Genomic DNA, 115343 nt, shown 5'->3' with positions numbered 1-115343 from the left:
CGATTGACCGCCAACGTCCCGCGCATCATCGGGCGGGAGATTGCGTCTGTGGTGGGACCGATGCTCGGTCGCGACGCCACGGGAGCCGTCTCCGGCATCGACGCGTGGGCCGTGCATCCCGGAGGGCGGAGCGTGCTCGACCGGGTGCAGAGCGGCCTCGATCTCCCGGACGACGCGATGCTCCCGTCCCGCGAGGTGCTCCGGGAGTACGGCAATATGTCGAGCGCGACGATCCTGTTCATTCTGCAGCGCATCCTCGCCGACGATTCGCTCGCCGACGGTGCGACCGTGGCGGGGCTGTGCTTCGGCCCGGGCTTGACCGTGGAAACGGCGCGGTTCACCCGCGTCGCCGCGCGCACTGAGCAGGCCCAGACCATCCCTGAAGCCGATGTGACGGGTGCCACGGGAATCCCCGTCGGCGCTGCGGCGAGCGCCCCGGCGACCAATACGGCATCGCGCAACGCGGTCTGATCCGACCGTGGCTGTCACGATGGAACACAGGACGTTCGTCTCGCTCGCCGAGCGAGACACCCGGCTGACGGAGATCATGGACGATCCCTCGTGCGACGCGGGCCGGCTGCGCCGCACGCTGCAGGGGTTCGACGCGGTCAATCGCGCTGTCTCGTCATGGGGCCGGGTCTACCGCACCCACATCCGTCCCGCGCTCGAGGCTGCGTCGCGCTCGACGAGCGGATCCGCGCCTCATCTGCGGATACTGGACGTGGGATGCGGCGGCGGAGATGTGCTGCGGCGGATCGTTCGGATGGCCGCCCGCGACGGGTACGCAGTGCAGGGAGTCGGGATCGACCCCGATCCGCGCGCCATCGCGGTGGCGAGAAACGCGCGGCGTGTTCCCGGGGTCGAATACCGCGAGTGCTTCTCTTCGGAACTGGTGGCCGCGGGTGAGGGATTCGACGTCGTGGTCTCGAACCATCTCCTCCATCACCTGTCCGAACCCGAGTTCCACGGGCTGCTCGCCGATTCCGAGGCTCTCGCTTCAAGGCTCGCCGTGCATTCCGATATCGCTCGCGGTCGACTCGCCTACGCTGCATTCGCCGTGGGCGCGGTGCCGGTGAGCGCCGGCACCCTCCTGCGCGTCGACGGGCTTCGGAGCATCCGTCGCAGCTACACCAGGAGCGAGCTGTCGCACGTGCTGCCGCCGCGGTGGCGGGCGGAGCAGGTCAACCGGTTCCGGCTCCTCGCGGTGCACCGCCCCGATCAGGAGGGCGTCGAGCTGCGGGGCGAGCGGTGAACGACACCGCCTGCGATGTCCTGGTCGTCGGTGCCGGGCCGAGTGGTTCGCTCGTCGCCTCCGAACTGCATCGTCTGGGGGTCGAGGTCGTCGTGCTCGAGCAGCGCGCCGATGCGTCGCCCGGTTCTCGCGCGATCGGCGTGCATCCTCCGGTGCTCGCCGCGCTGGAGGCGGGCGGTGCGACGGAGCGCATTCTCGCAGAGGCTGTGCGGATTCCCCGCGGTATCGCCGTCGCCGCCGGTCGCACGGTCGGCGAGGTGCGCTTCGACCGCCGCCCATCGCGCTTCCCGTTCGTCGCCTCCGTCCCCCAGGCGGTCACCGAGGCTGCGGTGGCCGCGTACGGGCCGATTCCTGTGCGTGGCGTGCGCGTCGTGGGCGTGCACCCCACGCCGGAGGGGGTGCACGTGCACGCGTTGGACGCTGACGGAGCATCGCGCACCTGGTTCGCCCGCACCCTGATCGTGGCTGCTGGTGCATCCGGGCGGCGTCTGCTGAGCGGGTTGTTCACCGGGCGTTCGCGGGCCTATCCCGACAGGTATCTCATGACCGATCTGAGCGCTGCTCCCGGGCAGCCGGAGGGCACGGCGGTGATCACCCTCGGCGCGTGCGGCGTCGCGGAGTCGTTTCCTCTGCCCGGCGGCCGACGCCGCCTGGTGGCGAGGATCGCGTCGGATCCGGAGCATCCGAACGCCGAGCGCGCGGCCGGCGACGGCGAACGACTCGCCGAGGCGATCGCGACGCGCATGCTGGCCCCCGCTCTCGCAGCGCACGTGGTCGAGGCGAGTCGCTTCAGCATCCGCCGCGTGCTGCTCGATCGCATGGTGTTCGCCGGTTCCGTCATCGCGATCGGTGATGCCGCGCATGAGGTGAGCCCGATCGGCGGCCAGGGCATGAACCTGGGGCTCCTCGACGCCGCGACGCTCGCTCCGGTGCTCGCACAGGCTCGCCGCGGCCCTCACCGCGACCGGCAACGGCGCACGGCGCCGGATGGTGACGGTTCCCACCGCGCCGCGCTCGCGCGGTGGGAGCTCGGCAGACTCGCCTCCGCGCGAACTGCGGCCCGGCTCGCCGCGTTCAACACGTCATTGGGCCGACCGTGGCCGAGGCGACTCGCATCGGTCTCCGCCGCCGCACTCGATGCAGCGCTGCGCACTCCGCTCGCCGGACTGCCCGAGCGAGCGTACGCGATGGGGTTCGATCGTGCGGCCCGCGGCGCGGCTGACCGGCTGCCCTAGCCCGCCGACCGCAGCAGTGCGTGCAGCTCCGCTTCGAGCGGCGGCACTCTCGGATCGGTCAGCATTCCGGTGGCGCGCGGAATCTCTCGGGAGACCGCCACCTCCCCGGCCAGGGCACCGGGGGTTCTGGGAAGCACGAGCACGCGATCGGCCAGGCGCACGGCTTCGCGAATATCGTGCGTGATGCACACGATCGTCCACCCGGAATCTCGCCACATCTCGAGCAGCCAGCGTTGCAGATCGTCGCGGGTGATGGCGTCGAGTGCGCCGAACGGCTCGTCGAGCAGCAGGATCGGTTGCTCCTGCACGACGGCTCGGAGGAACGAAACGCGCTGGCGCATTCCGCCGGAGAGCTGCCGCGGGTATCGGAACTCGGTACCCGCGAGACCGAACGGCTCGAGGAGCTCACGTGCGCGACGCCGCGCTTCCCGTCTGCTCACGCCCTGCACTTCGAGCCCGATGGCCGCGTTCTCGACGACTCTCCGCCACGGCAGCAGCGCATCTCGCTGCGGCATGTAGGCGAATGGCCGACGCCGCTGCGGCAGCGGCGCACCCGCGAAGCGGATCTCCCCGGAGTCGGGATGCAACGCGCCGGTGAGGAGCGACAGCAGCGTCGACTTCCCGCTCCCGCTCGCGCCGATGATCGCGACGATCTCGCCGTCGTCGACGTCGAAGGAGACGTCTTCGAGTACGACCTGATCGGCGAAGCGCTTGCCGACGCCGCGGACCTCGAGCAGCGTCACGATCGCGTCCCCCGGTGCGTGCGATCCCGTTCCTGTTCGATGCGCAGCCACGGCGCCACCACGCGCTCGGCGAGTACGACGATGCCGAACAGGCACAGGGTGAGCAGCGTGCTGACGCCGACTGCGGCGAGCACCAGGTCGGTGCGGAAGACGTTCTTCGCCGACTGCATGTAGACCCCGAGGCCGGCGACGGCTCCCGCGTACTCGGCGAAGATCGCGCCGACCACCGCATAGGTGATCGAGATGCGCAACGCCGAGAAGAACGAAGCCGTCGATGCCGGGAGCCTGACCAGGCGGAACACCGTCGCCCGCGACGCACCCATCGATGCGAGCAGGCGTTCGGCCTCCGGGTCCGCCTCCGCGAACCCGCGCAGCAGCCCGACCACCATCGGGAAGAATGTGACGAAAGCGACGAGCAGGATCTTCGGGAGCAGGCCGAAGCCGAACCAGAGCACCACGAGCGGTGCGAGCGCGATGAGCGGCAGGGTCTGGCTCACGACGAGCAGTGGGAGCAGAGCGCTGCGCAGGATCCGCGAGAAGTCGAGCACGGTCGCCGTCACCCAGGCGACCGATACCGACAGGGCGAATCCCGCGACGGTCGCGATCAGCGTCGGGATCGCGTGCCGCAGGAGCGCGGTGCGCTCGGCGGCACCGGCGCTCACCACGCGCGTCGGAGCTGGCAGCATCTCCGCGGGCACGAGGCCCGCAGCGGCCACCCCCTGCCACGCGGCGAGCAGCAGCAGGAACGCGATCGTCGGCGCCGCGATGAGGGCGAGTCGTTCTGACCACGAACCGCCGGTCGCGAAGAGCCCCCGTCGGACACTGCGCATCATGCGGGTGTTCACCCCAGGTACGCGTCGGTGGCGTACTCGCTCCAGTCGGGTTGCTCCGTGAGCGGCCGCCCCTCCGCGTCGGTCAGGAATCCGCCGTCGAAGAGAAACGCGCCGAATGCGTCCCACGCCTCGGGGTCGATCGCGCCGATCTCGCGTTCGGGAGAGGTGAGGTAGTCCTCGGCGAGCAGCCGGGCGCTGGCATGGACGAGCTCGTCGGCCGCGCCGAGGGTGTCCGGGTTCGCCGCGATGAGCAGTTCGGCCGCAGCGTCGGGCTGTTCGGCCGCGTACGCGTAGCCGCGGGCGACCGCCTGCACGAACGCGCGGGACTCCTCCGGGTGCGCTTCGAGATATGCCTCGCTCGACACGATGCCGGTGGACTGCTGCTCCGGCACCCCGAAGTCCTGATACCTGAATTCGCGGTACGGGTGGCCGTCGAGCTCTGCCTGCAGATTCTCCCACGTCGCGACCGACAGCGTGAAGTCGATGCGGCCCTGCGAGAGCGCCTCGTAGGCGCCCGTGTCGAGCACCACCTCCTCGAACGACCCCTCGCCGCCGTCGCCCTCGATCGTGGCGCGCGCGAGGGCGCTGTAGAGCGGTGAGCCGAAGCCGCCGAACGTCATGCCGTCGAGATCGGCGGGGCGGTCGACGTCAGCACGATCCGCCAGAGTGACCAGACGCCCCGAGTCCCGCTGCGTGACGCGATACACCGACACGAGGTCGAGCCCGGCGGTGCGCGCCACCTGAACGGTCGACTGGCCGCCGATCCCGAAATCGGCTTCGCCTGCGGAGACCAGCTGGGTCGCCGGGGTCGAGCCGTACGGCAGTATCTCGACGTCGAGTCCCGCCTCGTCGAAGTACCCGAGCTCGTCGGCGACGTACACGCCGATGTGGTTCGTGTTCGGCGCCCAGTCGAGGGCGAATGTGACCCGGGTGCTGCCGGCGTTCTCCCCGGCGCTCGCGCCGTTTGGCGCCGCCGCGGTGCTCGCGCAGCCGACGAGTGCGATCGCAGCCGTCGACAGCAGCGCGGCCGCGCGGGTCAGGGTGCGGGTATGGGTGTGATGGCGCATGAATGCGTGCCCTTCCGTTTCGTTCGGGCACGGGTTCGTAGAGTGTCTCCCTGCGCTGGCATGATCCAGATCAGGTTCGACGGTCGAAAGCTGTGGACTTTCCTCTCAGCCCGGCCTACCGGACTCCCGTGTGAGGTTCACCCTAGCAACATCCCGCCACCCGCTCCACGACGCACGCGATCGTCGCCTAGGGTTGGGGCGTGACTTCAGCGACGCATCCGACGCCCACTCCCGAGCAGTACGGCGTTGGAGCGCGCTTCACGCTCTCGGTCTACGACTCGGACTACGTGCGCATCATCCTGGGGGCACTCGGCGCGGCCGACACCACCGGCCTCACCATCGAGACGAATGACATCTCCACGTTCGTGACCGGCGGCGAGCAGCGCGTGCTCGCCTACGTGCAGAGCGTCGTCGCCGCGGCCGCGCGAAGCGGCGCGCATCTGTCCGCCGCGATCCTGCTCTCCCGCGGCTGCCCGGGAGAACTGCAGTGCGCGCTTCCGCCCGGCGTGCACGCGCTCGCCGCCGCTCCGATCGCGCTCCCCGAGAGCGGCGTTCGCGCTCGGGCGCACTGGTCGCTGTATCCGCTGCTCGACGCAGGATCCGCATCGCCTGCGGCGGTCGCGAGTGCCGCAGCGCCCGCCGCCCCAGTCGACCACATGACGCCGATCTACGCCGCGATCGATCAGGCGAAGGCGTCGGGGGTCTACTCGGGCTCCGATCACTACGCGACCCGGCTCGACGGAGACCTCTCCGCGGTGCTCGAGACGGCCGCGAACGCCTGGATCGGAGTCGGCGCGCAGGTGCAGCACGTGGTGACGCACCTCACCGTCTCCATCAACAGCCCGTCGGTGGTCGGCACCGCCGCGCCTCCGGCGACCGAGCCCGAGTCGCGCGTCCCATGAAGCGGGGCATGCACCTCGTCGGCATGGTGAATCCGCCCACGAGCCAGTACGCCGAGAACTGGCGCAATCCGCTCAGCCGCGCCGACTGGTTGAGCGGGTCGTTCACGGCGGATCTCGGACGCACACTCGAGCGCGGCTGCTTCGACATGATCTTCTTCGCGGACGCGCTCGCGGTGCCCGAGGACGGCGCCGGCGACTACGCCACGACCCTCCGCACCGCCGGGAAGGGGGCGATCTACCTCGACCCGATCGCCAAGGCGGCGCTCGTCGCCGGGGTGACGTCGCGCATCGGCATCGGCGCGACCGTGTCGACGAGCTTCGTGCCCGCGTACGCCATCGCCCGTCAGCTGCTCTCCGTCGACCATCTGTCGGGCGGACGAGCCGCATGGAATATCGTGACGTCGACGACCGATGCCGAGGCGCGCAATCTCGGTCATGCTGGCATCGCGGCGCCCGGCCTGCGCTACGACCACGCCGACGAAGTCGTGCAGACCGTCGTCGAGCTGTGGCACTCGTGGGAGCCCGATGCGCTCGTGCACGACCAGACGGCAGGCCTCTTCGCCGACCCGTCGCGCGTGCATCGGGTCGGCGGAGGGCTCTCGCGGGGTCCGCTCACCCTGCCGCGGAGCCAGCAGGGCCACCCGGTGCTGATGCAGGCCGGCTCCTCGACCCGCGGCAGGGCCTTCGCGGCGCGCTGGGCCGAGGTCGTCTTCGCGATCGGCGACTCCCCCGAGGCCATGCGGGAGCTGCGCACCGAGATCCGCGACCGGGCCCGCGTCGATCACGGTCGTGATCCCGATGCCATTCGCGTGCTGCAGGGCGTGCAACCGATCGTGGGGTGGACCGACGCGGAGGCTGACGCGAAGCTCGCCGCGCTGGTCGCGCAGATCGACCTGCCGAGCGCGCTCGCGAAGCTCGAGCGGCTGCTGCACGCCGAGTCCCTCGACCCCGCGGCTCCCGCGACCGAGATACTCGCCGCGCACCGCGGCGCCACCGGCAGCGCCGGGTTCGAAGACATGCTGGCAGCGGTGAGCGAGCGGCGTCGCTTGACGGTCGCCGAGCTCGCGATCGAGCAGGCCCTCAACCAGCTGCACCCGCAGCTGGTGGGGTCGCCCGCGACGATCGCCGACGAGCTGCAGCACCTCTTCGAGAGCGAGGCAGCCGACGGCTTCATCATCATGCCCGCCCTCTACCATTCGTCGTTCGAGGATTTCGTGAACGGCGTCGTGCCCGAGCTGCAGCGACGCGGCGTCTTCCGCAGCGCCTACACGGGCTCGACGCTGCGCGAGCATCTCGTCGGCTGAGAGCTGCGCGGCCGCCCTCGCCCGCCGGTCGGGCGCTTCGCCTACTCCTCCAGCGCGTCGGCGAGCACGGTGAGCACTGCGGAGCGCGCGTCGCGGCCGCGGTCGCCGCGCATCTCGACGAATGCGTCGACAAGATGCTCGGTCAGCAGCATCAGCGCCGCACGCGAGGTGTGGATGAGCTCGTCGTGGAAGCTCCCGCCCAGGGGCGGCACCACCAGCGTGACATCCGACAGCTTCTCGACAGCTGATCGCGCGAATGATGTGATCGCGATGACTCGCGCGCCGCTCAAGCGCGCGGCCCCCATCACGTCAAGGGTCGCCCGGTTCGCTCCCGAGCCGGAGAACACCGCGCACACCGACCCGGCCCCGAGCTGCCGAGCGGCGATCTGCTGCGCCATCGGATCTGCGAACTGCTCCACAGAGCGCCCGGCCGAGTTGAGCCGCATGGCGAAGTCGAGGCCGATCGGGCTCGACAGGCCGTTGGCGACGACGAGCAGCCGGTCGGCCGAGTCGAGCGCCTGCACGAACGCGTCCACCGCTTCCGGCGTAAGCGCCGCCATCGAGTCGTCGAGACGGGCGGCGAGCTGCGCGATCCTCACCCGCAGTGCGCCGAGGATCGTGGGGTCGATCGCATCGCCACGAGCGCCGCTACCCGCTCTTCCCGCGGCGCCACCCGCGCCACCCGTGCCTGCCGCCCCCGTCGTGCCCCGGCCCGCCGCAGTCCCGGCGACCGCAGCGCCCTCGAGGGCGAGCTCCTGCACGAGGGCGACGCGCAGCTGCGGGTACCCGTCGTAGCCGAGGGACTGGGCCGCGCGAATCACCGTGGTGCGCCCCACCCCGACCCGCTCGGCGAGCGCCTGCGCCGTGCACTCGACCGCGCGCTCCCGGTCGGCCGCGATGGCTTCGACGACGCGGCGCTCGGTGCGCTGCAGCGCGGGAGCGAGCGAGGCGATGCGCGCACTCGGCCGGGCGTCGGGTGAACCCTGCCACGTGGTGGTCATCTGCTTCCGTTCATGATGCGGCGACGAATGGCTCCCGAGACGGCGTCCATGAGCATCGTCGCCGCGATGACGACGATGAGCAGCATGCCGACGGTGTCCCACTGCCGGTAGTTCGTGTAGTTCGACAGCATACTTCCGATACCGCCGGCGCCCACGAGTCCGAGTACCGCGGAGGTGCGGATGTTGATCTCGAATCGATACAGCGCGAACGAGAGGAGCGCGGGGGCGACGGCCGGCCAGATCGCCCACCTGGTCACGTCCGCGGTGGTGCCGCCCGCTGCGCGCACGGCCTCGACCGCACCCTCCTGCGCTGACTCGACGGTCTCGTACACCCATTTGCCCTGGGTGCCGATCCCCGCGATCGCGAGTGCGAGCGCTCCCGTCAGCGGCGTCAACCCGGTGACGGTGAGCAGCACGAGCGCGATGATCACCTCGGGAACGGCGCGCAGCACCGCGAAGATGCCGCGCAGCAGCGCTCGCACCCAGAGCGGCCCGACGCCGTTCGCAGCGAGCATCCCGAGCGGAATCGACACGGCGACGCAGAGCATGGCGCCGATCCACGCCATCGAGATCGACCGCCACGTCTCGAACAGCGCGCGCGGCAGCTTCTCCCAGTTCGGAGCCTCGAACATCAGCCGGAGATAGTGGGCGACCTGGCCGGGAACCGACGGAAGGTCGCTCCACGAGATCTGCAGCGTGCCTGCCGCCGCAAGCACGACGAGCGCCGCCGCGATCGCCCACGCCGTCGCCGCGACGCGCGAACGCCGCGGCGGCAGGCCGCGCGAGCCCGGCAGGGGCGCAGTGGGTGCGCCTGGCACCGGGGCGTTCAGCATCACGGTCATACGAGCCTCCGGCGCAGCAGATTGGAGAGGACCTCGATGGCGATGACCACGACGAGGATCTCGAGGATGATGACGGAGACATCGGAGTAGGCGTAGAACCCCCGCCGCTCATCGAGCAGACGCCCGATGCCGCCCGCGCCAACGATGCCGAGAATCGCCGATACGCGCACGTTGAGTTCGAGCGCGTAGAGCCATTGATTCGCGAACAGCGGCCAGGCCTGCGGCAGCGCCGTCGCCCGGTTGATCTGGAACTGCGTGCCTCCAGCAGCACGCCCCGCCTCCATGTAGCGGTGATCGGCGGCATCGATCGCCTCGGAGACCAGCTTCACCACGATGCCGATGTTGAAGAGGAAGAGCGTGATGACGCCCGGCAGTGCGCCGACGCCCACCATCGCCACGAGCACGGTGGCGAACACCAGGTCGGGCACGGCGCGGTTCACATTGTTGAGCGTGCGCACGACGCCGCGAGTGACGCGGTTCGGGTTCGTCGGAGCCGCTGCCCACAGCGTGAGCGGGATCGAGCACAGCGCCGCGGCGGCCGCGCCGACGAGCGCCATCTGCAGCGTCTCGAGCAGCGGCGCCAGGGTGCGCGGCACGAAGGCGAAGTTCGGTTGCGCGAGCTGCACGAGCTTCGTCACGCCGTTGCGCCAGTGCTTCGCGATCGCCGCGAGATCGAGCTCGATGCCGCCGATCGCGGGCAGGCAGGTCGCGATCGTGAACGCCGCGATGGCGGAGACGATCAGCACCGTGCGCAGGGTATGCCGCGGTCTCGGCGGCACCTCGAGTTCGCGCAGAATCGCGGTCACGCCCGTTCTCCGAGGCGATCGCGCGGCTGGATCGGACGCCCGTAGATCTGCTCGAAGTCGGCGTCGGTCGCAGCGGCGGCTGATCCGTCGTACACGACGCGGCCGTCGCGCAAACCGATCATGCGGTTCGTGTACTGCCGCGCGAGGTCCATGAGGTGGATGTTCACGAGCACGGTGAGACCGCGCTCCGCGTTGATGCGCTCCAGGTCGGCCATCACCGCGTGCGCCGTGGGCGGGTCGAGGCTCGCGACCGGCTCGTCGGCGAGCATCACACTCGGCTCCTGCGACAGTGCGCGGGCGATCGCGACGCGTTGTTTCTGGCCGCCGGAGAGCGCACCGGCGCGGTGCCACACCTTGTCGAGGATGCCGACGGAGTCGAGCGCGCGCAGCGCGAGCTCGCGATCCTCAGCGCTTGGAATGCCGAGCAGCGTGCGGTACGCCGGGGAGTGCGCGAAGCGGCCGACCAGAGTGTTGCGGTAGACGCTCGCCCGCTCCGCGAGGTTGAACGCCTGGAAGATCATTCCGATGTGCCCGCGTGCCTCCCGGAGCCCGCGACCCCGCAGTTCTGAGATGCGGTGCGGGCCGACCGTGACGCTTCCCTCGGTGGCGCCGACGAGACCGTTGATGGTGCGGATGAGGGTGGACTTGCCGGATCCGGAGAGCCCGACGATCGACACCATCTCGCCGGGCTCGATGCTCAGCGAGACATCGCGCAGAGCGCGTGTGCCGGTGGGATAGGTGACCGAGACGCGGTCGAGGGCGATGCGCCACGAGGCGGCGTCCGGCGTGCACCGGCCGCTCGCCCCGCGGCGCTCATCGAGTGAGTGTGACATGTACCTGGTTCTGGTCAGTTGGAGAACTCGCCCAGGATCTCGCCGTAGCGCGCGATCTCGTCTTCGGCGGTCTCGGTGGTCCATCCCGAGAGTCCGACGAGGTCGAACATCACGGCCTCGGCTTCCTCAGAGGAGTCGGCGTACTCGGCCATCAATTCGGTGAGCTGCTCGACGAGATCGGCGGGCAGCGACGGGGCGACCGCGACGCCGCCGTTCGGAATCATCTCGGTGTAGGCGAACGCCGTGACCTTCTCCGCCACATCGGGGGCCTCGGCCGTCACGGTCGTACGAGCATCCCAGTAGCCGAAGCTCACCTCGGCGTCGCCGTTCGCGACCGCGAGCACGGCGTTGTTGTTGCCCTCCACCGGCACCTGCTCGATGTCGGCGTCGGTGTCGATGCCGGCGTCGCGCATGGCGACGACCGGGTACTGGTAGCCGGCGGGCGAGGTCGCCGCCTGCAGTGCGACCCGGGTGCCCTCGTCGATCTTCTCGAGCGCGTCGATGCCGGCCGGGCCGGCACCCGTCGCGTCTGCGCCGGCCGCTTCGGTGCCGTTGCAGTACGACAGCTCGATGTCGCTCGCGGCGTAGGTCGCCATCACCGGCTCGGCGTCGCAGTACTTGTCGGGATTGTTCGTGTACGCGACCGCGGCGTACGAGGTCGCGCCGAAGCGCACGTCGCGCAGCACCAGCTCGGCGTCGTACTGCTCGATGGCGTTGTACAGGGATCCCGCATCGGTGATGACGACCTGCGCCTGGTCGGCGCCGAGCGCTTCGACGGTCGCGGCGTAATCGCTCGCGACGACGCCCTCGACCTCGATGCCCAACCCGTCTGAGAGATACGTCGTCAGTGGATCGAGTGCCTCGGCGAGGTCTTCGCCCTCGACCGACGGCACCAACGAGAGCGTGATGGAGTCGGGCCAGGCCTGCGCTTCGTCGGCTGACGACGCCGCCGAGTCGGTGGCGCTGCAACCGGCGAGACCGAGCGCGGCGACGGTGAGAGCGCCTACTGCGAGAACGGATGAACGCATGAGTGGGGTTACCTTTCGATACCGGATCCCGCGCCGAGCGGCGCGGACGTGCTGGATGCCGCAGACGCGGCCCAGGTGTGAAGGTCGGGGACGAGGTCGGCGAGCGAGCGCCCGCGCATCGTCACCGAAACTGGAGCGGTCGCTGCAGTCGCACCGACGAGAGCCGTGTCGGCGCCGAGAGCGGCCGCCGGCGCGAGGTCGAACTCGAAGATGTCGCCGATCGCGAGCACCGGTCCCTCGGCGATCAGCCGCTCGATGAGCCGCGCGAGGCCGACCGGCTTGCCGACGGTGTAGTGCAGTTCGTCGAAGCGATCCCGCACCCCCCACGCGTCGAGCACGGCGGCGACGCCGGTCTCCGGCGCGTTCGTCGCGAGCACGAGACGGGCGGTTCGGCCCAGCCGCTCGAGCGCCGAGTCGAGGTCGGCGATCGTGTCGACGACGGCGAGGTCGCTGCCGAGACGTGTGCGGCTGCGCTCGTAGGCCGCGGCGCGATCGCCGTCGCTCACGCCCGCTGCCTCGGCGAGAGATCCGACGATGTCGTATCCATCCCGATACGAGCTCGCGCCCGCGTCATAACGCGCGAGCTCGGCGTCGACGCGCTCGATGAAGCCCGGCTCGACTGCGGCGCCATCGGCCACGCACGCCGCGTACGCGCGGACGGGCCCGTGACCGATGGCCAGGGTGCCATCGAAGTCGAAGACGATGCTCGGTGCCATGCGCACTCCCTTACGATTTGGACGATGCATCCAAAGTTAGAGTGCGAAATGGACGAAATGTCTATCGTGGGATGAACACCGGGTTACGAGTCGGCGACCGCATTCCAACGCGGTGCGGGATACGCCCCGAATTCCGCGATGAGCTCCTGCCGGTCGCCTTCGTAGGGGAACGCGGTGATGAGCCGAAGGGGCTCGTCGACGTGGGTGACCGACGCCGCCGCGATCCCGTAGACGAGCGCCGCCGGACCGTCCGCCCCCGCACGCTCCACGAGCACGACACGGCTCAGACGCTCGCCGATCAGCGCCTCGCCGACAGGAGACCCCGCGATCGGGTGCCGCAGCGGAGGGAGCGCGGCCTCAGTGACGCGTTGGAGCGGCGTCGACTCGGGATCGCGGAGCGGTGATCCGCGCCTCAGGTGGAACGCATCGTCGGAGCGACCGAGAGCCCTGGCCAGCTCGCCGTCCTGCCACCGCGCTCGCTTGAACCCGAACGGGGTCGCCACTTCGGAGAACCAGTAGCCGTAGACGTGGATCAAGCCAGCATGCCCCACCGGGAACTCGGCGTGCAGGCCCGCCGCCGCGTGCAGGGCGTCGAAGAGCGCACGACCGAACGAGGCCGTGTTCGTGTGCTCGTCGATCACGCTCGACGATCCCCACTCGGCGAGACGCCCGGCAGCCGCATCGTCGCGGACGCAGTCGAGCACGAAGGCGAGGTCAGGGGCAGGGTGCGGAGCGTTCACCCCACGACTATCGCATGCTCCCACGACGGCGGCGATCCAGCTCCGCAGTGGCGATCCAGCTCCGCAGCGGCGATCCAGCTCCGCAGCGGCGATCCAGCTCCGCAGCGGCGATCCAGCTCCGCAGCGGCGATCCTGCTCCGCACAGGCGATCACCGCGACCGGAGTGCGGCCACCGCGACGTCCGTGCGGTCCGTGACGACGCCGTCGACCCCCATCTCGAGCAGTTCTCGCATCCGCTGACCGTCGTTGACGGTCCACACATGCACTTCGATGCCGTGCGCGCGGGCTGCGGCGATGAGGCGCGGGGTGAGCACTCGGAACCGGCCGTGACGCTCCGGAATCTGCAGAGCGTCGAGTCCCGCGAACGCTCGCTCGATCACACGCGGGGCTCCGCTGGCGACGGCGAGCAGCACACGCACCAGCGCACGCTTCCCCGGGGAGGTCGCTGGCAGCGTCGCCCGAGGTTCAGCCGCTGCGGCGGCGAGCGCTGCCCGGCGATAGGCGTCGGAGAAGCTCGTCACCAGCACCCGCGCTCCATGCGGGGCGACAGCTCTGCCGAGCGGTGCGGCGACCGCCCTCGATTTGACGTCGATGTTCCAGTGCGCCCGCGGAAACTCGGTGAGTGCCCGCTCGAGCGTCAGCAGCCCGCCGCGCGCGGCGAAGATCGCGTCGAGCTCGGCGAGATCGACCTGGGCGATGGCCCGTGAATCGTTCGCGACTCGCGTGAGGTCAGCATCGTGAGCGAGCACCACCACGCCGTCGCGCGTCAGGCGGCAGTCCGTCTCCAAGCAGTCGGCCCCTGCGGCGAGCGCAGCCGTGAAGGCGGCACGCGTGTTCTCCGCGACGCCGATGGCCGCGAGCTCCGAGGCCACGAACCCTCGGTGCGCGATGATCCGCGGCCGTGCCCGGCCGGCGAGGTACGGGTGCTGCGGTGACTCATCAGTCGACATGCGATCACAGTAGCGGCTTTCCCTCGCTCGCCTGCGCTCAGTGGAACGGGCACTTCGCAACGGCCGCCGCCGCGCGCACCTTGCCTCCCGAGGCCGGCTTCGTCGGCAGACGGCGTCGGTTCACCTCGAGGCCCTCGTCGAGTATGCGCACACGCGGGTCGCTCAGTGCCGCGGCCGCAGCAGCGAGCCCTGCAATGGCGAGCTTCTCCCCGGGGCAGCGGTGGCCCGTCGCGACTCCCGCACCGCCGTGCGGGATGAAGGTGTCGATCGCCTCGTAGTCGTCGACCCCCAGGAATCGCGAGGGATCGAAGGCACCGGCCCGCTCCCACGAGCGGTCGTCGGTGTTCGTGCCGAGGATGTCGAGGACGACGCGCCCGCCCTTCGGCACCACTTCTCCGTCGACCTCGATGTCCGTCGTCGCCCAGCCGGGCAGCACCGGCACGAAGGGAGCAGTGCGGCGCACCTCCTGCGCGAAGGCGACGGCGACCGGGTCATCGACGAGGGCGCCGCCGCGCTCCTCCACCGACGCGGCGATGCGATCGCGCCACTCGGGCCGGTCGTGGAGTTCTTTCGCGGCGAACGCGACGAAGCGGGCGACGGCGACCATTGGACGGATGCAGTTCTGCAGCTCGATGCCGGCGAGATTCGCGGGGAGCAGCAGGTCGTTCTCGTCCCGGTGCCACGCCCAGGCGCGCAGCGCCGATCCTTCCGGAGCGTCGAGCTCGCCCCCGCGCACCGCCTCGATGAGCTTGTGCGCATGACGGTCGGACCACGCGCGATTCGCGGCTGCGAGCGGAAAGCTCGGCGAGTACGGCGCCCCGAAGCCGTCCACGATCTGCGCCATCCGCGCCGACCAGCGGGTGAGCGCCTCATCGGTGCCCGGCAGCCCGGCCCAGTGCATGATGGCGCGTCCGAGAGCCCCGGCTGCCGCGTCGTACGCCGACCGATCGCCGCCCGCGATCCACTCGTCTCGCTCGGCGCGCCACTCGCGTTCGAGCAGCGGCTTCAGCGCCTCGACCGCCGCGTCTTCGTACGCGACGTCGACGAAGGTCGCTTTCCGGTGACGGTGCTCCGTGCCGTCGAGGCTGTGCACTGATCCGTGGCCGAACAGCGTCTCCTGCACGAATGCCGGCATCGCCCCGTGGCGAGCAATGCGGTCGTTGTCGTAGAACGTCGCAACGCCTTCGGCTCCGCGTACGAGCAGCGCCTGCCGCCCCAGCAGCCGCATGGGTACCGCTCGCGCTCCCGCTCGGGTGCGGTCCCAGATCGCCGCACCGAAGCCGTAGCCGCGGGTCATGAGCTTCGGTGCGTCGTCCTGCACCAGTTTCGCGATCCCGACGCGCGCCTTTCGCGCCGAGCGAGAGAGGGGGTCGGTGAGTACGGAAGGTGAAGTCGCCATGGAACCCATGGTCGCAGCGCCCGGGCTGAGCGGCCAGGGGGCGGCGTGCGGAAACTCGTTGTGGTAGGCGGTGAGCGTCGCTTCTGCCGACGCGGCTCCTCCGTGCACCGGTATGGGAGCAGTACGCTGAACGAATGGCGATCCTCATCGACCCGCCGGCTTGGCCCGCGCACGGCACCCTCTGGAGCCACCTCGTCTCGGATACGAGCACCGATGAACTGCACGCGTTCGCGCGGTTGCTCGGGTTTCCGCGTCGAAGCTTCGATCTCGACCATTACGACGTCGCCGCCGCGAATTTCGATCGTGCCGTGGCGCTCGGAGCACTGCCCGTGACGGGCCGCGAGGTGGTGCTTCGACTGCGCGAGAGCGGGTTGCGAGTGCGCCAGGTGGATCGCGATGCGGTCACTCCCCTGCGCCGCCGGCAGTACCTCCACGAGCAGTGGTGCGTGCTGGGCGTGCAGCTCGGGGTCGCGAGCACCGCCGTCGATGTGTGGCGGAAACTCGGCGACGATCTGCTCGTGCGGTGGAACGAACCGCATCGCAGGTACCACGACGAGCGACACCTCGAAGACGTGCTGCTCGCACTCGATCACCTGGAGACACGTGGAGAGCGCATCTCCCCCGCGACGCTGCTGGCGGCCTGGTTCCACGACGCGGTGTACACGGGAGCCACCGGTGATGATGAGCGTGCGTCTGCGGCGCTGGCATCGTCGGCACTCACCGCATTGGGACTCCAGAGCGACCTCGTCGACGAGGTTCGCACGAGCATCGTCGCGACGATTCCCGATACGGATGCGGGCGTGAGCGGGCCGCGATCCGGCCCGAGGGCACGGCCGGGCACCCCGGTCGCGCACCTGCTCGATGCGGATCTCTGGATCTTCGCATCGTCTCCGTCTCGCTATGCGGAGTACGCTGCGGCCGTGCGCTCGGAGTACGCGCACGTTCCCGACGCGGACTTCGCGGCAGAACGCGCCCGCATTCTCGAGGCGTACCTCGATCGGCCGTCGGTGTACGTCACCGCCGCCGCGCGCCATCTGTGGGAATCGCGTGCGCGTGCCAACGTCGCTGCAGAGGTCGCGCGCCTCTGGAGTTAGAACGGATACCGCGACTGCATCGGCTGTATCGGCGGGCGCGCGATTCGTCTCCGGGCGACACGCAAAAACCCCCGGTAGAGACCGGGGGTTGCACTGGCTGGGATACCAGGACTCGAACCTAGAATGACGGTACCAGAAACCGTAGTGTTGCCAATTACACCATATCCCAAAGCGGAAATCCGCGGCCCTGGAGGAGCGCGGCACCGAGAGTTAACTCTACCCCGGAACGCCCGCGAACTCAAAACGAGGCGGTGACGTGCGCGGCCCGCGCGCGTCGCCGCCTCGATTCGACAGCGGTTCGCCGCGGACTACCCCTCGAGCGCGGGCGCGTGCAGCGCCAGCAGTTCTTCGTACGTCTCGCGCCGAGCCACCAGGCGGGCGGCGCCGTCGCGCACGAACACGATCGCGGGCTTGAGCGCACCGTTGTAGTTGTTCGCGAGGGTGTACCCGTACGCACCGGTCGTCGCAACGACGGCGAGGTCGCCGACGCGAGCCTCGGGCAAGGGTGCACGATCGACGAGCAGGTCGCCCGATTCGCACTGGCGACCGACGAGCTGCGACGTCTCCGTCCAGGGATCGAGCGCTCGGTTGCCGAGCAGCGCTTCGAAGCGCTGGCCGGTGAGGGCGGCATCCATCTGGTCGGCGAGGCCTCCGTCGACGGCGACGAACGTGCGACCGGTGCGCTTCACCGTGGTGACGCGGTACAGCGTGACACCGGCGCGCGCCACGATGGCGCGTCCGGGTTCGATCATGATGCGGGCACCGGACGGCAGGTGCGCGCGAGCCGCCGCCACGATCGTGTCGAGGTATGCGTCGACCGACGGCGCGACCTCGTCGTAGGTGTATTTGACGCCGAGCCCGCCGCCCACATCGTAGACGTCGAACTCGCCGGCCGTCGAGATCTTCGCAACGGCCTCGCCGAACTGCTCGACGTCGAGGATCTGCGAGCCGATGTGCAGGTGCACGCCCTCGAATTCGAGGAGGGGGTGCGCGCGCATGCGTTCGATGGCCGCGAGCGCCTGGTCCATCGGGAGTCCGAACTTGGAGTCGGCCCCGCCCGTCGCCTGGGAGGCGTGGGTCTTCGCGTCGACGCCCGGAATCACGCGCAGGAGGAGCTTCTGGGGCTTCGTGAGCAGGCGCTCGAGGCGATCGAGCTCGTCGGTGTTGTCGACGATGATCGTGTCGACTCCGGCGTCGATGGCCATGCGCAGCTCGGCGTCCGTCTTCGCATTGCCGTGGAAGTGCAGCTTCGACGGAGACACTCCGGCTGCGAGTGCGAGGCGCAGCTCTCCCCCGCCGGCGATGTCGACCGACAGCCCCTCTTCAGCAGCGACCCGGTACATGCCGACGGCCGGGAACGACTTCGACGCGAACAGCACCTCCGACTCGGGCCACCGCGCATTGAGGCCGTCGATGAAGCGCCGGATCTGTCGGCGCAATCCGGCCTCGTCGTAGACGTACAGCGGCGTACCGTACTGCTCGGCGAGCTCGGTCACGGGCACTCCGCCGAGGTGCAGCACGCCAGCTTCGTCGACGGCGGATTCCTCTGGCAGGATCGACCAGAGCTCACCGAGACGGTTCCCCTCCGGGGTGGGCTGCGAGAGGACGGGGGTCGACGTGGAAACGCGAGGTACTGCGGTCATCTGGGTACTCCAAAGATCAGGTCGGGATTCGACCGGTGGGCGCTGAGGCGCGCTGAGTCGCCTCGAAACAGTGGGATTGGGCACGGCGCTGATCGCGCTACACGTACCCCGTCCACGCCTGCAAACGGCCGACCGGCGGCGAGGCCGATCGGCCGCGCTTCGCGACTCGCATCCGCTCCTCCTGCATACGCTCCATCTTGTCTGGCGCCCCGTGCCCGGTCAACTCGCGCCGAACGTCGCCCCACCGGCACGAGGCAGCGAAGCCGCGGGCCGGGCGGTGAGCGGCTACTTGCGCGGCGCCACGCGATCCTCGGACTCCTCGAGCTCGCCGCCGTCGTACAGCTCCCCTTCAGAGGAACCGAGCCGGTAGCGCCCGGGACCGACGAGCACGATCATGCCCGTATCGATGCGACGCCCGAGCACCGAGTTCTTGCGGCCGGTGAAGTAATACCAGACGAGCACGAGCGCGGTCCAGATGGCGAACACGATGATCGTGATCGGGCGCAGATCCTTGATGATCCAGAGGCAGCCGATGATCGACAGAATCGGGATGACGGGATACAGCGGCACCTTGAACTTGCGCTCCAGATCCGGTTCGCGATGGCGCAGCACCATGACCGCGATCGATACGACGGTGAAGGCGGCCAGTGTTCCGATCGACGTCATCTCGGCCAGGAAGTTGATCGGCAGCACACCGGCGAGGATCGCGACGATGACCGACACGATGATGGTGTTGGCGATCGGGGTACCGGTGCGCGGGTTGACCCTGCTGAAGATCTTCGGCGCCATGCCGTCGCGCGACATGGTGAAGAGGATGCGCGTCTGGCCGTAGAGCACGACCAGCGTCACGCTGAAGATCGAGATGACGGCGCCCGCGGCGACCACGGTGCCCGGCCACGAGGCTCCGACGATGTTCTCGAGGATCGCCGAGAGTCCGGCGCTCTGGCCGTCGAAATCCTCGGTCGCCTGCGCACCGAGCGCGGTCACGGCGACGAGCACGTAGACGGTCGTCACCAGGATCAGTGCCGTGATCAACGCGATCGGCAGGTTGCGGCGCGGGTTCTTCGCCTCATCGCCGGCGGTGGCGACGGCGTCGAGGCCCACGAACGAGAAGAAGATGATGCCGGCGCCGGTCATGATGCCGCCGAGCCCGAACGGCGCGAAGTTGGCGAAGTGGTCGATGTTCCAGCCCGTGATGCCGACCGCGACGAAGAAGAGCAGCACTGCGATCTTGATGACGACCATCACCGTGTTGGTGACGACGGAATGGGTGGTGCCGCGAATGAGCAGCAGGCAGCAGAGCGCGATGAGGATCACCGCAGGCAGATTGATGATGCCGCCCTCTTCAGGCGCGTACAGCAGCTCGGGCGGGAACTGGAATCCGAAGAGATTGTTCACCAGCTGGTTCACGTACTGCGACCAGCCGACCGCGACAGCGGCGGTCGAGACGCCGTATTCGAGAAGCAGGCAGGCGGCGACGCCCATCGCCGGCAGCTCGCCGAGCGTGCTGTAGGCATAGGAGTAGGAGGATCCGGAGACCGGCACGGAGCTCGCCAGTTCCGCGTAGCACAGTACCGAGAGGCCCGCGACGAGCCCGGCGATGATGAACGACCAGATGACCGCCGGCCCCGCGATCGGCACGGCCTCGGAGAGAATGAAGAAGATGCCGGTGCCGATGGTGCCGCCGACGCCGATCATGGTGAGCGGAACGAGCCCGATGCTGCGCTTCAGCTGACTCCCGCTCTCACCCCCGTCGCGTGGAACGGGCTTGACTCGGAAGAGCTGCTGCCGCAGAGAGCTTGCCATACGTGTCTTCTCCAGACTTCGTTGTCACTGGGCCCCGAGGGCCCGGTCATTCGTCCCTCGGTGCTCGCGCAGTGAGGGTTCCTGGTCTTCCAGGAGATGCTCGGATCTCGAGCAATCCGCGGCGGTGGGCCGCGAAGTCAGAGCGGCGCCGTCGCAGGCGCCGCGGGGTCAGCCGCCGGCCAGTACTCGGAACCGATCGACCGCCGGGTCGATCGCGCCGCGCACGTAGCCGGTCGGAGAAGCCGCGACCGCCTGCAGAAAGGCTACCGCTTCCTCGGTGATCTCTTCGCCGGGCATCACGTTGGGGATCCCGGGCGGGTACGCAGCGAGCGTGTCAGCGGAGACACGGCCCACAGCCTCGGTCGCGCTCACCACTTCGGTCGCGCCGAAGAATCCGTCGCGCGGGCTGACGCGGTACGCGCCCGGTGCCGGCAGGCTCGGGAAGTCGTGGGCGTCGCCGGCAGCGGCCCGCTCGCGGTCGGCTTCGGGCGACTCGACGCTCGCCACGATCGCGGCGTACACGGCATCGAAGTCATGCGACTTGCCCGCGCCGATCACGGCCACGATCGACGTTGCCGTCGACATCTCGAAGTACATGTCGTGGTGCTCGACGAGGTGCTGCCGCAACCAGTGCCCGCCGACGCCCGCTCCGCTCACGTCGATCGGCACGCGCAGCAGGTCGGTATCCACGATGTCGTCGAACCGGTCGAAGGTGTCGCTCACCACGGCGAACCGGGGGTCTTCGCGAAGGATCTCGCGGAAGCGGCGCGCTCCCGCGACCGAGCGCCCGATCGACTCCTCGCCCGTCGCGAGTGCGTGCCGGGCGATGTCGAGCGATCCGCGCAGCAGCGCGCTGGTCGACGTCGAAGCGGTCATGCTGAAGGCTCGTTCGATGAGCGGCTCCAGGCGATCCGCGAACGGACCGTCGCCCAGGTGCAGCATCGCCGACTGCGTCAATGAGCCAGCGAGCTTGTGCGTGCTCGAGATGACGACGTCGGCGCCGAGGCGTGCGGGCGACTCGGGAAGCTCTGGGTGGAATCCGAAGTGCGGGCCCCAGGCGCCGTCGACGATGAGCGGAGCGTTGTGGGCGTGCGCGACCCGCGCCAGACCCTGCACGTCTGAGACGGACCCGAAGTAGCTCGGCGAGATGACGTAGACCGCGTGGGCGGGGTTCCCAGCCTGTTCGGCTTCGACCAGCGCCGCTTCGAGCGCTGCGGGCGAGACGCCGTGCGCCATGCCGTGCTCCGCATCGACGTTGGGCATCACGTAGCTCGGCGTGATGCCGGCGAGCAGGATGCCGTCGCTGAAGCTGGAGTGCGCACTGCGCTGCGCGAGGATGCGGTCGCCCAGGCCGCGGGCCGCGAGTGCGATCGTACGATTCGCCTGCGACGCGCCGTTCGTCAGGAACCAGGTGCGCTTCGCGCCCCAGGCGTCGGCGGCGAGCTCCAGGGCTCGGTCCAGGGGTGTCTGCTCCTGGCCGCGCGCGAGCAGGTCAACGCCGTCCATGAGCATGGGGATGTCGAGTCGGAGCGCGCGCTCGCCCAGGAAGCCGGCGAGTCGTCCGCTGAGATCGTCTTCCGTTCCTCCGTGCCCGGGCACCATGAGCTGCACCGAGCCTCGATCTGCGTACGCTTCGAGCGCATCGGCGTAGGGCGCGGCGCTGTGATCCAGCTGGAAGCGCGGCGTCGGCTGCTGCTCAGCCGCTGCGCGCTGCTCCGACGGCATGATCGAGGCCCCGGCTCCCGAGAGCTCGGAGGGCGCGATCATCTGTGCGGGAACATCGGTGTGCAGCATGGTTGCCATCATGACCGGGACCGGACGTGTGCGGAACCCCCGTCTCCCCTGTGATGCCACATACGTCGTATGTGAGAGGATCACTTGTGTGCCCGAGAGCACCACATGAGATAAGTGACTGGAGCAGTGCAGCGATGATCGATCTCCGACAGTTACAGGCGCTCCGCGCGGTGCAGCGCGAGGGATCCGTCACCCGCGCCGGGCGCGCGCTCGGCTGGAGCCAGCCGACGGTCGACTACCACCTGCGCAACTTGGAGCGGCTCGTCGGCTCCCCAGTGCTCGAGCGCTCCAAGCGCGGTTCGACGCCGACACCCGTCGGAGTGCTGATACTCGATCGGGGCCAGGAGATCCTCACCCTCACCGATCGCGCGCTGCGTGATGCGCGCGATCTCGCCCAGATGGGACGGGCGCGCCTGAAGTTCGGCACGTTTCCCACCGCTGCGGCGAAGCTACTGCCATCAGTCGTGTCCCAAGTCGCTGACCTCGGCATCGAGATCGACGCGGTACTCGAAGAGGTGGGTCCGCTCGTCGCGCACGTCAACGATCGCACTCTCGACGCCGCGCTGCTGTACTCGGTGCCGGGATACGAGGTGCCGCTGCGACCCGACATCGTGACCACCGAGGTGCTGCGCGATCCGCTGCTCCTCGCGCTCCCGGAGGATCATCCGCTCGCCGACCGCGCCTCGATCGACCGCGAAGCGCTCATGTCACTGCACGGTGAGCGCTGGCTGCTCGGCACGAGTCTGCACGACCCGATGGACTCGGTGCTCGTCGACGCGTTCTCCGCTGAGGGGCGCGCCCTCGAAGTCGCAATTCGAACCGATGACTTCCAGGTGATGCTCGGGATGATCGCCGCCGGCATGGTGATCGGGCTCGTCGCGAAACTCGCAGCCGGCCCCACCCACCCGGGCGTCGTGCTCCGCCCGATCGACGACCCGGCATTCGCGAGATCCGTGCTCCTGGCGGCCCCGCCTGAGGGGACCGGCGAGCAGCCGACGACGGCCGTGCGCCAGCTCGCCGTCGCGATCCGGCACGCGGTGGCGCTGAGCGAGCACCCAGCCGCCGGGTAGGGCCTGCGGGCTGCCGCGGCCCGCCCCCGCGCGCTCGCGCACGCGCCCGCGCCCGCACGCTCGCGCACGCGCCCCCCACCGCCTCCGTCTGCGCGAAAGCGCACTTCGGCACCCGCGCACCCTGGAAGCGAGCCGAAACCGCGCTTTCGCGGCTCGAATTCCGGCTACGCGGAAGAACAGCAGTGCCCCCTCGGTCGAAACCTCGAGGGCACTGCGCGCTTCAGGCTCAGCTTGCGTGGTCAGCGCGCGCGTTCACGCCGGCACTCAGGCACGAGCGGAGCTACTGCTCGTCGGCTGATCGCTGGCGCGCGGCGCGCGCATCGGCGATGTCGGATCCCGGGTCGGCTGCCCGGTCCCGTCGATCCTCGATGCGCTCGGCGGCCTTGCGGTCGCCTCGCGTCTTGCGAAGACTCAGGATGGTGGCGACGGCGATGGTCGCCGCGATGAAGAGCAGTGAGAACCAGATCGGAATCTCGGGCACCCAGAGCAAGGGCTCGCCGCCGTTGATGAACGGGAGCTCGTTGACGTGCAGCGCGTGGAAGACGAGCTTCACGCCGATGAAGGCGAGAATGACTGCGAGTCCCTGCGAGAGGTAGACGAGACGTTCGAGCAGGCCGCCGATCAAGAAGAACAGCTGGCGCAGCCCCATGAGCGCGAACGCGTTCGCGGTGAACACGATGTACGCCTCATTCGTGAGGCCGTAGATCGCGGGGATCGAGTCGACCGCGAAGATGAGGTCGATGAACCCGATCGCGACGATCGTGAGGAACATCGGAGTGAAGAAGCGCTTGCCGTCGATCTTGGCGGTGAGCTTGTCCTCGTGATACTCGTCGGTGACCGGGAGCACGCGGCGGACGAACTTGATGAACCGCCCGTTCGCCGGGTCGGCGTCGTGGTTCGCGAACGCCTGGCGGTAGGCGAGGAAGAGCAGGAGCGCGCCGAAGACGTAGAAGATCCAGCTGAGGTTCTCGATGAGCGTCGCACCCACCGCGATGAAGGCGCCGCGCAGGATCAGCGCGATGATGATGCCGACCATCAGCACCTTCTGCTGGTACTTCTTCGGCACCGCGAACGCGCTCATCACGAGCAGGAAGACGAACAGGTTGTCGATCGACAGCGCCTTCTCCGTGAGGTAGCCCGCGAAGTACTCCCCTCCGAAGTTCCAGCCCGACGTGAAACCGATGCCGACGCCGAAGAGGAGCGCGAGGCCGATGTAGAACGCCGACCAGCGCGCAGACTCGCCGGTGGTCGGCTCGTGCGGCTTGCGCACGTGCGCGAAGAACTCGTAGACGAAGAACGCGATCGTGACGAGGATCGTGATGATCCAGATCATGGGGGTGACCTGCATGGGGGCTCCTAGGGGTCGGTGGAGGACACCAAGGTCTCTTCCACCCCGATCGTGTCACGGATTCCGTGAGTTCGAGGCCAATAGCCCGAAGTACATCGATGCACTCGTATTGACGGGACTACTGCGGATGGGAATACTCCCCCTGCATCACCCACCTTACCGAACCCGCATTGGAAATCGCACACATCGCGAACGTTGCGCAGGAGTCTGCACTGAAACAGCCTCATAGTGAAGGGAGGTAACAATGATGTAGAGTACCGATATGTCCCAGCCCGCCAGTTCACCGATGGCGACGCCGCCCCCCACTGTGCTCGATCGCGTGCTCGCCATCGGCCAGCTCCTGCAACTCGACATGGAGCGGAGTTTCGCCGGCACCGGTCTCACCACCTCGCGGACGCACCTCCTCTGGGTGCTGCACCACGCCGGCCCGTCGACGCAGCGCGACCTCGCCGCTGCGCTGGAGGTGAGCCCGAGGAACGTGACGGGCCTCGTCGACGCACTCGAATCGACCGGGTACGTCTCCCGAGAACCGCATCCCTCCGATCGCCGAGCGACCCTGGTGACGCTCACCGGCATCGGCAGAGGAGCGATGGAGCGAATGGCGGATCAGCACGCGGATCTCTCACGCGCACTCGTCGCAGGTCTCGCACCCGATCATGCGGATGCGCTCCTCCGAGGGCTCGAGCACGTGGAAGGCGTCCTCGCGCGTCTCATCGCCGAAGCCTCCCCCGAGGTGACGGAGGCGACGTGACACAGCCAGAAGACTCGACACCGGCGACGCCCCCACGATCCGACGCACGATCGTCCAATCGCCTGCGCACACGTCTCGCACGGCTCGCCCGGCAGGCCTGGCGCTGGGAGGTCGGAGTCTGGAGCAGCCTGTGGCGCTTCGCGGCGCGACGGCCGCGCGCCCCGAAGGGCGGGGTCGCGTTCGCGTATCACGCTCCGATTCGCTCGATCCTCGTCATCTTCATCGTGCTCTCGGCAGTGGAGATCCCGATCCTCGATCTCATCGCCCGCCCCTGGCCGGTGATTCGCATCACGCTGCTCGCAGCGGGCATCTGGGGACTCATGTGGATGATCGGCCTGCTCCTCGGGTTCATCACGCGCCCGCACACCGTCGCCCCCGGCGGGATCCGCGTGCAGGAGGGGCCGCAGCTCGGTCTCGAGCTGAGTTGGAGCGATATTCACTCCGTGGCCATCGTCGCCGATGTTGCGCACCCTCCGCCGAAGCCGCCCAGATTCACGAGCAGCGACCGCGGACGGATCCTCCATCTGCGCGTGCAGAACGAGACGAACCTCGAGATCGTGCTCAAGCACCCAGTCGAGGTGCGACTCCCGGATGCGACCGAAACGGCACGGATCGTGCGCTTCTGGGCTGACGAACCGCGCGCCATGCTCGAAGCGGCACGGCCCCACCTCGAAGGCGCATCCGCATCACACGCAGCGCAGTCCTAGCCGGTCCGCCAGCGCGGGCGCTCCAGCCGAGCGCCCATGCTCGTTCCCGACCCCAAGGCCTCAGCCCGCGTCCGTTCGCCGGCCTCTCCAGCGCGCAGCGCAGACGGCGGCCAGCAGAGAGCACGCGGCGATGCACCACGCCGGCGCGATCATCGCGAGCGGCGCCGTCGCACCGACCAGTGCGACGAGCACCACGCCGTCGATCGACCAGACGAAGCGCACCGCACCGCTCAGGTCGCCCTCCGGGGTGGGAATCGGAGCGAGCAGCCGCAGCGGCAGCGGACCTTTCAGCGCGTTGCTCACCCGCGCGAGCACGGCGCACATTCCGACGATGGCGGAGCCGAGCACCGCGGCGAGCGGCGGCGCTCCGAGCAGGAATGCTGAGGTGGAGGCCGCGATCACGGCGATCATCAGCACGGCGAGCACCGGGAAAACGGTGTGCAGCGCGAGCAGGTGGGCGTCGCCGACACCGTAGATGGGCAGATCGGCGGCGACAGCCGCGGCGTGACGAACGCCGTCGGTGAACGGACCGAGTGCGCCGAAAGCGAGCACTGCGGCGAGGGCGCTGAGTACCCCGAACCCGACGCCGGGCTCCGTCGCGCTGCTCGCGAGCGTCACCGCGACGCTGGCACCGGCGACGCCGACCGCACCCGCGGTCAGCCGTCCCGGCGTCCGCGCGGCACCGAGCACGTCGCGGATCAGGAATGTCCGTGCCAGTGCGACTCCGCGTCTCCCGCGTGGGCCTGCGCGCACCGCACGAACACGCCTTCCGGCCCAGGGGCTCCCCCGGTAGGTCGACAGCGCGGCGTTGAAATCCATGCCGTACGCGTGCACCGCGGAGGCCGCCCATCTCGCGGCCTGCGACTCGAGCACCTGAGTGTCCAGTCGCGCGAAGAGCCTCGGAGCGATCGACATCAGCACGAGGGCGAGCGCGCAGAGCAGGGTGAGCGGCACGAGCCAGGACGCGCCGACGGAGAGCTCCCCCGCGGAAAGCGCCGCCTCGCGCCAGAGCGCGGCGACCCATCCCCACGGCGTGAAAGGAGTCAGCGAGGGAAACGCGATCGTGATGCCCGTGAGGATCGCCAGAGCTGCGGACGAAGCTCTGGCCACCCGCGGTACCGCTTGCCCGGTGAGCCAGGCCAGCGTCGCGATAACGCCGACGCAGGCGCCGATGCACGCACCCAGAGAGGCGACCGCGAACAGGTCGAGGAGCGTCACCCCGCGCGCCACGCCGAGCAGCGTTCCGAGCGCTGCTCCGACCATCGCGGTCGTCGCAGTGAGCGCGGCACCCGCCCGCACGACGCTGCCGCCGAATGCCGAAATGCGCGACAGCTCGCTGCGCGCAAAGGTGTACGTGAGCAGAGGCGGACGCAGTGCCGGGCCGCGGAGACCGCCGAAGAGCAGCGCGAAGACCCACAGGCCGGCGACGCAGAGCCCGCCGACCAGCGGAGCCTCCGGCGCCACGAGCGCGTGCAGCACGTGCGGCTGCGAGACAGCACCCCAGAGCGCGCGCACCGCGGGGGCGACGAACGCGATCGCGACCATCACGCCGAGGTAACCGGCGTAGCGCCGGTCGCTGGGCGAACGAGCGTGCGAGGCGTTCCAGATGGCGAGGGCGGCGCGAGCCGGGCGGTATCTCATGCGGCGCCCTGCAGCCAGAGGGTACGGCCCCCGATACCGGCTTCGAGCACGTCGCTGTGCGTCGCCACCACGACCGCAGCACCAGACTCGCGGCGCCGGTTGACGGCGCCGACAACCAGTCCGATGCGATCGACGTCCAGCCGCTGCTCGGGTTCGTCGAGCACGAGTGCGTCAGACGGGCGGGCGAGCACGAGGGCGAGCCCGAAGAGCTGCGTCTGCCCCGACGAGAGTTCGTGCGGGAACCGTGTGGCGAGGGGGCTCAAGTCGAGCTCATCGAGCACGCGGCAGGTCAGCCGCTCGGCGTCCCGGCCCGACGCGGACCACGTCGTCGCGACGAGCAGCACATGATCGCGCACCGTGAGGTCGGGCGCGAGCGGCGGCATCCCGATCATGGCCGCGACGCTGCGTCGAGTGCGCGGGTCGCGGGACGCGGCGTCGCGCCCGTCGATGCTCACTGTGCCGCTCGACGGCGACCTCAGGCCTGCGACCAGTCGGAGCAGCGTCGACTTCCCCGATCCGTTCGCTCCACGCACGACCACGGCGTCACCGCCCGCCGCTGCGAACGAGGTGGGACTCAGCAGCGTCACCTCGCGCTCCCGAACCTCGGCATCCTGAACGACGATCATGCGTCCATCTTCGCAAACGCGGGCCCGAGTCGGATCTCTCGACCGGTTCTGCGCGGCACGTCGGACGAAAGCGCAGTTCGGCATGCGGGTCGGCGTGCGATGGACCTCGACTGCGCTCTCGACGCACGACGGGCCGAGACTCCGGCGAGACACCTCGTCCGGCGACTCATCGGTTCAGGCCTCGGAGCGCACCGGCTCGGCGCCGCGGCCGTCGAGCGCGTCCATCTTCGCAAACGCGGGCCCGAGTCGGATCTCTCGACCGGTTCTGCGCGGCACGTCGGACGAAAGCGCAGTTCGGCATGCGGGTCGGCGTGCGATGGACCTCGACTGCGCTCTCGACGCACGACGGGCCGAGACTCCGGCGAGACACCTCGTCCGGCGACTCACCGGTTCAGGCCTCGGAGCGCACCGGCTCGGCGCCGCGGCCGTCGAGCGCGTCGATGTATCGCAGCACGATCCCCTCGCGCAGCGCCCACGGCGAGATAGTGAGCGTCTCGACTTCGAACACCTTCATCGCGGTGCGCAGCACCACGGCACCGGCCATGATCTGGTAGCCGCGCTCCGGAGTGATTCCAGGCAGGTACTCGCGCACCGCGCCGGGCATCTCGCGCAGGGAGGGCTCCCATTCGCGCAGGCCGACATAGTGCAACTGCGCGAGGTCTCCCGTCACCGGATCTGAGGGACCCCCGACGAGCCGGGCGAGTGAGCGGATCGTCTTCGACGTGCCGACCACGCGCTTGGGTCGAGGACGGTCGGCGAAGAGCTCGTCGCGCACCCTCGTGAACTCGGCTCGAGCGTGGGCGCGCAAGCGGGAGACCGCTTCGCGCGAGGGCGGATCCTCGGCGAGGAAGTTGATGGTGGATCGCCCGGCGCCGAGCGGCAGCGACACCTGCACATCGGGGTACTCATCGGCGCCCTGAGCGATCTCGAAGGAACCGCCGCCGATGTCGAACAGCAGCACTTCTCCAGCTGACCAGCCCAGCCACCGACGCACCGCCAGCATGGTGATACGCGCCTCGTCCTCCCCCGACAGCACGTGCAGCACGATGCCCGTCTCGCGGGTGACGCGCGCCAGCACGTCCTCGCCGTTCGCGGCTTCGCGGATCGCGCTCGTCGCCGTCGAGATCAGGTCGTCGACGCCGATCTCCCGCGCGATCTCGGCGCATTCACGAATCGCTTCGACGATCCGCACCACGCCTTCCTCGGCGATGGCGCCGTCGGCGTCGAGGTAGCGCATGAGCCGCAGGACCGAGCGCTGCGAGTGGAACGGCACAGGGCTCGCACCCGGATGGGCGTCGACGACGAGCAGGTGGACGGTGTTTGATCCGACGTCGATCACTCCAAGACGCATGGGGCGATTCTAGTGGGATCGGTCAGTCGGCCGCCTCCGGATAGATGCTGCGCGTCTCGGCCCTGCGATTGCGGCCGCTGCTCTTGCCACCGAACCTGATGATCGGAACGAGTTTCGAGACGCCGAGCACCACATAGATGAGCGTGTTGATCGCGACGACGGTGGCGAACACTCCGAACCAGTCGGAGTAGAGAATCTCCTCGGGGAACAATAGGCCTGTGCGGTGCATCAATGCGACTCCTGTTCGATCATGCTCGCCGTTCGCCCGGTGCCGTGCTCGACGTGCTTCCAGGTCGGTACCCGCCCGAGGGAGATCTCGAACACTCCCTTCAGGAAGGCGAGGTTCAAGAAGCAGTCGTAGACGAGCTCGGGGAAGATGAGTACCGCGAGCGCACGCGCGCGCCATCCGCCCCGCCAGACGGTGACCACGCGTTCGACGGCGAACACGAGGCCGATGCCGAGCCAGAACGGGAACCACACCCAGGAGTCCATCGCGGTGAGCATTAGGAACATCAATCCGAAGTAGGCGAAGAGCGCGAACACGCCGTACCCGATCGCGATCTGCTGCGCCCAGTACCTGACTGTCTGCGGCGTCACCCCGTACGCGCCCAGGTTCTCGAGCGCCCCGCGCTGCCACCGCAGCCGCTGCGCCCACAGCATGCGCCAGGTCGGCATGAGCTCCGTCGTCACCTGGCATTCGGCGGGAGAGACCATGAGTCCGCCGAGCGACTTGATGGCGATGGTGAGCTCGTTGTCCTCGGTCAGCGCGAACGTATCGTACACCTCGCCGAGATTTCCAGGGATGGGCGACCCGCGCGCGTTCGCGACCTCCCGCAGCGCAATCGAGCGGAACGCGGTTCCCGTTCCGGTGAGCACGAACACGCGCCCCTCGCGGCGTTCGATCTCACGCTGATATCTGAAGTACTCGTTGCGCTGGAACTGCCCCAGTACTCCGTGCCCGGCTTCGCCTTGGAAGAGTCCGGCGACGGCCATGAGGGCCCGGTCTGCGGTGAAGCGCTGCACCGCAGTCGCGATGAACTGCGTGCTCAGCTGCGTATCGGCGTCCATGACGAGCACCGTGTCGTTGTCCCCCATCTGCGGGAGCTCCCGGGCGAGCACCTGGTTGAGCGCCCCGCCTTTCTTATGGACGTTCGCCGTCGTCTCGAACACTTCTGCGCCGAGACGACGGGCGACCGCCGCGGTCCCGTCCGTGCAGTTGTCGGCCACGACGATCACGCGGTCCGGCAGACGGTGCTGCTGCTGGAGGGAGGCGAGGGTCGCCGGCAGCGAGGCCTCCTCGTTATGGGCCGGGATCACGACCGTCACCGTGATCTCGCCGGCGAAGACGCCTCTCGACCGCGCCATGATGGCCTTGGGGGCGAGCGAGCGCTTCGCCACCTCGAGTGGCGTGCGGCGATAACGTCGCGACACCGCTCGCTCGGTGAAGACCACGATGAGCACGAAGGCCACCGCGGTCGCGAGGGCGATTGCCAGGACTCTCGGCGGGGGCAGCTCAGCGTTGTACATCACCGTCCACGCGCCGGCGAGCGTCAACCGCTCGGGCTGCCAGATCGATTCGGGGTGCGAAAGATCGACGCCCCACACGAGCACCGCCACCCCGGCCAGCACCATCACGATCACGAGCAGTCCGACACACCGCTGGAAAAAACCCCCGCACTTCGGCCCCCTTCGCCTCGCGCGACGGCCAGACCCCGCGGCCGCCGCATCGCGTCCAGTTGTACGGCCAGTCTAGGGTGCCCGAGAGAGGTTTCGTGCGGCGCGGATATGCCGGGCGCGGATACGCTGTCCGTATGAGTGATCCCGCATTCGACCTCTTCGCCATCGACGCCGGATCACCCGAACCGCCGTACCGCCAGCTGCATGACGGGGTCCTCCGAGCGATCTCCAACGGACGCCTGGCGCCCGGCGCGAAGCTCCCGACCGTTCGCGGGCTGGCGGCGCATCTCGGGCTCGCAGCGAACACCGTCGCCTCCGCGTACCGCGCCCTCGAGTCGACGGGTGTCATCGAGGGACGCGGGCGGGCGGGGACCTTCGTTTCGCTGGGCGATGACCCCGTCGATGCGGCGGCGCGCGGGGTCGCGCTCGACGCCGTCGATCGACTGCGCGGTCTCGGCATCACCGGCGACCGCGCCGTGCGGCTGCTCACCGATGCTGCGCGAGGCGACGCCGTCGCCGAGTGACGCAGCCCTTCCATCCCGGCGACCGCTGGGCGCGGGCCGCTACTGACCCGCCCGTTTCGCCGCGGAGTTCTGCTCCGCAGCCGGAGCGATCACCGCGGCGACATCGGTCTGGGTGCTCGGCGAGGCGAGGGTGACCTCGTTCACCGTGCCCCGCGATCCGCTGCCCGTGCTGAGCTCGGACACGGCCGTCACCTCCTTGCGCACGCCCCCGAGGCGACGGCGGCGGTCGCTCGTGCGCACCAGGTCGCGGCGCAGGCGCCGATCGCCGTGGTACAGAATCGCCTGCCAGTTGACTTCGGCATCGGGATCGACGAGGCTCTTCCGCTTCGTCTTCGGCGGTTTCGGCGCGACATACAGCCAGCCGACCACGCCGAGCACCGCGTCCACGATCGCCGCTCGCACGCCGATGTAGGAGACGGCGGCCCAGGTCGCCATGACGGCGTTGAAGCCGGCGAAGATGAAGTTGCCCCAATTGCCGAGGTTCAAGTCGCGGTAGGCCGTGAGCACCGAGAACGCGATGATGACGAATGGCAGGATCACGTAGATCGCGGGCGATGCCGTGCGGCCGGTGACCTTCGGGGTGCGCGCGAAGGGAATCTTCTCCCCGGTGACCCCCTGCTGCATCGATTTCAGCACACCCGCGAGATTCACGGGCAACAGCACGAGGTTGAAGCCGTAGATGCGGAAGATGTCGCTGAGGCGATGCCCGCTCGCACGCAGATCGAGCGCCTGCGAGATGAAGTACGGCAGCGCCGCGGCGACCACCAGGGGGCTGAGGAGTCGCGAATCGAACGGGAAGAAGAGCAGGAAGATGAGGCCGAAGCTCGCCCACGCGAGCGATGACATGTAGTTCGTGCGCAACAGCTTCTCCGTGAGACGCACTCGTGCCGGGGTGCCCTTGCGGATACGGATCATCTCGACCAGTTTCGGCATGATCAGCAGACCGCCGTTCGCCCAGCGACGGCGCTGCACGATGAGTGAGCCGAAGTCGGGCGGGGTCGCACTGTAGCTGAGTCGCTCCGGGTAGTTCTCGAGTGACCACCCGTGGGCGCCGAGGTCGATGCTCGACTCAGTATCCTCGATGACGGTGCGGTCTTGCACGTACGTGGTGATCTCGAAGCCGCCAACGGTCTCTGTGACCGCGATGTCGGCGAGGGCCTCCTTGCGGATCACCGCGTTGGCGCCCACCCAGAAGGTCGCATTGAAGTACGTCAGCCCCTGGTGCTGGATGTGCTGCAGGTCCGTGGTCGCACCGGCGATGCGCTCGATGCGCGTCGGGGCGCCCCGGAAGGAGGAGTACGGCGTCTGCGTCACGGCGACCCGCTCGTTCTCGGGCTGCTCCAGCAAGTACACGAGGCGCACGCAGTAGTCGCGGAGCAGTTGCGAGTCGGCATCGAGCGTGAGCAGGTAACGACTGTCGGGCACCACCAGATCGGGAGTCGACTCGTCGCGGTCCCTCAGCGGTTCGAGCAACCGCACACCCGTCTCATCGGAGACGCGGTAGCGCCCGCCCATCAGCGAGATGTACGAGTTCAGGTTCATCGCCTTGTTCGGCTCCTGAGACAGCGACGCGTACTTCTTGCGCTCGAAGGAGCTCATGTCTGCGCTGAAGATCCAGACGAGCCGCCGGTACAGCTGCTCGAGGCGCCCTCGGTCCGGCGATCCCCCCTGCTCGTGGGCGGCATTCAGCGCGAGTCGCGTGAGACGCAGATCGTTGGAGAGGCCGAGAAGCACCTGCTCCGCGAAGAACTCGGCCATGTGGTCTTCGATCTTCTCGGCTGCTGCGAATTCGTCGAGCCACGTCGCCGCGGCCGCGTACGCGTCGGCTGCGCGCTTCGCGTCCTCGGGGCCGGGAGTCTCGGGCGTCAGCTCCTCGAACACCCGCATCGCTTCCCGCGACTGCCGGAGCGGGGTCTCGAGCGCTTCGGCGATCTCGCCGAGCAACCCGCGGGTGTGATTGAGGCGATCGAGCGCCTCCCCTTCCAAGCCGGTGTCCTTATCGTCGATGAGCAGGACGACGCGCACCGAGGGGAACTCCTGCAGGGCAGCTGACCAGAGCGTGTACCGCACCACCTCCGGCTCCTCGTCGTAGCTCGGGATCAGGACCGTGACGTCGGCGTCCGACTCGGCGAAGTGCTCGTCGATCAGAGCGCGTTCGACGCGGCGGTGCTCTCGGAAGCGCACGAGTGCGCCGTAGCGGGCGGTGAGGTACATGAGTGCCGAGAAGGTGAGCGCGGTGACCGTGAGGCCGTAGATCCAGGTCTGCACGTGGAAGATGAACGATTCGGTCGGGCCTTCGATCACCATCCGCACGATCGTCGTGATCATGTAGATGAACCATGCGAGCACCGTGATGACGATGGCCGCTCGCGCCCAGATGACGGCCCCGCCGCTCGGGCGCGAATGCATGATCGCCAGCGGTTCGGAGCGGCGCTCCGCGCCCCATTGCCGGCGCCGTGACGACGCCGTTGTTTCCTCAGCCACCCAAACCCCCGTTTGCCTGTGCCCGCATCTCGATCCACCCGCGAATGCGTGCTGCACTCGGGGGTCGCTTCGCGGGTGAATCCTCCCAGGGAACCCGAAATACGCGGTTCTCCACGGGACAGCGTGTTAGCGCTCGTATAGCATAGCTGATGGCAAGATTCGATTCAGGCGGTATCCCAGACCCACCGGGCGAGGGCACGGGCGAGGGGCTGTCATGGCGAAGTGGTATCCGGGCAGAAAACTGTCTCTGGCGCGTCTCAGTATTGTGCTGGTGGTGATCGCCGGACTCGTGGGCGGCGGCGTGTACGCCTGGTCTCGGGTGCAAGACGTGCAGGTCGCGTCGGAACGCACGCCGTGGTTCGACGCATATGTCGACGTCACCGCGACGCCGATGTTCCCGTTCGAGTCGCCGGGTGAAGACGGGCAGAAGAATGTCGTGCTCTCCTTCATCGTCGCAGCGCCCGACGACGAGTGCAGCCCGTCGTGGGGCGGCTACTACGACATGGATGAAGCTGAGAGCTCCCTCGACCTCGACCGCAAACTGCAGCGCCTCCGCAATCTGGGCGGGTCGGCCATGGTCTCCTTCGGCGGTCAGGCGAACCACGACATCGCCTACGCCTGCGAAGATCAGGACAAACTCGTGGATGGGTACACGAGCGTGGTCGACCGTTACGATCTCGCGAGTATCGACATGGACATCGAGGGCGCATTCCTGGCTGACGAGGCCGGGGTCGCACGGCAGGCCGAGGCGATCCGTGCGGTCCAGGATGACCGGGAGAAGGGCCTCGACGTGTGGCTGACCCTTCCGGTCGCACCCGATGGGCTCACCTTCGAGGGATTGCAGGCGATTCGAACGTATCTCAAGGCAGGCGTGGATCTCGCGGGCGTCAATGTGATGACCATGAACTACAACTCGGAGACCGAGAAGGCGTTCTACCCCGCCGTCGAGAGCAGTCTCGAGGCGACGCACTCGCAATTGCGCTCGCTCTACCAAGAGATCAACGCCCCGATCGGTGCGGCGACCGCGTGGAGCCGGGTCGCTGCGACGCCGATGATCGGGCAGAACGATACCCGGAAGGACATCTTCACGATCGCCGACGCGGAGAAGCTCTCGGCGTTCGCCGACGAACGCGGGATGGCGCGCATGTCGATGTGGTCGCTGAACCGCGATCAGGAGTGCTCCGCGAACTGGCCGGACCCGAAGCAGGTATCCGATTCGTGCAGCGGCATCGTGCAGGAGAAGGGCGACTTCTCGAAGATTCTGCGTGAGCAGCGCGCCGGCGCGATCTCGCAGGTCGCCGAAGCCGTTGAGAGCGACGGACCGGTGGAGCCCGTCGAGGACGATCCGGATACGAGCCCGTACCCGATCTGGAGCGAGACCACCGCGTACCCGGCCGAGACGAAAGTCGTATGGCACCGCAACGTCTACGAGGCGAAGTGGTGGACGGAGGGCGATCAGCCCGACCTGGCGGCGGAGAACGGTTCGCAACCGTGGCGTTTGCTCGGCCCCGTGCTTCCGGGTGAGAAACCGATCGAGCGTCCGAAGCTGCCTGCTGGTGCGTACCCGAGTTGGGATGCTGCGAAGGAGTATCGACGAGGCGAACGCGTCGTCTTCGAGGGCGACGGCTTCGAGGCGAAGTGGTATTCCCGGGGCGACAGCCCCGATGCGGCGCTCGTCCAACCGCAGGATTCGCCGTGGCGCGCGCTGACGGATGCTGAGATCGCGGAGGTCACGGGCTCATCGAACGAGGCATCGACCGGGGCGAACGGTTCCGGCGCCGCCGTGCAGGCCGATGCTTCGAGCGATGCGGCGGGCGACGGAGCTGGCGACGACGGCCCGTAGACCAGTAGAACAGGATCGCGAGGCGGGGTCGGAGCATGGCGCTCCGACCCCGCCTCGATCTTCATCCGGCGAACGGGCCGACGCGCTCGACGCGCACGACGGGTTCGCCCTCTGCTTCGGATTCGGCGAGGTCGACAGAGCCTTCGATGGCCCAGTCGTGGTCGCCGTTCGGGTCGAGCAGCACTTGCCTGAAGCGCCAGAACCCTTCGGGTGCGCTGCTCCGGTCGAGTTCGAGGAGGGACGCCGCGCGCGCATCGGCGTCGACGCGGATGTCGTCGTACTCGTCGTAATAGCCGGCGAGGGCGTCGCGCCATTTCTGCTCGCCGAAGCCGCGAGCCGCGTCGAGTTCGGCCAGTTCGTCGTAGCGCTCGAAGGCGGCCGCCTGGACGCGCCTGAAGAGTGCGTTGCGCAACATGACGAGGAATGCGCGCTGGTTGGTGAGCACCGATCGTGTCGGCGGAGCGAGCGCGACGGCTGCTTCCGCTCCGTCGACATCGAGGCCGAGCAGGGCCCGCGCCCTGCGGTGCGCGTCCGGGTCGGGGTTCGAGAGCGCTTCCCACTCGTCGATGAGGCTGGAGTCGACCTGTCTCACGAGTTCGCCGAGCCAGTCGATGAGTTCCTCGAGCTCGGGGCTCTTCGCCTGCTCTGGCACGGTGCGTTCGATGGCGCGGAAGGCGTCGCTCAGGTACCGCAGCACTCCGCCCTCCGCCCGGCCGAGCTGATAGAACGAGACGAGATCGCGGAACCCGAAGGCGCGCTCGATCATGTCTCGGACGACGGACTTGGGGCGGAGCGCGAAGTCGCGCGCCCACGGCACCTCCTTCAGGTACTCGGTGAAGGCTTCGTCGAGCAGTTCTTTGAGCGGTTGAGGGTGCGTGACCGCCTCGAGCAGTTCCATCCGCTCGTCGTACTCGATGCCCTCCGCCTTCATCGCCGCGACGGCCTCTCCGCGAGCCTTGTGCTCCTGCGCGCGGATGATGGCCCGAGGGTCTTCAAGAGTCGCCTCGATGATCGAGATCACATCGAGGGCGTAGGTCTCGGACTCGGGATCGAGGAGTTCGATCGCTGCGAGCGCGAACGGCGAGAGCGGCTGGTTCAACGCGAAGTTCGACTGCAGATCGACGGTGAGTCGCAGCAGGCGCTGACCCCGTTCATCGACGTGGACTTCGACGATGCCGCCTTGTCGCAGCGTACGGAAGATCGCAATCGCGGTGCGCGCATGGGCGTACTGCGCGGGGCGGGGTTCGTGGCTGTCGAAGACGAGCGTGCGCATCGTCTGGAGCGCGTCTCCCTCGCGGGCTTCTCCGCGCCCGATGACGCCGAGCACCATCGAGTGCGTCACCCGCATGCGGCTCACCAGTGGCTCCGGCTGGGAGCCGACGAGCTTCTCGAGGGTGCTTTCGCTCCAGGCGATGAACCCCTGCGGCGGTGATTTCTTCTTCGCCGGCTTGGCCTTCTTCCCGCCCGTCGCCTTCGCTGCCGCTTTCGCGGCTGATTTCGCGTTCTCGACCTCGTGCTCCGGGGCGAGCGCGACCACGTCGCCCTCGGTGTCGAATCCAGCGCGCCCGGCTCGTCCGGCGATCTGATGGAACTCTCGAGCGGAGAGTCGTCGCATCTTCTCACCGTCGAATTTGGTGAGCGCTGTGATGACGACGGTGCGAATCGGCACGTTGATGCCGACCCCGAGCGTGTCGGTGCCGCAGATCACACGGAGCAGACCGCGCTGAGCGAGTTGTTCGACGAGCCTTCGGTAGCGGGGCAGCATGCCAGCGTGGTGCACGCCGATACCCGAGCGCACGAGGCGTGACAGGGTCGAGCCGAACCCCGTGGAGAAGCGGAAATCTCCGATGGCGGCGGCGATCTCGTCGCGACCGGCACGATCGACGATGCGGATGCTCGACAGTGCTTGCGCCTGTTCGACGGCGTGGGACTGGTTGAAGTGCACGAGATATGCGGGCGTCTCGCGATCCTCGATCAACTGCTCGACGACCTCGTGGGCGGGCGCGACCTCGTAGGAGAACGTGAGCGGAACCGGCCGCTCGACGCCCGTGACCAGCGCTGTGTCGCGCTGGGTACGTCGCGAGAGGTCGTCAGCGAGTTCGGAGACATCGCCGAGCGTGGCCGACATCAGGAGGAACTGGGCGTCGTTCATCAGCAACAACGGCACCTGCCATGCCCAGCCTCGTTCCGGTTCTGCGTAGAAGTGGAACTCGTCCATCACCACCTGCGTGATGCCGCCCGCACTGCGATCGCGGATGGCGAGGTTGGCGAGGATCTCTGCTGTGCAGCAGAGGATCGGTGCATCCGGGTTGATGGACGTGTCCCCCGTCACCATGCCGACGCGATCCGCACCGAACACGTCGACCAGATCGAAGAACTTCTCACTGACGAGCGCTTTGATCGGCGCCGTGTACACCGTGCGGCGCCCTTCTGCGAGCGCGATGAAGTGCGCCCCGATCGCGACCAGCGATTTTCCGGTGCCCGTCGGCGTCGCGAGAATGACGTTGCTGCCGAGGGCGATGCCGAGCACCGCTTCCTCCTGCGCCGGGTAGAGACGGAGTGCGCGCTCCTCCCACGCCCACTCCTCGAACGCGGCGAATGCCTCGTCCGACTCGTCGAAGTGCGTGGAGTCGAGAATCGTTCCCAGATTCATGTGCGTGCGCTCCTGTCGGCGTCTGCCCCCGCTGTCGCGTCTCCGCGCTCCAGCTCGGAGAACTTCGTCTGCATCGTCGGGTTGCCGCGCGTCAGCTTCTTGATGGTGACCCCCTGGGCCTTGTCGTTGGCGAGGCGCAGGTTGTTCTCGGATTTCAGTAGATTGTCTTTCACCTTCTGCATCTCGGCGATCGACGTATCGATTCGTTTGATCGCTTCCTGGAACTGGCGCGATGCCAGGTCGTAGTTGCGGCCGAAGGCGTCTTTGAAGCTGTCGAGTTCGCTCTCGAAATGCGTGATGTCGATGTTCTGCGATTTCACCTGCTCGAGCTCGGCCTTGTACTTCAGTGAGTTGAGTGCCGCGTTCCGCAGCAGTGTGATCAGCGGGATGAAGAACTGCGGCCGAATCACGTACATCTTGGGGTAGCGATGGGAGACGTCGACGATGCCGCCGTTGTACAGTTCGCTCTCGGGCTCGAGCAGCGACACGAGCACCGCGTACTCGCATCCCTTCTCGCGCCGGTCCTTGTCGAGCTCCTTCAAGAAATCCTCATTGCGGTGCTTGGTCGCGGTGCCATCGGATTCGTTCTTCATCTCGAACATGATCGAGACGATCTCGATGTTACTGAGATCGAGATCTCTGAAGATGTAGTCGCCCTTGCTCCCGGTGCGCGCGTCGTTGTCCTTCTCGAAGTACGCGTTGGGGAACGCCGTGGCTCTGATCTGGTTGAAGGTCACCTCGCAGTGCTGCTCGAGGGTCTCCCCCACCATCTTCGTCGAGAGCCGCGCCTTGAAGTCCTTCAGCCGTTCGATCTCGCCGTCGCGGTCCCTGAGCTGCAACTCGTGATACTCCTTCAGGGAACGCTCCGCGAGCTGCTTCTCGAGGGCAGCGCGTTCCAGGTTGTTCTTCAGCTCGTCGCGTTCTCGAGCGACGACACTCACCGCCTCGGAGAGCTCCAGCTTCTGACTGAGCTCCATCGAAGCGAGCTTCGCCCGCGCACTCTGCAGTTCCCGCTCCTGTGCGGCGATCCGCTGCTCCGCCTCAGCCGCGAGCTTCGCTTCGGCGAGCTCGATCGCGGTCCGCTGCTCGCGCTTCGCCTGGTCGAGCTCGCCGGCAAGCGCGTCGCGATCCTTCTCGACCGCGCTGAGGGCCTCGGCCACCGCGAGCTTCTGCGCCGTGGCGCTCGCTTCGATCCGCGCCCGCAGCTGCTGGATCTCCGCTGCTTTCGCCGCCTCGGCCTGCTGCAACCGACCCGCAGCCGCGGCCTCGGCCAGCTGCACCGCCTGCTGCTTGTCGTGCTCCGCCAGTGCCAGACGTTCGTGCAGCTGCGCCTCGAACTCACTGTCTCGCACCTGCTTCACGATGTCGGCGTACCCGGCTTCGTCGACGGTGAACGCCTTGCGGCAGTGCGGGCACATGATCTCGTGCACGGGAGCCTCCTTCACGAACTCACGAGCGGTCGCCGGGCGGTCGGTGACACACGACAAGACTGTCATAGACCCCGGACATCGGCGGCGACGCGCTCTCGCTCGGGCCTCACCCCACCACGTCGAGTTCGCGGAGCCGCTTGCGGTCGGAAGACGAGGGCGACGCCTGCAGGGCGAGCAGCTCCGAATAGATGCCTCCGGAGGCTGCGAGTTCCGCCGGCGTGCCGATCTCATCGATGCGTCCGTCGCGCAGCGTGAAGATCCGATCGACCTCCGCGATCGTCGACAGTCGGTGGGCGATGATGAGGGTGGTGCGACCCACCATGAGGTCTTCGAGCCCCGCCTGCACCATCCGCTCCGATTTCGTATCGAGGGCCGAAGTCGCCTCATCGAGCACGAGGATCGGGGCGTCCTTCAGCATGGCGCGCGCGACCGCGATGCGCTGTTTCTGCCCGCCGGACAGCTTCACGCCCCGCTCGCCGATCACCGTGTCGTAGCCCTGCGGGAACTTGCGCACGAACACGTCGACGGCCGCACGGCGCGCCGCTTCGTCGATCTCCTCCCGCGTCGCCTCCGGTCGACCGTACGCGATGTTCTCCGCGATGGTGCCCGAGAACAGCGCCGGCTCCTGGAACACGACTCCGATGTTCCGTCGCAACGACTCGAGATCTGCTCCGGATCCCTCGACCGAGATCGACCCGGAGCGCACGCCGTAGAGTCCCATGAGCAGGTTCGTCAGTGTGGTCTTCCCGCCGCCCGATTCCCCGACGAACGCCACCCGCTCCCCCGGGGCCACATCGAACGTCACATCCGAGAGCACGTTCGCATCGTCGTCGTAGCCGAAGTGCACACCGCGGAACGAGATCGCAGCGGCCGGTGCCTGCTCCGGCTCGGCGCCCGGCGCTACCGCCGAGCGGGAGCCGCTGGCGTCGCGATCGGCGTTCACGGGCCGGGTCCCCCCGCCGTCGACGTCGCGAGGGTCGAGATCCATGACCTCGAAGTACGACTTCGATCCCGCGATCGCCCGCTGCGCGGTGTCGACGACCCAGCTGAGACTCGTGACGGGCTGCCGCGCCATCGACATGAGCTGCACCAGCATCACCATCTCGCCGAGCGTGAAGAAGCCGAGCACCGTGCGCACGAAGATGATCGTGTACAACCCGAAGAAGATCGCGTGCAGCACGCCTTGACGGAGTGCGTCCATGCGATGCCAGTGCTTCGACTGCTCGGCGGTGAGCGACTCGGTCGACCGGAAGCGGCTGCTGAACGCGTTGAGCTCGCGGCGCTCGCTCACGAACGACTTGACCATGCGCATCTGGCCGACGACCTCGGCGAAACGACCGGAAGCGACATCGACGTGATCGTTCTTGTCGCCCTCGAGACGCTGCCAGCGGCGGCTCGTGAGCGCGGTGAGCCACAGGTAGACCGGGTAGGCGATCGCCAGCAGCACGGCCAGCGGCCAGTAGTACCACGCACTGATTGCGAGCACCGCGATGGTGGTGAGGATGAGTGTCACGAACATGTTCGAGAACGACTTCATGAAGTTCGTGATCTCGGAGATCGACCGGTTCAGGCGCGCCACGATCGTGCCGGTCAGCTCATTGTCGTAGTAGCGCTGCGGCAGCGAGAGCAACTGCTCGAAATACCGCGTCGACAGAATCGTTCGCATCTTCGCGCTCATCACGTCGCCCCAGTAGCCGCCGACGTTGCCCACTGCCGCTTCGATCAGGCTGACCGCGAGCAAGGCCACCGCGAGCAGGATCACCGTGATGATCGTCGACCGCGTCGCACCGGGGGCCGCACCACCATCGCTCGCCCCCGCGCTGAGCGCCTCCGAGATGACGTCCGTCGCCCGGCCCGTGATGAACGGGACCGCCAGGCCCGCCGCGGTCACGATCGCGGCGGCGATCATGATGCCGGCGTAGTACGGCGCGAGTGATCGCGTGAATTTCAGTATGCGGATCAGCACGGTCACGTCGTGAGCGCCTCCTTCAATGGTGTCGGAAGGTGCAACGTACCATCCGCCGTTCTTCTTCCCCGCATCGCGATTGTCGGAGGCCGGGAGTAGGCTCACTGGCTATGGCAGATCCCCTCCTCTTCCGCTCGTTCACCCTCCGCAATCTTGAGATCCGCAATCGACTCTGGGTGGCGCCGATGTGCCAGTACTCGGTCGAGTCCGAAGACGGGATCGTCGGCGATTGGCACCTGCAGCATCTCGGCAGTTTCGCTCGCGGCGGAGCCGGTCTCGTGTTCATGGAGGCGACCGCGGTGACGCCTGAGGGACGCATCAGTCCGCGCTGCCCGGGCATCTGGGACGACGCGCAGCTCCCGCCCCTCTCCCGCATCGTCGACGCAGTGCACGCCCATGGGGCGAAGATCGGCATCCAGCTCGCGCATGCTGGCCGCAAGGGATCGACGTATCCATCGCTCCCCGGCTTCGCCGATGGCTCGGTTCCGATCGCGGAGGGCGGCTGGGAGACCGTCGCGCCTTCGGCGCTCGCGTTCGGTGACTTCGCTGAGCCTCGCGCACTCGACACGGCCGACATCGCAGATCTGGTGCAGTCGTTCGTCGATGCAGCGCGCCGCGCAGTCCAGGCCGGCTTCGACGTGGTCGAGATCCATGCCGCTCACGGCTATCTCATCCACGAGTTCCTCTCGCCCTTCTCCAACGAACGCGCCGATGAGTACGGCGGTGATCTTGCAGGGCGTGCGCGGTTGCTCCGTGAGATCGTGCGCGCGGTTCGCGCAGCGCACCCCGAGCTGCCGATGGTGGTGCGCGTCTCGGCCACCGAATGGCTCGACGGCGGGTTCGACGGCGCAGAGGCGGCCCGCGTGACGGCGTGGCTCGCGGAAGACGGTGCCGATCTGGTCGACACCTCGACGGCCGGCAATACACCAGGCGCCCCGATTCCGGTCGGCCCGTCCTACCAGGTGCCGCTCGCAGCGCAGCTGCGGGAGACCGGAGCGCTCCCCATCAGCGCGGTCGGGCTCATCACGAGCGCCGAGCAGGCGGAGGGCATCCTCGCCACCGGTCAGGCCGACATCATCTCCCTCGGTCGTCCGCTGCTCGCCAACCCGCATCTGCCGATCAGCTGGGCGCACGAACTGCGCGCCCCCGTTGCGGAGGAGCTCGTACCACCGCAGTACGCTCGGGCTCGCTTCTAAGCGTTGCGGCGCGGCGCGCGGGTCAGAATCGCGATCGGTTGCCTGACCCCCGCTGCGGCGTCGGCACGTGCGTTGCGTGCGGCCGGAGAACTGGTCGCCCTACACGAGCGCTGCGGACTGCTCCCACAACTCGCGCGCGAGCTCGGGATCGTGCACCTCCGGGCTCACCTTCGCGGCGATCGCGCGAGACTCGTAATAGGCCCCTGGCTCGAACGTTGAACGCGGCTCGCCTTCAGCGAGCCACACGAGCTGATCGGCGCCCTTCTCCGCGCTGATCGTGAACAGCCGCTTCAAGGGGCTGTGATAGATGAGCCGCATGATGTGCGTCGTGTCGCTCGCGAAGCTGCTCGCGACCACGCCGGGATGAAATGCGACGGCAGAGATTCCCTGACCGCCGTACCTGCGCTGCAATTCGATGGTGAACAGGATGTTGGCGAGCTTGCCATTGCCGTAGGCGCGCTGCGGCGCATACTGCTTCGCGTTCTGCAGATCGGTGATGTCGAAACGACTGAAGGCGCGGGCGGCGAGGCTTGCCGTCTGAATCACCGTCGCGCCCCCCGCGACCAGGGCGGGCATCAGCAGATTCGTCAGCAGGAACGGCGCGAGGTGATTGACCTGAAACGTCTGCTCGTACCCGTCGACCGTGAGCGCGCGCTCCCCCATGATGCCTCCCGCGTTGTTCGCCAGGACGTCGATGCTGCGGTACTCCGCGAGCAGGTCCGCCGCGAGCGCGCGCACCTGCGAGAGATCGGCGAAGTCGGCCAGGAAATACCGTGCAGCGAGTTCTTCGGCAATCGCACGGGTCTTCTCGGCCGAGCGCCCGACGAGCACGACCGTGTGCCCGTCACGGTGCAGCTGACGCGCCGCAGCCGCCCCGATGCCATCGCTCGCACCGGTGATGATGATGGTCTTGGCCATGGATGCTCCGCTCAGTCGCACCGGGCGGCGGGCCGTCGCACGGGTGCCTCCAGGCTAGCGAGCGAAGATATGCCTTCGCTCCCGACTGGAACTGGGAGCATATGGACGTGCATCCGAACCTTCCGGCGGCCCGCGTGCACCGAGATGCACCGGCCCATCTCGTCGCTCCTCGCCTCGTCGCGCTCCTCTGCCTCGCGCATCTGATCTGCCTCACGGGGTTCTTTGCGATGAAGACGGCAGCCGAAAGCTGGGGGACGCATCCCGACCTGCTGTTCGCTGGAATTCGCGTCGTTCTCGTCGCTGGAGCGGGATGGTCAGCAGCAGTTCTTGCCCATCGCTTGCCGCCGCCCGCCCGTGACGGACTGCTGGTCGTGACCGTCAGCCTCTTCGGACTGACCGGGTTTTCGGAGCTCGGTCCCCTCTTCTCCATCTCTCCGCTCGACTCGATATGGTTGCTCGTCATGCCAGCGGCCTACGTCGCCGTCCTGGTGTTCCCCGCCGTGTTCGCTGCAATGGCCGCATTCTTGATCGGGCCTGACGAAACAGGGGCGAGTACCGCGCGACGGATCATGACAGCGGTTGCCGCTGGCGTGCTGTGCGTCACTGCTGGATTCGCCGGAATCACGAAAATCCTGGGCTCCGCTGCCCAGCCCGATGACGACACATGGCTGCTCGCGAGCGCCGCGGTGGGGTGTGTCGCTGCACTCGTACTCCTATCCGGTCTCCTCGGAGGTCGGCAGCCTCACTCTCTCACAGTCGGGATGCGGCTGTGCGCCGCGGTTGTTTGTGCATCGGCATTGCACATCTCCGTCTTCACCGCGGCGCAGCTCGTCTTTGCGGATGCGGTCGGTATCGTTGGCGCACTGATCGGGCTGCTTTCGGTGCGTGTCTTCGCAGTCAGTACCTTCGTGTTGCTCGTCCTCGCGCTCATGTCGGCGGTGCGACCTACACTGAGGCCATGACCGAGACCCTCTCCCCGACCGATGTGCTTCGCGTGCGCGTGCATGCGCTCGGCCTGACAGCGACGAGCTGGGCCCGCGGCGAACCAGAAGCTTCGGGTGCGGAGCGCATCGCCGGTGTGGCGCGGCGCATGCTCGCCGTGCAGGGGCAGGACTGGCGGTCCGCTCGGTGGGCGCTCGGGGTGCGGGCGCCCGGCTCGGCGATCGCCGATGTCGAGGCGGCCTTCGCCGAACGACGCATCGTGCGGTCGTGGCCGATGCGCGGCACCGTGCACGTCGTCGCGGCCGAAGACATCGGGTGGATGCAGGGAGCCACCAACCACCGAGTGCTCGCCGGCGCCCCGAAACGCCGCGCATTCCTCGGCATGAGCGACGCCGTGCTCGAGCGGCTCGTCGAGGTCTCCCTCGTCGCCCTCGACGCCGCTGGCACCGCCGGTCTTGAGCGCGACGCACTCGCAGAAGCGTGGACCGAAGCGGGTATCGACTGGCAGAGCAATTGGCGCTATCACGTGATCTGGTGGATCTGCCAGAACGGAATGGCGACGTTCGGCCCGATCGGCCCGTCCGGCGAACCGCTTCTCGTCAGAGCAGAGCACTGGATCACCGCACCGCGACAGTACTCGGGCGATGATGCGCTGCGCGAGCTCGCGGTGCGCTACGCCAGGTGCCGGGGCCCGTTCCGCGTCAACGACTTCGCCTGGTGGACGGGGCTCACCGTCGCGGAGGCCCGCGCGGGCCTGGTCGCAGCACGCGATGCCGGGGAGCTGGCAGAGGCTCGCGCACGTGATGCGTCGGGAGACCCGGTGTCGGGTGCCGCCGGCAGACTCTGGGTCGATCCTGGATCGCTCGGCTCTGCCGTCTCGGAAGCGCGGCTGCCCGAGTGGACGCTGCTTGCGGCGTTCGACGAGCATCTGCTCGGGTACACGGATCGCACCGCTCAGCTCGATCAGCAGCACTTCGACCGCATCGTTCCGGGGCGCAACGGCATGTTCCTCCCTACCGTGCTGCGAAAGGGCCGGGTGGTGGCCACCTGGAAGCGCCTTCGGACGAAAACCGGAGGGCTCGAGATTGCGTCGTTTCCCGATACGGGCATCGATGCGCCCGCGCTCGCGCCGCTCAGTCGAGACTGGGCCGACTTCCACGGCGTCGAGACCGGCGGCATCTCCGTCGTGCAGCCCGCCGACGCAGGGTGATGCGAAGCGCCCTCGGTAGAATCGGTCCATGGAAATCGGCCTGATCGCAGTCGCCGCAGTGGTCGTGCTCGTCGGGACGTCGATCCTCGGCAGCAAGATCGGCGTCGCGGCGCCGCTCCTCCTCGTCATCGTCGGCATCGGAGCGGGGTACCTCCCGTTCATCCCGAGAATCGAGATCGACCCGGAGATCATTCTCATCGGGGTGCTCCCCCCGCTGCTCTACTCGGCGGCCGTGAATGTTCCCCTCATCGATTTCCGAAGAAACCTCCGCCCCGTCATCGGACTCTCGGTGCTCCTCGTCATCATCTCCGCGGTGACGATCGGATTCGCGCTCCACTGGTTCGTTCCCGCCATCCCCCTGCCGGCTGCGGTGGCTCTCGGAGCGGTGATCAGCCCGACGGATGCGGTTGCGGCGACGTCGATCGGCAAGCGCCTCGGCATGCCGGAGCGTCTGGTGTCGATTCTCGAGGGCGAGAGCCTCGTGAACGACGCCACTTCTCTCGTACTCCTGAAGACGGCGCTCGCGGCCGTGGCGGGCAGCTTCGTCTTCTGGGACGCGGCCGGCTCCTTCGGGTTCTCGGTCGTCGCGGCCATCGTGATCGGCATCGTGATCGGCATGGTCACGGTGTGGATCCGCGCACGGCTGCGGAACCCCGTCTACGACACGATCATCTCATTCGTCGTTCCCTTCGTCGCGTTCATGCCTGCGGAGTCGCTCGGAGCCTCCGGTGTGCTGGCCGTGGTCGTCACCGGCCTGTACACCGGGCATCACGCGGCGAAACGGTTCTCCGCGACCGCCCGGATGAACGAGCGCCTCAACTGGCGCACGGTGCAATTCGGCTTGGAGAACGGCGTCTTCCTCATCATGGGTCTGCAACTGCACACCCTGCTCGACGAGGTCAATGAGACGGAGCTGCAACTCGAGCACATCGCGCTCGTCGCACTCGGCCTCGTCGCGATCCTCATCCTGCTTCGCGGGCTGTTCATGGTGCCGCTCATCTGGACGATGCGCGGCGACAAGGGGCGGTATCAGCAGCGAAGCGACGGGTTCTCGCGCATTCTCACGCGGGCTCGTCGCGCCGACACGACGGAGCGGCGCCTCCGCAAACTCGAATTGCTCGAACAACGATCGCGCGCCGACCTCGCTCACGAGCAAGAGCAGCAGCTTGGCTGGCGGGACGGCGTACTCCTGTCGTGGAGCGGTATGCGCGGCGTCGTCACCCTCGCAGCCGCCCAGTCGATCTCGACCGATGTGCCGTATCGCCCGCAGCTCATTCTGATCGCGTTCGCCGTCGCCGTCGTGACGCTCCTCCTGCACGGGCTCACGCTGCCGCTCTTCATCTCGAAGCTCTGGCCGGACGGAGCGAACGGCTCGCGCACCGCCGAGCTGCAGTCGCTCGGCCGCGATCTGCTCGACGCCGCCAACGCGGCGCTCGCGGATGAGATCGAGATCGATGCGGAAGCCGATGATGGAAGGATCGTGCCCGACGACGACCTCGTGAGGCGTGTGCGCGCGACCGCGAAGAGCACGATCGCTCCGCTCGCGTTTCCCCTCGCCGCCACCGGGTCGACGCCGGCACAGGCCCAGGAGTCGCAGGCCGCCTGCTACCGTCGGCTCGCACGCACCGTGCTCGATGCGCAGCGCGACGCGCTGCTCGAAGAGCGCGCGATCGGTCGCTACAGTTCGCAGGCGCTTCGGGCGGCGGAACTCGCGCTCGACGCGCAGGAGACGAGAACCAGTCCACCTCCAGCCCACTGACGAGCGCGCCGCTGACGTGCCGTACGGCGCAGGATGGCCCGGCGCCCGCGCTATCCCTGCATGCGCACCGGGTTCTGATGATGGCTGAAGACGATGCTCGTACGCGTCGAGGAGATCGCCGGATGCGCCGAGAGATGCTCGACCACGAAGTCGCGCACGTGATCGGAATCCCGCACGGCGAGATGGATGATGAAGTCTTCGACACCGCCGAGGAAGAACAGCTGCATCACCTCGGGCAGCCCGCGCAGTTCCTCGCTGAGCTCGGTGATGCGTTGGCGCGCCCCAGAACGCACCGTGACGCTCACGAGCACCTCGAGGTCGAGGCCGATCGCGCGCGGATCGACCGAGGCGGTGAAACCGGTGATGATCTTTCGGGCCACCAGGCTGCGCACGCGAGCGATGCAGGTCGAAGCGGCGACGCCCACGCGATCCGCCAGCTCGGCGTTCGTGATTCGCCCGTTGGCCTGCAGTTCCTCGACGATCTTGCGATCCACATCGTCGAGATCTGCACTTTCGCGCAGAATCTTCGAACTCTCGACCATCTCACGCCGCCTTTCACTCATTTCCCGACCACTTCTCCGAGGTGAGCCGAAGAGTATTCAGGGCAACTGCATCTCTGACGAATATACTGCACACTGTAGTGGTTCGACCGCAACGGATCGCGCCGCACGAGGCCGGTCAGCGAGTCGGCATCGCATCAGTACATCGCAGATCCCATTGGAGCTTCTCATGCGCGTCGGTATTCCCACCGAAATCAAGAACAACGAGAACCGCGTCGCTATCACGCAGGCCGGCGTCGTCGAGCTCACCCGCCGCGGGCACGAGGTGCTCGTACAGGCCGGTGCAGGCATCGGCTCGGCCATCACCGACGACGAGTACGCCGCCGCCGGCGCGCAGATCGTCGAAGGCGCCGAGGACGTGTGGGCGAAGTCCGACATGATCCTCAAGGTCAAGGAGCCCATCGCTGCCGAGTACGACAAGCTGCGCAAGGGCCAGGTGCTCTTCACCTACCTGCACCTCGCCGCTGACAAGACGCTGACCGAGAAGGTGCTCGAGTCGGGCACCACTGCCATCGCGTACGAGACCGTTCAGGCCGGCCGCGCCCTGCCCCTGCTGGCCCCCATGTCCGAGGTCGCCGGTCGCCTCTCGGCTCAGGTCGGCGCCTACTCGCTCATGAAGGCCAACGGCGGGCGCGGAGTGCTGCTCGGCGGCGTGACCGCCACGCGTCGCGGCAAGGTCGTCGTCATCGGCGGCGGCGCTGCTGGCGAGCAGGCCGCTCGCATCGCGTTCGGCATGGGCGCTGAGGTCACCGTGATCGACATCTCGATCCCCCGCCTCAAGCAGCTCGAAGACGAGTTCGGCGGTCGCATCCAGACCCGCACCTCGAACGCGCACAACATCACCGAGTCGCTCAAGGACGCCGATCTCGTCATCGGCTCCGTGCTGATCCCGGGCGAGAAGGCGCCGAAGCTCGTCACCGACGAGATGGTCGCGCAGATGAAGCCGGGCTCCGTGCTCGTCGACATCGCGATCGATCAGGGCGGCTGCTTCGAGAACTCGCGTCCCACGACGCACGACGATCCCACCTTCCAGGTGCACAACTCGATCTACTACTGCGTGGCGAACATGCCGGGTGCCGTGCCCGAGACCTCGACCGCTGCGCTCACCAACGCCACGCTCCCCTACGTCGTCGCACTCGCCGACAAGGGCTGGGTCTCCGCGCTGCAGTCGGACGAGTCCCTCGCCAAGGGCCTGAACGCCCACGACGGTGTGCTGACCTTCAAGGGTGTCGCTGACGCGTTCCCCGAGCTCGCGTACTCGAGCATCGACGAGGTGCTCTCGGCGAACGCGTAACTCGTACCCGCGCGCTTCGTGGTGCACCGAGCTGCTGCGAAGCGCGTACCCTGGAACTCATGGATTTGAAGTTCTCATTCGGAGGGGCGTCTCCCGATCATCATCACGATGACGGGGGCGCCCCTTCGGGCATTCCGCTCCCCTTCACGACTGTGACGCCGGGTTCGACCAGCGCTGATCTCGAAGCGGCGGTGCGCCGCGATGGGGCGCTCGTGGTGGGCGAGGTTGTGACCGGCGACGGGGTCACATATGCACGCGCCGAGGTGCCCCTGCACGGCGAGCAGCAGGACCCCGCCGTCCTCGGCAAAGCGGCGCGCTCTGCGCTTGCCCGCGCGGTCGCAACACTCGAAGGCCCGCTCGCCGAGTCGGTGCGCACGGTCGTATTCTCGCTGGGCGCCGACTCCCGGAGTGCCGTTCAGTGGCTCGGGATCGCGGATCTCGACGCGCCCGCCGTCGACGAGGCCCTGCAGCGCCGCATCGGAATCGCCGCAGGCACTCCGATCCGCATCGACGGGTAGGGCGACGGTTTCGTCGCTGCCGCGTCAGCCCTGGAATCGGATGATGCGGTCGAGCGCCTCCGCCACGGCTGTTTCTCCGGCCGCGTAGGAGAGGCGCACAGCTCGCGACCCGTCTACGGGGTCGAAGTCGACGCCCGGTACGACCGCGACGTCAGCGTCCGCGAGCAGGCGCCGTGCGTACTCGACCGAATCTGTGAAGCGCTCGAGCTGCGGCCCGAGCTCGGAGTAGTAGTAGAACGCGCCGTCCGAGGGGGCGGCCACGCCCCAGCCGAGCGAGCTTTCAGCGTCGAGAATCAGCTGGCGTGCCCGGGCGAACCCCGCCACGATGGCGTCGCGCTCGGCATACGTCTCGGGCGAGAAGGCGGAGAGCGCGAGTTCCTGCGCGGGGGCCGGCGGTGAGAGGGCGAAGTTCGAGGCGAGTGCTTCGAATGGACCGACGAGCGCGTCCGGAAGGATCGCCCAGCCGAGACGCCACCCCGTCATGCCCCAGTACTTCGAGAACGAGTTGACGACGATCGCCTCGGCGTCGAGCTCGCGAGCGGTCACGCCGCGATGGTCCGCGCCGTCGCCCGCGAATGTGATGCCGTGATAGATCTCGTCGCTCACGAGGCGCACGCCGCGCAGTGAGCACCAGGCGACCAGTGCCGTGAGCGCCGCGCGGTCGAGCATGGTGCCCGTCGGATTGGCCGGGGACGCGATCACGAGCCCCGCGAGGTCGCCGTGCTCCGCGACTGCCGCGTCGAGCAGCGCGGGTGTCGGCTGGTAGCGATTCTCGGGCCCGGTGGGGATCTCGACGACGTGCACGCCGAGCGCGGTGAGAATGTTGCGGTACGCCGGGTACCCGGGGCTCGCGAGGGCGACCCGGTCACCGGGATCGAACGCTGCGAGGAATGCGAGCTGGAAGGCTCCGGATGAGCCGGTGGTGATCGCAACGGTGGCTGGATCGATCTCGACGTCGTACCACTCCCGGTAGTGCCCTGCGACGGCTTCGCGGAGTGGGGCAGTGCCGAGGGGCCCGGTGTAGCCCGCCGGCTTCAGCGTGCCCGGAATGGCTCGCGCGCTCGGCTCTCCAGCGCAGAGCGAGACGACGTCGTGGCCACCGGCTCGGCGCCGCGCGATTTCGTCGGTGATCCGCATGACTTCGAACGCCGGAATGCTCGACCTTCGCGAGACACCGGGCCGCACCGCGACGGACCGCGGTGCTGTCTGCTCGCCGGCTGCGGATCCTGAACGCGGCGGCAGCGGCGTGGACGGCGGCGTCTTGAGGGGTCCTCCAGGATTCACCATGACTCCACGTTAGCGGGGTGGGCTCGTTCCACAAGGCGCAGATAGCCGGAGAGCGCAGCGACTCCCTCGGCGCTCGTCGGCAGGCCGTCTCCGAGCCGGTCGGAGGAGATGATGTGGGCGGCCCATTGCGCTCGGCTGATCGCCACGTTCAGTCGGTTTCTCATGAGGAGGAATTCGAGACCACGAGGAACGTCGGCGGCGCTGGACGCGGCGAGCGTCACGATGGCGATCACCGCCTCCTGACCCTGGAACTTGTCGACGGTGCCGACCCGGACCTCGCCGAGGCCCGCACGGTGCAGCTCGCGCGACACGCATTCGACCTGCGCATTGTAGGGCGCGACTACGATCAGGTCGGCCGGAGTGAGCGCTCGATCGACGTCGCCGACGGTGCGCAGCGTTCCCTGCAGCGAACGACGAACGACTTCGACGACCCGTTGCGCCTCCGCTTCGGAGTGCGTCGAATTGCCGCTGTGCTGCACCGCGTGCCAGTGCACGCCCGCTGCGCCGACGCCGATCACCTCGCGTTCTGAAGCGCTCGCATGCGCGTGCAGGCGGCCCTCGTATGCCAGCTCGGAGACCACTGTCGCGAGCTCGGGTCTCATGCGCCTGGTCTCTGCGAGGAAGTAGCCGAGGTGCTCGGGGATCGTCTCGTGCTCGCCGAGCAGCCACCCCAGCGCCGAGGTGTCGACCGGCTCGGGGTGCGATCCTTGCGAGACCTGGGGCAGCTGCTGCGGGTCTCCGAGCAGCAGCACGCGGCGAGCGGCGACCGAGGCGGCGATCGTCGGGGCCAGCGAGAACTGGCCGGCCTCGTCGACGACGAGCAGGTCGAGCTCATGCCGCGCCACTCGTTCAGCGTTGCTAAAGTCCCATGCGGTGCCTCCGATGACAGCGCCGCGCTCGGCGCGTCGATGCCCCGCGAGAAATGAAGCCTGCCCACCGCTGCGGAGCACTGTGTACGGCGCTGCGGCGACATCTGCGGGGTCCGCCCCTCGCTGGGCCGCCTTCCCGACCAGGGCTGGGGTCAGCCCGGCTCGCACGACGCCCGTGAGTACGTTCTCGACGACCCGATGCGATTGGGCGACGACGCCGATGGTCCACTGGTGTCGCTCGACCAGCTGCCGGATGACGCGGGCGGCGAGATAGGTCTTTCCCGTTCCCGGCGGACCCTGCACGGCGAGCGCTGACCGATCGAGCTGCAGCAGGGAAGCGATGACGGCGCCGATACGGCGCGCGTCGACGTCTCCCCCGACTGCCTCGAGCGCCTGCCCGGAGCCGGGCGAGACGAGCTCCGATCCCCCGCTGAGACGCGGCGGTACTCTGCGGAGCAGGTCGACCGCCGGATCGGCGGGAAATGATCCGCGATCCAGCGACCGGGCGAGAACGGCACCCCACTCTTCGATCGCGCTCTTCTGGGCGCCAGCACGCGGCGGCGGCCCGGGCGTCAGCGCCACCGGGAGGACTGCATAGTGCTCGACCTTCGCCGGCAGGTTCTCCTGCACCGTCGCGCCGTCGTCGCGGGCTTCGAGGATGCTCACCTGCCTCGCGCCGCGGGAGCCCGGCGCTGCGCCGTACTGCGGGAAGGGCGATGGATGCGCGTACAGGGCGAACGCGTCGCCGTTCTCCCGAAACCGCGATCCAGGGGCGACTTCACCGGCGAGGCGCATGTGCCGCCGCTCGGCGCGCGCTCGCGGCGGCACATGCCAGTCCGCCTCGACGCGGCTCGAACTCGGATCCACGACGAGCACGTCGCGCGTATCCGCCCAGTCTTCGATGGGATCGACCATTCGGGCGAAGTGGGCCCACCAGAACGATTTCTGCTCGCGCTCGTGATAGTCGATGGCACTCGCTGCGAGGGCGGCTGCGGCTCGGTCGGCTGGCCGATCGTGCTCGGCGAACGCAGTGGCGTGCTCTGCGAGTTCGGCGCCGATGCGGCTCAGTTCGAGATGCGGCCCGCTCTCGGACAACGCGGGCTCAGGAACATACGGCGCGACGCCGTGCTCCTCGGCGAGCCCCAGCAGCCAGTCGCGCAGCCGCAGCGTCGAGACGCAGTCGTAACGGTTGTAGTCGCCGATCGCATCCATGCGCCGCTGGCCCTCGAGGCGGATCGCCGGGTCTTCGGAGCTGAGCTGAGCGCTCGCCTCGGCGTACTCGGTCACCGACTGCGCGCCGCTCGTCACGCCCGCTTCGTTGCGCAGTTCGTCGCCCATGTAGAGCGGTTCGAGCTTTTTGATCGAATACGATTGCGTGCCGACGCGAAGTGCCGCGCGCACGATCGGATACAGGTCGACGAGCACGTGCTCGCGGAGCAGCGCGTCGACCTCCGCTTCTCCGACGCCGTGGCGGGCGGCGATGGAGGCGAGGTGCGTGCGCTCGTATGCGGCGTAGTGGTAGATCTTCATGCCGGGGTACCGCTGCCTGCGCTCCGCTACGCATGCGAGAAACGCTTCGAGGGCGCGTCGCTCTGCCATGAGATCGTGCGCCCAGATGGCGGTGAATCGCTCGTCAGTATCGACCATTCCGAAGAGATAGTCGATGCCCCAGTGCGCGGTGTCATCGGGGCCAGGAGCTCGAAACAGCGGGTCGCCCTCGAAATCGAAGAAGAGGTCGCCGGGGTTCGGCTCGGGGATCGCCGCGAGCGCGCCCGGCTGCGCGACGAGAAACGGCGGCGCGGATCCGTCGCCGGCAGCCAGTGCCCGCACCTGCAGCTGCGCCTGCTCCGCGAGCCGGAGCAGCACGGGACCAGCGACGCCCGGCACCTGCACGGTCTCGGAGCGCACCGGATCGAGAGCCTCCGCGACGCGGTCGACGGTGTCGAGCCCCGCGGCGACGAGCGCATCTCGTTGCGTGGCGCGGATGCCGGCGATGAGCAGCGGGTCGCGGGTGCGCTCCACTTCGGGGGTGCAGACCTCGCATCGCCCGCAGGCGACGATGCCCGAGGCGCCCCAGGCGATCGGCTCGGCGTGCGAGCGATCGCCGTCGAGGCCGGCTGCGCTGAACCGTGCGGTGAGCAGGGCGTGCATGCGAGCCCGACGTGCGCGAAACACGGGAGCGATGTCGGAGATGCGGTGTCTCGATTCGGCGCCGCCTCCCAAGATGAGCACCGCCGTCTCGGCAACGGCCACACCGACGCGCTCGAGCTGCTCGGCGTAGGCCGCGAGCTGCATGAGCGCCGTCACCTTCGCTCGGCGCGCGAGCTTCGTGTCTTGCACCTCGTACCGGCCGTCGGGAAGGCGGCGCAGGAAGTCGGCGAATCCGACGAACCCGATTTCGGGCTCGCCACCTCGCGCCGGGCGCTGCTCGGGGTCGAAGAATGTCGCCTGAAAGACGACCTCGGCGCCGCCCGCGAGCGCTCGCACGGTCTCGAAGGCGACCGCCCCGAGGTCGCTCGCCGACATCGATTCGGGTCGCGGCACTGAGACCACTCCCCCGGCGGAGCCGCTGGTGCCCGCACCGAGCCGGTCGATGTAACCCGCCAGCACGCGCTCCTCGTGCGCGTCGCCGAGACGTGCAGCGCGCTGCAGCATCGGGTCGTCGTCGGGCGGGACCGCCACATCGCGGCCGAGTTTCGCGTCGAATCGGCGCAGAAAGGCGAACTCGCAGCGGCTCGCCGCAGTGAGGTCGCTCGCGCTGGTGACGACGCGATGCCCGGCACCGGCCGGCCGATCCTGCACGAACATGCGCGCTCCCTTCATCGACGCCGCGATGGGTGCCGGCTCGATGGCCTGCGCGGCGGCTGCCTCCGACGCTACCGCGTGCGTCCGACATCGAGTGCTGGCAGCGCTGCGCCAGCGAGAATCGACGGCTACAGGCGGGCCAGCGCCTCGATGTCCTCGAGAAAGGCCTCCTGCTGCTCCGTCGAGACGGTGGCGCGCGTCACGGAGAGCGCCGCGGTGTAATCGTCGGTCGAGAGATGCGTGGGCGATGTCGCGGACGCGGCGGAGCGAGCCGCGTCCTCCCCGCCCCTGAGCACTCGCGCCAGCGCATCCTGGGAGGCGCGACGCGCGGCGTACTCGATATCGGCGGGCGTGAGCCCTTCGCTCACCCGAACGAGCTGAGCGAAGTCGATCGCGGGCGACACGCTGGTCGGCACGTACCGGCGCCAGATCGCCTCTCGGGCCTCGGCGTCCGGCAGTCCGATGGGCAGCACGTAGTCGAACCGGCCGTGCCTGAGAAAGGCCGCGTCGAGCGCGCGCACGAAGTTCGTCGCGCACACCAGCAGCATGCCCTCCCGGTCGCGGAAGTCCGCGACGACCTTGAGCAACTCATTGGTGACACCCTGCGTCGGCGTCGGCGGGTCGCTGCGCTGCGACGCGATCTCCTCGACCTCGTCGATGAACACCACGCCGTGCTCCAACTCCGCGATCTGCTCGAAGACGGCCCGGAGCGAGGAAGCCATACTCGTGACCCCGTCCCCGAGACGCGACGGGAAGACCTCGATGAACGGCCAGTCGAGCCGCGATGCCACGGCCTTCGCGAAGGTCGTCTTCCCCGTGCCGGGCGGCCCGAACAGCATCACCGCGTGCGGCGGCACCACACCGTACCGGTCGGCGAGATCGGGCTGCGCGAGCGGCGCCACGAGGCGCTCCTCGAGCAGCTGCTTCTCGTGCCGCATCCCGGCGACCTGCTCCCACAGGTGGCGGGGCAGGATCCGACCGCCCAGATCCTTCAACAACTCGAGCTCGCGTCGCTGCACGGGCATCTGCCGTTCCAAGTAGCGCAGGTTGTGCTGCAACTGGAATCCGTTCGAGGTGAGCAGGTCGATACGACTGCTCTCCGGCGTCAGCACCGAGAGCGTGCCGAGCCCGAGCGGCGCCATCTTCCGTTCGAGCGCGTCGAGCAGCGCGCCAGAGGTGTTGTCGCTGCGCGCATCCTCATCGACCCCGAAGAACACGATCCACCCCTGCGCGTGGGCCGCCCGACCGACTGCGGCGGCCACCACGTGATCATCGCGGACCGCAACCACCGCATGGTCTTCGCGACACGAGGCGGTGACCTCGGCGAGCGAGTACACCGGCTGCTCCGATGTGGAGTGCGCCTCCCACCACAAGCGGACGACCGCATCGAGGTCGTCGTCGTGGAATTCGCGTATCGTGATCCGTCCCATGGCCACATGCTGGCAGAGTGCGGGCCGCCTCCGACACTCATCCCGTCACAAAACGTACGAAAGAACGCTCGATCTTTCACACGGGAGAAAACGCCGCGGCCGTGCACGGCTCTCAGCCAGACCCGCTAAGCTGGTCGTTGCGAGTCGGCCGAGCCGGCTCGTGCGTCGCTGATTCTCAGCAGGCGGCGGTCGAGACTTCGACCCGCCAGACCTCGGACTCTCTGCGGCGAACGGATGCGCAACCGCGCACTCGCCGACTTAGCCGCGACGCCGCGCGTTACGCCTGCCAGAGCCATGCGCTCGAGGTACGACGACGGCTCGCGCTTGTGCATGAAAGGTCCCCGTGACCGAACAGACCACTACCCCAACGCCTTCCTTCCTGGATCTCGGGGTTCCCGCACCCATTGCAGACGCCCTCGCCAAGAACGGCAAGGACGCGCCCTTCCCGATCCAGCGCGACACGCTTCCCGACACGCTCGCCGGGCGCGACGTGCTCGGCCGCGGCCGCACCGGCTCGGGCAAGACGATCGCATTCGGCATCCCCCTCGTGGCGAACCTCGCCGAGGATGCGGCCAAGAAGCGCCGCCCGAGTCGCCCGCGCGCGATCGTGCTCGCCCCGACCCGCGAGCTCGTCACGCAGATCGCCGAGACGCTGAAGATGCTCGCCGACCCGATGGGCGTCAAGGTCACGACCATCTTCGGCGGCGTGCCGCAGCGCCGCCAGGAAGTCGCCCTCGAAGGCGGCATCGACATCGTCGTCGCCGCACCGGGTCGCCTCGACGACCTCATGAAGCAGCGTCTCGTCGATCTCAGCTCGGTTGAGATCACGGTGCTCGACGAGGCCGACCACATGGCCGACATGGGCTTCCTGCCCGTCGTCACGCGCATTCTGAACGCGACGCCGAAGCAGGGACAGCGTCTCCTCTTCAGCGCGACCCTCGACAACGGCGTGGACAACGTGGTGAAGAAGTACCTCCACGACCCGATCCGGCACTCCGTCGATTCCGCCGAGTCACCGGTGCCGCAGCTCACGCACCACGTCTTCGAGGTCGCGGGCAAGGATCAGAAGGATGCGCTCATCGAAGCGCTGGCGTCGGGCACCGCTCGCCGCATCTTCTTCACCCGGATGAAGCATCAGGCCAAGAAGCTCGCGAAGCAGCTCACCACCGCCGGCATCCCCGCGGTCGAACTGCAGGGAAACCTGTCCCAGAACGCGCGCGACCGCAACCTCGCCGAGTTCGTGAGCGGCGAAGCCCGGGTTCTCGTGGCGACCGACGTCGCAGCGCGCGGCGTGCACGTCGACGGCGTCGATCTCGTCGTGCACATCGACCCGCCCGTCGAGCACAAGGCGTACCTGCACCGCTCGGGTCGTACGGCCCGCGCAGGCAACGAGGGCGATGTCGTCACGCTGGTGCTGCCGGAGCAGCGCGGCGAGATGCGTCAGATCATGCGTGCAGCCAAGATTCACGTCACGCCCCGTACCGTGAACCCGAGCGCGGCGAACATCGATCCTGAGGTGCTCTCGCTCATCGGCGAGATCGCGCCCCGCGTCGACCCCCGCGAGACCGAGCGCAAGCGCGCGGCGGCGCAGACGGCACAGCAGCGCGCCGCCGGCCACAGCCCGGCGGGCGAAGGGTCGAGCACGGGAGCGAACGCGAAGCGCAAGCGCTCGCGCGGCGGTCGCGGTCGCAGTGCCGGATCGGCGAGCGCCGGTCAGGGTCAGTCGGGTGACGGCCAGCAGCGACGGTCTTCGGGCCAGGGCTCCGGCGCTCAGGGTGGCGGCGGACAGCGCCGCGGCGGACAGGGCGGCGGTCAGGGCGGACAGAGCCAGCAGGGCGAGCGCGGGCAGTCGCGCGGCCAGGGCGCTGGCGCCGGATCAGACGGCGGGCGTCGTCGATCGGGTCGTCGCGCCCAGAGCTCGGGTGGCACGGTCTACTCGACGAGCAGCACCAACCGCTGACCGAAGCGGACTTCCAGCACTGCCGGGCGGAGCGATCATCGAGACGCTCCGCCCGGCAGTGCTGTCTCGTCTGCCGAACATGCAGCGGCGGGAAGGGGTCGTGTCTCGTCGAGCGCCGCGGACACCTCGGATTCGCTCGCTCTTCATCGAAACGACGCGCGAATCAGTGGCCTGAGCACTCGAATATCGCCGATACCACGCGTATACTCGTCTGATGGGCTTGTATCGTGATCTGGGGAGCAATCCCGGCGTTTTCCGCGTGCTCGGGTCGCAGCTCATGGCGCGCTTCCCCTTCGGGATGCTGTCGATCATCGTGCTGCTCCACATTCAGCTCGCCTACGGCGACTACACCTCCGCGGGCATCGTGCTCGCGTCGCAGAGCGTCGGCCAGGCCGTCTCCGGTCCGCTGAGCAGCCGGCTCATGGGCAAGTGGGGCATGCGCCCCGTGCTCACCGTGACATCGATCGCGTGCTCGGTGCTGCTCGTGGTCATCGCCGTCGTGCATCTCCCCCTGCCCATCGTCACGGGAATCGCCCTGCTGGTCGGACTGACGACGCCGCCCATCACGCCCGCCGTGCGCACGATGTACCCGAAACTCGTGCCGGGCAAGCAGCTGCAGGCGCTGTTCTCGCTCGACGCAGCCGCGCAGGAGATCATCTGGGTGATCGGCCCGGTCGTCGCCGTCTTCGTCACCTCGCAGTTCAGCACCGCTGCCGGCCTCTGCGTTGCAGCGGGCTTCATGCTGCTCGGCGGCGCCTGGTTCATCTCGAGCCCGGCGCTCGGGCAAGTCAAGCTTCCGCCCTCGAAGCGCGGGCTGGGCGCCGTGCTGCGGTACCCGACGGTGGTCATCGGCACTGTCGTCAGCTTCTTCTTCGTCGCTTCGTTCGCAGCGATCGAGGCGGGCATCGTCGCCGCATTCGTCGGGCCGAACGGCGGGCACGGCAGCATCGAATCGGGCATCGTGCTCGCGATCTTCGCCGGAGGCTCGCTCGTGGGCGGTCTGCTCATCGGGCACCGCGAGATGCGGCCCTGGTCGCCGGCGCTCCGCATCCTCCTCGTGCTCGCGGGAACCTCCGCGTGCCTGCTCAGCCTGAACATCTGGTGGCTGAGCGCAGTCCTGTTCATCGGCGGTCTCGGAACTGCGCCCACCTTCGCCGCGATCTCGAACATCGTCAGCTCCACCGTCCGCTTCTCCGAAACCGCCGAAGCCTACGGATGGATCGGCACCGGCACCCTCGTCGGTGTGGCAACCGGATCGGCCTTCGCCGGCATCGCGATCGACATCGCGGGCGCACACGGTGCCATCGCCGTCTCAGCTGGGCTGCTCGTCATCTGCGCGATCATCGCCGTCTCGACCCTGCGTTGGATGCCCGATCTCAAGGGCCGCTCGATCGAGCCCCCGGCAGAGACCGGAACGCTCTCCATTCCGCTTCCGTAGCACCGCGCCCTGCATCGTCGGAACCAGGGGCAGCCAGCGATGGGGCATCCGGGCAGGATGTCTCGACCGAACGCTCCGTGATCCGCACGGGCGAGCTGCTGATCGAGGTCTCCGACCCCTCCGGGGCGATGGATCGCGTGCGTGCCATCGTGACCGACCTCGATGGCACGATCGAGTTGGAGCATGTGCATCGTTCAGGCGACGGGGCGAACGCCGAGGCGAGCATGACGGTGCGCGTTCCCTCCCAGCGACTCGATGACGCGTTCTCCGAACTCGCGGGGGTCGGGTCGGTCGTCTCGCAGAGCCGTTCGGCCGTCGACGTCACCGCCGAGCGCGTCGACCTGCAGGCGCGCGTCGAGGCACTCGAACGGTCAGTGCAGCGTCGCAGTGAGGCGAACTCGACGGCGGCGCACGCGGCTCACCGCTGAACCGGCCTCCGAAACTAGGAGGCCGTCGTCGTCGGGGCCTCCGGAGCCAGCGCCGTGAAGTCGAGCGCCTGGCCGAGGATGCGCTCAGCGGCTCGGTGCCCGGAGTAGAGCGCGGCGGTGACGGTCGCGGGATCCTCCGTCCACGTCGCTTCGCCGGCCAGGTGCAGCACGCCGCCGGATCCTTCTGCTCCGCCGATCGGCGTGGCGAGCACATCGTGGTGCTCGGTGCGGGAACCCGGCGTCATGTAAGCGTATGAACCGCGCGAGTAGGGGTCGTCCCGCCACCGCGAGACGCGGACGGTTTCGGGGTCGGTCACGGCGACGCCGTAGATCTCGCGGAGCGAGGCGAGCACCGAGGACGCGATCTCGTCGTCGTTCCACTCACGAGTCGCCTGAGCGCTGGGGCCCGCGGCGAAGGTGAGCAGGGTCGGCACCCCGTGCAGCTCGGTGAGGTCGTACCAGGAGTGCCACCACTGCGCGGCAGGTCCCTGCCTGCGGATGGCGTAGACGTCCTCATCCCAGAAGCGCTCGGAGAACCGCAGGAAGATCTTCTCGAAGTCATTCATCTCGAATCCGGCGAGGGCCTTCGCCACCGGCTCTGGCAGCGCGGGATCGATGACGAAGTCCTCCGATGCGAGCACGCCGACGGGTACCGTCACCACGACGTGATCCGCAGCGAACTCACCGTGCCCGGTCACCACGGACGCACCAGCGTCCGACCATTCGACGCGCCGCACCACGTGCTCCAGGCGCACGTCGAGATCCTCGGAGAGCCCGCGTGCGAGCGCGTCGTATCCGCCGGGGAACACCACCTCATCGCCCTCGACCTGGTCGTCGTCGAGGCCGTGCGCGTCCAGGCGCTCGGCGGCGACGCCGTACTGCTCCTCCGAGCGGTGACGCAGGAACTCGCGCACGCGGGCCGCTCGTTCCGCATCCCAGTCGAGCTCAGCGAGGGCGCGGTCGATGGCGTCGGCGTATGCTGACCCATCCGGGGCTGCGTCGATCATCGCGGCCAGCATCGTGTCTGCAGCGCGCAGATCGTCGGCGAACCTCGCCGCAGTCTCGGCGTCGAGCCGCGACCCCTCCGGTCCGTAGGTGGCGATCGGGCGGCCGTCGGGCTGATAGCTGCCGACGGTGAACTCGATCGCGTGCATGTTGCAGGCGCGGGTCAGTGTGTAGAGCGCATTGTCATCGATCCCATGGATCCAGGAGGCTCCGATATCCGTGATCACGCCGTCCGCGTGCTCGCTCCAGGTGCGTCCGCCCACCCGATCGCGCGCTTCGAGCACGACCACTCGCTGGCCGTGCTTCGCGAGGAATCGCGCTGCCGTCAGACCCGATACTCCAGCTCCGACGACGATCGTGTCGAAACGCTCCATGGTGACCTCCCGCGGCCCGCCCGGAGGCTCCGGTCGCCCCACCCCTGCGCGCCGTTCTCAGCGTAGCGGAGAGCCGTCGTCGAGCGCTCGGGATCGTCGGCGCCGAGTGCCGCGGAGAGGGCGTCGAGCTGCGCGCACAGCGCTCGCTCGCGCTGCACGTGCACCGCACGACGACGGAGCCACGGCGCGAGCAGACGCGTCACTGCCGGCATCATGATGAGGCACATGACCGGCGCGACGACGGTGACGACGATCGCGGAGCGTGCGGGCAGCGATACGCCGCCCCACCACGGCAGCATCGTGATCACCCACGAGGTCGCGACGTTCACCGGGTACATGCCGATCCAGATCGACAGGACCTTCTTCCACTGCAGACGCTCACCCATGGCTGTATTCCACGCCATCCGCGTTACGACGTCGTCACGAGCGTCGCGCAGCTTCGTGACGGCGTCGTAACGGATCCGGTGCTACTCGTCCGGAACGAGGATCGGCGTCTCCCGATTCAGACTCTCGCCGCGGAAGAACGGCTTCGCTGCGGGTCGCAGCGACCAGATGCCCATCAGCACGAATCCGAGCAAGAGGGCCCCGACGCCGATGACGAAGGCGCCGCCGATACCGAAGATGACGGTGTAGCTGTAGTCGACGCTGATCATGTCGATGCACGACTGCACGAAGGCGTACGCGAGCATCAGCCCGCCGAGGACTGGCAGGATGCCGCGCATCCAGAGGTTGCGCGCGCTGTCTCGGAGCGTATCGCGGAAGTACCAGGCGCACGCGAATGACGTGATGGCGTAGTAGAGCGCGACCGCGAGACCCATCGATGTGAGCGAATCGGCGAGCATGTCTTCGGAGAGGATGGACATGCCGACGTAGTACACGATGGCTGCAGCGCCCATGACGGTGGTCGAGAACCACGGCGTCTTGAACTTCGGATGGAGATCCGCGAACTTCGCCGGCAGCGCCCGGTAGACGGCCATCGAGAGGGTGCCTCGAGCCGTGGGAAGGATCGTGGTCTGGGTCGACGACGCCGCCGAGAGCATGACGCCGAGCAGCAGGAACCAGCCCCACGGCCCGAAGAGGGCGCCGCCGAGCACGGTGAAGACATCGTCGAGGTTCGCCTCGTTGGTGAGACCGAACCCGGTGTCGCCGAACCCGGCGAACATCATGACGGCGACGGAGATGCCGACGTAGAGCACGATGAGCACGATGATCGTCGAGATCGCCGCGCGGCCCGGCGTCTTACGGGGGTTCTTGGTCTCCTCGTTCAGCGCGAGGCACGTGTCCCAGCCCCAGTAGATGAAGAGTGCGAGCAGCACGGCCTCCATGAACCCCGACCAGGAGGTGAGTTCGGCCGGGTTGAACCACTGCCAGTCGAACGCGACGGATCCGGCATTGCTGCCGTCGAGCGAGTGCACGAGGGCGAGCACGCCGAAGAGCAGCATGGCGACGATCTGGATGGTCATGAGCACCATCTGCAGCCTCTCGCCGATCTGCACGCCGATCGTGCTGATGAAGGTCATGAGCGCCATGAAGACCACCGAAGTCGCCACCACGATGACCCGGTTGTCGGCGAATTCCTCGTTCCCGAGCAGCAACCAGAAGTACTTGCCGGTGATCTCGCCGACGTTGGCGAGCACCATGACGGCGGAGACCGCCACGGCCCAGCCGCCGATCCATCCGGTGACCGGCCCGAACGCCTTGGCGCCCCAGACGAAGGTCGTGCCGCAGTCCGGCATCTCGCGATTGAGCTCTTGATAGGCGAACGCGGCGAAGACCATCGGGATGCAGGCCACGACGAACACGAGCGGGGCTTGCGCGCCGACGGCGAGAATCACGTATCCGAGCGTCGCCGCCAGCGAGTAGAGCGGCGCGGTCGAGGCGAGTCCGATGATCGTCGAACCGACGACTCCGAGCGCGTTCTGGTTCAGGCCTTTGCCGACGTGGATGTGCCCGGTGTCGGTGGCGTTGCTGAGCGTGTGTTTCGCCAAAGCGAATCCTCCTCTATGAGGTCGGGGGTGCGACGGCGATCATCCTATAGGTGCGGCGGCCCGTCGAGACGGATCGCGCCTCGGGTCGCGAGCGCAACGGAATCCGCAGCTCCGCCGCCGATCCACTTCCGAAATCGTCGGCGAGTACCCGATGAATTCGCATGATTCGATCCTCTCGGGCGGTAGTGCTCACGACCGCCGATGTGGGAGACTGGGCGTGCACAACACCGACGATCACTAAGGAGTGAGTCACCTATGAGCACGTTCGCCGTCATCAATCCGGCTACGGGCGAGACAGTCGCCGAGTACCCCGACGCGACCACCGAGGAGATCGAAGCCTCGCTCGCGTCGGCGCAGGAGACGTACCAGAACTGGTCGCGCAAGACCACCGTCGCCGAGCGCGCAGCGCTCGCCCATCGCGCAGCGGAGCTGTTCGAGGAGCGCAAGGAGGAGCTCGGCGCGATCATCAACCGCGAGATGGGCAAGCCCCTCGATCAGTCGATCGGCGAGGCCGAGTTCTCGGGTGCCATCAGCGCCGCGTTCGCCGCTAACGCCGAGAAGTGGCTCGCCGATGAGCAGCTCGAGGTCGAGGACGGGCTGAAGAGCTTCTTCCGCTTCCAGGGCACTGGCGTGATCCTCGGCATCATGCCGTGGAACTACCCCTACTACCAGGTCGCGCGCTTCGCGGTGCCGAACCTCATTCTCGGCAACACCGTCATTCTGAAGCACGCTGCGCAGTGCCCCGAGTCGGCACTCGCGCTCGAGCAGCTCTTCCTCGACGCCGGGTTCCCCAAGGGCGCCTACGTCAACGTCTTCGCGACGCACGAGCAGATCGAGGACATCATCGCCGACGATCGCATTCAGGGCGTCTCGCTGACCGGCTCGGAGCGCGCAGGCGCGATCGTGGCCGAGCAGGCCGGGCGCGCGCTGAAGAAGTGCGTGCTCGAGCTGGGCGGCTCCGATGTGTTCCTGGTGCTCGACACGGATGATCTCGATCACGCGGTCGAGCACGCGGTCGGCGGGCGCATGGAGAACACGGGTCAGGCGTGCAACGGCTCGAAGCGCATCGTCGTCATCGATTCGCTGTTCGACGAGTTCGCAGAGAAGTACAAGGCGGCCATCGCCGGCCAGTCCTACGAGGCCGGCGACTTCGGCCCGCTCTCCTCGGCGGGCGCGACGAAGACGCTCACCTCGCAGGTGCAGGGCGCGATCGATCAGGGCGCTGAGGTGCTCGTCGGCGACAACACGCCCGATGGCAACCTCTACACCCCGTCGATCCTCACCAACATCACCCCGTCGATGGACGTGTACAGCCAGGAGCTGTTCGGCCCGGTTGCGCAGCTCTACAAGGTCTCGAGCGACCAGGAGGCGATCGATCTCGCGAACTCCTCGCCGTACGGCCTGGGTTCCGTCATCATCTGCGACGACCTCGAGCGCGCCGAGCAGGTGGGCAACCAGCTCGACGTCGGCATGGTCTTCATCGGCGGCGCCGGCCTCGAGGGCGCGGATGTGCCCTTCGGCGGCGTGAAGAAGTCGGGTTACGGCCGCGAGCTCGGCAAGGTGGGCATGCTCGAGTTCGCCAACAAGAAGCTCTTCCGCTTCGCCGCGAAGTAAACCCCGCGCTCGTACCGAGGCCCCGGAATCCCGACGGATGCCGGGGCCTCAGTGCGTACTCCCCCGGCTCGAGTGATGCAATGCCGCGGGACGCGATACAGTTGGCCGAATCATCGTTCGCTCATGTTCATGCTGGCGAACGATGACCATCGATACCGGCTACGACGCACACAATGGGGATGCATCATGGCGCAGTTGAACACTGAAGCCGTCGCAGCGATCGGCGACGCTCCGCGCGAGCACGGCACCGGACTCAAACGGGTCATCGGGCCGAAGCTGCTCCTGCTCCTCATCATCGGCGACATCATCGGCGCCGGCATCTTCGCCATCACCGGTCGCGTCGCGGGCCAGGTCGGCGGCGTCGCCTGGCTCCCGTTCCTTCTCGCCTTCGTGATCGCTACGCTGACCGCGTTCTCGTACCTCGAGCTCGTGACGAAGTATCCGCAGGCCGCCGGAGCCGCTCTGTACGCGCACAAGGCGTTCCGGGTGCACTTCGTCACCTTCATCATCGCCTTCGCCGTGGCCTCCTCCGGGATCACCAGCGCCGCGACGTCCGCCACCCTGGTCGGCAAGAACCTGCTCATCGGGCTCGGTCAGTTCTTCGAGAGTGTGCCGCAAGACGCGACTGCGACGATGTTCGCGGCGATCGCGATCATCCTCGTCCTCGCGCTCGTCAACCTGCGGGGCGTCGGCGAGAGTGTGAAGTTCAATCTCGTGCTCACGCTCGTGACAATCGCGATCATGGCGGTCATCATTCTCATCGGGATCATCGCGATCGCGCAGGGCAACGGCGACGTCTCCCGCCTCATCGTCTTCGAGACCCCCGAAGACCGCGGGGCCTTCGCAGCAGTGACGATGGCGACCGCGATCGCCTTCTTCGCCATGGTCGGCTTCGAGGATTCGGTGAACCTCGTCGAAGAGTGCAAGGATCCCCAGCGCGACTTCCCGCGAATCATGCTCACCGGGCTGGGCATCTGCGCCATTGTCTACATGCTCGTCGCGGTCACCGTCATCATGGTGATTCCGCCGGGCGATCTGCTCAACCCGAAGAACCCGGACGCCGGCATCCTTCTCGACGTGGTGCGCATCGGCGCGCCCGGCATCCCGGTCGACGCGATCTTTCCGTTCCTCACGGTGTTCGCCGTGGTCAACACCGCGCTCATCAACATGCTCATGGCGAGCCGTCTGCTCTACGGCATGGCCAAGCAGGATGTTCTGCCGAAGGCGCTCAGCAAGGTGCTGCCGAAGCGCCGCTCCCCCTGGGTCGCCATCGTCTTCAGCACGCTGCTCGCCGTCGGTCTGGTCGTCTACGTGAATCTGAATTCGGACGACGGCATCGTCGGCGCCCTCGGCGGCACCACGGGTCTCCTGCTGTTGTGCGTCTTCGCCGTCGTCAACATCGCGCTCCTGGTGCTGCGACGGGAACCGAGGATCGAGGGCGGCTTCCGCGCACCGACCGTGATCCCCATTCTCGGCGCAGCCCTCTCGCTTTTCCTCATCGGTCCCTGGGCGCGGAGCGTCGAGGACTGGATCCAGTACGAGATCGCGGGTCTCCTCCTCGCCATCGGCGTGGGGCTCTGGGCGGTGACGTGGGCGGTGACCTTCTTCAGGCGTTGGCGCGCTGTCGGCCGGGGCGCCTGATACGGAGACGCGACCGGGTCACACCGTGTACTTCTCGTCGTTCGGATCGTCGGGCGACGGCTTCGTCTGAGGTGCCCCCTCGGCGTCGCTGACGAACCGTCTGGCCGCGCCGAGCACGCTCACGGGCACCCAGAGCTCGCCGTCCACGACCGTGCCGACCGGCCGAGGCTCGGCGGTTGCAACGCCGGGCCCCATAGAGCGAGCGTCGCGCGGGGCGGGCACCACCATTCGCGGAGCGTACGCACCGGCCGCTTCGACGTAACCTGCGTGAAGCCCGTAGGCGGCGGCTGATGGGGCGTACGGCTGCTGGAGCCGGGCGGTCGCGGGGTCTCCGACGTGCAGCCCCTGGTACATCGGCGCGATGCTCTCCGCAGTGCCCTGCTGCGCGGCGGCGCGATCGGGGTGCGGGGCTTGCGGGGAGGCCTCATCGTTCGACTCCGCGCCCTCTTCAGTCTTACGATCCGGTCTGATGGAGTACAGCGACACCACGGCGAGCACCAGGATGACGCCGGCCACAACTCCGAACGGTGATTGCAAGTACTTCACGATGATTCCCACGAAGGGAAGCGTCAAGACGACACGTTCAGCGCTATCGACGGAGTAGGGCTTCGGGTCCTGATTCTCGTTGGCATCTCCCTTGAGCACCAGGTCGACGCCCGCTCCATCGTCATGAGGAGTCTTCTCCAGGATTCGGTGGGTGATGAACCCCTCGCCGTCTGGGCGAGACACGGTGACAATGTCCCCGATCCGCAGCTCCTCGGCTTGCTTCTGTTGAATGAGAATGAGCGAGCCGGTCGGGATGGCGGGTTCCATAGAACCCGACACCACGACCAGCGGCCGCAGCCCGAACATGATTCCGGCGAGCACCAGCAGGATGCAGAAGCCTCCGATGATCGATGCGATGGTGAGAACGCTCGATCGAACGACGTCCAAGGTTTTCTTCTGTCCCATGGTGCTCCCCCTCTGTTGGTGATCTACGAACTAGGTGCTTTGGCTGTCGAGTTGCAGCCCCAGGCTGAACGACGCCTTCGACATTTGCTTGAGCTCGGCATCGTCGTTCAAATGGATGAAGTAGGTCACGGTCGCGGAGGACTCCTCCGGCCCGTCCCAGGTATCGCCGTCCTTGAGCGCGGTGCCCCCGCGAGCTGCCAGCTGCACCGCGGTGTCCGGCAACTCGCTGCCGGGCACCACACCGGACGCCGGGTTAGCGGGATCACCGAACAGCACGACCTCGCTGCCGTCACCGCGAGTGGCGAGCGCCGACATGCGAAGGTGCTCAGAAAGCTCACCTGCGACTTCGGGGAACGGCGTGAGCGAGGCTTCGCCCGCTGCACTGTTGTTACCGACCTGCAGGATAACGCGCGCGGTGGAGCCCGGAACGAACGGCTCATCGCTGTCGAGGTCGAGTGCGATCCCGTTCAGGCCGAAGCTCCGAACGGAGCGATCCTGCTGAATGAGCACCGTGTCGTACTCGGACGACTTCACGCTGAAGGCCAGCTTCGCCTCCTCGGTGAACGCGGATGCCGTGTTGCGGAAGATCACGAGCCCTGCAACGAGCGTCAGGGCAAGGCTGACGGCGATGATGAAGAGCACGCGGGTACGCCCGTTGCTCGGCACTGCGAGTGGTCGCAAAGTGTGAATGTTCATAAGTTGATCAACTTTCAGCCGCGGTCGACTCGCGGCGGCGCGAAGAGAGAAACAGCAAGGCACCGAGGAGCACCGCCATTGCTGCAACCGCAGCGATCAGCAGAATCAGCGCACTGCCACCAGTGGTGGCCAAGTCCCCGGGTTCGAGCGGTGCAGGAGGACTCGCGGGCGCGGGCGCGGGTGCGGGCGCGTCGAACGCCGAGAGTTCCCAGGAGACGATCGCATCGGCGGTTCGGTACTCGTCGCCGGCTTCGTAGGGCAACAGCACCGAAGCGTTCACGGTCATCGGTGCATTCTGGGGAATCTCTCCGAGAGGGAACTCCGCACCAACGAGACCGCTCGCGTCGCCGCTGTAGAGCTGGACGCCTCCGAGAGTGACATCGATCTGCGCAGGGTGCGCGCCTTGAAACAGCGCACCTTCGGCTTCGGTGAAGCGAAGGGTCGGAGAGATGGTTCCCGAGGACGTGTTCCGAGCCGTGATGTCCCATTCCGTGGGATGTCCGGGGCCTGTGACTTGCACGACGACGCTGGAGGGCGTCTCTTGCGTGATGACATCCGCCGCTTGTGCGGGTGCAGCGGCTCCGATGAGCACCAGCGCCGCGAGAGCCAAGGCGCCGGCGAATTTGACGAGGGAGTACATCAGACCTCCACATTCATATCGAAGACCTTGCCGGTCGCGGTTTCTCCGACGAGCGTCGCGTTCAGGGCGAACTCCGAGTGATACGCCTCCGCCGGAGAATTCGAGCCCAACCAGATGCGGTACTCGATCGTGCTGGGAGCATCGGCTGCCTTGAGCACTCCGAGGTCAACGCCGCCGATCTCATCGATCTGATCCATGGTGAGCGGCACGCCATCGGGGTTCAACATCTCGTCGTTGACATAGATCCCGACTCTCAGGTGCTCTCGCACCCAGGCCGGCGTACCATCCGCGACGTCGGCCGTGACACGGACATTCGCATCAGCGCTGCCATCGAGGAGACCGGCCGTCAGCGAGAAGCCGCCCGTTGTTCGTGTGGGATAGGCCAGCGTGTCATTGGGGAGCGTCGTGAGGACCCCGGCGTCGGAGTCCGCATCCACCGTCACAACGATGTTCGGATCGTTCGGATCGTCGTAGATCTTGTCGGCGTCCGGTCCCTGGGCGACGGTAACCTCTCCGGAGAGCTCGCCAGAGGCCGAGAGCGACTGCAGGAAGGCTGCGGAGGTCGCACCGATGGTGCACAGGGCGATGACGCCGACGGCAGCGCCCCCGAATGCAAAGGTGTTCTTCATCTTCATCGTGAAACCCCGTTCATCGCGACCTGTACGCGGGAGGAAAGCTGCTGCAGTTCGTTCCCGGCGTCGCTGGGCATCGTGACCGTGAGCGCAACTGTCGTGTATTCACCCGGCGCGTATTCACCGAGTGAGAGCGGACCGAAGGCCGCAATGTCGGCACCCGGTACGGCGTCGAGCAACACCGTTCCCTCGTGCTCGACGGTGTACAGCAGCTGGTCGTACAGCGCTGAGTTCTCGGGCTCGGGATTGAGAACTGTCATATCGATATCGCCGGTGAGCTCCGGACTCGCGTTTCGCGCTGCCAAGACGAAGTCGCGCGAGGCGCCGGGGCCGAAGCCCGATTGCGCATCGGCATCGATATCGAAAGCTTCAGGGTTCGCATGTACCCAGTCGTTGTCCGTAGGTTGCCAGTCGGCGCCCAATGAGCCGGTGACTTCGACAACAAAGGAGTCCTCACCTGCGGCTTGGATCTGACTCGTTCCCCCAACCGTGAACACGTGCTGCGCCCCGGTCTCCACCGCGACAAGCGCGATGATGAGTGCTCCGAGTGCCGCGAGTGGCGGTGTCACCTTCTTCATGCGTTCTGTCACCATATTTCTACCTCTCTGGCGAAAATGTGCGGCGGGCATCGCGATGCCCGCCGCACATTGGTGTTAGTTGATGGACGAGCCCGAGAACTTCGCCTGCAGGTTCACGGTGCCGCCGTTTGCCGCATTGGTGTCGTCCTGGGTGGCGCCATCGAGGAGGTACACGCGCACGACTGCGACGGTGCCGGCCTCAGGAGCGAGATTGGCGAGATCAGCGCTCGCCGCATCGGCGGTGAGACCGGTTGCGACCCAGTCGGTGGGCGCGGTCCCTGCGTTGTCGGTCTGCGCGATATCGATGCGGAGAAGCGATGCGTACGCGTCGTTCTTCGCCTGGATAGCCGTGTCGGCGTTCGCAGGAGTGGTGTCCTCGATGTCGAGGGCGAGCGTCGACGAGAAGGACTTCGACGCGTTCTTCACCGGGAGGTTCACGGTGACCGCCTCGCCACCGGGCACGAGCGAATCCGCACCCGTGATCGGTGCAACGTCCTCGGCATCCGGGTTCGCCTCGACCCAGTTGACCACGGAATCGATCGTCGCCTCCTGGCCAGCCGACACCTGCAGGTTGTAGGCGTTCTCCTCGCCGCCGAAGCCGCCTGCGCCGCCGAGGTTCAGCAGGCCGAAGTCGGTGAACGCGGCGCTGGTCGCGAGGGCGCCGATGCCGAGCAGGGCACCCGCCGCGATAACGAGCCGCTTACGTCCCTTTTTCTTTTCAATAGCCATTGATCTTCCTTTCGTAACGTGTCGACGAGAAAATGCGCGGGTGACAGGTCGACGGGCTGTCAGTGCGATCGGTCAGCGCGCGAGCGTTGACCGAAGTTTGTGAAGTCGAGCGGCGCTTCGTTCAAGAGCGGGGAGGGCGGATTGCTGACGCCCTCCCCGGACGAAGCGTTGGCGAACCAACTCGAGAGGATGGTTAGTCGAGGATGGGCATGGTGCCCGTCGAGACGGACCTGACCGGGGCGCCGAACGGAGCCTGCAGCGTCGATTTGCGCTGGTCGTAGATTCCATACGCGCTGCCGGTCGTGCCGCAGAACACGTAGTTATTCGACACCATGGTTCCGCCGCCCCAGGCCCACATTGTTCCGAGGTCGGAACGGGCCCACGTGGTGCACTGATTGCTGCTCAGCCCAGTGATCGTTGCGTCCTGGGGAATGCCCGCGACGGGCCTTGGCAGTATCACGAAGTCATTCCCGGCGTTGCTCCCACAGTCGGCGCTGCCCACGGTGCGTTCTCCCACTGCCTGGCAGTAGTTGTTCCGGCCCCATCCGTACACTTTTCCGTCGTGCGTCAGTGCCGACACCGAGCCCACCTGGGGCGAGGTGAAGTTCACGTTGCTCAGTGCGAGGTTCGGCCGGAAGCGCGAGTTGAGATCGTTCTGATTGGTGCTTCCCTCACGACCGAGGAAGTAGTACCCGTACGTCTGATCGTTGGAGATCATCCACGTGTAGAGACTGCCGTTCTGCAGCAGCAGACGACCGGCGCGTGCCGAGTATCCGAACTGTCGCACCGGGCACTCGGTCGCGTCGACGATTGACTTCGCCGTCGGCGTCGCGCACTGCGCGAGCGGCTGCTGGGTCATGTGGGCGACGATCTCGGAGTACCGCTCGTTCCGCAGCGCTTCGGTCGTGAGCTCTGCCGGATCGTAGGTCTTGCCATCGGCGGTTCGGTACAGATCCGGGTACTGCTCGAAGAGCACGCGGTTCGCGCCCTCGTTCAATTGCGGGCATCGCTGGGACCACTGCTGCTGCGCGATTCCGTTCGAGGCGTCGTAGCCCCAGGTGTAGATGAGCCCGCTCGTCGAGACGCCACCTGAGCTGTTGTTCCCGCCCCAGATGGTGTGCCAGGTGACGTCGCCCCCGTGATTGGCCGGGTTGCGGTCGGCGCGGCAATCGCCCATTCCGTTCTGAACGGCCGTCGTGTTGGCGCGCGTCGGGAGCGCGGCACCGTTGCCTGAGTAGTAGGAGGCCGAGACCGGAAGGTTCTCGCCGCCGTAGCCCCACACCCACATCGTCCCGGTTTCGTCGAGCGCGTAGGTCTGATTCTCGCTGCGCTGCAGGTCGATGATCTTGGGGAGCGGAGTTCCTTCAGCGGTCGTCACGACCTGTCCGGGAGTGTACGAGGCCTGCAGAGAGATGTTGCCGCGCCCCATGAGCTCGATGCCTCGTGTGCCCCCGGGGTAGACCTGGCCCCAAGTCCACACCCTGCCCTCGGTGTCGATCGCGGAGTAACCGGTAGCGACGTTGTTCCAGTGGAAGTCGTTGGTGCTCCCGCCGGCATCGACGATCTTCACGCCGTCCGGGAATTCGACCTTGGTGGGATCGGCCGTGGGGGCAGTGTTTCCCGCGCCCGCTCCGTTTCCGCTCCGTCGGTCGCCGCCGAGAAACAGTTCACCGAAACGGTTGATGAAGAGCACGGAACCCGCCGACTGGTCGTTGTAGACCGGGGGCGTGGCGACCGTCGCCTCCGTTGCGAGTTCGGCGCGCGCATACGAGGTCGATTGGAAGCCCGCCGTCGTGGCTCCGATTGACAGCGTGGTCACGGCGAGAGCGGCCGTCGTAAGACCGACGAACGCCTTCCTCGAACTGACACGAAACTTGCGCACTTTGTCTCCCATTTCTCCCCTATGCATCGGAATGCAGATCCGGATGAACGGGCGCGAACTCTCACCGCGTTCCTGAGGCGATGTGCCTCGGCGAATTCCTCGATAAGGCTCGCACCGGGGAACCGCTGGCAGCGGGCTCCAAGAGGCTTTACGTGGTTCGAGAGTGCAGGAGCAGTAGACGACGCTGCAATTTGCGAAGCTACTTCCGAATAATGCGCATACAAGCGGGCAAGGTGCAGCCTTGATCATGCAGCAGCGCCCGTCGACCTGTACCAGACCGACGGGCGCTACTGCGAAGCGTGCGAGTTCGTTACCGAAGGCACGCGATCACTGTGAGATGCAGATGAACTTGCGCGGGGCTACCCCGTCGCGCTCGAGCAGGAAGGACGCCAGATGCGCATGCAACTCGCTCCGCGCCGTCAGCGGCAGGATCGCCGAGACGTACTGATCGGGTCGCACGACGACGAGGGCGCCATCGCGATTGATGCCGCGCGCGTCGAAGATGTCGTCGCTCGGATGCGCCGCGTAGATCTTCTCGTAGTCCGTCAGCCCGAATGGGCCGGATGCGGGCAGGAAGAGTCGCGAGACCCGAGCGATATCGACCTCGTGATGATGCTGCTGGAACACCGCTTTCACGTCGAACACGGAGTCGAGATCGCCCCCCTGCGGCGTGAAACGGGCAAGCGGTGACTCTGCAGACTCGAGCATCCACTGCGCCCACGCATCGAGGCGCGAACCGTCCGCATCCGCGAACGCGTAGATGCGAAAGCGACCGTCGGCACGGTGGTGGTGGCCGAGGTGCACGTCGACGGCGTCCGCCACGCGAGTCGTGAGCACCGACTTGAAACGCTTGCCGAGCGTGAAGCCGCTCGCCAGCTCCTGATGCTCATCTGAACCGGTCAGAACGGAATCGGTGTACTGCGTCATGAATCCGGCCGGGAACTCGGCCGTCTGCACGTAGAACTCGGCGACCTCATCGGGAGAGGCGAACTCCTCGGGCTTTTTCGCCATGAGCGTCGACCACTGATGATCGAAGTCGATGAGGTTCTTCGAGGTCACCCACCGCTCGTCGGAATAGGTCTTCAGCAGCGTCTCCGGGCTGCGGCTCTCGAGCACATAGCCCAGCTTCCAGCCCAGATTCCAGCCGTCCTGCATCGAGACGTTCATCCCCTGACCAGCCTTGGCGCTGTGCGTATGGCAGGCGTCACCCATCAAGAAGACGCGACCCTTTCCGTCGGGCGATGACGCGGCGTCGTCGAAGCGATCCGTGAGCCGGTGCGCCACCTCGTAGACGCTGTGCCAGGGCACGTCGCGCACGTCGAGCGTGTACGGGTGCAGAATCGCGTTCGCCCGAGCGATGACGTCTTCGAGCGACGTGCCGCGCACCTGGCCGGCATCGTGCTCATCGGTCTCACCGAGGTCGACGTAGATGCGCGCCAGGTGGTTGCCTTCACGCGGGATGTGGAGAATGCTGCCGGCTGCCGAATGGATGATGCACTTCTTACGGAAGTCAGGGAAGTCGGTCACGGCGAGCACGTCCATGACGCCCCAGGCGTGCAGTGATGACGTGCCGGCGAGCGAACCGCCGATCGAGCGCCGCACCGAGGAACGCGCGCCGTCCGCCCCGACGACGTACTTGGCTCGCACGACGACGGTCTCCCCCTCGTCGTCACCCGACTTCGCGGCGTTGATCCCGGCGCCGGAGAAGCCGGAGATCTTGCGCAGCGTCACGGTGACCGGGTACTCCCCTTCGCCCGTCACTTCAAGATCGACGAACTCGTAGCCGTAATCGATGTCACCGCGAGCAGGAGCGCGCCGTGCGTACTCCGCGAAGTAGTCGATGACGCGCGCCTGATTGACGATGAGGTGGGGAAACTCGCTGATGCCCTTCGGATCATCGGGCGTGATGGAACTGCGCACGATGTTCGCCGGATTTTCGGGGTCGGGGCTCCAGAAGTCGGTCTCGGTGATCTGGTACGCCTCTTCGGTGATCTGCCGAGCGAAGCCGAACGCTTGGAAGGTTTCCACGCTGCGGGCCTGGATTCCATCGGCCTGCCCGAGCACGAGTCGCCCGTCGCGGCGCTCCACAACGCGGGTCACCACGTTCGGGAACTGTGCCAGTTGCGCTGCGGTGACGATACCGGCCGGCCCCGATCCCACGATCAGTACGTCGATCTCCTCGGGCAGGTCGACGGGACGGTCGATGCCGACACCTGCCGCTGGAAGGATGCGCGGATCGGTCGAGACGTACCCGTGGTGATGGAACTGCACTGTTTCTCCTCACTCGCCGCAGCCAGCGCCGCGGTACATGTTCACTAAGTGAACACTCAGTCTGAATACTGCACACACAGAATATGTGCGTCTCCGCTCAGGCGCAATACGTGACCGCCGGGGAATCCGACAGAATAGGAGTCATGACCTCCGCGAGCGAAGCTGGAACGACCGCCGGCTCCCAGACATTGTCGCGCGGCCTGCGCGCGCTCGAACTGCTCGCCGAGGCGGAATCCCCGATGTCGATCGCCGACCTCGCCGCAGGTCTCGAGGTGCACCGCTCGAATGCCTACCGGATCCTGCGCACCCTCGAGCAGCACCGCTTCGTGGCGCGCGACGAGGCCGGCCTGATCCGCCTCGGCCCGAAACTCACCGTGCTCGCCCGCGGCGTGGCCCCGGCGCTGCACACCGCCGCCATGCCGGTGATCACCGAGCTCGCCTACGAGCTCGGCATGACCACGTTCGTCACGGTGCTCGACGCGGACGAGGTGGTGACCCTCGTGACCGCCGAACCGTCGAACGTCGCCGCCACCATCGCCCGAAACCCGGGTGTGCGGCATCCGCTGCATCGCGGCGCCCCCGGCCACGCCATCGAATCGTCGCTCACCCGCGCTGAGCGGAAAGCGTACCTCGGCGACCCCGAGATGAGCCGAGCCGGCAGCGAAGCGCGACGCAAGGGGTACGCGCTCAGTCGAGCCGAAGTCATCGACGATGTGACCGGCATCGCGGTGCCGCTGCGCATCGCCGGCGAGCCGCCGGCAGCGATCGCAGTCGTGCATTTCAAAGTGCCCGAGACGATCGGCGAGGTGGTCGACGCGCTGCAGGAGGCGGCAGAGCGCATCGCGCAGAGCTACCGGTGATCTGGTAGCCGCGCCTCTCCGCTATCGACACCGCGGCGCCGCTCACTAAGATAGAGGGGTCCAGCTCGGTCGGGGTTCTTCCGGCCCTGCCGGGGAAGGCGCTCGAAAAAGGGGCGCTGCTGCCGGAGCGATGCCGCCCGGCGAGACATACACGGTTCCCTGTATTTCGAGTACTCTCCCGAAGGACCTGTGATGTCTGATACCATCCTCGTGCGCGCGCTCGCGAACGCACTCGCCCCCCATTCCCGACTCATGTTCGGCCTGATGGGCAACGGCAATGCCCATCTGATCGAGCATCTCGGCGACCTCGGCCTGAAGTACGTCGCCGTGCGCCACGAAGCGGGCACCGTCGCTGCCGCCGATGCCTACACGCGCGTCAGCGGCGAGCTCGCCATCGCCACGACCACGTACGGGGCCGGTTTCACCAACGCGCTCACGGCCCTCGCCGAAGCGGCCCAGGCGCGCACCCCCATGCTCGTCGTCGTCGGCGACGCCCCGAGCACCGGCCCTCGACCGTGGGACGTGGATCAGGAGATGCTGGCGGCGGCCCTCGGTATCCGCACGCACACGCTGTCAGTCACGAACATCTCGCGCACGGTCGAACGCGCTGCGGCCTATGCGCTGCGCGTTCGGCGCCCCGTCGTGCTGGCGATTCCCTACGACCTCGTGAACGCGGAGATCGTCGGGGCGGGCAGGTCGCAGACCGAGGCCGCGTCGACGGGGGCAGTTGCGGCGACGGGGATCGACCTCGCCGACCCCGCCGTGCTGGCCGCCCTCTCTGCGTCGGTCTCGGGCGTCGAGCCCACCGCAGAGTCGGCGGATCACGGTGGCGGCGGATCCTCTATGGCCTCCTCATCGATCTCCGCCCCGCACGCCCGCCCAGCGGACCACCAGATCGAGGCCGCCGTCGTCGCCCTCCTCGAAGCCGAGCGCCCCCTCGTCATCGCGGGCCACGGCGCGCATGTGTCAGGAGCATCGGCGGAGCTCGGCCGTATCGCCTCAGCGCTCGGAGCACTGACCTCCTCAACCGCGCTCGGCCGCGGGATCTTCGCCGACGCCGAGTTCGACCTCGGTGTGACCGGCGGATTCGGTCAGCACCGCGCCATGGCGCTCGTCGAGACGGCAGACGTCGTACTCGTCGTCGGAGCGAGCCTGAACCAGTTCACCATGCGGTTCGGCGATCTGTTCGGCGCCGGCACCACCGTGATCCGCGTCGATGCAGAGCAGGTCGCCCCTCCGAAGACGAATCGCCCCATCTCGCATCAGCTGCTGCAGGGCGATGCTCGCGACGTTCTGGACCGGTTGCGCGCGGGAATCGCGGCGGTGCGCGACGTGTCGGGAAGCCCGGCGGGCGGATGGCGCACGACGGTCGCGGGGCTCGAACCGGGAGGCGCACTGCGCGAGCGCAGCACCGGCGTCGCCGACGGGGTGTGTGCCGATGGCAGGCTCGATCCTCGCGCCGTCGCCGCACGCATCGGCGCACTGCTGCCGGCCGAGCGTCACGTGACCACCGACGGCGGCCATTTTCTCGGCTGGGCGAACATGTACTGGCCGGTCGCCTCGCCCGAGCGGATGATCATGGTCGGCACCGCTTATCAGACCATCGGCCTCGGCTTCTCGACGGTGGCGGGCGTCGCTGCGGCGGTTCCGGGCACGACGACGGTGCTCAGCACCGGCGACGGCGGCGGGCTCATGGCCCTCGCCGACCTCGAGACCGCGATTCGCACCGCGTCCAGCTGCGTCATCGTGGTGTGGAACGACGGCGCGTACGGCGCGGAGGTGCATCTCTACGGCGAGCTCGGCCTCGATCAGGAGCCGATGCTGATCCCCGACGTGGACTTCGCGGGGGTCGCCTCCGCGCTCGGCGCGACGGGGGTACGGGTGCGCACGCTGGCCGACATCGACGCTCTGCGCACGTGGACCGAAGCGGGCGCCTATGGAACGATCCTGCTCGACTGCCGCGTCTCACGCAGCGTCGTCGCCGAGTATCAGCGGGAGATTCAGCGCGTGAACGGCATCGACGTTCCGGCTGAGACCGAATAGGTCGGACGCCACACGCACGGGGGCCGCCCGCGGCCCCCGTGCGTGGACTACGGCGCGAGCTCGAAGACGACCTCGCCGGCTACCACCGTGAGCGCGGTGCGGGTCGCGATCACAGCCTCCGTCGGCCCGGTGAACGGATCGCCCGTCGCCACGGCGATGTCGGCGCGCTCGCCCACACAGATGCGTCCGGGAACGTCGAGCACCAGGGATGCGGAACCGCTCGTGTAGGCCGCGAGGCTCTCCGCAAGGGTCAGGGCCTGAGCCGCATCGAGCACCTCCGGGCTCCCGTCGGTCGCAGCAGCGGCATCGGGCGCGGCCGGGAGCGACCGGTTGACCGCGACGTGCATCGCGAGCCAGGGATCCGGGGGCGACACCGGCCAGTCGGAACCCATCGCCAGATCCGCTCCGCCATCAGCGAGGGAGCGGAACGGGTACCCGCGGCGCATGCGCTCCTCGCCGATCATCGGCACCACGTACGGGTCGGGTGCGGCCCAGAGCGCCTGCATGTTCGCGGTCAGCCCGAGCGGGCCGAAGCGGTTCGCATCGTCGGGGTGGATCATCGACAGGTGCGCGACGTGGTGCCTCGGCCCGCTCCCGTTCGCGGCGCGCGCCACTTCCACCGCGTCGAGCGCCACCCGAATGCCGCGGTCTCCCATGATGTGCAGGTGCAGTGCGAATCCCGCGGCGTCGAGCTGCTGCACGAACGCGCGCACCGCCGCTTCACTGAAGTGCAGCTCGCCCACGCCGCCGTCGCCCGCGCCATCGCCGTGGGAGCAGTACGGTTCGAGCAGTGCCGCGGTGCCTCCGTGGGGCACGCCGTCGATCATGGCCTTCGCCGTCGACGTCGCGAAGCCGGCCGCGGCGTTCTCGGCGCGCAGGCGCACGAAGCGCTCGACCAGGGTGGGCACATCCGCCTCCTCGAGTCCGGGCGCGATCCAGAGGGCACCCGAAACGCGACTCGGCAGCGAGCCGTCTCCGATCACGCGCAGGTACGCCGCGGTGCAATCGGCTTTGCCGTTGTACTCCCCGAGAATCGCCTCGTGCCAGCCGGTGATGCCGAGCGACCACAGGTACTGCTGCGCGTTGAGCAGGCCAGCAGCGATCTCGTCGTTCGTGGCCGACGGGATGACGCGCCCGACGAGCTCGGCAGCGGTCTCGTTCAGGTACCCCGTCGGCGCACCGTCGGCGTCGACCACGATGCGACCGTTGGGCGGCTGCGGCGTCTCGCGCGTCACTCCGGCGAGCTCGAGCGCCCGCGAGTTCACCCACAGCGTGTGATGGCCGGCATCGGAGAGGGCGACGGGGCGATCGGAGACGATCGCATCGAGCATCTGACGCGTGGGCTCTGGAAACAGCTCGTGACTCCACCCGCCACCGGTGATCCAGGCATGAGGATCGGCCCCGGCTGCATCGGCCGCGTCGACTGCCTCGCGGATGAGCGCGAAGGTCTCGTCGGCAGTGCGTGCACTGGTCAAGTCGCAACTCAGCCGCTCGACACCGGCGAAGACGGCGTGGACGTGCGCGTCAACGAACCCCGGAGTGATCAGGCCGCCTCGCGCGTCCACGATGCGGGTGCCGGGTCCGCGCAGCGCGAGCACGCGAGCGTCGTCGCCCACGGCTACGACGCGGTCGCCTCGCACCGCGACGGCGGTGTGGCCGGTTCGCACTCGGCCGTCGAAGACGCGCCCCGATACGATGCACAGGTCTGCGAAGTCGGTCATGTCATCTCGTCTCTGTTGTGCACGCTGCGGAGCGTCGCGTGCGAATCTTGATCAGTCGTCGAACGGTGCTAGATCAGTCGGAACACGCGAATCACCACGTGCCCGGGCTCCGGCCGGGCATAGCCCACGAACTGCGACGAGGTGAGCCACTCCAGCACGGGGTGCTCCGTCTGAAACACGAAGGCGGTGCGGTAGTAGAGCGCCCGCTCATCGAGCTCCTCGCCGGCTTCGAGTCGTGCGCTGCCGGCCTCGTCCGTGCGCCAGGTGCCGCGGTTGACCACGTCGATGGCAGCCGTCGTGCCGTCATCGAGCTCGGCCTCGATGACGTACCTCGCGTCGAGGCGCACCGTGAGCCCGTGCCCCGTCCACCAGTCACCGCCGCCCGCGAGAATGCGGCCCCGTAGCCGCGGCCCCGCGAAGGTGCCTCCCGAGATCGGCGCGAAGTGCAGACCTTCTCCGGGCGCCGAGCCGCCGATCGGGAAGGCGTCGTCGACGGCGACGCGCAGTTCGAAGCAGAACTCGAAGTCGGGGGTGAGAAGTGCGGAGGTCATGAGCGGCCTTTCGAATCGAAGCGCGCGTCGGTCGACGCGGTTGCGGCGATCGGTCCGGTCATCGTCGGGATCGCCGAGGTGCGTCCGAGCCTACGACGCCGTGGGATCCACCCCTCCCGCGGGATCGAGTCGAGCAGCAGCCGCGTGTACTCGGCACGGGGCGCGTCGAGCAGTTCCGACGTCGGCCCCGCCTCCTCCACCCGACCAGAGCGCATCACCACAACGCCATCGCAGAGCCGGCGAATCACCGTGAGGTCGTGCGTGATCATGAGGAGCGCGACGCCGGTCTCCCGGCGAATCGCATCGAGCAGGGTGAGAATCTCCACCTGCGTGGTGACATCGAGCGCGGAGACCGCCTCGTCGAGCACGAGGATCTCGGGCTCCGCGGCGAGCGCGCGCGCAATCGCGACCCGTTGCCGTTGGCCACCCGAGAGCGCACGTGGTCTGACATCGAGCAGCGCCGTGTCGAGTCTTGCCTGGCCCGCGAGCTCCCCAATGCGTGCGTCGACGACCGCTTGTGGTGCTCGCTTCTGATGCACGCGGATCGCCTCGGTGAGGCACTGCCGCACGGTCTGCCGTCGATCGAGCGACTGATACGGATCCTGGAACACCATTTGCACCGTTTTCGCTCTCACGCGTCTCGCTGCACCGCCCCGTGCTGGTCGGCTCCAATCGTCGCCACCCACCATCACCGACCCCGCGTCTGCGCGTTCGAGCCCGCAAATGATGCGCGCGGTCGTCGACTTGCCCGATCCCGATTCTCCGACGATGCCCAGGCATCCTCCCGGAGCGAGTTCGAAGGCGACATCTTCGACGGCCACGAACGTCTCCCGGCCTCCGCCCGAGGCGCTGCGCACCTGGAACGTCTTGCGCAGCCCGGCTACCGACAGGATCGGGGCCGCGAGCTCCGCGGCTGCATGTAGCTTCAGCTCCGGCTCCGGCTCCAGCTCCGGCTCCGGCTCCGGCGAGTCGCCTGCCGGCTGGAGCGAGGCGGTCGTGCCGTCGCCGAGCGCGGCCGACATGAGCACCCGCGTGTACTCCTCCCGCGCATCGCGGCGCATGGTCGCGGCGTTGAGCGTCTCGACGGTGCGCCCCTGCTGCATGACCGCGACGCGATCGCATACGGCGCCCGCAAGCGCAAGGTCGTGCGTGATGAAGAGGAGCGACAGCTGCCGCTCGCGGCGCAGGTCGCCGATCAGCGCCATGACCTCCTCCTGCGTCGTGACGTCGAGCGCGGTGGTGATCTCGTCGGCGAGCAGAATCTCGGGGTCCATCGCCAGCGTTGCGGCGATCATCACGCGCTGCAGCAGTCCGCCCGAGAGTTCGGCCGGGAACTGCTTGAGCCGTCGCGCGGCGTGGGTGATGCCGACCTCGTCGAGCAGTTCCTGCGCGCGCCGAGTCGCCGCTTCCGGGCGCACGCCGTCGACGGCGACCTGGGCTTCGGTGAGGAAGTCGCCGATGGTGCGCAGCGGGTTGAGGTGGGCGCGGGGCGTCTGGAAGATCATGCCGACGCGCCTCGCCCGCAGGTCTCGAAGCACGGCCGGCGGAGTCGCGGAGATGTCTTGGCCCAGGACACGGATCGTTCCGCCAGTGGTGAAATGCCCCGGAAGCAGGCCTGCGACGGCCCGCACCGACAGCGTCTTCCCCGATCCGGATTCGCCGACGAGTCCGACGGCCTCGCCTGCGCTGATGGTCAGCGTGCAGTCGTGCACGAGCGTGCGGTCGGGGGTGGCGATGGAGAGCCCATCGAGTTCGAGTACGGGAGCGGTCATCGTTCTTTCTCCTCTGCCCAGGTGGTGATGCGCGCGCCGATGACGCTGACGGAGAGCACAGTGACGACGACGAACAGCGCCGGGTAGAGCGCCTGCTCGGGCGCGCCAGCCAGGATGCCGGCCTGGCCGCCTGCGATCATGGAGCCCCAATCGGCGGCGGGCGGCTGCTCGCCGAGCCCGAGGAACGAGATCGCTGCGAGATCGAGCATCGCGTATCCGAATCCGACGGCCACCTGGGCGGCAATCACCGGGATCAACGCCGGCACGAGGTGCCGGAAGCAGATGGCTGGTCCCGACACTCCTTGCACCCGCAGCGCGGCGATATAGGGTTTGCCGAGTTCGCGAGATGCCGCGGTCTGCGTGAGCCGCGCCACGACCGGCACGTACGCGATCGACAGCGCGATCACGGGAGCCAGCACGCCCTTGCCGAACATCGCCACGGCGAGCACGGCGAGCACCAGCCCGGGGATCGCAAAGATCACGTCGACGATGCGCGCGATCGCACCGCGCAGCACTCCCCCGAACCAGGCGGCCGCGATGGCGAGGGCCGAGCCGAGCACCGTCGACAGCACCACGACCGCAATCGGTGCGATGACGCTCGTACGGGCCCCGGCGAGCACGCGCGACAGGATGTCGCGGCCGACGTCGTCGGTGCCGAACGGGTGTGCGAGCGAACCGATGCCGTTGACGTCGCCGGTGTAGAGTTCGGCGGGATCGTAGGGCGCGATCCACGGACCTGCCAGCGCGGCAAGCGCGACCAGGCCGAAGACGACGAGCGCGCTTCTGAAGAGCCAGTCCTTGCGCGCGACCCGAGTGATGGCTTGCGGGGACTTGCCCCCCGCGAGTTGTGCGACGCTCATGCTGCCCTCCCGGCATTGATGCTGTCGGGGTCGATGAGTGCGCTCACAACGTCAGCAACGGCGTTGAGTACGACGAAGATCGTTACGAGCAGCAGTGAGACCACCTGCACGACGGGGAGATCCTTGCGAGCGGCGGCCTCAGTCAACAATGAACCGATGCCGCCGAGGCCGAACGCCTGCTCGGCGATCGCGGCGGCGGCGAAGAGCCCGGCGACCGTGGTGCCCGAGATGGCGAGAATCTGCGGCGCCGCGTTGCGGAACACATGGACGCGGAAAATGCGGCCACGCGGGATGCCCCGCACACGGGCCGTCTCGACGTGCTCCGAGTGCAGTTGTGCGACCAGCGAACTGCGCGTCACCCGACTGATGTACGCGATGAAGAGCACCGCGAGCGAGCAGGCGGGCAGGGTCAGATGCCAGAGGCGATCCCAGCCCCCCGATCCTTCGCCGTAGACGGGGAACCACCCGAGTGTCTTCGCGAAGATCCAGATGAGCAGGATCGCGACGACGAAGGTGGGCAGCGCCATGCCCAGGGCGGTGAGCAGACCGACCGCTCGATCGACCCGGGGGCCGCGGGTCGCGGCGAGGATGCCCGACCCGACGCCCGCGATGAGAATGATGGCGACGGTGAGCAGTACGAGTTGCAGGGTCACGCCGAAGCGCGGAGCCACCAGATTGAGCACGTCGGTCTTGTAGACGAAGGATCGCCCGAAGTCGCCCGAGAAGACCCCGCCGAGCCATTGCAGGTAGCGCGACCAGATCGGATCGTCGAGGTGGTACTCGGCGCGGATCTGGACGATGAGTTCCGGGGTGGGCTTCGCGCCGCCGGCGAGCGCGGCGATCGGGTCGCCAGGAGTCAGGAGCAGCGCGGCGTAGATCACAACGCTCGCCAGGAAGAGCGTCAGCAGGAGACCGCCGAGCCTCCCCAGGAGGGTGCGTATGAGAAGAGAGTTCACGTTGTCATTCCGTTCCGCGCTGCTCCGCCGGCTACTGCCCGCCGAGGTGCAGCGCCCAGGGGCTGCTGTACACCGCGACCGAAGTGGTGATACCGGTGAGTTCGTCGTTCACGTAGCTCAGCTGATATGCCCCGGCAAGAGTGACCTGGAGCATGTCGGGCGCGAAGATCTGCTGCGCCGCGACGAACTCCTCGGCTGCGGTCTGCTCGTCCGTCGCCGTGCGTGCCGCCTGCATGTGGGCCGTGACCTCGTCGTTCGCGTAACCGCTCCAGTTGAAGACGCCGCCGAGCTCCTCTGGCAGCATGAACAGCGACGGGTAGCCGAGCACTCCGGGGGTCTCGAGGTATCCCTGGGTCGCGACGAAGTCGATTCCCTCGCGAGCGGCGGGGTCGTAGAACATGGCCCCGAAATCGGACGCCTGCATCTCGTTGATCTCGATCTCAACGCCGATCTGCTTCGCGGCGCTCTGCACGATCTGCGCGGTGTTCTTGAACTCGGTCGCGCCGGCGGGCACGGCGAGCACCAGCGGGGCGCTCAGGTCCTCACCGCTCCCGTCGACGAGCTGTTTCGCCGCCTCGAGGTCGACTTCGGGCGCCTCGAGCGCGTCGTACCCGGCCTGGTACACGTCTGCGGCCGCCAGCTCGTGGAAGGTGAACGGCGGCACGATCGTGCGCTGGGGCTCTCCGAGTCCGCTCAGCACCGTGTCGATGTACTGCTGCCGGTCGATGGCGAGGCTCAGCGCACGGCGGATCTCGGGATTGGCCGCGGGCCCGTCTGGCGTCGCGGGCCCGAAGCTGTACGAGGCCGTCGACGGGCCGACGATGAGGCTGCCGGCGCCATCGCCCTCGAAGGCCGCACGCGAGCTCGGGGAGACGTTGAGCGCCCCGTGGATCTCCCCCTGCGTCAGTGCTGTGGCGAGCGTCGACGCGTCCGACACGAAGACGTAGGTGAGGGTCGAGACGAGCGGCGACCCGTTCCAGTAGTCGGGGTTTGCCGTGGTCACGATTTCATTGCCCGGCGTCCAGCCGTCAGCGGCGAGCTCGTACGGTCCGGTGCACATGAGTCCGCCATCGGACGTGCCGAGGTTGTCTCCGGCCTCGGCACCGAAAGCGGCGCTCATCACCGCTCCGCCGCCGCCAGCGAGCGCATCGCGGAATGTGGAGTCGGGCGCGTTGAAGGTGACCGTGACCTCATGGTCTCCCGTCGCCTCGATGCCGTTGACGAGCGCAAAGGCCGCGAACCACTGCGACTCGGGCGAGCGATTGCGGTCGAGGCTGTAGACGACATCTGCCGCAGTGAGAGGCGTGCCGTCCCAGAAGGTCACGTCATCGCGCAGTTCGATGACGAAGGTGGTCGGGTCGGTCCACTCGGCTCGTATTGCGACGCCGGGCTCGACCGAGAAGTCGGGCTGCAGTGCGAGCAAATTGTCGCACAGGTTCGGGATGATGAGGTTCGCCGAGGAGGCGGGGTCGAGCGTCGCGGGTTCACCCTCGACGATCGACCAGGTGACCGTGTCGACGGGAGCTGTTCCTGCCGATGTCGACGTGACGAGTTCGGCGGTCTCGACGCCAGCCGGGGCTCCGGCAGACGAGCTGTCGCGCGGGGCGCACGCGGTCAGCGCGAGCAGGGCGACGGCGCCGACGGCGGCACCGGTGATCAAGCGGGTACGAAGCATGGTGTGTCCTTTCGATGACGCGAGCGGATCATCGATGATCCGGCGCGGTACTGCGGAGGCAGAAGGGAAGGTTTACTGGAGCACGAAGACGCGGATGCACACCTGCCCCGCGTCGTCGCGAGCGAGTCCGATGAACTGGTGCTCCGCGAGCCAGCGGTGGGCGGGAGCATCGGTCTGGAACACGGGGGCGGTGCGAAAGTAGAGACCCTCGGTCGATTCGGGCAGGTCTTCCCCGGATTCCATACGCGCGATCAGCTCGGGGGTCGCTCTGAAGTAGCCGCGATTGAGCACGTCGATGGCCGCGCCGTCGGCGGCGCGGATCAGATACCGCGCTTCGAGCTGCGCGGTTCCGGATCGCGTCACCGCCCAGTCGCCTCCCCCGTTCAGCACCTCGCCCGTGAGGGCGGGACCGTGCACGCTGCCTCCGGTCACCGGCGTGAAGCTGAGCTCCTCATCGACGCCGCGACCGATATGCACGTCGGGGGCGATCGTCGCACGGATCTCGAATACGAACTCGAGCCGGGGCTCGGGCAGTGCTGCGAGGCGCTGCGGATCGGTTCGTCGCGAGCCTTCTGGGGCGGCGTTCATGCGAGCGCTCCCTTCACGACGGGGAGCTCGATTGCGAGTGCATCGCTTCCCCCGATGATCAGCGCCTGCGTGTTCGGCACGGTCTCGACGCCATCCGTCCACGGGTCACGGCCCGTTCCGGGCTGCGGCAGGAACTCGGGGTAGTCGCTACTCGAGACGTGCACACGGAGACGGTGCCCCGATCGAAGCCGATAGCCGATGTGCCCGAGATCGATCTCGAGCGTCGCAGCGTCGCGCGCTTCGTGCAGCTGCTGCTGGCCGCGAGCGATGCGCACGGCCGTGCCGTCGGGAGCCACATCGAGCACGCGCACGAAGCAATCCATGATGGGGCCGGTCGACCGTACTCGGACGCGAGCGCCAACCGGGCCGGCGAGTTCGACGTCTTCTGGCTGCTCCGGCCCGGTGAATACGAGTACGTCGCCGCGCTCGCCCAGCGGCGCCTCGTCGGGAAGGTACAAGAGGTAGGAGAACGCGTCGGGAGCCGTCGACGGCACGAGGTCCTCCGGGTCGTGCATCCACGTGCGCTCGCGGGCCTCGACTGGTTGCTCGGGCGAGAGCCCGCCCTCGACGGTCGCGTAGCGCGTCACGCTCCGCGATCCTGCAGGAGGCCACGCCGGCTCAGTGCGCTCCTCGGCCGTTCCGGCGAGTTGCCAGGTGACCCGGGGAATGTCGACGATCGATCCTTCGCCTCGCACGAACACCTCGAAGAACGCGAGCGCTGGATCGAGGGTGCGCGGCAGAATGGCGCGGATCTGCTGCTCGGTGCGCTCTGCCACACGGTCGCCTTCGGCCTCCACGAACTGATAGCTCTCGTGATCGATCGCCTCGATGCGCAGATAGTGGTGCGCATCCCAAGCAGGAAATTGCTTGATCTCCTCGACGTCGGCCCACGAGAGCGGAGCGCAATTGTCCCACCAGCCGATTGTGTGGAGCACCGGCACGGACCGCCCGGCGAACGCACTGCCGTTCGGGAATCGCGGCAGCGTGACGGGATGCGGCACCCACTGATCGTAGGATCGCGACCGCGCGCCAGCCCACTCCTGGAACGCCTCGGCCTGCGCTTCGAAATCGCGACGGGACCAGTCGGGTTCCCAGAGGAACGTGTCGCTGCCGTGGAAGTGCGTGAGGGGGTACAGGTTCGTAATACCCATCTCGACGGCGCGCACTCGGGTTCCCAGGTCACGGTGCACGGGTTCGCCGAGACCCGTACCGGTGACGCGCGGCGCGATCGCCCTGAGCGCGGGGTGCCCGCTCGCAGCGGCAGCCCACTGCGTGTAGCCGTAATAGCTGTCGCCCCACATGGCCACACGACCGTTGGACCAGGCCTGAGCGACGATCCAGTCGAGCGTGTCCTCGCCGTCGCGCACCTCATTCACGAACAGCAGCGCCTCGCCTTCGGAGCGAAACTTGCCCCGCACGTCTTGCGCGACGACGCGGTACCCGTGCTGCAGAAAGTACTCGGCGACGAGCGGGATGAACGTGTACTCGCCGTTCTTGTCGTACGGCAGGCGGATCAGGATGGTGTCGCCCGGCGAGTCGTCCCTGGTACCGTCGCCCGCGGACGGGAGGTAGACGTCTGTGGCGAGGTGCACACCGTCACGGGTGCGCACGCGCTCCTCTCGAGCGAGTTCGCTCACGGGGGCTGCGCCCAGGCGTTGGTAGTCGGCCATGTCACTCCTTTGAGACGGGTCGAAATCTGCTCTCGCATGAGCGAATTCGGGGGCCAGCGGGTGCCGGTGAGAACAATGTACGATCGAGCTCGATAAATAGTCAAGTCTGACTAGACAATTTTTGCGAACACGAAATACTCGCTAGTCTTCGGGAGTACGACCCGCACCCGTCGCCAGTGGAGAGGATTCTTGAATGGCACGCCCCTCAGTCGCCGACGCCCGCCGCGAGCAGATCATCGAAGCGACCCTCACTACGATGGCGCAGCACGGAATCAGCGGAACCACGCTCGACCGCATTGCCGATACCGCGGGAATGTCTCGCGGTCACGTGCGACATTTCGTCGGCAATCGGGATCGCCTGCTGCTCGACGCCGCGCGCGCCTTCTACGTCGCACCAGCAGTGATTCCCCCCGAGATCGATTCGCTCAAACCCGCCCTCGACTACCTCTTCGGCGAGGAGTTCGCGAGTTCGAGCGCCGACAACACCATCGTGCTCGCCTTCGTCGAGCTCGCCCGATCGTCGGAAGACATCGCAGCGGTGCTCGCCGAGGCCTACGGGTCTGCACGTGAACGGCTGCTCGCCTTCATCGCCGCGGCGTACCCCGATTCCCCCCACGCACAGCACGAGGTCGCCGCGCAGGGAGTGATCTCCACCGCTCTCGGCAATGTGTTCATCGGCGATTTCGACCGTGAGCCGAAGCGCACAGCGCGCTCCCGCAAGGCGGTCGACGCACTGCTCAGCTCGCTGCGGGGGTGAGCGAGGGGCGCGCGAGCGGGGCACGAGCGGGAGCCACCCAGCGGCACGTCCATTGACCAGGCGCGCGAACACGGCAAAGGTGTATTCTCTCGAGCAACGCTGCGAAACACAGAACAGTACGGCCGATGCAGGAACGTCATCGGCTCATGATCGCAGCGTCGAACATAGCCGCCAGGGGTGTCGGAGGGATGACGGATGACCACTGCACATGCGCAGCACAGCTTTGGCCAGCGCTTGCCGCATCAGGAAGCCCACGATCTGCGAACCTTTCGCAGCCTCGTGGCGTCGTCATTCGTTCCACTTCGCGTGTCGAGCGAATCTCAGCGCCCCTTCGCAGCACGTATCGCCTCCGCAAACGCTGATGACGTCGTCTTCACCGAGGTGGCCGCTCGCCCGCATCTCGTCGAGCGCACCTCCGAAACGATCGCCGACGGCGGCAGCGGCTACTACAAGGTGAGTCTGCTGCTCACAGGAAGCAGCATTCTGGTGCAGGACGGGCGCGAAGTGGTCATGCGCCCGGGAGACCTCTCGGTCTACGACACCTCACGGCCGTACTCGCTGCTCTTCGGTGAAGACTTCCGCAATCTCATCATGATGTTCCCGAAGGATCGGGTCGACCTTCCCATCCCGTTCACCGAGCAGCTCACCGCGGTATCGCTCGGGCGGGAGCACCGAGGGCTCGCACCCGTCGTCACCGCATTCCTCTCTCAGTTCCCCGCGCAGCTCACGAGCCTCGATGATCGCGTGCGCGCCAAGCTCGCACACACCAGCCTCGACCTCATCGGCACCCTCTTCTCGAGTATTCTCGATGCCGATCCCGCGCAGCGCGATCCGCACCAGCTCCTGCTTCAGAAGATCACCGCGCACATTGAGCTGCACCTCGGCGATCCTGCCCTCTCGCCCAACAGCATCGCGGCGGCGCACTACATCTCAACGCGCCATCTGCACTCGCTCTTTCGCGAAGCCGACACCACGGTGTCCACCTGGATTCGCGAACGTCGCCTGGATCGCTGCCGTGCCGATCTGCTGGATCCGGTGCTGCAGGATCGCACGGTATCGACCATTGCGGCGCGCTGGGGCTTCACCGACGCCGCCCACTTCAGCCGCATCTTTAAGGCGGCATTCAGCGTCTCGCCGAGCGAGCTGCGCCGCGCATAGCGCTGAGTTCAACGGATTCGCAATCAGGTTCGGAACCCGGATCTTCGCAGCGCGACGGTGTGCCGCGATCGTCAACGGCACTGCTTCGCCAGACAAGCAGCGGCCCCCGCCCCCGCATACCCTGGAGCCACTGACCGGACTCGAAGTGGAGGATCCATGAACACCTACGACAGCCTGCTTGCTGCCATCACACCTGCTGGCGGCGAGACGCGCGAGGTCTTCGACCCGGCGACGGGAGAACGCATCGGCACCGCTCCCGTTGAGGGGCTCGACGACCTGCATGCGGCGATCGATCGCGCGGAAGCGGCGCAACCTGCCTGGGCCGCGCTCCCCGATGCGGAGCGCCAGGCGATCCTGCACCGTGCCGCCGACGCCATCGAAGCCGCTTCCGAGGCGCTCGCCGAGCTGCTCTCGCGGGAACAGGGCAAGCCGCTCAACGGCCCGAATGCACGGTTCGAGGTCGGCGGCTGCGTTGCGTGGACGCGCGCCGCTGCCGATACGCCGCTCCCCGTCGAGGTCATCATCGACGACGAGTCCGGCTATGCCGAGATGCACTACCGGCCGCTCGGTGTCGTCGGCGCCATCTCCCCCTGGAACTGGCCGATGATGATCTCGATCTGGCAGATCGCCCCGTCGCTGCGCATGGGCAACACGGTGGTCATCAAGCCTGCCGAGACGACGTCGCTCTCGGTGCTCGCACTGGTCGCGGTCATGAATCAGGTCCTGCCGGAGGGCGTGCTGAATATTGTGGCCGGCCCCGGGCGCACCGTGGGCGACGCGCTCACGCGGAGCCCGAAGATCAGCAAGATCATGTTCACCGGCTCGACACCGGTGGGCAAGCGGATCATCGAAGCCTCCGCTGCGAATGTCGCGCGCCTCACGCTCGAGCTCGGCGGCAACGACGCGGGCATCGTGCTGCCCGACGTGGATCCCGCTGCCATCGCAGAAGATCTCTTCTGGGGGGCCTTCATCAACACGGGCCAGACGTGCGCCGCACTGAAGCGGCTCTACGTGCACGACTCCGTCTACGACGCGGTGGTCGACGAGCTCGCGAAGTTCGCAGCGAACGTGCCCATGGGCGTCGGGCTCGACGAGCAGAACGTGCTCGGCCCGCTGCAGAACCGTGCGCAGTTCGACGAAGTCGACCGCCTGGTCGAGTCGGCGAAGGCGTCGGGGGCTCGGGTCGTGCTCGGCGGGGAGCCGGATCGCGACGCGGTCGGCAACTTCTATCCGACCACGCTCGTCGCGGACATCGATCCGCACAACGACCTGGTCGTGGAGGAGCAGTTCGGCCCGGCCCTTCCCATCATCCGATACTCAGATCTCGACGAGGTCGTGAAGCTGGCGAATGAGCTCGAGTTCGGTCTGGGTTCATCGGTGTGGTCGTCGGATCGCGCACGGGCGCTCGAGGTCGCCGCACGCATGCAGGCCGGCACCACGTGGATCAACTCGCACGGAGGGCTGCATCCCATGATCCCGTTCGGTGGTGCGAAGCAGTCGGGGTACGGGCGCGAGTTCGGCGTCGCCGGCCTGAAGGCCGTCGCCGAGCCGCACGTCATCAGCGGCTGAGGCCGGCGGCGCCCCCGGTCACAGCACAGCACCCCTGCCGCTCCGGCGCACGCGCAGAACGCGTGTGCAGTGGAGCGGCAGGGGTGCTGTCGTCAGGTTTCTCAGTTACCAGCGCGGCTTGCGCTTGCCGTCGGCGCGGCCTGCGCCGCCGTCACGGTTTCCGCCGTACCCGCCATCGCGTCCGCCGCGATCGTCACGGCTGCCACCGTAGCCGCCGCCCGAGCGTCCGCCGCGATCATCGCGGTTTCCGCCGTAGCCGCCACTGGAACGGCCGCCCCGGTCGTCACGGCTTCCGCCGTACCCGCCATCGCGTCCGCCGCGATCGTCACGGCTGCCACCGTAGCCGCCGCCCGAGCGTCCGCCGCGATCATCGCGGTTTCCGCCGTAGCCGCCACCGGAACGGCCACCCCGGTCATCGCGGTCGTAGCCGCCGCGCGCGCCGCGGTCGTACCCGCCGCGTCCGCCGCGATCATCGCGACCTCCACGACCGCCGCGGTCGTCGAATCCCTTGCCGCGCGGGCCCGGGCCGTTGTCTTCGCGGAGCTGGATCGACTTGCCGCCGATCTGCGTGTCTTCGAGACGCGCGACCGTTTCTGCGGAGAGCTTGGCCGGGAGCTCGACGAGCGAGAAGTCGTCGCGCACCTGGATGCGTCCGAAGTCATCGCGGGTCAGCCCGCCCTCGTTCGCGATCGCGCCGATGATCTGGCCGGGCTGCACGTTCTGGCGGCGCCCGACCTCGATGCGGTACATGCGCAGGTCGTCGCGGCGCTCGCGCGGTCCGCGATCCTCACGGCCTGGACGGTCGCCTCGACCGCTCCCCGAATCCTCGAGGAACTTCGCGGCCTGCTTGCGGTCGCGCTCGAACTTGCGGTCATCGTCTTCGGTCAGCAGCAGCGGGGTCTTCCCCTGAGCGACGACCGCGAGCGCAGCTGCGACGTCGGTCTCGGGTACGTCGTGGTGGCGCACGTAGTGGGAGATGATGTCGCGGAAGGCATCGATTCGGCGGGTTTCGCCGAGAGCCGACGTGATCGCGTCGTCGAAGCGAGACAGTCGCGTTGCGTTCACCTCGTCGATCTGCGGCAACGGCATCTGCGTGAGCGGCTGCTTGGTCGCCTTCTCGATCGCCTTCAGCAGGCGCTGTTCACGAGGGGTGACGAAGCTGATCGCATCGCCGGTGCGACCGGCGCGGCCGGTGCGGCCGATGCGGTGCACGTACGACTCGGTGTCGATCGGCAGATCGTAGTTGATGACGTGGCTGATGCGCTCGACGTCGAGGCCGCGGGCGGCGACGTCGGTGGCGACGAGGATGTCGAGCTTGCCGTCCTTCAACGCCTGCACCGTGCGTTCGCGCTGCGCCTGCTGGATGTCGCCGTTGATGGCGGCGGCGGAGTAGCCGCGAGCGCGCAGCTTCTCGGCGACCTGCTCGGAGTCACCGCGCGTGCGGGTGAAGACGATCATGCCGTCGAAGTCCTCGACCTCGAGAATGCGGGTCAGCGCGTCGAGCTTCTGCGTGTACGAGACGACGTTGTAGCGCTGCGTGATGCTGGAGCTCGTCTGCGTCTTGCCCTGGATCTTGATCTCGCGGGGGTCGTTCAGGTACTGCTGCGAGATGCGACGGATGGCGGCGGGCATGGTCGCCGAGAAGAGGGCGACCTGCTTCTCCTTCGGGGTGTCGGCGAGAATCGTCTCGACGTCCTCTGCGAAGCCCATCTTGAGCATCTCGTCGGCCTCGTCGAGCACGAGGTACTTGATCTGCGTCAGGTCGAGCGAACCGCGCTTGAGGTGATCCATGATGCGGCCGGGGGTGCCGACGACGATGTCCACGCCGCGACGCAGCGCGGAGAGCTGCTGGCCGTAGGCCTGGCCGCCGTAGACGGGGAGGAGGTGGACTTCGGGCAGGTGCGTGGCGTAGCTCTCGAACGCCTCGCACACCTGGAGCGCGAGTTCACGAGTAGGTGCGAGTACGAGGGCCTGGGGAACGCCCTGGCCGGGGGTGATACGGGAGAGGATCGGAAGTGCGAAGGCAGCGGTCTTGCCGGTGCCGGTCTGCGCGAGGCCGACCACGTCTGCTCCCTCGAGGAGCGTGGGGATCGTGGCGGCTTGGATTGCAGAGGGCGTTTCGTATCCCACATCCGTCACTGCGCGGAGAACCTCGGGCGCAAGGCCCAGGTCGGCGAAGGTCGTGCGCTCGCCCTCGGATTCGGTGGGGGCGGCGTTTTCGGAAGAGGTCATCATACTATTCTACCGCGTTTCCTCGTCGCTGGAGTGACGCCGTCATATCGACACGCAACCGGCGCCGAACCGCCACCGCCGATTAACCCGATTCGCACCGGCGCTCACCGGCGCTCACCGCTGCGCCCCACCGCGGCCCGGCCTCCGCGAACCCTGGCGCGCGCACCGGAAGATCGTATACGATTTACACCACACGCCAGACAACGGAGGTCACGTGCTCGAGCAGACGCAGATTGCAGCCATTGCAGACGAACTGGTGCAGGCGGACAAGGATCGCGCGATCCTCCCCCGACTGACCACCCGGTACCCCGACATGGTGATCGAGGACTCGTACGCCATTCAGAAGGAGTGGTCGGATCGGCGCATCGCCGCCGGGGCCCGCCTCGTCGGCCGCAAGATCGGCCTCACCTCGAAGGTGATGCAGGTCGCCACCGGCATCAGCGAGCCCGACTACGGAGTCATCCACGACGACATGGTGCACGAGTCAGGGGCCGCCATCGAGTTCGACAGGTTCTCGAACGTGCGCATCGAAGTGGAACTCGCATTCGTACTCGCGAAACCCCTCACGGGGCCGAACGTCAACCTGTTCGATGTGCTCGACGCGACGGCCTACGTGGTGCCCGCGCTTGAGATCCTCAACTCCCATCTCGAACTCGAGGGCCGCACCATCGTCGATACGATCAGCGACAACGCCGCCATGGGAGCCATGGTGCTCGGCGGTCGTCCGGTGAAGGTCGACGAGGTCGACCTCACCTGGGCGAAAGCACTGCTCTACCGCAACGAGACGATCGAGGATTCCGGGGTCGCGGGTGCCGTACTCGGGCACCCGGCACTCGGGGTGGCCTGGCTTGCGAACAAACTCGCGCAGCACGGCCAGACGCTCGACGCGGGCGAGATCATTCTCGCTGGGTCGTTCACCAAGCCCATGTGGGTCGAGCGCGGGGACACCGTGCACGCCGACTACCACGAGCTGGGGTCGGTGACATGCCGCTTCATCTGAGTCTCCCCGAGACGCTCCGCGAGCGACTCGCCGCATCGGACCGCGCCCTGATCGGCCTCTGGGCGTCGGCGAGCAGCCCGGTGACGGCCGAGATCGTCGCCGGCAGCGGTTGCGACTGGGTGCTCCTCGACGCCGAGCACTCCCCCAACGGGCTCGAGTCGGTGCTCGCGCAGCTGCATGCGATGTCGGCGTATCCGGTCGCACCGCTCGTGCGCGTCCCGTACGGCGACACGGTGACGATCAAGCAGTTCCTCGACCTCGGCGTGCAGAACCTGCTCGTTCCGATGGTGGACTCGGCGGCACAGGCCGAGGAGATCGTTCGCGCCGTGCGCTACCCGCCGCGCGGGGTGCGCGGCGTCGGGTCGGCTCTCGCCCGCTCCGCGAGGTGGAACCGCGTCGATGACTATCTGCAGCACGCAGACGAGACGATCAGCCTCACCGTTCAGATCGAATCCGCCGCGGCGGTCGCCGACGCAGACCGGATTCTCGCGGTCGACGGCGTGGATGCGATCTTCATCGGCCCGTCGGACCTCGCAGCTTCCATGGGCCTGCTCGGACAGCAGAATCATCCCGATGTGGTCGAGGCGGTGCTCGGCACGATCCGACGGGCGATCGCGGCGGGCAAGCCGGCCGGCGTCAACGCCTTCGTGCCCGAAGACGCCGAGCGGTACGTCGAGGCCGGCGCATCGTTCGTCGCCGTCGGAGCCGACGTCGCCATCCTCGCGCGACAGACGGAGGCACTCGTCGCGCGCTTCAGAGGCGATGACGAGTCGAAGCGCGCCTCCTACTGAATGGAGAGCGCCGCTCGCAGGCCCCGGCGGGGGCTCCGCCCCTTGGCAAGCCGGCGCATATCGTATACGATTTCAGATATAACCGAGAAGTGAGGTCACGATGACATTCGGAATCGCAGAACTGGGCATCCACACGCCCGGAAAAATCATCGCCGTGCACCTCAACTACCCGTCGCGGATCGCACAGCGCGGCCGCACGCCGAAGCACCCGTCGTACTTCCTGAAGCCGGCGTCGTCACTGGCACCGACCGGCGGCACCGTCGAACGCCCGGCCGGCACCGAGCTGCTCGCGTTCGAGGGCGAGATCGCGCTCGTCATCGGTGCGCCGGCACGCCGCGTCTCTCCCGAAGACGGCTGGAAGCACGTCGCCGCCGTCACCGCTGCGAACGATCTCGGTCTCTACGATCTGCGCTCGGCCGACAAGGGCTCGAACCTGCGCAACAAGGGCGGCGACGGCTACACCCCGATCGGCCCGCGCGCCATTCCGACTGAAGGAATCAGTGCGGACGCCTGGCGCGTGCGCACCTGGGTCAACGGCGAGCTCGTGCAGGACGACTCGAGCGCAACCCTGGCGTTCCCGTTCGGGCAGCTCGTCGCCGATCTCTCCCAGCACCTGACGCTCGAAACCGGTGACGTGATCCTGACCGGCACACCCGCTGGCTCCTCGGTCGTCGTGCCCGGCGACGTCGTCGAGGTCGAAGTCGATGCCCCGAATGCTCCCGGCGCTCCGAGCACCGGCCGGCTCGTGACCACGGTGACCCAGGGCACGACCCCGTTCGGAGACTTCGGCTCGCAGCCTCAGGTCGACGACTTGCAGCGCATCGAAGCCTGGGGCAGCGAGGAGGAGCACGCTGCAGCCGTCGAGGCCGGACGAGCGACACCGCTCTCCGCTCCGCTCGAGAGCGAAGGCGACGCGTCCGGGCCGGAGTCGCCTCTCACCGACGACATTCGCGCCCAGCTCGACGGCGTCGCCGTGGCCACCGTTTCGGCCGCCCTGCGCAAGCGCGGGTACGTCGACGTCTTCATCGACGGGGTGCACCCGAACCACGAGGGCGACACGATCCTCGGCACCGCGAAGACCCTCCGCTTCATCCCGTTCCGCCCCGACCTCTTCGCAGCGCACGGGGGCGGGTTCAATGCCCAGAAGCGCGCGTTCGACACGGTCAATCCGGGTGAGGTGCTGGTCGTCGAGGCTCGCGGCGTGCCCGAGACCGGCACCGTCGGAGATGTGCTCGCACTGCGCGCGCAGGTGCGCGGGGCGGCCGGAATCGTCACCGACGGCGGGGTGCGCGACTTCGCGGCGGTGCAGCAGTTCGACATCCCCGTCTTCTCGCAGGGCGCTCACCCGAGCGTGCTCGGCCGGAGGCATGTGCCCTGGGAGGTCGATGTGACCATCGGCTGCGGCGGCGCCGCGGTGCAGCCGGGAGACATCATCATGGGCGACCGAGACGGTGTCATCGTGATTCCGCCGGCCCTGATCGCCGAGGTCGCGGCCGAGGCCGCTGCCCAGGAGGAGGCCGACGCCTGGGTGGCCGAGCAGGTCGCCGCCGGCGCCCCGGTCGACGGGCTGTTCCCCATGAACGCCGAGTGGCGCGCGAAGTACGAAGCCGCGCGCGCCCAGAAGGCGGAGCGCTGACCCATGGGAGTCGAATCGAAGTCGGAGCAGGCGTACCGGCTGATCCGCTCGCGCATCGACAGCGGTCAGTACGTGCCCGGGTACCGACTGGTGCTCGCACCGATCGCCGCCGAGCTGGAGATGTCAGTGGTGCCCGTACGTGAGGCGATCCGGCGCCTGGAAGCGGAGCAGCTCGTCACCTTCGAGCGCAACGTGGGGGCGCAAGTCGCACTCATCAAGGAGACGGAGTACCTGCACACCATGCAGACACTCGCACTCGTCGAAGGATCGGCGACCGGTCTCGCCGCTCCCGACATCACCGCCGACCAGATCGCGCGCGCTCGCGCCATCAACGACCGCATGCGCGAGTCGCTGTCGGGTGCGTTCGATCCCCAGCGATTCACCGCGCTCAATCTCGAGTTTCACAGCGTGCTCTTCGAGGCGTGCCCCAACCCCCACATCCTCGACCTCGTCCACCGCGGCTGGAACCGCATGAACGTACTGCGCAACTCGTCGTTCAGCTTCGTTCCCGCCCGCGCAACGGAATCCGTCGACGAGCACGAGCAGCTCCTGCGCCTCATCGAGCGACGAGCGGAACCACTCGAGATCGAACTCGCAGCGCGCGCTCACCGCACGGCGACGCTGGACGCCGTGCTCGCGTACACCGAAGAACATCACCACCAGCAGCACCCCGCGGCCTGACCGCGGCCCACTTGGAGGAAAACGCATGACGCACCAGAAGCCCGCAGGGCTCCCAGACCGCATCCGCCATTTCATCGACGGCGAATTCGTCGACTCGGTGGGAGGCGAGACGTTCGACGTGCTCGATCCCGTCACCAACGAGAACTACATTCAGGCCGCCGCCGGCCAGCAGGCCGATGTCGACCGTGCCGTCGCCGCGGCGAAGCGCGCGTTCCAGGAGGGCCCCTGGCCGAAGCTCCTGCCCCGCGAGCGCTCGCGCGTTCTGCACAAGATCGCCGACATCGTGGAATCCCGCGACGCGCAGCTCGCCGAGCTCGAGAGCTTCGACTCCGGTCTGCCGATCACGCAGGCGAAAGGCCAGGCGCGCCGCGCCGCCGAGAACTTCCGCTTCTTCGCCGACCTCATCGTCGCTCAGCACGACGACACCTTCAAGGTGCCCGGCCGCCAGATCAACTACGTGAACCGCAAGCCGATCGGCGTCGCCGGACTCATCACGCCGTGGAACACCCCGTTCATGCTCGAATCCTGGAAGCTGGGCCCCGCGCTCGCGACGGGGAACACCGTGGTCCTCAAGCCCGCCGAGTTCACGCCTCTCTCGGCATCGCTCTGGGCGGAGATCTTCCGCGAAGCCGGAGTGCCCGACGGCGTCTTCAACCTCGTCAACGGCCTCGGCGAGGAGGCCGGCGACGCGCTGGTCAAGCACCCCGATGTCCCGCTCATCTCCTTCACCGGAGAGAGCAGCACGGGATCGCTGATCTTCGGCAACGCAGCCCCCTTCCTCAAGGGCCTCTCCATGGAGCTCGGCGGGAAGAGCCCAGCGGTCGTCTTCGCCGACGCCGATCTCGAAGCCGCGCTCGACGCCACCGTGTTCGGCGTCTTCAGCCTGAACGGCGAGCGCTGCACCGCTGGCAGCCGGATCCTCGTGCAGCGGGAGATCTACGACGAGTTCGTGGAGCGCTACGCCGAGCGCGCCAAGAACGTGGTCGTCGGCCTGCCGTCCGACCCCGCGACCGAGGTCGGGGCGCTCGTCCACCCCGAGCACTACGACAAGGTGATGAGCTACGTCGAGATCGGCAAGGGCGAGGCCCGGCTCGTCGCCGGAGGCGGGCGCCCCGAGGGATTCCCCACCGGCAACTACGTCGCGCCGACGGTGTTCGCCGATGTCTCCCCCGACGCGCGGATCTTCCAGGAGGAGATCTTCGGGCCCGTCGTCGCGATCACGCCGTTCGACACCGACGAGGAGGCGCTCGAGCTCGCGAACAACACGAAGTACGGTCTCGCCGCGTACATCTGGACCTCGAACCTGAAGCGCGCGCACAACTTCTCGCAGTCGGTGGACGCGGGAATGGTGTGGCTCAACTCGAACAACGTCCGCGACCTGCGCACCCCGTTCGGCGGCGTGAAGGCCTCGGGTCTCGGGCACGAGGGCGGCTACCGCTCCATCGATTTCTACACCGATCAGCAGGCCGTGCACATCACGCTCAACGAAGCGCACTCGCCCAAATTCGGCGTCGTCGCTCCGTAACCGGCCGGTCGTCAGGGAATCGCAAGGAGGCACACCATGGCAAAACTGAATGAAGAAGACAAGCAGTCCGCGGGATTCTGGGTGACGAAGGAGGCTCCGATCATCTCGGACGATCCGATCGCCGCCCCGACGTCACCCGCACCCGACATCCTGCGCTGCGCGTACATGGAGCTCATCGTCACCGACCTCGCCGCATCGCGCGAATTCTACGTCGATGCTCTCGGGCTCTACGTGACGACCGAGGACGACGAGGCGATCTACCTCCGTTCCACCGAGGAGTTCATCCACCACAACCTCGTGCTGCGCAAGGGACCGGTCGCCGCGGTCGCCGCGTTCTCCTACCGCGTGCGCACTCCTGAGGATCTGGATCTGGCCGTCGCCTTCTACGAGGAGCTCGGCTGCGAGGTGCGTCGCAACCCGAACGGCTTCGTACGAGGCATCGGCGACTCGGTGCGCGTGGTGGATCCGCTCGGGTTCCCCTACGAGTTCTTCCATCAGACCGAGCACACGGAGCGCATGTCCTGGCGCTACGACCTGCACGTGCCGGGTGAGCTCGTGAGACTCGACCACTTCAACCAGATCACGCCCGATGTGCCGCGCGCGGTGGGGTTCATGCAGAATCTCGGCTTCCGCGTCACCGAGGACATCCAGGACAACGAGGGCACCGTGTACGCGGCGTGGATGCGCCGCAAGCCGACGGTGCACGACACGGCGATGACGGGCGGTGACGGGCCGCGCATGCACCACGTCTGCTTCGCGACCCACGAGAAGCACAACATCCTGGCGATCTGCGACAAGCTCGGCGCGCTGCGCAAGTCGGACAGCATCGAGCGCGGCCCGGGCCGCCACGGCGTCTCGAACGCGTTCTACCTCTACCTGCGCGACCCCGACGGCCACCGGGTCGAGGTGTACACCCAGGACTACTACACCGGGGATCCCGACAACCCCGTCGTCACCTGGGATGTGCACGACAATCAGCGCCGCGATTGGTGGGGGAACCCGGTCGTGCCGTCGTGGTACACCGACGGGTCGCTCGTGCTCGATCTCGACGGCAATCCGCAGCCGGTCGTCGCGCGTACCGATAGCTCCGAGATGGCCGTGACCATCGGCGCCGACGGGTTCTCGTACACCCGCGACAGTGAGGGCGAGAAGGGCTTCAAGCTCGGCAACACCCTCTGAGTACTGATGCAGGATCCGGGCCGGGGCGCAGTGCGCCCCGGCCCGTCGCCGTTCCCGCTCCCGCACATCTCCCCGACTATCCATCTGGACAGCCTTGCGCGCATGTCCAGGTCCCCTGCGCTCCACGCATAGCCCCTCTCGCCCCGCGCTTCTTAGACTCGTCAGCGCAGCGGGCTGTCGTACCTCGCCCCCGCACCGGCAACGCCGCCATTTGTGAGAGGAAGTACCCCGATGAGCGCACCGAGCACCGCGCCCCGGTCCGAGACCACCGCCGCCGAGCACGACCCAGGCCTGAGCCGCCGCACACTCGGCGTCCCCGCGATCACCCTCATGATCATCGCCGCCTCCGCGCCGCTCACCGTCATCGCCGGCGGCGTCACGACCTCGTTCGCGGTCACCGAGTCGCTCGGAGTGCCGCTCGGGTTCCTGCTGATCGCCGTGATTCTCACCGTCTTCGCCGTGGGGTACACCGCCATGGGACGCCACATCACCAACGCCGGCGCCTTCTACGCGTACATCTCTCAGGGTCTCGCGCGCCCGCTCGGTGTCGGCGCCTCCCTCATCGCGCTCGTCTCGTACAACGCCATGCAGGTCGGCATCTACGGCCTCTTCGGGTTCCAGCTCTCCATGTTCCTCGAGGCGAAGTTCGGCTTCGCGTCGCCCTGGTGGCTGTGGATCCTGCTCTGCATCGTGGTCGTCGGCGTGCTCGGCGTGAACCGCGTCGATCTCTCCGCGAAGGTGCTCGGCGTGCTCGTCGGGCTCGAGTTCCTCGTCGTCATCCTCTTCGACATCGTCTCGTTCGGGGCTGCCCCGGAGGGCGCCTCCGCAGCCGCGCTCGACCCCACCGCGCTCTTCGGTCCGGCGCTCGGCATCATCCTGGTCTTCGGCGTCGCCGCCTTCATGGGCTTCGAGGGCGCGGCGATCTACGGTGAAGAGGCGAAGGATCCGAAGCGCACCGTGCCCCGCGCGACCTACGCGGCGATCGCCATCATCGGCATCTTCTACGCGTTCAGCGCGTGGGCCTTCTCGGTCGGCATCGGCCCCTCGGCGATCGTCGGCTCTTCCCAGGAGTTCGGCCCCGACCTCATGTTCGTGTTCATGACGGATCAGACCGGAGTGATCGTCTCCGACATCATGACGCTCCTCTTCCTGACCAGCCTCTTCGCCTCACTGCAGGCCTTCCACAATGCGGTCGCCCGCTACTTCTTCTCGCTCGGCCGCGAAGGGGTGCTGCCCGCCTGGTTCGCACGCACCTCGCGAGCCGGCGCACCTTGGGCCGGCTCCGTCGCGCAGACCGTCATCGCCGTCATCGTCGTCATCGCGTTCGTCCTCGGCGGCGAGGTCTTCGGAGGAGCCGCAGGACTCGGAGACTCCGCGTTCCTCTTCCCCGTGCTCACCATGTTCACCTGGCTCACGAACACGGGAGCCATGGGCCTCGTGCTCCTCATGGCGATCACCGCCATCGCGGTGATCGGCTACTTCGCCCGTGATCGGCGCGGGCTCAGCATCTGGGTCACCGTCATCGCGCCAGCGGTGTCAGGCGCAGCGCTGCTGTGGGTCTTCATCATGATCATGCAGAACTTCCCGCTGATGCTCGGTCAGACCGAGCCCGATGCGACGACGTTCCTCCTGCCCGGCATCGTCTTCGCCGCCGCCATCATCGGGATCGTCTGGGCGCTCGTCATGCGCTCGCGTTCGCCGCAGCAGTACGCGCAGATCGGCCACGGCACCGAGCCGGGCGCGTACGGCACGAAGCTCGTGGACGTCGTACCGGAATAGGCCAACCCGCTACTCGTCACCGACCCCCCTCCCGGCGCTCCGGTAGGGGGGTCGGTGCGCCGGTGGGCGCCGTCTCAACTCTCCGCGTCGCCGCCGAACTGGCGGACCTCCTGCGGGCATCGGCACGCCCGAGCGAAACGCGCCGCCCATTCGAGCGCGACGTCGCGAGACGGAGCCTCAATCACGGTGAACCCTCCGGTGAGGGGGGCGGGTCTCGGGGGAGGCCCCCGGCAGCACGGTTCCGTCTGCGTCGACCCTCACAGGCGCGACCGCTTCATCGATGCCTCCGCCGAACACCCACACACCGGCAGATTTGGCCTCACGCACGACCGCATGAGAGTCGGCGACGACCTGCGGGAACTCAGCGTCTGACACCACCATCGCGTCGCTCGGAAACGAGATCAAGTACTTGGACATGGCGGCCTCCTCCGTGCAGTGATGCGCCCATTCCACCACTCCGCGCACGAAAACGCGATGCGTTGTGCCAAGCCGCGCCCCTCGCTGCGCTCCGTGGGCCGGCGCTGTAGCGCCACCGCGGCCGACCGAAAACGCGATGCGTCTTCGCTAGGCCGCGCCCTCAAACATGGAGGTGACGGAGCCGTCCTCGAAGACCTCGTGAATCGCCTTGGCGAGGAGCGGCGCGATCGACAGCACCGTCAGCTTGTCGAAGCGCTTCTCGGCAGGCACCGGAAGCGTGTCGGTCACGACGACCTGATCGATGAACTCCTGCGACAGGTGCTCGATCGCACGTCCGGAGAAAATGGCGTGGGTGCAGGCGATCGTCACACCGCGAGCGCCATTCGCCTTCAGCGCCTCGGCTGCCTTCGCGATCGTGCCACCCGTGTCGATCATGTCGTCGACGACCACGCACCAGCGATCCTTCACGGTACCGACGATCTCGTGCACCGATACCTGGTTCGGCACCAGCGGATCGCGCCGCTTGTGAATGATCGCGAGGGGCGCATCGAGCTTGTCACTCCACACGTCGGCGACACGCACGCGCCCCATGTCGGGAGAGACAACCGTCAGATCGTCGCGGGCGATCGTCTTGCGGAAGTGCTCGAGCAGCACGGGCATCGCGAAGAGGTGGTCGACGGGGCCGTCGAAGAAACCCTGAATCTGCGGTGCGTGGAGGTCGACCGACATGATGCGGTCGGCTCCGGCTGCCTTGAAGAGATCGGCGACGAGGCGGGCGGAGATCGGCTCACGACCGCGCCCCTTCTTGTCCTGACGCGAATACGGGTAGAAGGGCGCCACAACGGTGATGCGCTTCGCCGAGGCTCGCTTCAGCGCGTCGACCATGATGAGCTGCTCCATGAGCCACTCGTTGATGGGGAACGTGTGCGACTGCAGCACGAACGCGTCCGACCCGCGCACGCTCTCATCGAAGCGCGCGTAGAGCTCCCCGTTCGCGAAGGTGCGCGAATCAGTCGGCACGAGTTCGGCGCCGAGCTCCGCGGCGACCTGCTCGGCGAGCTCGGGGTACGCCCGGCCCGTGATCAGGACGAGCTTCTTCTGCCCGGCCATCTCGATTGTGCTCATCCCTGCGTGCTCCTCATCGGTGCTGACATACCCAACAAACCTCGGTTACTTCTCCTGCTCCGCAGCACGCTGCGCCGCATCAGCGGTGCTCGTACCGGCGCGGTTCTCCGCGACCCAACCCTCGATATTGCGCTGAGGGGAGACATTCATCGCCAACGAGCCGGCCGGAACGTTCTTGCGCACGACCGTGCCGGCCGCCGTGTACGTGCCGTCCTCAATGGTAACGGGTGCGATCAGCACATTCTTCGAGCCGACCCGCACACCATCGCCCACCACGGTCTGGTGCTTCTGCACGCCGTCGTAGTTCGCGAAGATGCTGCCGGCGCCGATGTTGCTGTCGGTGCCGATCGTCGCATCGCCGACGTAACTGAGGTGAGGCACCTTGCTGCCATCGCCGATCTTCGCGTTCTTGGTCTCGACGAACGCTCCGATCTTTCCGCCTGCACCGAGTTCCGTGCCGGGGCGGATGTACGAGAAAGGCCCCACGGTCACGCCGGCCGAGAAGACCGCGAGCGTTGCCTCACTGCGGCGAATGCGGGCGTCCGGGCCCACTTCGCAGTCGACGAGCGTCGAGTCCGGCCCGATGACGGCGCCCGTGGCGATCGATGTCGCACCCTGCAGAAAGGTCCCGGGGAGGATCTCGACGTCCGGTTCGATGGAGACGTCGGCGTCGATCCAGGTCGTCGTCGGATCCTGAATCGTCACGCCCGCCCGCTGATGCGCGCGCACGATACGCGCGTTGAGCTCGCGACCCGCCTCAGCGAGTTGCGCTCGATCGTTCACGCCGGCGATCGTCCAGGGATCATCGGTCGCCACGGCCTCGACGTCTCCGCCCGTGACGAGGATGCGGGCCGCCGCATCGGTGAGGTACTTCTCACCCTGCGCGTTGTTCGTATCGATGCTCGCAAGCGCGGTCTGCAGCGACCGACGCGAGAAGACGTAGATGCCGCCGTTGATCTCGGTGATCCGACGCTGATCGTCGTCGGCGTCCTTCTCCTCGACGATGCCCAGCACCGCGCCGTTGTCGTCGCGCAGGATCCGCCCCAAGCCGGTCGGGTTGTCGAACACGGCGGAGAGGAGCGTCATCGCGCGACCGCCGCCGAGGTGACCCTTGACGAGCCCCTCGAGCGTCGGGGTGTCGATGAGTGGGGCGTCGCCCGAGAGCACGACGACCGAGCCATCGAAGTCATCGGGGAGTGCGGCGAGCGCCTGCTCCACGGCGCGGCCCGTGCCCGGCACCTCATCCTGATCGACGATCACCGTGTCAGGCGCGTGCTCGAGGATGGCTGCCGAGACGCGATCCCGCTCGTGGCGCACCACGGCCACCACCTGCGTGGGATTGAGTCCAGCTGCGGCGTCGAGAACGTGCGCGATCAGCGAGCGCCCCCCGATGCGGTGCAGCACCTTCGGCAACGCCGACTTCATGCGGGTTCCCTGACCCGCTGCGAGAATGACGACTGCGAGGTGCTCTGCCATGGTGTCCTTTCTTCGGCGACGACCCGAAGCGATGCTTCGTTCCATCGCTCCCCACACACAGAGTAGCTGCGCTACCCCGACATTGACGGCGCTCGTAAGCGCCGCGCGGAGCGACGACCCGAAGCGATGCTTCGTTCCATCGCTCCCCACACACAGAGTAGCTGCGCTACCCCGACATTGACGGCGCTCGTAAGCGCCGCGCGGAGCGACGACCCGAAGCGATGCTTCGTTCCATCGCTCCGCCCCCAGGACTCGAACCTGGACCTAACAGCTCCAAAGGCTGTCGTGCTGCCATTACACCAAGGCGGACCGCGCCGATTTCGGCACGCGTACTAGTCTGCCACGGCTCCGCTCCCCATCGCACCACGCCAGGTCGCGAACAACGCCTCCCTGGCTCGATAATGGAGGGATGAAGCACGAAGACGAGGTCGACCGGATCATTGCGGACTGGGAATCAGCGCGCCCGGATCTCGATTTCGCTCCGCTCGCGATCTTCTCCCGCATGTGGCGCGTGACGAAGCACATCGACCGCGCCCGCGCGCAGGCATTCGAGCGTTCAGGCCTCATGTCTTGGGAGTTCGACGTACTCGCCGCGCTGCGGCGCAGCGGCGAACCGTTCCGTCAGAGCCCCAAACTGCTCGGGCAGCAGACGATGGTGTCGAGCGGCACCATGACGAACCGCATCGATCGCATGGCGGAGCGCGATCTCGTGCGTCGCCTCACCGACCCGAACGACGGCCGCGGAGTGCTCGTGGAGATGATGCCCAGGGGCCTCACGCTCGTCGACGCCGCGATCACACGCCTCACCGACTCCGAGGAGCGCCTGCTGAGCGGCATCCCGAAATCCGAGCGAGACCGTCTCGGCGTACTGCTGCGACGGCTCGCCCTGAGCGTGGACCGGTACGTCCCGCTCTCCGAGCCTCTCGGCGAGGCCGAGAGCGACGTCGTCTGAGCTGACGCCCCGCGCGACCGGCGCTACCCGAGGCGGTCCTCGGGAAGCGCCGGCGTCGACGCGGGCGCGACCCGGAGTGAGCCGCCGCCGCCCGCTTCGAACGCCGCCGCGTACCTGAGCAGTTCTGGATCCGAATACGCACGCCCGGCGAACGTGATGCCGACCGGCATCCCGATGTCGTCCATCATGCCCATCGCCGTCGTCACCGTCGGAATGCCGAGGTGCCGCAGCGCGTAGTTGCCGTTCGAGAAGAAGACGCCGTTCGCCCATGCGCGATCCGCCGCCGTCTGATCGACATCGGCGTTCCACGCGCCCACGTCGGCGTTCGCCGGGAAGACCACGCCGTCGAAGTGTTGGTCGCGGAGCCACGACTCGAAGAGCTGCTCGCGGAGGCGAACGAGAGCGCGCAATCCGTCCGCGAAATCGGCCCGGTCTCGAGGATCGGAGATTCCCGTCTGCGCCATCGTCACCGTGGCGCGGTACCGGTTCTCGTAGTCTTCGACCTCTTCGTATCGATCGGGAAGCGCGCCGGGTGGCTGGGGGAAGATCGTGTCGGGGTCGACGGCGCCGAGGTTCGGGATGTTCGGATCGCCATTGGCTCTCAGGAAGTCGTCCCACCCGAATGCGAGGAAGTGGTTGAACTCCGTGTCCATCCAGCCCTCGGGCAGCACGCCGAGCGCTCCGACGTTCTCCTGGCCCGGCCGGTCGCCCTCGTACTGCTCGATGAGGGGGAAATCGGTGACCACGATCTCGGCGCCGAGCGCTTCGAGCCGCTCGCGGGCCTCTGCGAAACGCGCGAGCACGGACGGGCGCACCTCGATCGGAAAGCGGGGATCCTCGCCGAGATACATCGCCGGCACCGCGAAGCGCTTGCCGCGCAGCGCTTCGCGGTCGTTCAAGTCGAGGTAGCTCGCCGGCCGGTGCTCACTCGCGCTCGGCAGGTCGACGACCTGCTGGTTGCGCCAGAAGTCGCCGCGAGTGTTGGCATCGTCGCGCACGAGCACGTCGAGCACGCGCAGCATGTCGGGCATGGAGCGCGTGTGCGGCACGACGACGTCTCTCGCCGGGAAGAGCGGCCAGTTGCCCCGGATGCTGAGCACGCCCCATGAGGGGGTGTACGCGCAGAGACCGTTATTCGATGCTGGGCTGCGGCCCGATGAGACGGTCTCCTCCCCCATGCCGAACACGGCGAGGTTCGCTGCGGTCGACACTCCGGAGCCGTTCGAGGATCCGGAGGCGTACGCCGCTGCGAGGTACTCCGGGTTGTAGGGGCTCTCGGCCCTCCCGTAGACGCCGCGCTGCATTCCGCCGTCCGCCATCGGAGGCATGTTGGTCTTGCCGACCAGCACCGCTCCGGCTTCCCGCAGCTGGGCCACGGTGAAGGCGTCCCACTGGGCGATGAGGTGCTCGAACGCCGGCGACCCGGCTGCGACGCTGAGCCCCTCGACCATGTACGAGTCCTTGACCGTGAACGGCACCCCTTCGAGCGGGCGTGCGAGCCTTTCGCGCCAGCGACGGTCCGACTCCGCGGCGTCGCGCAACGCATTCGGATTGGCCACGACGATCGAGTTCAGTCCCTCTGACCCGCGATCGTAGGCCTCGATGCGGGCCAGGTAGCGCTCGGTGAGCCAGGTGCTCGTGATCTCGCCGCGCGAGAGCGCGTCGAGCACGTCCGAGATCGATGCCTCGATGAGTTCGAAGGGGGTCGTCGCTTCGTCCATGAACATCCTCGTTTCCGTCCGCAATGCGGAGCTCGCGCTTGTCGGCGCCGCATGCAGCGCCTATCCTGAAAACAGTTTCAGTTGCCGCAGCGCCCCTGTCAAGTGGACGCGCGATCCGAGGGAGTCGACGTGACGAACGACGCGCGCGAGCGCATCCTCACCGCGTGCGAGCAGACGATCGCCCGCGCAGGGATTCGCGGCTTCCGCATGCAGGACGTCGCGAGCACCGCGGGGGTCTCGATCGGCCTGCTGGCCTACCATTTCGGCGACCGAGACGGATTGCTGCAGGCGGCCCTCGACCACGTCACGGAACGCGCAGCGGATCGCGCTACCCACTCCGCTGATGCGACGACCGCCGCGACGCGTCTCGCGGCCCTGCTCTGCTCGGAGTTCGGCCGGGATCCCGAGATCCGCGCCGGCTCCATCGCCTGGAACGAATTGCGGGCGCTCGCGGTGTTCGAACCGGCCCAGGCAGCCGCCGTGGCCCGTTCGACGGCTGCCTGGCAGCGCACGGTGCACGAGCTCATCGCCGAAGCGGTGCAGGATCGCGGAGGCGATCTCGACCCTGCCGCGGCAGCGCTGATCCTCACCGCCCTCGTCGAGGGGCTCTCCGGCCGGTGGCTCACCGGTCAGGTCACGGCGGAGGAGGCTCAGGTCTCCGTGCGCGAGGCGATCCGGGGGCTGGGACTCTGACTCCCCGGGAAGCCGAGAGCGCGATTCGTGCGGCTAGCGCCGTGCGGCGGTGAGCCGCTCGAGGATCTCCCCCAACCATCCGACTGCCGCCGGCATCGGCGCGCGCCGCGTGACGAAGGAGACACGTCGCTCCCCCAGGTCCTGCTTCGCGGGTCGCAGCACGACGTCGAAGTCGGCGTCGACGGCCGCCCGGGTCGTGAGGGCGCAGCCCAGCCCCTCGGCGACGAGTCCGTGGATCATGTACAGGTCGTCCGTGCGCATCAGCTCGCGCATGGGCACGCCGAGCGATTGGTAGACGCGTCGCAGCACCCGGTCGGAGGCTTCATCGTCGCTGCGGCTGCACACCCAGGCGACCTCGGCGAGATCAGCGAAGTCGAGCGCGTCGAGTTCCGCGAGCGGGCTGCGCTTCGCCACGAGCACGCGGTACGGCTCGGAGAACAGCGAGCGCTGCACCAGGTCGGTGCCGACGAATCCCGGCTCGGTCGATACGTGGTAGATGAGCCCGGCATGCACCTCACCCGCACGCACGAGGCCGACGACCTCCGTGGGCTCCGCTTCGATCACCTCGACCCGCACCGAGCTGCGCTGCCGCAGTTCTGCGATCGCCGCGGGGATGAGGCGCGACCCAGTCGACGAGAACGTGCCGACCCTGATGGTCACCGCGCCCGCGTCACGCAATTCGTGCACGGCGCGCTCGGCGCGCTCGATGCGGGTGAGCACCGGGGCGACCTCGCCCGCGAAGAGTTCGCCGAGCTCGGTCAGCCGCGCACCGTTCCGGTCCCGCACGACGAGATCCGCTCCGAGATGCGCCTCGAGCGCGCGCAGGTGGTGCGTCACTGTCGGCACGCCGTACCGCAGTGCATCAGCGGCGCGCGTCAGGCTCCCGTGCTGGCGCACGGCGAGGAGCACTCGGAACTGCTGCAGGGTGATCATCTGATACAGACTATGTCACGCAGTGTGAATACTTGATATTCCGCAGGGGTGCCGCGTTGCCTATGGTGAGGGGCGTGCTCGATTCTCTCCGCCGCGTTGACGCGGCCCCCACCGCCGCTGCCGCCCGCCAGCAGGAGACGCCGTACGTCGACGCGCTCCGCTCCCTCGCCCAGCAGGACTGGCAGCGTCTGCACGTGCCAGCGCACCACGGGGTCGTGGAGAACGCCCCCGGTGTCGCAGCGCTCGTCGGCGCCGATGCCATGCGCATCGATTTCCCGGTGCTCTTCAGCGGTGTCGATCAGGAGACCTGGCACCTCACGACCCCTGGCCGCGTCACCCCCCTGATGCGCGCTCAGCAGCTCGCCGCCGAGGCATGGGGAGCCAGCCGCACGTGGTTCGTCACGAACGGCGCATCCGGGGGCAACCATGTGGCGACGACGGTGGCGCGCGGCCTGGGCGTCGAGGTCGTCATGCAGCGGAGCGTGCACTCGAGCGTCATCGACGGCGCGACGCACGTCGGACTCGACCCGCACTTCGTACAGGGTTCCGTCGACGCCGGGCTCGGCGCCTCGCACGGCGTCACCGCGGACCAGGTCGCCGAAGCGCTCGCGGAGCACCCGGAGAGCGCATCGGTGTACATCGTGTCGCCGAGCTATTTCGGCGCCGTGGCCGACATCTCCGCCATCGCTCGCGTCGCGCACGACCACGGCGTCCCGCTCATCGTCGACGAGGCGTGGGGGTCCCACTTCGGCATGCACCCCGATCTGCCGACCAATGCCGCGCGCCGCGGTGCCGACCTCGTGATCTCCAGCACGCACAAAGCGGCGGGATCGCTCACGCAATCCGCGATGCTCCACCTCGGCCACGGTCCGCACGCGCAGGCGCTCGAATCGCTCGTCGATCGCGTCGTCCGCTCCTTCCAGTCGACGTCGAGCAGCGCGCTCCTGCTCGCCTCGCTCGACGAAGCGCGCATGCACATCGCCACACGCCCCGATCTCGTCGGACGCGCGATCGACTCCGCGCAAGCGATCCGCGCGGCCGTGCGCGCCGATCGCCGCTACCGCGATGCGACGCCGGACGTGCTTGCACGACCGGACGCCATCGCGAACGATCCGCTCAAGATCGCCATCGACACCCGCGGCGCCGGGATCACGGGCGGGGATGCGCAGCACCTGCTGTTGCGCGACCACCGCGTCTACTGCGAACTCTCCACCCCCTCAGCGCTGCTCGCACTCGTCGGAGCGACGTCTGCCATCGACGTCGACCGCTTCCTCAGCGCGCTGCAAGCGCTTCCCGAGGCCGATGCTGAGCCGGAGCGGCCCATCGCCCTCCCGTCGCAGTGCGAGCGCGCCATGGGTCTGGGCGAAGCCTTCTTCAGCGGCGTCGAGGTCGTCGCGGCGACGGATGCCGTCGGCCGCGTCTCCGCAGATGCGCTCGCGGCGTATCCGCCCGGTGTGCCGAACGTGCTCCCAGGGGAGGTACTCTCTGCTGAGGTCGTTTCCTTCTTGCGCGCCACCTCGGCCAGCCCGGCCGGGTACGTGCGCGGCGCGGCCGATCCCGCGCTCGACACGTTCCGCGTCGTAGCCTGACGGCGATCCAGACCGCTTCCACCCCACCGCATCGAGGATCTCAATGCGGACTGCACACAGGAGTGTCATGACCAGCACCGAAACAGCATCTTCGCAGCAACCAGACGAGGTCCCCCCTGAAGCGCCCGACGGCGGCATGCAGCGCGGCATGAAGAACCGTCACCTGCAGCTCATCGCCATCGGCGGCTCGATCGGCACCGGGCTCTTCCTCGGTTCGGGCAAACTCATCAGCGTCTCAGGCCCCGCGATCATCTTCGTCTACCTGGTGATCGGGTTCTTCGTCTTCTTCATCATGCGCGCTCTCGGCGAGCTGCTGCTCTCGAACCTGCACTACAAGACCTTCGGCGACATCGCGAAGGACATGCTCGGCCCGTGGGCCGGGTTCTTCGTCTCCTGGAACTACTGGTTCTCCTGGGTGATCGCGTGCGTCGCCGACATCGTCGCGATCACGGCGTACGTGCAGTGGTTCAATCCGAACGTCCCCGCGTGGGTGCCGGCGTTGATCACCGCCGCGGTGCTGACGCTGCTGAATCTGCAACCGGTGAAGTTCTTCGGCGAGACCGAGTTCTGGTTCGCGATCATCAAGATCGTCGCGATTCTCGGGCTCATCGTCGTCGGCGTCATTCTCATGGCGACGCAGTTCCAGTCCCCCGACGGCACGACGGCTTCGATCACGAATCTCTGGACGCACGGCGGAATGTTCCCCATGGGCATCAGCGGCTTCGTGCTCGGGTTCCAGATGGGCATCTTCTCGTTCATCGGCGTCGAGCTGGTGGGCACGGCCGCTGCGGAGACCCAGAATCCGCGGAAGACGCTCCCCAAGGCGATCAACTCGATCGTCATTCGCATTCTGATCTTCTACATCGGTGCGCTTGCCGTGATCATGGCGGTCACGCCGTGGGACGAGATCGCGCCTGACAAGAGCCCCTTCGTCGCGACCCTCGCCACCGCCGGATTCGGCCTCGCAGCGGTGGTGATCCAGCTGGTCGTGCTCACCTCGGCCGCCTCGAGTGCCAACTCAGGGCTCTACTCCGGCACGCGAATGCTGTTCGGCCTCGCGAAGGACGGGCACGCACCGTCCAAATTCGCGATGACCGACAGTCGAGGGGTGCCGAAGCGCTCGGTCTTCTTCACCTGCGTCTTCCTCTTCGCGGCGATCCCGCTGCTGTTCGCGGGCGACGGCGTCATCGCGGCCTTCACCTTCGTCTCATCGATGTGCGCGACGCTGATTCTGTTCACGTGGGGGTCCATCGTCGTGAGCTACATCGTGTACCGGAAGCGGTACCCGGAGCGGCACGCCTCCTCCGGGTTCAAGATGCCGCTCTCGCGCATTGCACCGTGGCTCGTGCTCGCGTTCTTCGTCTTCATCGCGGGCACGCTCCTGTACGGCGACGACACCCGGCCCTCGATCCTGGCGGCGCCCGTGTGGTTCGCGATCCTCGCAGTGCTGTGGCAGCTGCGGAAGCGCCGCTTGATTCGCGATGGCCGCCCGCTCACGGGCGCCATTCCGACGGTGCCGCACCCGCTCGACGACGAGTAGGACGCCGGCGCGGCTCCTGCGCCGCGCGCCTGCGAATGCCCGGGAATAGGACCCGGGCATTCGCGTTGCATCCCACATGGTTGAAATTTCACGCACTCGCGAGGGTGATCGAGCCTCATCCGCTGCGACGGTGCGGACCCAGGTGCGCATCCCCCTCCGGTTTCCCGACGGGTACACCGCAGCAGCCGACGTGTTCACCTTCGACGGGCTCGTCGACGGGAAGGAGCACCTCCTCCTCGCCCTCGGAGAGTGGCAGGGCGCCCTCCCGACGGGTGACGCCGGGCCCGTCAGCGGAGCGGCCAGCGCGCCGCCGGCACCGCTCGTGCGATTGCACAGCGAGTGCCTCACCGGTGACGTCTTCGGCTCAGAGCGCTGCGACTGCGGTCCGCAGCTCCGCGAAGCCGTCGAACGCATCGCGGCCGAAGGCGGCTTCCTGCTCTACCTGCGGCAGGAAGGGCGAGGGATCGGGCTCTACGCGAAGCTCGACGCGTACGCGCTGCAAGACGCCGGCCTCGACACCTACGCTGCGAACGTCGCGCTGGGCCGCGGGGAGGATGAGCGCGACTACACGGCCGCTGCCCAGATGCTGAGCGCAGTCGCCGCTGAGCGAATCCGGCTGTTGAGCAACAATCCCGATAAGGCCGAGCAGCTCGGCGCCCTCGGCATCGAGGTCGTCGATCGTGTGGCGACGTCGGTGCACCTCTCCGGCTTCAACCGGAAGTACCTCGAATCCAAGCGCGACCACACGGCGCATACGATCGATCTCTCGGCAGCGTGATGGAGCCGGAGCCGGAAGAACCGGCGGCGAGCGCGGTGGCGACGCCGAAGGATGCGACGGGCCGGGGAGCCGGGCGCGACGATGCTCGACCCGCTCCCGACCGCCGCCTCGGCGACGACGAGATGCGCACCTGGCTCCCCGCCATCAGATTCGCCCAGCTCCTCCCCCAAGCGCTCGACCGAACGTTGCGCGACGGCGCGGGGATCAACCACGCCCATTACGCGATTCTCGTCATGCTCGCCCGTCCGGGAGACGAGCAACCGCCGATGTCCGAGATCGCCCGCCTCGCAGGGCTGAGCCGATCGCGTCTGAGTCACGCCATCGACGCGCTCGTCGCTCGCGGCTGGGTCGCGCGCTCCGCATGCGGCGGCGACGGTCGCACGCGCACGGCGCGGCTCACCGACGACGGTCTCGCCGCGCTTCGCGCCTCCGCTCCCGCCCATGTCGCGCAGATTCGCGAGCTCGTACTCGCCCCGCTCGACACCGCGGAGCGGGAGCAGCTCGCCGTGATCCTCGGCAAGCTGCTCCCGGGTATCGAGGCCTCCGTCTAGCTCGCGGCCGCCGCTGAACGTCAGCGCCGCTCGAGCAGCGCGATTCGGGCCGTATGGATGCGGTGAGCCTCGAGCGCCGTCTCGACGTTGGGCTCCGATCCTTCGAGCGGCTGTCCGGCGCTCTCACGCAGGAAGCAGACGGTGATGAAACCGACGACGGACATGCCGATGAGATAGTAGGCCGCGGCGAGAGGGTCGTTGGTCACGCGGATCAACGAGTCGATCACGAGTGGGGCCGTGCCTCCGAAGAGCGCGATCGACACGTTGTACGAGACTCCCAGGCTCGTGTTGCGCGAGCGCGTGGTGAAGAGCGCCGGATAAGTCGAGGCGAGGGTTCCCATGTAGAGCGCGACCGGCAGCCCGATCAGCGCGAGGCCGCAGACGATGCCCACCGGCTGCGCACCTCCGATGAGGTGGAACGCCGGCACGCTGAGAACGATCACCCACAGGGACGCTGCGAACAGCACAGGCTTGCGGCCCACGCGATCGGAGAGCATTCCAACGAACGGCATGCAGATCGCCATGAGCAGCATGAGCGGAAGTGAGAAGAGATTGCCCTGAACAGCATCGTGCTCGAGAACCGTCGAGAGATACGTCGGCATGTACGAGGTGAACGCGTAACCGGCCGAGTTCGCGGCCGCGACGAGCAGCACGACCACCAGCATCGGCTTCCAGTTGGCGATGAATACGCGCGCCGGATTCACCCGCAGGGTCGGGCGCCCATCCGCCCGCGGACGTGCGAGCGGCGCCGCCTCGGCGAGCAGCGCCGTGAAGTGCGGCGATTCTTCGACGCGCATGCGGAGGTAGATCGCGACGAAGCCGAGCGGGCCAGCGATGAGGAACGGGACGCGCCAGAGCCCGTCGACCATCGCCTCCTGACCGAACGCGATC

At 67.9% G+C, this 115343-nt stretch carries 96 protein-coding genes, 2 tRNA genes and 1 riboswitch (2 of these 99 cut by a window edge); of the genes, 40 read left to right on the top strand and 58 right to left on the bottom strand.

Annotated elements, in window-relative coordinates; genetic code table 11:
• The 3 genes in view from ABFX18_RS03300 to ABFX18_RS03290 are tightly spaced (at most 19 nt apart) and all read left to right on the top strand, a layout consistent with a single transcriptional unit that may run on beyond the window.
• Positions 1–471: the 3' portion of a type III polyketide synthase gene (locus ABFX18_RS03300; protein ID WP_346057376.1), read on the top strand. 771 nt of this gene lie to the left of the window's left edge; the window shows 471 of its 1242 coding nt (coding positions 772–1242); the start codon falls outside the window, past its left edge; its stop codon occupies positions 469–471.
• A 19-nt stretch (positions 472–490) separates the two neighbouring features.
• A complete protein-coding gene (locus ABFX18_RS03295) occupies positions 491–1252 on the top strand; it encodes a methyltransferase domain-containing protein (RefSeq protein WP_346057375.1) in 762 nt (253 codons plus the stop codon).
• On the top strand, positions 1249–2487 hold the full coding sequence (locus tag ABFX18_RS03290) for an FAD-dependent oxidoreductase (RefSeq protein ID WP_346057374.1): 1239 nt from the start codon (positions 1249–1251) through the stop codon (positions 2485–2487). Before ABFX18_RS03295 ends, ABFX18_RS03290 begins: the two co-directional genes overlap by 4 nt.
• Here the strand turns inward: ABFX18_RS03290 and ABFX18_RS03285 are convergent.
• From ABFX18_RS03285 to ABFX18_RS03275, 3 genes are read right to left on the bottom strand one after another with little or no spacing between them, the layout of a single operon-like run.
• Entirely contained in the window at positions 2484–3230 is a 747-nt protein-coding gene (locus ABFX18_RS03285) for an ABC transporter ATP-binding protein (RefSeq protein ID WP_346057373.1), read from the bottom strand. The genes ABFX18_RS03290 and ABFX18_RS03285 overlap by 4 nt on opposite strands.
• Positions 3227–4063 carry an ABC transporter permease gene (locus tag ABFX18_RS03280; protein ID WP_346057372.1) on the bottom strand — a complete coding sequence of 279 codons (837 nt, stop codon included), beginning with the start codon at positions 4061–4063 and terminating at the stop codon, positions 3227–3229. Before ABFX18_RS03280 ends, ABFX18_RS03285 begins: the two co-directional genes overlap by 4 nt.
• Before the next feature lie 8 nt (positions 4064–4071).
• Positions 4072–5130, bottom strand: coding sequence for an ABC transporter substrate-binding protein (locus ABFX18_RS03275; RefSeq protein ID WP_346057371.1), 1059 nt, complete (start codon positions 5128–5130; stop codon positions 4072–4074).
• A 30-nt stretch (positions 5131–5160) separates the two neighbouring features.
• Positions 5161–5270: riboswitch (TPP riboswitch) on the bottom strand.
• A 60-nt stretch (positions 5271–5330) separates the two neighbouring features.
• On the opposite strand from ABFX18_RS03275, the gene ABFX18_RS03270 reads away from it, so the two are divergent.
• Both ABFX18_RS03270 and ABFX18_RS03265 read left to right on the top strand, forming a co-directional pair.
• A complete protein-coding gene (locus ABFX18_RS03270) occupies positions 5331–6032 on the top strand; it encodes a YkoF family thiamine/hydroxymethylpyrimidine-binding protein (protein ID WP_346057370.1) in 702 nt (233 codons plus the stop codon).
• Positions 6029–7336, top strand: a complete 1308-nt coding sequence (locus ABFX18_RS03265; RefSeq protein WP_346057369.1) for an NtaA/DmoA family FMN-dependent monooxygenase — start codon at positions 6029–6031, stop codon at positions 7334–7336. Before ABFX18_RS03270 ends, ABFX18_RS03265 begins: the two co-directional genes overlap by 4 nt.
• Before the next feature lie 41 nt (positions 7337–7377).
• Here the strand turns inward: ABFX18_RS03265 and ABFX18_RS03260 are convergent, their stop codons facing one another.
• The 9 genes from ABFX18_RS03260 to ABFX18_RS03220 form a co-directional block, all read right to left on the bottom strand.
• Complete coding sequence (locus ABFX18_RS03260; RefSeq protein WP_346057368.1) at positions 7378–8337, bottom strand: MurR/RpiR family transcriptional regulator; 960 nt, start codon at positions 8335–8337, stop codon at positions 7378–7380.
• Positions 8334–9179 (bottom strand): phosphonate ABC transporter, permease protein PhnE, encoded by an 846-nt coding sequence (gene phnE / locus ABFX18_RS03255; protein ID WP_346057367.1) that lies wholly within the window; start codon positions 9177–9179, stop codon positions 8334–8336. Before phnE (ABFX18_RS03255) ends, ABFX18_RS03260 begins: the two co-directional genes overlap by 4 nt.
• The gene (phnE, locus tag ABFX18_RS03250; RefSeq protein WP_346057366.1) at positions 9176–9985 is read right to left on the bottom strand and encodes a phosphonate ABC transporter, permease protein PhnE; all 810 of its coding nucleotides are present in this window, start codon (positions 9983–9985) and stop codon (positions 9176–9178) included. Before phnE (ABFX18_RS03250) ends, phnE (ABFX18_RS03255) begins: the two co-directional genes overlap by 4 nt.
• The gene (gene phnC, locus ABFX18_RS03245) at positions 9982–10818 is read right to left on the bottom strand and encodes a phosphonate ABC transporter ATP-binding protein (RefSeq protein WP_090149959.1); all 837 of its coding nucleotides are present in this window, start codon (positions 10816–10818) and stop codon (positions 9982–9984) included. Before phnC ends, phnE (ABFX18_RS03250) begins: the two co-directional genes overlap by 4 nt.
• 14 nt (positions 10819–10832) lie before the next feature.
• Positions 10833–11846, bottom strand: a complete 1014-nt coding sequence (phnD, locus tag ABFX18_RS03240; RefSeq protein ID WP_090149961.1) for a phosphate/phosphite/phosphonate ABC transporter substrate-binding protein — start codon at positions 11844–11846, stop codon at positions 10833–10835.
• Positions 11847–11854: 8 nt separating this feature from the next.
• On the bottom strand, positions 11855–12562 hold the full coding sequence (locus tag ABFX18_RS03235) for an HAD family hydrolase (RefSeq protein ID WP_346057365.1): 708 nt from the start codon (positions 12560–12562) through the stop codon (positions 11855–11857).
• Positions 12563–12645: 83 nt separating this feature from the next.
• On the bottom strand, positions 12646–13302 hold the full coding sequence (locus ABFX18_RS03230) for an amino acid deaminase (protein ID WP_346057364.1): 657 nt from the start codon (positions 13300–13302) through the stop codon (positions 12646–12648).
• 149 nt (positions 13303–13451) lie between these two features.
• Positions 13452–14252, bottom strand: coding sequence for a glycerophosphodiester phosphodiesterase family protein (locus tag ABFX18_RS03225; RefSeq protein ID WP_346057363.1), 801 nt, complete (start codon positions 14250–14252; stop codon positions 13452–13454).
• A 37-nt stretch (positions 14253–14289) separates the two neighbouring features.
• Complete coding sequence (locus ABFX18_RS03220; RefSeq protein ID WP_346057362.1) at positions 14290–15651, bottom strand: cytochrome P450; 1362 nt, start codon at positions 15649–15651, stop codon at positions 14290–14292.
• A 134-nt stretch (positions 15652–15785) separates the two neighbouring features.
• Between ABFX18_RS03220 and ABFX18_RS03215 the strand changes: the two genes are divergently transcribed.
• Complete coding sequence (locus ABFX18_RS03215) at positions 15786–16745, top strand: DUF4031 domain-containing protein (RefSeq protein WP_346057361.1); 960 nt, start codon at positions 15786–15788, stop codon at positions 16743–16745.
• Between the two features lie 94 nt (positions 16746–16839).
• Here ABFX18_RS03215 and ABFX18_RS03210 read toward each other — a convergent pair.
• The 4 genes from ABFX18_RS03210 to ABFX18_RS03195 all read right to left on the bottom strand — a co-directional run bounded on the left by ABFX18_RS03210 (position 16840) and on the right by ABFX18_RS03195 (position 21988).
• A tRNA-Gln gene (locus ABFX18_RS03210) sits at positions 16840–16914 on the bottom strand.
• Positions 16915–17053: 139 nt separating this feature from the next.
• Positions 17054–18388 carry a diaminopimelate decarboxylase gene (gene lysA, locus ABFX18_RS03205; RefSeq protein ID WP_346057360.1) on the bottom strand — a complete coding sequence of 445 codons (1335 nt, stop codon included), beginning with the start codon at positions 18386–18388 and terminating at the stop codon, positions 17054–17056.
• Between the two features lie 285 nt (positions 18389–18673).
• Positions 18674–20194 (bottom strand): APC family permease, encoded by a 1521-nt coding sequence (locus ABFX18_RS03200; RefSeq protein WP_346057359.1) that lies wholly within the window; start codon positions 20192–20194, stop codon positions 18674–18676.
• 168 nt (positions 20195–20362) lie between these two features.
• Complete coding sequence (locus tag ABFX18_RS03195) at positions 20363–21988, bottom strand: aminotransferase class I/II-fold pyridoxal phosphate-dependent enzyme (RefSeq protein ID WP_428833629.1); 1626 nt, start codon at positions 21986–21988, stop codon at positions 20363–20365.
• Positions 21989–22122: 134 nt separating this feature from the next.
• On the opposite strand from ABFX18_RS03195, the gene ABFX18_RS03190 reads away from it, so the two are divergent.
• On the top strand, positions 22123–23058 hold the full coding sequence (locus ABFX18_RS03190) for a LysR family transcriptional regulator (RefSeq protein WP_346057358.1): 936 nt from the start codon (positions 22123–22125) through the stop codon (positions 23056–23058).
• A 280-nt stretch (positions 23059–23338) separates the two neighbouring features.
• Here ABFX18_RS03190 and ABFX18_RS03185 read toward each other — a convergent pair whose 3' ends face one another.
• Positions 23339–24406, bottom strand: a complete 1068-nt coding sequence (locus tag ABFX18_RS03185; RefSeq protein ID WP_346057357.1) for a TerC family protein — start codon at positions 24404–24406, stop codon at positions 23339–23341.
• 262 nt (positions 24407–24668) lie between these two features.
• On the opposite strand from ABFX18_RS03185, the gene ABFX18_RS03180 reads away from it, so the two are divergent.
• Positions 24669–25157, top strand: coding sequence for a MarR family winged helix-turn-helix transcriptional regulator (locus tag ABFX18_RS03180; RefSeq protein ID WP_346057356.1), 489 nt, complete (start codon positions 24669–24671; stop codon positions 25155–25157).
• Positions 25154–25864, top strand: a complete 711-nt coding sequence (locus tag ABFX18_RS03175) for a hypothetical protein (protein WP_346057355.1) — start codon at positions 25154–25156, stop codon at positions 25862–25864. The genes ABFX18_RS03180 and ABFX18_RS03175 overlap by 4 nt, the downstream gene beginning before the upstream one ends.
• Positions 25865–25924: 60 nt before the next feature.
• On the opposite strand, the gene ABFX18_RS03170 is transcribed toward ABFX18_RS03175, so the two are convergent.
• The 5 genes from ABFX18_RS03170 to ABFX18_RS03150 all read right to left on the bottom strand — a co-directional run bounded on the left by ABFX18_RS03170 (position 25925) and on the right by ABFX18_RS03150 (position 31114).
• Entirely contained in the window at positions 25925–27505 is a 1581-nt protein-coding gene (locus ABFX18_RS03170; RefSeq protein WP_346057354.1) for a hypothetical protein, read from the bottom strand.
• Positions 27502–28131: an ATP-binding cassette domain-containing protein gene (locus ABFX18_RS03165; protein ID WP_090150000.1), complete on the bottom strand. Its 630-nt coding sequence runs from the start codon at positions 28129–28131 to the stop codon at positions 27502–27504. Before ABFX18_RS03165 ends, ABFX18_RS03170 begins: the two co-directional genes overlap by 4 nt.
• Positions 28132–28522: 391 nt before the next feature.
• Positions 28523–29482 carry a Ppx/GppA phosphatase family protein gene (locus ABFX18_RS03160; protein ID WP_200331781.1) on the bottom strand — a complete coding sequence of 320 codons (960 nt, stop codon included), beginning with the start codon at positions 29480–29482 and terminating at the stop codon, positions 28523–28525.
• A 22-nt stretch (positions 29483–29504) separates the two neighbouring features.
• On the bottom strand, positions 29505–29711 hold the full coding sequence (locus tag ABFX18_RS03155) for a hypothetical protein (protein WP_090150007.1): 207 nt from the start codon (positions 29709–29711) through the stop codon (positions 29505–29507).
• Positions 29711–31114, bottom strand: coding sequence for a glycosyltransferase family 2 protein (locus ABFX18_RS03150; RefSeq protein ID WP_346057399.1), 1404 nt, complete (start codon positions 31112–31114; stop codon positions 29711–29713). The genes ABFX18_RS03155 and ABFX18_RS03150 overlap by 1 nt, the downstream gene beginning before the upstream one ends.
• A gap of 179 nt (positions 31115–31293) precedes the next feature.
• Between ABFX18_RS03150 and ABFX18_RS03145 the strand changes: the two genes are divergently transcribed.
• Entirely contained in the window at positions 31294–31683 is a 390-nt protein-coding gene (locus tag ABFX18_RS03145; protein ID WP_090150013.1) for a GntR family transcriptional regulator, read from the top strand.
• Positions 31684–31722: 39 nt separating this feature from the next.
• Here the strand turns inward: ABFX18_RS03145 and ABFX18_RS03140 are convergent, their stop codons facing one another.
• Positions 31723–34092 (bottom strand): glycosyltransferase family 2 protein, encoded by a 2370-nt coding sequence (locus ABFX18_RS03140; RefSeq protein ID WP_346057353.1) that lies wholly within the window; start codon positions 34090–34092, stop codon positions 31723–31725.
• Between the two features lie 289 nt (positions 34093–34381).
• On the opposite strand from ABFX18_RS03140, the gene ABFX18_RS03135 reads away from it, so the two are divergent.
• Positions 34382–36010, top strand: coding sequence for a chitinase (locus ABFX18_RS03135; RefSeq protein ID WP_090150016.1), 1629 nt, complete (start codon positions 34382–34384; stop codon positions 36008–36010).
• Positions 36011–36071: 61 nt separating this feature from the next.
• Here the strand turns inward: ABFX18_RS03135 and ABFX18_RS03130 are convergent, their stop codons facing one another.
• The 3 genes from ABFX18_RS03130 to ABFX18_RS03120 form a co-directional block, all read right to left on the bottom strand.
• The gene (locus tag ABFX18_RS03130; RefSeq protein WP_336662886.1) at positions 36072–38663 is read right to left on the bottom strand and encodes a DEAD/DEAH box helicase; all 2592 of its coding nucleotides are present in this window, start codon (positions 38661–38663) and stop codon (positions 36072–36074) included.
• Positions 38660–40093 (bottom strand): DUF2130 domain-containing protein, encoded by a 1434-nt coding sequence (locus ABFX18_RS03125; RefSeq protein ID WP_346057352.1) that lies wholly within the window; start codon positions 40091–40093, stop codon positions 38660–38662. Before ABFX18_RS03125 ends, ABFX18_RS03130 begins: the two co-directional genes overlap by 4 nt.
• Before the next feature lie 106 nt (positions 40094–40199).
• Positions 40200–42065 (bottom strand): ABC transporter ATP-binding protein, encoded by a 1866-nt coding sequence (locus tag ABFX18_RS03120; protein ID WP_346057351.1) that lies wholly within the window; start codon positions 42063–42065, stop codon positions 40200–40202.
• A gap of 104 nt (positions 42066–42169) precedes the next feature.
• Here ABFX18_RS03120 and ABFX18_RS03115 point away from each other — a divergent pair, with 104 nt between their 5' ends.
• Positions 42170–43255, top strand: coding sequence for an NADH:flavin oxidoreductase/NADH oxidase (locus tag ABFX18_RS03115; RefSeq protein ID WP_211648596.1), 1086 nt, complete (start codon positions 42170–42172; stop codon positions 43253–43255).
• Positions 43256–43354: 99 nt separating this feature from the next.
• On the opposite strand, the gene ABFX18_RS03110 is transcribed toward ABFX18_RS03115, so the two are convergent.
• Positions 43355–44173 carry an SDR family NAD(P)-dependent oxidoreductase gene (locus ABFX18_RS03110; protein ID WP_346057350.1) on the bottom strand — a complete coding sequence of 273 codons (819 nt, stop codon included), beginning with the start codon at positions 44171–44173 and terminating at the stop codon, positions 43355–43357.
• 107 nt (positions 44174–44280) lie between these two features.
• Between ABFX18_RS03110 and ABFX18_RS03105 the strand changes: the two genes are divergently transcribed.
• The 3 genes from ABFX18_RS03105 to ABFX18_RS03095 are packed head-to-tail and all read left to right on the top strand — an operon-like array spanning position 44281 to position 48084.
• Positions 44281–45135, top strand: coding sequence for a hypothetical protein (locus tag ABFX18_RS03105; RefSeq protein WP_346057349.1), 855 nt, complete (start codon positions 44281–44283; stop codon positions 45133–45135).
• Positions 45132–46325 (top strand): winged helix DNA-binding domain-containing protein, encoded by a 1194-nt coding sequence (locus ABFX18_RS03100; protein WP_346057348.1) that lies wholly within the window; start codon positions 45132–45134, stop codon positions 46323–46325. The genes ABFX18_RS03105 and ABFX18_RS03100 overlap by 4 nt, the downstream gene beginning before the upstream one ends.
• 28 nt (positions 46326–46353) lie before the next feature.
• A complete protein-coding gene (locus ABFX18_RS03095; protein ID WP_346057347.1) occupies positions 46354–48084 on the top strand; it encodes a cation:proton antiporter in 1731 nt (576 codons plus the stop codon).
• 50 nt (positions 48085–48134) lie between these two features.
• On the opposite strand, the gene ABFX18_RS03090 is transcribed toward ABFX18_RS03095, so the two are convergent.
• Positions 48135–48626, bottom strand: a complete 492-nt coding sequence (locus ABFX18_RS03090; RefSeq protein ID WP_090150038.1) for an Lrp/AsnC family transcriptional regulator — start codon at positions 48624–48626, stop codon at positions 48135–48137.
• Between the two features lie 187 nt (positions 48627–48813).
• Here ABFX18_RS03090 and ald point away from each other — a divergent pair, with 187 nt between their 5' ends.
• Positions 48814–49938, top strand: coding sequence for an alanine dehydrogenase (ald, locus tag ABFX18_RS03085; RefSeq protein WP_346057346.1), 1125 nt, complete (start codon positions 48814–48816; stop codon positions 49936–49938).
• A 59-nt stretch (positions 49939–49997) separates the two neighbouring features.
• A complete protein-coding gene (locus ABFX18_RS03080) occupies positions 49998–50456 on the top strand; it encodes a hypothetical protein (protein WP_211648602.1) in 459 nt (152 codons plus the stop codon).
• Between the two features lie 24 nt (positions 50457–50480).
• Here ABFX18_RS03080 and ABFX18_RS03075 read toward each other — a convergent pair whose 3' ends face one another.
• The 3 genes from ABFX18_RS03075 to ABFX18_RS03065 all read right to left on the bottom strand — a co-directional run bounded on the left by ABFX18_RS03075 (position 50481) and on the right by ABFX18_RS03065 (position 56847).
• Entirely contained in the window at positions 50481–51743 is a 1263-nt protein-coding gene (locus ABFX18_RS03075) for a pyridoxal phosphate-dependent aminotransferase (protein WP_346057345.1), read from the bottom strand.
• On the bottom strand, positions 51737–55420 hold the full coding sequence (locus ABFX18_RS03070) for a TM0106 family RecB-like putative nuclease (protein ID WP_346057344.1): 3684 nt from the start codon (positions 55418–55420) through the stop codon (positions 51737–51739). The genes ABFX18_RS03075 and ABFX18_RS03070 overlap by 7 nt, the downstream gene beginning before the upstream one ends.
• A 125-nt stretch (positions 55421–55545) precedes the next feature.
• Positions 55546–56847 carry an ATP-binding protein gene (locus tag ABFX18_RS03065; RefSeq protein ID WP_090150052.1) on the bottom strand — a complete coding sequence of 434 codons (1302 nt, stop codon included), beginning with the start codon at positions 56845–56847 and terminating at the stop codon, positions 55546–55548.
• A 343-nt stretch (positions 56848–57190) separates the two neighbouring features.
• Here ABFX18_RS03065 and ABFX18_RS03060 point away from each other — a divergent pair, with 343 nt between their 5' ends.
• From ABFX18_RS03060 to ABFX18_RS03050, 3 genes are all read left to right on the top strand, one after another.
• Positions 57191–58807 (top strand): DEAD/DEAH box helicase, encoded by a 1617-nt coding sequence (locus ABFX18_RS03060; RefSeq protein ID WP_346057343.1) that lies wholly within the window; start codon positions 57191–57193, stop codon positions 58805–58807.
• Between the two features lie 214 nt (positions 58808–59021).
• Positions 59022–60245, top strand: coding sequence for an MFS transporter (locus ABFX18_RS03055; RefSeq protein ID WP_090150058.1), 1224 nt, complete (start codon positions 59022–59024; stop codon positions 60243–60245).
• A gap of 77 nt (positions 60246–60322) precedes the next feature.
• Positions 60323–60673 carry a DUF4349 domain-containing protein gene (locus ABFX18_RS03050; RefSeq protein ID WP_346057342.1) on the top strand — a complete coding sequence of 117 codons (351 nt, stop codon included), beginning with the start codon at positions 60323–60325 and terminating at the stop codon, positions 60671–60673.
• A gap of 14 nt (positions 60674–60687) precedes the next feature.
• On the opposite strand, the gene ABFX18_RS03045 is transcribed toward ABFX18_RS03050, so the two are convergent.
• From ABFX18_RS03045 to ABFX18_RS03035, 3 genes are all read right to left on the bottom strand, one after another.
• Positions 60688–62052 carry a flavin monoamine oxidase family protein gene (locus tag ABFX18_RS03045; RefSeq protein WP_346057341.1) on the bottom strand — a complete coding sequence of 455 codons (1365 nt, stop codon included), beginning with the start codon at positions 62050–62052 and terminating at the stop codon, positions 60688–60690.
• Entirely contained in the window at positions 62004–62438 is a 435-nt protein-coding gene (locus ABFX18_RS03040; RefSeq protein WP_090150067.1) for a putative antibiotic biosynthesis monooxygenase, read from the bottom strand. Before ABFX18_RS03040 ends, ABFX18_RS03045 begins: the two co-directional genes overlap by 49 nt.
• An 81-nt stretch (positions 62439–62519) precedes the next feature.
• Complete coding sequence (locus tag ABFX18_RS03035) at positions 62520–64040, bottom strand: APC family permease (protein ID WP_346057340.1); 1521 nt, start codon at positions 64038–64040, stop codon at positions 62520–62522.
• Between the two features lie 255 nt (positions 64041–64295).
• Between ABFX18_RS03035 and ABFX18_RS03030 the strand changes: the two genes are divergently transcribed.
• A complete protein-coding gene (locus ABFX18_RS03030; protein ID WP_346057339.1) occupies positions 64296–65654 on the top strand; it encodes an NAD-dependent succinate-semialdehyde dehydrogenase in 1359 nt (452 codons plus the stop codon).
• Positions 65655–65840: 186 nt separating this feature from the next.
• Positions 65841–67295 carry an APC family permease gene (locus tag ABFX18_RS03025; RefSeq protein ID WP_346057338.1) on the top strand — a complete coding sequence of 485 codons (1455 nt, stop codon included), beginning with the start codon at positions 65841–65843 and terminating at the stop codon, positions 67293–67295.
• Positions 67296–67313: 18 nt separating this feature from the next.
• Here ABFX18_RS03025 and ABFX18_RS03020 read toward each other — a convergent pair whose 3' ends face one another.
• From ABFX18_RS03020 to ABFX18_RS02985, 8 genes are all read right to left on the bottom strand, one after another.
• Entirely contained in the window at positions 67314–68246 is a 933-nt protein-coding gene (locus ABFX18_RS03020) for a signal peptidase I (RefSeq protein ID WP_346057337.1), read from the bottom strand.
• Positions 68247–68276: 30 nt separating this feature from the next.
• On the bottom strand, positions 68277–68927 hold the full coding sequence (locus ABFX18_RS03015; protein ID WP_346057336.1) for a hypothetical protein: 651 nt from the start codon (positions 68925–68927) through the stop codon (positions 68277–68279).
• A 22-nt stretch (positions 68928–68949) separates the two neighbouring features.
• Positions 68950–69228 carry an LPXTG cell wall anchor domain-containing protein gene (locus tag ABFX18_RS03010; protein WP_346057335.1) on the bottom strand — a complete coding sequence of 93 codons (279 nt, stop codon included), beginning with the start codon at positions 69226–69228 and terminating at the stop codon, positions 68950–68952.
• Between the two features lie 353 nt (positions 69229–69581).
• Positions 69582–70217, bottom strand: coding sequence for a hypothetical protein (locus ABFX18_RS03005; RefSeq protein ID WP_346057334.1), 636 nt, complete (start codon positions 70215–70217; stop codon positions 69582–69584).
• Positions 70214–70807 (bottom strand): hypothetical protein, encoded by a 594-nt coding sequence (locus tag ABFX18_RS03000; RefSeq protein WP_346057333.1) that lies wholly within the window; start codon positions 70805–70807, stop codon positions 70214–70216. Before ABFX18_RS03000 ends, ABFX18_RS03005 begins: the two co-directional genes overlap by 4 nt.
• Positions 70808–70867: 60 nt before the next feature.
• Positions 70868–71521 (bottom strand): hypothetical protein, encoded by a 654-nt coding sequence (locus tag ABFX18_RS02995; RefSeq protein ID WP_346057332.1) that lies wholly within the window; start codon positions 71519–71521, stop codon positions 70868–70870.
• A 193-nt stretch (positions 71522–71714) separates the two neighbouring features.
• A complete protein-coding gene (locus ABFX18_RS02990) occupies positions 71715–73340 on the bottom strand; it encodes an RCC1 domain-containing protein (RefSeq protein WP_346057331.1) in 1626 nt (541 codons plus the stop codon).
• Between the two features lie 390 nt (positions 73341–73730).
• Complete coding sequence (locus tag ABFX18_RS02985; RefSeq protein WP_346057330.1) at positions 73731–75674, bottom strand: FAD-dependent monooxygenase; 1944 nt, start codon at positions 75672–75674, stop codon at positions 73731–73733.
• Positions 75675–75817: 143 nt separating this feature from the next.
• On the opposite strand from ABFX18_RS02985, the gene ABFX18_RS02980 reads away from it, so the two are divergent.
• Positions 75818–76534: an IclR family transcriptional regulator gene (locus ABFX18_RS02980; RefSeq protein ID WP_090150084.1), complete on the top strand. Its 717-nt coding sequence runs from the start codon at positions 75818–75820 to the stop codon at positions 76532–76534.
• 192 nt (positions 76535–76726) lie between these two features.
• Positions 76727–78577 carry a thiamine pyrophosphate-binding protein gene (locus ABFX18_RS02975; RefSeq protein WP_346057329.1) on the top strand — a complete coding sequence of 617 codons (1851 nt, stop codon included), beginning with the start codon at positions 76727–76729 and terminating at the stop codon, positions 78575–78577.
• 47 nt (positions 78578–78624) lie between these two features.
• Here ABFX18_RS02975 and ABFX18_RS02970 read toward each other — a convergent pair whose 3' ends face one another.
• The 8 genes from ABFX18_RS02970 to ABFX18_RS02935 form a co-directional block, all read right to left on the bottom strand.
• The gene (locus tag ABFX18_RS02970) at positions 78625–80298 is read right to left on the bottom strand and encodes an amidohydrolase (protein ID WP_346057328.1); all 1674 of its coding nucleotides are present in this window, start codon (positions 80296–80298) and stop codon (positions 78625–78627) included.
• A gap of 68 nt (positions 80299–80366) precedes the next feature.
• Complete coding sequence (locus tag ABFX18_RS02965) at positions 80367–80849, bottom strand: DUF3237 domain-containing protein (RefSeq protein ID WP_346057327.1); 483 nt, start codon at positions 80847–80849, stop codon at positions 80367–80369.
• The gene (locus ABFX18_RS02960; protein WP_346057326.1) at positions 80846–82621 is read right to left on the bottom strand and encodes an ABC transporter ATP-binding protein; all 1776 of its coding nucleotides are present in this window, start codon (positions 82619–82621) and stop codon (positions 80846–80848) included. Before ABFX18_RS02960 ends, ABFX18_RS02965 begins: the two co-directional genes overlap by 4 nt.
• Positions 82618–83481, bottom strand: coding sequence for an ABC transporter permease (locus tag ABFX18_RS02955; RefSeq protein ID WP_346057325.1), 864 nt, complete (start codon positions 83479–83481; stop codon positions 82618–82620). Before ABFX18_RS02955 ends, ABFX18_RS02960 begins: the two co-directional genes overlap by 4 nt.
• Positions 83478–84437 carry an ABC transporter permease gene (locus tag ABFX18_RS02950; protein ID WP_346057324.1) on the bottom strand — a complete coding sequence of 320 codons (960 nt, stop codon included), beginning with the start codon at positions 84435–84437 and terminating at the stop codon, positions 83478–83480. The genes ABFX18_RS02955 and ABFX18_RS02950 overlap by 4 nt, the downstream gene beginning before the upstream one ends.
• Positions 84438–84468: 31 nt before the next feature.
• Positions 84469–86112 carry an ABC transporter substrate-binding protein gene (locus tag ABFX18_RS02945; RefSeq protein WP_346057323.1) on the bottom strand — a complete coding sequence of 548 codons (1644 nt, stop codon included), beginning with the start codon at positions 86110–86112 and terminating at the stop codon, positions 84469–84471.
• Positions 86113–86184: 72 nt separating this feature from the next.
• Positions 86185–86700 (bottom strand): DUF3237 domain-containing protein, encoded by a 516-nt coding sequence (locus tag ABFX18_RS02940; RefSeq protein ID WP_346057322.1) that lies wholly within the window; start codon positions 86698–86700, stop codon positions 86185–86187.
• Positions 86697–88370: a CocE/NonD family hydrolase gene (locus tag ABFX18_RS02935; RefSeq protein ID WP_346057321.1), complete on the bottom strand. Its 1674-nt coding sequence runs from the start codon at positions 88368–88370 to the stop codon at positions 86697–86699. The genes ABFX18_RS02940 and ABFX18_RS02935 overlap by 4 nt, the downstream gene beginning before the upstream one ends.
• Positions 88371–88563: 193 nt before the next feature.
• On the opposite strand from ABFX18_RS02935, the gene ABFX18_RS02930 reads away from it, so the two are divergent.
• From ABFX18_RS02930 to ABFX18_RS02920, 3 genes are all read left to right on the top strand, one after another.
• Positions 88564–89127: a TetR/AcrR family transcriptional regulator gene (locus ABFX18_RS02930; protein ID WP_346057320.1), complete on the top strand. Its 564-nt coding sequence runs from the start codon at positions 88564–88566 to the stop codon at positions 89125–89127.
• A 195-nt stretch (positions 89128–89322) separates the two neighbouring features.
• Positions 89323–90285, top strand: coding sequence for an AraC-like ligand-binding domain-containing protein (locus tag ABFX18_RS02925; protein WP_346057319.1), 963 nt, complete (start codon positions 89323–89325; stop codon positions 90283–90285).
• A gap of 156 nt (positions 90286–90441) precedes the next feature.
• Positions 90442–91854, top strand: coding sequence for an aldehyde dehydrogenase family protein (locus ABFX18_RS02920; protein ID WP_200331687.1), 1413 nt, complete (start codon positions 90442–90444; stop codon positions 91852–91854).
• A 105-nt stretch (positions 91855–91959) separates the two neighbouring features.
• Here the strand turns inward: ABFX18_RS02920 and ABFX18_RS02915 are convergent, their stop codons facing one another.
• Positions 91960–94089, bottom strand: coding sequence for a DEAD/DEAH box helicase (locus ABFX18_RS02915; RefSeq protein ID WP_428833628.1), 2130 nt, complete (start codon positions 94087–94089; stop codon positions 91960–91962).
• Positions 94090–94300: 211 nt separating this feature from the next.
• On the opposite strand from ABFX18_RS02915, the gene ABFX18_RS02910 reads away from it, so the two are divergent.
• The 7 genes from ABFX18_RS02910 to ABFX18_RS02880 all read left to right on the top strand — a co-directional run bounded on the left by ABFX18_RS02910 (position 94301) and on the right by ABFX18_RS02880 (position 102677).
• On the top strand, positions 94301–95086 hold the full coding sequence (locus ABFX18_RS02910; RefSeq protein WP_090150230.1) for a fumarylacetoacetate hydrolase family protein: 786 nt from the start codon (positions 94301–94303) through the stop codon (positions 95084–95086).
• Positions 95071–95877: an aldolase/citrate lyase family protein gene (locus ABFX18_RS02905; protein ID WP_090150233.1), complete on the top strand. Its 807-nt coding sequence runs from the start codon at positions 95071–95073 to the stop codon at positions 95875–95877. The genes ABFX18_RS02910 and ABFX18_RS02905 overlap by 16 nt, the downstream gene beginning before the upstream one ends.
• Positions 95878–95977: 100 nt before the next feature.
• Entirely contained in the window at positions 95978–97513 is a 1536-nt protein-coding gene (locus ABFX18_RS02900) for a fumarylacetoacetate hydrolase family protein (RefSeq protein WP_346057317.1), read from the top strand.
• Between the two features lie 3 nt (positions 97514–97516).
• Positions 97517–98194: a GntR family transcriptional regulator gene (locus ABFX18_RS02895; protein ID WP_090150238.1), complete on the top strand. Its 678-nt coding sequence runs from the start codon at positions 97517–97519 to the stop codon at positions 98192–98194.
• Positions 98195–98219: 25 nt separating this feature from the next.
• Positions 98220–99719 carry a 5-carboxymethyl-2-hydroxymuconate semialdehyde dehydrogenase gene (gene hpaE / locus ABFX18_RS02890; RefSeq protein WP_211648635.1) on the top strand — a complete coding sequence of 500 codons (1500 nt, stop codon included), beginning with the start codon at positions 98220–98222 and terminating at the stop codon, positions 99717–99719.
• Between the two features lie 36 nt (positions 99720–99755).
• The gene (gene hpaD, locus ABFX18_RS02885) at positions 99756–100898 is read left to right on the top strand and encodes a 3,4-dihydroxyphenylacetate 2,3-dioxygenase (RefSeq protein ID WP_346057316.1); all 1143 of its coding nucleotides are present in this window, start codon (positions 99756–99758) and stop codon (positions 100896–100898) included.
• A 231-nt stretch (positions 100899–101129) separates the two neighbouring features.
• Positions 101130–102677, top strand: coding sequence for an APC family permease (locus tag ABFX18_RS02880; protein ID WP_346057315.1), 1548 nt, complete (start codon positions 101130–101132; stop codon positions 102675–102677).
• A 177-nt stretch (positions 102678–102854) separates the two neighbouring features.
• On the opposite strand, the gene ABFX18_RS02875 is transcribed toward ABFX18_RS02880, so the two are convergent.
• From ABFX18_RS02875 to ABFX18_RS02860, 4 genes are all read right to left on the bottom strand, one after another.
• On the bottom strand, positions 102855–103094 hold the full coding sequence (locus ABFX18_RS02875; protein WP_428833627.1) for a hypothetical protein: 240 nt from the start codon (positions 103092–103094) through the stop codon (positions 102855–102857).
• Positions 103095–103241: 147 nt separating this feature from the next.
• Positions 103242–104219, bottom strand: a complete 978-nt coding sequence (locus ABFX18_RS02870; protein ID WP_200331679.1) for a ribose-phosphate diphosphokinase — start codon at positions 104217–104219, stop codon at positions 103242–103244.
• Between the two features lie 45 nt (positions 104220–104264).
• Positions 104265–105695, bottom strand: a complete 1431-nt coding sequence (gene glmU / locus ABFX18_RS02865; RefSeq protein WP_346057314.1) for a bifunctional UDP-N-acetylglucosamine diphosphorylase/glucosamine-1-phosphate N-acetyltransferase GlmU — start codon at positions 105693–105695, stop codon at positions 104265–104267.
• A 237-nt stretch (positions 105696–105932) separates the two neighbouring features.
• Positions 105933–106004 (bottom strand) — tRNA-Gln (locus ABFX18_RS02860).
• A 100-nt stretch (positions 106005–106104) separates the two neighbouring features.
• Here ABFX18_RS02860 and ABFX18_RS02855 point away from each other — a divergent pair.
• Complete coding sequence (locus tag ABFX18_RS02855) at positions 106105–106647, top strand: MarR family winged helix-turn-helix transcriptional regulator (RefSeq protein ID WP_200331675.1); 543 nt, start codon at positions 106105–106107, stop codon at positions 106645–106647.
• A 23-nt stretch (positions 106648–106670) separates the two neighbouring features.
• Here ABFX18_RS02855 and ABFX18_RS02850 read toward each other — a convergent pair whose 3' ends face one another.
• Positions 106671–108368 carry an amidase gene (locus tag ABFX18_RS02850; protein ID WP_346057313.1) on the bottom strand — a complete coding sequence of 566 codons (1698 nt, stop codon included), beginning with the start codon at positions 108366–108368 and terminating at the stop codon, positions 106671–106673.
• 129 nt (positions 108369–108497) lie between these two features.
• Here ABFX18_RS02850 and ABFX18_RS02845 point away from each other — a divergent pair, with 129 nt between their 5' ends.
• Positions 108498–109061: a TetR/AcrR family transcriptional regulator gene (locus ABFX18_RS02845; protein WP_346057312.1), complete on the top strand. Its 564-nt coding sequence runs from the start codon at positions 108498–108500 to the stop codon at positions 109059–109061.
• 33 nt (positions 109062–109094) lie between these two features.
• On the opposite strand, the gene ABFX18_RS02840 is transcribed toward ABFX18_RS02845, so the two are convergent.
• Positions 109095–109994: a LysR family transcriptional regulator gene (locus tag ABFX18_RS02840; protein WP_346057311.1), complete on the bottom strand. Its 900-nt coding sequence runs from the start codon at positions 109992–109994 to the stop codon at positions 109095–109097.
• Positions 109995–110068: 74 nt separating this feature from the next.
• On the opposite strand from ABFX18_RS02840, the gene ABFX18_RS02835 reads away from it, so the two are divergent.
• From ABFX18_RS02835 to ABFX18_RS02820, 4 genes are all read left to right on the top strand, one after another.
• Positions 110069–111583, top strand: a complete 1515-nt coding sequence (locus ABFX18_RS02835) for an aminotransferase class I/II-fold pyridoxal phosphate-dependent enzyme (RefSeq protein ID WP_346057310.1) — start codon at positions 110069–110071, stop codon at positions 111581–111583.
• Positions 111584–111650: 67 nt separating this feature from the next.
• Entirely contained in the window at positions 111651–113123 is a 1473-nt protein-coding gene (locus ABFX18_RS02830; RefSeq protein ID WP_346057309.1) for an amino acid permease, read from the top strand.
• Positions 113124–113253: 130 nt separating this feature from the next.
• Positions 113254–113901 (top strand): GTP cyclohydrolase II, encoded by a 648-nt coding sequence (locus ABFX18_RS02825; RefSeq protein WP_346057308.1) that lies wholly within the window; start codon positions 113254–113256, stop codon positions 113899–113901.
• Positions 113901–114452, top strand: a complete 552-nt coding sequence (locus tag ABFX18_RS02820; RefSeq protein WP_346057307.1) for a MarR family winged helix-turn-helix transcriptional regulator — start codon at positions 113901–113903, stop codon at positions 114450–114452. Before ABFX18_RS02825 ends, ABFX18_RS02820 begins: the two co-directional genes overlap by 1 nt.
• A 20-nt stretch (positions 114453–114472) precedes the next feature.
• Here the strand turns inward: ABFX18_RS02820 and ABFX18_RS02815 are convergent, their stop codons facing one another.
• Positions 114473–115343 carry the 3' portion of an MFS transporter gene (locus ABFX18_RS02815; protein WP_200331668.1) on the bottom strand. The gene runs 566 nt beyond the window's last position, so the window shows 871 of its 1437 coding nt (coding positions 567–1437); the start codon falls outside the window, past its right edge — the gene reads right to left on this strand; the stop codon is at positions 114473–114475.

The sequence above is a fragment of the Leucobacter alluvii genome, from assembly GCF_039530485.1.
GTDB lineage: Bacteria > Actinomycetota > Actinomycetes > Actinomycetales > Microbacteriaceae > Leucobacter > Leucobacter alluvii.
The sequence above is the reverse complement of the archived record's forward strand: the minus strand, read 5'-3'. Positions and strand labels throughout refer to the sequence as shown.

What these genes read in the sequence shown, in the direction of transcription:
- ABFX18_RS03110 (WP_346057350.1), bottom strand. Translation starts at nt 44,173, where the DNA reads ATGGCCAAGACCATCATCATCACCGGTGCGAGCGATGGCATCGGGGCG.
- ABFX18_RS02995 (WP_346057332.1), bottom strand. Translation starts at nt 71,521, where the DNA reads ATGGCTATTGAAAAGAAAAAGGGACGTAAGCGGCTCGTTATCGCGGCG.
- ABFX18_RS02915 (WP_428833628.1), bottom strand. Translation starts at nt 94,089, where the DNA reads ATGATGACCTCTTCCGAAAACGCCGCCCCCACCGAATCCGAGGGCGAG.
- ABFX18_RS02920 (WP_200331687.1), top strand. Translation starts at nt 90,442, where the DNA reads ATGAACACCTACGACAGCCTGCTTGCTGCCATCACACCTGCTGGCGGC.
- ABFX18_RS03055 (WP_090150058.1), top strand. Translation starts at nt 59,022, where the DNA reads ATGGGCTTGTATCGTGATCTGGGGAGCAATCCCGGCGTTTTCCGCGTG.
- ABFX18_RS02940 (WP_346057322.1), bottom strand. Translation starts at nt 86,700, where the DNA reads ATGAACGCCGCCCCAGAAGGCTCGCGACGAACCGATCCGCAGCGCCTC.
- ABFX18_RS02970 (WP_346057328.1), bottom strand. Translation starts at nt 80,298, where the DNA reads ATGACCGACTTCGCAGACCTGTGCATCGTATCGGGGCGCGTCTTCGAC.
- ABFX18_RS03065 (WP_090150052.1), bottom strand. Translation starts at nt 56,847, where the DNA reads ATGGGACGGATCACGATACGCGAATTCCACGACGACGACCTCGATGCG.
- ABFX18_RS03225 (WP_346057363.1), bottom strand. Translation starts at nt 14,252, where the DNA reads ATGTCGACTGATGAGTCACCGCAGCACCCGTACCTCGCCGGCCGGGCA.
- ABFX18_RS03165 (WP_090150000.1), bottom strand. Translation starts at nt 28,131, where the DNA reads ATGATCGTCGTTCAGGATGCCGAGGTTCGGGAGCGCGAGGTGACGCTG.
- phnC (WP_090149959.1), bottom strand. Translation starts at nt 10,818, where the DNA reads ATGTCACACTCACTCGATGAGCGCCGCGGGGCGAGCGGCCGGTGCACG.
- ABFX18_RS03020 (WP_346057337.1), bottom strand. Translation starts at nt 68,246, where the DNA reads ATGGGACAGAAGAAAACCTTGGACGTCGTTCGATCGAGCGTTCTCACC.
- ABFX18_RS02880 (WP_346057315.1), top strand. Translation starts at nt 101,130, where the DNA reads ATGAGCGCACCGAGCACCGCGCCCCGGTCCGAGACCACCGCCGCCGAG.
- ABFX18_RS02980 (WP_090150084.1), top strand. Translation starts at nt 75,818, where the DNA reads ATGACCTCCGCGAGCGAAGCTGGAACGACCGCCGGCTCCCAGACATTG.
- lysA (WP_346057360.1), bottom strand. Translation starts at nt 18,388, where the DNA reads ATGACCGCAGTACCTCGCGTTTCCACGTCGACCCCCGTCCTCTCGCAG.
- hpaD (WP_346057316.1), top strand. Translation starts at nt 99,756, where the DNA reads ATGGCAAAACTGAATGAAGAAGACAAGCAGTCCGCGGGATTCTGGGTG.
- ABFX18_RS03145 (WP_090150013.1), top strand. Translation starts at nt 31,294, where the DNA reads ATGAGTGATCCCGCATTCGACCTCTTCGCCATCGACGCCGGATCACCC.
- ABFX18_RS03170 (WP_346057354.1), bottom strand. Translation starts at nt 27,505, where the DNA reads ATGAGATACCGCCCGGCTCGCGCCGCCCTCGCCATCTGGAACGCCTCG.
- ABFX18_RS03130 (WP_336662886.1), bottom strand. Translation starts at nt 38,663, where the DNA reads ATGAATCTGGGAACGATTCTCGACTCCACGCACTTCGACGAGTCGGAC.
- ABFX18_RS02870 (WP_200331679.1), bottom strand. Translation starts at nt 104,219, where the DNA reads ATGAGCACAATCGAGATGGCCGGGCAGAAGAAGCTCGTCCTGATCACG.
- ABFX18_RS02895 (WP_090150238.1), top strand. Translation starts at nt 97,517, where the DNA reads ATGGGAGTCGAATCGAAGTCGGAGCAGGCGTACCGGCTGATCCGCTCG.
- ABFX18_RS03030 (WP_346057339.1), top strand. Translation starts at nt 64,296, where the DNA reads ATGAGCACGTTCGCCGTCATCAATCCGGCTACGGGCGAGACAGTCGCC.
- ABFX18_RS03215 (WP_346057361.1), top strand. Translation starts at nt 15,786, where the DNA reads ATGGCGATCCTCATCGACCCGCCGGCTTGGCCCGCGCACGGCACCCTC.
- ABFX18_RS03235 (WP_346057365.1), bottom strand. Translation starts at nt 12,562, where the DNA reads ATGGCACCGAGCATCGTCTTCGACTTCGATGGCACCCTGGCCATCGGT.
- ABFX18_RS03195 (WP_428833629.1), bottom strand. Translation starts at nt 21,988, where the DNA reads ATGCTGCACACCGATGTTCCCGCACAGATGATCGCGCCCTCCGAGCTC.
- ABFX18_RS03040 (WP_090150067.1), bottom strand. Translation starts at nt 62,438, where the DNA reads ATGGGTGAGCGTCTGCAGTGGAAGAAGGTCCTGTCGATCTGGATCGGC.
- ABFX18_RS03000 (WP_346057333.1), bottom strand. Translation starts at nt 70,807, where the DNA reads ATGGTGACAGAACGCATGAAGAAGGTGACACCGCCACTCGCGGCACTC.
- ABFX18_RS03190 (WP_346057358.1), top strand. Translation starts at nt 22,123, where the DNA reads ATGATCGATCTCCGACAGTTACAGGCGCTCCGCGCGGTGCAGCGCGAG.
- ABFX18_RS03135 (WP_090150016.1), top strand. Translation starts at nt 34,382, where the DNA reads ATGGCGAAGTGGTATCCGGGCAGAAAACTGTCTCTGGCGCGTCTCAGT.
- ABFX18_RS03025 (WP_346057338.1), top strand. Translation starts at nt 65,841, where the DNA reads ATGGCGCAGTTGAACACTGAAGCCGTCGCAGCGATCGGCGACGCTCCG.
- phnD (WP_090149961.1), bottom strand. Translation starts at nt 11,846, where the DNA reads ATGCGTTCATCCGTTCTCGCAGTAGGCGCTCTCACCGTCGCCGCGCTC.
- hpaE (WP_211648635.1), top strand. Translation starts at nt 98,220, where the DNA reads ATGACGCACCAGAAGCCCGCAGGGCTCCCAGACCGCATCCGCCATTTC.
- ABFX18_RS03100 (WP_346057348.1), top strand. Translation starts at nt 45,132, where the DNA reads ATGACCGAGACCCTCTCCCCGACCGATGTGCTTCGCGTGCGCGTGCAT.
- ABFX18_RS03275 (WP_346057371.1), bottom strand. Translation starts at nt 5,130, where the DNA reads ATGCGCCATCACACCCATACCCGCACCCTGACCCGCGCGGCCGCGCTG.
- ABFX18_RS02925 (WP_346057319.1), top strand. Translation starts at nt 89,323, where the DNA reads ATGACCACTGCACATGCGCAGCACAGCTTTGGCCAGCGCTTGCCGCAT.
- ABFX18_RS03070 (WP_346057344.1), bottom strand. Translation starts at nt 55,420, where the DNA reads ATGTTCGTGCAGGATCGGCCGGCCGGTGCCGGGCATCGCGTCGTCACC.
- ABFX18_RS03095 (WP_346057347.1), top strand. Translation starts at nt 46,354, where the DNA reads ATGGAAATCGGCCTGATCGCAGTCGCCGCAGTGGTCGTGCTCGTCGGG.
- ald (WP_346057346.1), top strand. Translation starts at nt 48,814, where the DNA reads ATGCGCGTCGGTATTCCCACCGAAATCAAGAACAACGAGAACCGCGTC.
- ABFX18_RS03160 (WP_200331781.1), bottom strand. Translation starts at nt 29,482, where the DNA reads ATGCGTCTTGGAGTGATCGACGTCGGATCAAACACCGTCCACCTGCTC.
- ABFX18_RS03075 (WP_346057345.1), bottom strand. Translation starts at nt 51,743, where the DNA reads ATGGTGAATCCTGGAGGACCCCTCAAGACGCCGCCGTCCACGCCGCTG.
- ABFX18_RS02975 (WP_346057329.1), top strand. Translation starts at nt 76,727, where the DNA reads ATGTCTGATACCATCCTCGTGCGCGCGCTCGCGAACGCACTCGCCCCC.
- ABFX18_RS02930 (WP_346057320.1), top strand. Translation starts at nt 88,564, where the DNA reads ATGGCACGCCCCTCAGTCGCCGACGCCCGCCGCGAGCAGATCATCGAA.
- ABFX18_RS03080 (WP_211648602.1), top strand. Translation starts at nt 49,998, where the DNA reads ATGGATTTGAAGTTCTCATTCGGAGGGGCGTCTCCCGATCATCATCAC.
- ABFX18_RS03010 (WP_346057335.1), bottom strand. Translation starts at nt 69,228, where the DNA reads ATGACCGTGAACGCTTCGGTGCTGTTGCCCTACGAAGCCGGCGACGAG.
- ABFX18_RS03045 (WP_346057341.1), bottom strand. Translation starts at nt 62,052, where the DNA reads ATGGAGCGTTTCGACACGATCGTCGTCGGAGCTGGAGTATCGGGTCTG.
- ABFX18_RS02960 (WP_346057326.1), bottom strand. Translation starts at nt 82,621, where the DNA reads ATGACCGCTCCCGTACTCGAACTCGATGGGCTCTCCATCGCCACCCCC.
- ABFX18_RS02875 (WP_428833627.1), bottom strand. Translation starts at nt 103,094, where the DNA reads ATGTCCAAGTACTTGATCTCGTTTCCGAGCGACGCGATGGTGGTGTCA.
- ABFX18_RS02830 (WP_346057309.1), top strand. Translation starts at nt 111,651, where the DNA reads ATGACCAGCACCGAAACAGCATCTTCGCAGCAACCAGACGAGGTCCCC.
- ABFX18_RS03220 (WP_346057362.1), bottom strand. Translation starts at nt 15,651, where the DNA reads ATGGCGACTTCACCTTCCGTACTCACCGACCCCCTCTCTCGCTCGGCG.
- ABFX18_RS03090 (WP_090150038.1), bottom strand. Translation starts at nt 48,626, where the DNA reads ATGGTCGAGAGTTCGAAGATTCTGCGCGAAAGTGCAGATCTCGACGAT.
- ABFX18_RS02820 (WP_346057307.1), top strand. Translation starts at nt 113,901, where the DNA reads ATGGAGCCGGAGCCGGAAGAACCGGCGGCGAGCGCGGTGGCGACGCCG.
- ABFX18_RS03295 (WP_346057375.1), top strand. Translation starts at nt 491, where the DNA reads ATGGAACACAGGACGTTCGTCTCGCTCGCCGAGCGAGACACCCGGCTG.
- ABFX18_RS03280 (WP_346057372.1), bottom strand. Translation starts at nt 4,063, where the DNA reads ATGATGCGCAGTGTCCGACGGGGGCTCTTCGCGACCGGCGGTTCGTGG.
- ABFX18_RS02855 (WP_200331675.1), top strand. Translation starts at nt 106,105, where the DNA reads ATGAAGCACGAAGACGAGGTCGACCGGATCATTGCGGACTGGGAATCA.
- ABFX18_RS03265 (WP_346057369.1), top strand. Translation starts at nt 6,029, where the DNA reads ATGAAGCGGGGCATGCACCTCGTCGGCATGGTGAATCCGCCCACGAGC.
- ABFX18_RS02905 (WP_090150233.1), top strand. Translation starts at nt 95,071, where the DNA reads ATGCCGCTTCATCTGAGTCTCCCCGAGACGCTCCGCGAGCGACTCGCC.
- ABFX18_RS03200 (WP_346057359.1), bottom strand. Translation starts at nt 20,194, where the DNA reads ATGGCAAGCTCTCTGCGGCAGCAGCTCTTCCGAGTCAAGCCCGTTCCA.
- ABFX18_RS03140 (WP_346057353.1), bottom strand. Translation starts at nt 34,092, where the DNA reads ATGCATTCGCGCCCGAGCGGCGGGGCCGTCATCTGGGCGCGAGCGGCC.
- phnE (WP_346057367.1), bottom strand. Translation starts at nt 9,179, where the DNA reads ATGACCGTGATGCTGAACGCCCCGGTGCCAGGCGCACCCACTGCGCCC.
- ABFX18_RS02850 (WP_346057313.1), bottom strand. Translation starts at nt 108,368, where the DNA reads ATGGACGAAGCGACGACCCCCTTCGAACTCATCGAGGCATCGATCTCG.
- ABFX18_RS02955 (WP_346057325.1), bottom strand. Translation starts at nt 83,481, where the DNA reads ATGAGCGTCGCACAACTCGCGGGGGGCAAGTCCCCGCAAGCCATCACT.
- ABFX18_RS03155 (WP_090150007.1), bottom strand. Translation starts at nt 29,711, where the DNA reads ATGCACCGCACAGGCCTATTGTTCCCCGAGGAGATTCTCTACTCCGAC.
- glmU (WP_346057314.1), bottom strand. Translation starts at nt 105,695, where the DNA reads ATGGCAGAGCACCTCGCAGTCGTCATTCTCGCAGCGGGTCAGGGAACC.
- ABFX18_RS03115 (WP_211648596.1), top strand. Translation starts at nt 42,170, where the DNA reads ATGGCAGATCCCCTCCTCTTCCGCTCGTTCACCCTCCGCAATCTTGAG.
- ABFX18_RS02965 (WP_346057327.1), bottom strand. Translation starts at nt 80,849, where the DNA reads ATGACCTCCGCACTTCTCACCCCCGACTTCGAGTTCTGCTTCGAACTG.
- ABFX18_RS03260 (WP_346057368.1), bottom strand. Translation starts at nt 8,337, where the DNA reads ATGACCACCACGTGGCAGGGTTCACCCGACGCCCGGCCGAGTGCGCGC.
- ABFX18_RS02900 (WP_346057317.1), top strand. Translation starts at nt 95,978, where the DNA reads ATGACATTCGGAATCGCAGAACTGGGCATCCACACGCCCGGAAAAATC.
- ABFX18_RS02935 (WP_346057321.1), bottom strand. Translation starts at nt 88,370, where the DNA reads ATGGCCGACTACCAACGCCTGGGCGCAGCCCCCGTGAGCGAACTCGCT.
- ABFX18_RS03150 (WP_346057399.1), bottom strand. Translation starts at nt 31,114, where the DNA reads ATGGTGCTGGCCGGGGTGGCGGTGCTCGTGTGGGGCGTCGATCTTTCG.
- ABFX18_RS03005 (WP_346057334.1), bottom strand. Translation starts at nt 70,217, where the DNA reads ATGAAGATGAAGAACACCTTTGCATTCGGGGGCGCTGCCGTCGGCGTC.
- ABFX18_RS03180 (WP_346057356.1), top strand. Translation starts at nt 24,669, where the DNA reads ATGTCCCAGCCCGCCAGTTCACCGATGGCGACGCCGCCCCCCACTGTG.
- ABFX18_RS02945 (WP_346057323.1), bottom strand. Translation starts at nt 86,112, where the DNA reads ATGCTTCGTACCCGCTTGATCACCGGTGCCGCCGTCGGCGCCGTCGCC.
- ABFX18_RS02840 (WP_346057311.1), bottom strand. Translation starts at nt 109,994, where the DNA reads ATGATCACCCTGCAGCAGTTCCGAGTGCTCCTCGCCGTGCGCCAGCAC.
- ABFX18_RS03185 (WP_346057357.1), bottom strand. Translation starts at nt 24,406, where the DNA reads ATGCAGGTCACCCCCATGATCTGGATCATCACGATCCTCGTCACGATC.